This window comes from Priestia sp. RMT2NF4 (genome assembly GCF_047872835.1).
Taxonomy (GTDB): domain Bacteria; phylum Bacillota; class Bacilli; order Bacillales; family Bacillaceae_H; genus Priestia; species Priestia zanthoxyli.
Window position 1 is genome coordinate 401,369 of record NZ_JBLQZO010000001.1, and the last position, 115,343, is coordinate 516,711.

The window sequence follows — 115,343 nt, forward strand, 5'->3', positions numbered from 1 at the left end:
GTATAAATTCTTGATGATCTCACCACGTGTTTTTATCGGATAAAATGAGTAAAAGCGGACATCATACGAGTAAAGAAAGAAGAAAAGGATGATGATCGTGGAGAAAAAAGAATATCAAGTAGGAGATCAAGTATTTGTTATTTACCGAAATCCTCATACGGCAAACGTTGCCAATATTAATCAAGCTGAAATTGTTGAACATCCTGAAAATAAAGGTGAAAAAGCGCTGTTTCTGCATGAGTCTTATCATTTGTTAGCTGAAGATGATGCTGTGTATTCAACGTATGAAGCAGCAGAGAACATGTATAACAAGATATTTGATTATGAACAATATGATTGACGAAAGGCTCTCTTAAATAGAGAGTCTTTTTTGATCTAAAAAATAATTACCACGGATAGAGTCTTTTTATTTTTCAAACGCTATTAGTATTAGAAAAAAGGAAGTGTACATGATGATAAAACCTTTTGTACCTCAATTAGTATACATTGAGCCAGGGGCAATGGAGTACCCGCTTGGTGTTCAATTAAAAGAAAAATTTGAGAAGATGGGAATTGAGATTCGTCAAACAACTTCTCATAATCAAGTGCGTAATATACCGGGAAAAAATGATTTGCAAAAATACCGCAATGCCAAGTCTACTTTAGTAGTTGGTGTGCGTAAAACCTTGAAATTTGATACATCTAAACCGTCAGCTGAATATGCAATACCTTTTGCAACAGGGTGTATGGGGCACTGTCACTATTGTTATTTGCAGACAACAATGGGAAGCAAACCATATATTCGCACGTACGTGAATGTGGAAGAAATATTAGGTCAAGCAGAGCAATATATGCAGGAAAGAGCCCCTCAAATAACGCGATTTGAAGCGGCTTGTACATCTGATATCGTAGGAATTGATCATTTAACACATTCATTAAAGCGCGCGATTGAATATTTTGGGGAAAGTGAACTAGGTCAACTGCGCTTTGTGACTAAGTTTCATCACGTGGATCATTTATTGGATGCTAAACATAATGGTCGCACGCGCTTTCGCTTTAGCATAAACGCAGATTATGTTATAAAAAACTTTGAACCTGGTACATCTCCTCTTGATTATCGGATTGAAGCTGCTAATAAAGTTGCAAAAGCCGGATATCCACTTGGCTTTATTGTGGCGCCTATTTACATTCATGAAGGTTGGCAAGAGGGATACCGTCAGCTGTTTGAAAAGCTTGATGCTTCTATACCTGAAGAGTCAAGAGATGATATTACATTTGAAATGATTCAGCATCGCTTTACCAAGCCGGCCAAACGGGTGATTGAGAAAAACTATCCGAAAACAAAGCTTGAGATGAATGAAGAAGAGCGCCGCTACAAATGGGGGCGTTACGGGATTGGAAAGTATGTATACGCAAAAGATGAAGAACAAGAATTAAGAGAGACGTTGGAATATTACATTGATCAGTATTTTCCAAATGCGAAAATCGAGTATTTTACGTAATTATTCTACAGTAATTGAAGAGTTATTTTGACATCTTAGTCGAGATAGCTTTTCAATTTTTAATGTGAAAAATAAATTGGTTGCTAATAAGCTGAAAAAAGAGGTTATTTGTATCTCTTGTCGTATTACATACATAAGGGAGGTGACTGAGATGTTAAAAAATGAAGAGTTTGCGCTAACAAAAGAATTAACAAAAGAACAGCAAGAAGCTGCACGAAATTTTATTCAAGTGTTGTTCCAAGAAGATTTATCTGAATTTTGGAACATATTATGTGATATCGATAAGTCTCGTATTTACGGCTTGTATGAAGCAAACCACTATTACGATTCGGATGTTGAACTACATGGATTTGTACAAGAAATTAGAGATAATGTAAGAGCGGTTTATGCGCCTCTTCAAGGGCAAGGAGGTATTTCGACGAAAGTTCGATATACAAGCGAAGGAAAGATGTATGTATACATATTAGGAAGCGGCGAAAACCCGAGGGTATATCCTGTTGGATTAATGCCTGAGACCTACATTGAAGAAGAACGTTTTTCTCAGCGTCTTCAAATTAGCATTTATAACGATGAGTTTCGAAACGTTGCGCTGTAAATTATATATAAATGGAAAAATAAAGAATAATAAAATTAATTTGTTAAAATAGCAATATTTGGGGTATGTAATAGGTATAACATTAAAAAGGGGTGAAAGAAATGCATTATTATCGTATTTCAGAGGGAGACCATGAAGAGTATTGTGAAACGATTCTGCTTCATGAAAAGAAGTTTTGCAAAGAAACATTTCAATCTATGGTGCGAGAAGCAATGAACAATAAGCCAGGTAAAATTGACCGTGTGGATATTGTTAAATATTTAATTGGTCATCATAGCTTTCAAGTAGCCCACATCGAAGCGGGATTTCATAGTACATACAGCGAGAAAGTGACATAAAAAAGGCAGCACATCCTATACAACGAACTTTTCTTTTGAAAAGGGCGCTGTATTTTTTTTTTGCTAAAAATAGAATGTTTCTAAGTAATATTCCTTTTAATGGTATAATAGTTAAGTGCTGTAAGGTATACATATAAAAATCACAAATACTTTAAAGAGAAAGGGTGAGGAAATATGGAAAACGAAAGAATAGAAGAGCTTGAACGAAAAATAAGCAGTTTAGAAGAAGACGTAGCCAAGCTAAAGTCGCTTGTATATAAAACAAATTCTCCAAGACCAGCAGTTCACGCTCCTCCCAAGCTGCGTCAGGAGACGACTAAACGTCCTGCTCAAACAGCAGCTAAAAGCTCACAGGCAATAGAAGAGCCTGTTGATTGGGAAAAAGTCCTTTTTCAAACATGGCTGCCGAGAATTTTTATTTTCGTATTTATTATTGGCGTGCTATGGGGATTTAAAGCAGCCTCTGACTATGGATTAATGAATGAAAAAGCAAAAGTTGTTCACGGTTTCGTTGTTTCAATAGGTTTTGCTGTAACAGGTCATTTCCAAATCAAAAAGGGTAGGCTGGTGCTCGGGCAAGTACTTGTAGGAGGAGCTATTCCTATTCTCATGTTAACGACGTTTGCAATGCATAGCCTATATCATTTAGCAGGACCAACGCTTGCTTTTATACTAAATACGAGCTGGATTATCTTAGGGATGATCGCGACAGTCTTTTATCGTTCACAGGCATTAGGGATTATTAGCGCGGTTGGAGGCGTACTAGTTCCTTTTCTTATTGAAAGTAATTCGCCTAATGCTCTGGTTTTCATTGGCTATGAAACGCTTCTGTATATTGCCTTTTTATATGTGGCAATCAAACAAAAATATTCAATTTTATATGTTCTTTCCGCGGTACTATTAAATCTTACGCTACTCATTTATTACTCGTTTGTTGGTGATAATGGTGTAAAAGCGTTATTAGGTATGGCGATTCTGATTCAGCATTTATGCTTAATTTCTAGCTTTTTTCTATCACAATCCGTACTCCAAGTATATGCGTTTACCCTTCTATCGAGTTTAGCAGTTACGTACGGCTGGCTGCTTGCCGTTTTTGACGATGGCATGACCACCATGGTGCTGCTTGCGCTAGTTATTATTTACGCATTAGGTGTTTACACAGTAAGAAGTTCTAAAGAGAAATTTGAATTTTTTATTACCTATTTAATTGTTGCAGTAGCGTTTTTTATTCATCAGCTCGTCGATTTAAGAGAAGGAGTCATTTTATATGTGATTCAAGGACTTGCTGTTTACTATATCGCCATGACGTATAAAAATTTACTTCATCAACTGTTTTCTTATACGATTTATATACTGAGTGCCACGTATATCTTAGTTACACCAATCGAACAAGTGCTGTCTCTTCCGACATTAAACTGGGTTGTTGTGTTAGCTTCTATTCTAGTATTTGTATGGATCAGTATTCAAAAAACAGAAAAAGATGAGCACGATACATTCAAAATTGGAGGAAGTATTGTTTTTTCTATTCTTTCTTTAATTTTTGCAACGGAAGTGACGGTCGCTGGCACCAATGATCTTTCCGCTAATACACAAACGCTTATTATGACGGCCGTTTGGCTATGCTTGTCCATTGCTGCATTCGTAATAGGATCACTTCGAAATTTTAAAACAGCAACATATGTCGGCGTGGGCATTTTGTTCTTAACACTTTTTAAACTCGTTTTATATGATTTACCTTTTATCCCAATGGCTATACGAGCCTTGTTATTTATCGTTTTAGGAGCTATCGGTTTAATTATCTCGCGACTATTTTATAAAAAGAAGTAGCTAGAAGCTGAAGAGAAATTCTTCAGCTTTATTTATTATAATATGATTATGTAAACTTAATCTTGAAGTCGTACAAAAAGTATACAATCATGTATAATGGAACAAGTGAATTGGAGGTATACATAAAATGAAATCACTTGTATTAGCAGAAAAGCCAAGTGTAGCACGTGATCTTGCGCGCGTGCTTGGCAGCACACAAACAAAAAAAGGGTATATTGAAGGGCCAAAGTATGTCGTAACATGGGCACTCGGCCATTTAGTTGAATTACAAACACCAGAGGATTATGATAACCAATATAAAACATGGCGATTAGAAGATCTGCCAATTATGCCTGAGAAAATGAAACTAAAAGTAATTCGTAAAGTAAGCTCTCAGTTTCGTACAGTATCCGATCTAGCAAAAAGAAAGGATATTGGCGAGTTAATTATTGCGACTGATGCAGGGCGTGAAGGAGAGCTTGTAGCACGCTGGATTATGGAAAAGGTACGCTGGAACAAGCCGTTTAAACGTCTTTGGATTTCGTCTCAAACGGACAAAGCGATTCGTGACGGGTTTAAACAGCTAAAACCAGGAAAAGAGTTTAATCGTTTGTATGATTCAGCAGTTTGCCGTTCAGAAGCCGATTGGCTTATCGGTTTAAACGTAACGAGAGCGTTAACGACTAAATACGAAGAACCATTATCAGCAGGACGTGTACAAACACCGACGCTTGCGATGATAATTGAGCGTGAACAAGTAATTAACACGTTCAAACCTAGTGAATATTGGACGCTTACAGCTCAGTTTTCGTCGTTTGAAGCAGCTTGGCAAAAGGGCAATGAAAAGCGCATTTTTGATGAAAAACGTGCAAAAGAGCTGCACTCAAAATTATCAGGTGAAGCAGTTGTGAAAACAATCAAGCGTAAAATGCATAAAGAAGCGCAGCCGCTTCCTTATGACTTAAATGAACTGCAGCGCGACGCTAACAAACGCTTTAACTTCTCTGCTAAGAAGACATTGAATGTACTTCAAAAGTTATATGAACAGCATAAGTTAGTCACGTATCCACGTACAGATTCTCGTTATTTAACAACAGATATGGTTTCCACTATGAAAGAGCGCTTGGAAAGCATCTCTGCTGTATATAAAGAAGAAGTTCGTCCAATTTTTAAAAATGCACAGCTGCCAAAGCGAGTGGTTAATAATGAAAAAGTAAGTGATCACCATGCGATTATCGTAACGGATCAGCCTGTGTTTTTACAGGACTTATCAGCTGATGAACGAAAGCTGTATGACTTAATTGCAAAGCGATTTATTTCATTGTTTTATCCTGCATATGAGTATGAAGTGGTTAAAGCAGAGCTTGAAGTAAACGGGGAACTGTTGGTAGCGAGCGGAAAGCAAGTTGTGAATGCAGGCTTCAAAAAAGTTTCTGGTGGAGACTCAGAAGCAACGGTGAAGCTGCCTGATATGAAAGAAGGCAGCAAGCTGCTCATTCAAAATGCAACGATGAAAAGTGCATTTACAGAGCCGCCGCAGCGCTATACAGAAGCCGATCTTCTTGGACAAATGGAAAAACACAACTTAGGTACGCCGGCAACACGCGCAGATATTATTGAAAAACTTTTGCAAAACGAATCCATTGATCGCCAAAATAACCGTCTGCACGCAACAAAAAAAGGAAAGCAGCTGATTGACTTAGTAGCAGACGAGTTAAAGTCTCCTGAGCTTACGGCTAAATGGGAACGTGACTTAGAGGCAATTGCTAAAGGAAAAGGAAATGCAAAAGAGTTTTTAACGAATATTCGCGAACAAACAGAAAAGCTTGTCAAGCAAGTAAAAACAAGTAATCAAACGTACAAACCTCATAATTTAACGGGCTCTAAATGTCCGGAATGCGGTTCGTTCTTAAAAGAAAAGAAAACAAAGCAAGGAAGAGTGCTCGTTTGTTCAAGCCTTGAGTGCAGCTATAGACGCGCAAAAGACCCTAAACTATCGAACCGACGCTGTCCGCAGTGTCATAAACGAATGGAAATTCATTCAGGAAAAGCAGGTACGTATTTCCAATGCCGTTCATGTCAAGTAGTTGAAAAAGCCGAGGACAAAAAGAAAAAGATTTCAAAACGAGAAGAACGAAAGCTTCTTAACAAATACAACGATGACGGAGCATTTGGTTCAAGCTTGGGAGATGCTTTAAAACAAGCTCTTCAAGATAAAAAAGATAAGTAAAGTAGAAAAGAGACTAGGACAAAAAGATTTTAGACAAAGTGAAAAACGAACCATTGATCAAGATGTTTGATTCGTGGTTCGTTTTTTTTGTTGTGGTAAATGTAGGTTTCGTGTGTAGGTCTTTCTAGCAGTTGATTGGAGGACAAGGGGAAGTCTTTCACGGAAGTCAACGGCGGTGTCCAAAGTGACTCCGCTCATGTGTACTAGTTGTTTGTTTTTAGAATGGATTCGTTTCGTTATGTCTCGTCCTCTTTTTGGTATAATACGGATTGAATCATAAGTAAGGTGGCATGGAACAATGAAAAGAAAAAGCAAGGGAATGGATCTTTTAATTGCGTTCTTTATAGCAGGAGCGATGGTACTAATCATTTTAGCTATCTTAATGGGAAGCTACTTTTTTGGTTTTATAGGCTTCCTTAGAGTGATGGGAGTGGAGTATGACTCTTACTGGGCCATATGTTTATTTCTATTTTTTATTTTTGTGTTTGGCTCTATCACAGAGCTTTTTTCAAAGGCGCTTATTTTTTTAATGAAGAATGCTAGGATGAACAGAGTATTATTTGTAGCATCTGCAGCTTTTGTGGACATATTTTTTACTTTTCTATCGGTTTATATAGCAGACTTGCTTATAAGCGGAATCCGTGTATCTATTTTAGCGATGATTATTTTATCCGGTTTATTTTTTTTGTTAGAGAGTGCATTGGATAGTGAGTTTCTACGTGAAAAAACAAGCTGATGAAATTGTTCATCAGCAGCGCATCAACAAAAAAAGTGCATCATATCAAGCTTCAATGCTATTTAAAGAACTCTGTAACATATTTTTTTAAAAAAGTATGTGATTTTTTTCACATATCTCTTGAAAAAGAACAAACATGTTTGTATAATAAGAATTGTAAAAGATATGTGAAACATTTCACAATATATGTGAAAAACTTCACAAATTATATTTTCTATAATCCTAAGGGGGATATCATCTATGAAAATTGCAGTAGTAGGGTGTACACATGCAGGAACAGCAGCAGTGAAAAATATGGCAGAACTTTATCCAGAAGCTAAAATTACAGTTTATGAGCGAAATGATAATGTTTCATTTTTGTCTTGTGGAATTGCGCTCTATGTAGGCGGGGTCGTAAAAGATGCAAATGGTTTATTTTACTCTTCACCGTCTGAATTGCAAGAGATGGGTGTAAATATGAAAATGAAACATGAAGTGACGAATATTGATACAGAAGACAAAAAAATAGCGGTGCGAAACTTAGAAACAAACGAAGAATTTGAAGATACATTTGATAAATTAGTGATGACGACTGGATCATGGCCGATTATTCCAAACCTTGAAGGCATCGATTTAAATAATGTTGTGCTTTGTAAAAACTATCAGCATGCTAATCACATTATCGAAAAAGCAAAACAAGCAAAAAAAATCGCCGTAATTGGTGCGGGTTATATTGGTGCAGAATTAGTAGAAGCCTTTGAAGTATATGGAAAAGAAGTCACGTTCATTGATAGTGCTGATCGTATTTTAAATAAATATCTTGATCCAGAGTTTACAAGCTTGATGGAAACGGAATTTAAAAAGCGGGGAGTTACATTAGCATTAAACCAAGCGGTTACTAAATTTGCAGGCAGCGATGGATCTGTTGAAAAAGTAGTGACAACTGCAGGTGAATATGAAGCGGATCTTGTTATTTTGTGTGTTGGCTTTCGTCCAAACACAGACTTAGTAAAAGGGCAGGTAGACATGCTTCCAAACGGCGCAATTGTGGTTGATGAATATATGCAAACAAGCAAAAAAGATATATTTGCGGCCGGAGATAGCTGTGCGATTTACTACAATCCGATTAAGAAACATGCCTATATTCCGCTTGCTACAAATGCGGTTAGAATGGGAACATTAGTTGCTCAAAACCTTGTTAAACCGACGATCAAGTATATGGGAACACAAGGAACATCAGGCTTGCATATTTATGATTACAATGTTGCATCTACCGGCATAACTGAAACAGCGGCTTCTCTTTTTGATATGAATGTGAAAAGTATCACAATATCAGAAAATAACCGACCAGAATTCATGCCAACGTACGAAAATATTACGTTAAAAGTAGTATATGAAGAAGAAACGAGACGAATTGTAGGTGCACAGGTTATTTCTAAAATTGATGCTACTCAAGCAATTAATACATTGTCTGTATGCGTACAGCAGGAAATGACGATCGATGAGCTTGGTTTTATGGACTTTTTCTTTCAACCCCACTTTAATAAGCCTTGGCATTTCTTAAACCAAGCAGGGCTTCAAGCGCTTCAAGCATAAAAAAGCAGGTGACTACCTGCTTTTTTTATGTAGATTTTATTATCTTTTTTATTTTTATTTTAGCTGGTTTAAAACGAATCCATCCTATGATAAGAAGAATAAAAGGATATAAAGCTCCCATCAAAAAACTATAGGGAATCCACGTTTCGGCTAACCATGTTTTTTGATAGGTAATGGTTGGGTACACAATAATGGAAAAAGTCGTAACAATTAATCCCATCGGTAACGTTAGAAATCGAGTTTCATTGATGTTAAAAATATGACAAAGTCCAGCGATGGAAGCATGAAAATAAAGAGAAACTTTAAAGAAAAGAGTAAGAAACCATATAATGGCAATAATTACCTCGATTCCTTGCAAAAAATTTCCCACCTCAATTCGCTTAGCCATTTCATATACGGGAAACATGGTAGTTGAAGAATGATAAGAACCAATAACGATTATACAAGAAAAAATAACAATTACCATAATAAATCCACCTAGCAGGCTGCCGCTCATTAAAGCTTTAGCTCCTTTTTCAGGTTTTCTTAAATGAAGGGGGAAAATCATCATCAAAGGAGCAAAAGTAAAATAAGTAATGCTAAGAAAGATAAGAACCGAATGAGTCAGTGGTTTTAAGTGAATGTCCATTAAAGGCATAAGATTTTCAAGTTTCATTTGAGGAGTTAGTGAAAAAATAAAAATTCCGAGAAGGCCAACAAACCACGGGAAAAAGATTTCACAGCAGCGTGCAATTGTTTCTAGCCCGAGTCTTGCCCCGAACACAACCACAAGCATAAAAATAATATGAATAGCAAGCAGCGGCGTTTCCATCATAATATGGGTATTTAAAAAACTCCCGACGTAGTATACAATGCGGCTGCACGTTATGACAGTAGATAGGACAAATAAACAAGATACACCTTTTCCTAGATATTTTCCAAATACTACATCATTGATTTCTACCAGATTTTTATCTTTAAATAAAAGTCCGAGAGCTATATATACTTTCACTAATACAAATCCGCATGCTACTCCGAGAATAGCCGGAATCCAAGCAGTTTGCTTAGAATCAACAGTCATAGCCGCTGGAGCAATAACAATTGTGCTTCCAATTGTATAAAGCATGACGAGCATACGAAATTGAATCGTTGAAATTTTAACTACAGGTTTCACGGTATTCACTTCCTCGTCTTACGTATTAAGATAATAAATGAAGTAAAAATATGCTGATTGGTCTAAAGATAGCAGCTGATAAATCAGAAGGATTTGGAACATACAAACCCAGTGCTTTACAGATGCTTACGGACGTTCCAATTGCAAGAACTGTGTAGAATAGCCATAATTCTTTCTTCGCTTTTTTTTGCCGTAAGTTAGGTACTTCAAACCAAATGACGAGCGTGCAAACAATAAGTAACCCCAATACCCCTAGCATAGACTAGCTCCTAAACATGAATAATTAATGTTATATTTTCCAGAAAAATAACTACTTATACTGAAGGTGCATTCTCTATTAAAGGTTTTTGATTTTTTAGTCGCTGTTAGAAGAATGCTGCTTTTTGTTTTGAATAAATCCTGCAATTAAAAGGAAAAGCGGATATAAGATGCCTACAAGTAAGCTGTAGGGAATCCACGTTTTTGTATCCCAATCTTTTTGATAAGAAACGCTTGGATACACAATAAGGGAAAGTGTAATCATGATGAGTGCGACTGGAAAAGAAAATAGCTTGTAGTCCTTTATATGAAATACATTGGCAAACCCCAAAAGAGTAGCGTAAAAGTAAATGCAAAGCTTAAAAAAGAGAGTAATAAACCACAAAATAGCAATGACTACTTCAATTCCTTGAAGAAAGTTTCCTACATCAATTCTTCTTCCTAATTCATAGCTTGGAAACATGGTGATTTGGGAGTAATAAGGACCAAGCACTAAAATTCCGAGTAAGATTAACGTAACCATCACTAGTCCACCGGCTATATTACCTATATAAAAAGATTGAGTGGACTTTTTTGTGTCTGGTGTATGGGAAGGAAAAATCATAAGCAGAATCGTATAAGTCAAAGAACTCATGCTTAAAAACGTTAAAACAGCCCGAATAAAAGCTTTTGGATGTATTTCGAACACAGGCTGAATATGCTCTATTTTAATTTGCGGAATCATAGACAAAATCAGAAGTCCGAATAATCCGACAAACCAAGGGAATAAAATCTCGGCACTTCGTGCAATAACTTCTATCCCTAGGCGTACTCCTACGATAACCACACCCATAAATGCAATGTGGATGGCTGTAAGCGGCGTGTAGGGAAGAATTTGTGTAGTGAGAAAATTCCCTACATAGTAAAGAACTTGACTGCTGATAAACAAATTGGATAATACAAAAACAGCAGAAACAATCTTTCCAAACAGTTTACCTAAAATTTTTTCGTTCATTTCCATCAGCGTAAGCGTTGGAAACATTTTTCCTAGTGAGGTAAAAAGCAAAACTAAGCCAATTCCTGATGCTACACCGAAAAGTGCTGCAATCCAGGCGTCTTGATGAGCATCAGCCGTAATAGCGGCAGGCACAACAATAATTGTGCTTCCGATGCTATATAAAGTTACTAGCTTGCGAAATTGCGCAGCCGAAATATTGATTTCATTAAGCAAAATGAGCACATCCTTTTGCCATATACACGAATTAAGTGATCCAACGGAATAATAAGTGACTTAAAGGTTGAAACATTGCTTCTACCCAATCAGAAGGGTTCGGTAGAGGCAGCCGAAAGATTTTTGCAAGAGCTATTATGATACTGATTGTCATGAATACAATAAAAATTTTCCGTTCTTTTTTATGAGAGTGTTGAGGTAATCTTTTTATTTCCATCCATATAATCCCTGCACAAATGATCAAAAAGGAAAGAAACAAGTGCATGCAGTCAACCCCAATATATTTTGACGTTCAAATAAGCTATTCGTATGATGTCCGCTAAAGAAAGTGATTATACATTTATGTAAAATATAGAAAGTATTTCAAGGGATAAAAGATATCATTGGATGCTCTTAAATAATAAAGAAATTTGTTATGCGGAATATTTACGCAGCTTCAACCTATTGAAACGTCGTATGAATAAGTGGAAAAATGCCACACTATAGAGTGAACAAATGGAAAGGAGCACTATGATGAAAAAATTCCCATATAACAAAGATAAACAACAATCATTTCAAGCAGCACAGCAGGGGCATAAAGAAGCAGTAGATGCATATGAACAGGCAAATGAAGCTAAAAATGATGCATCCTATGGACATGAAGCGAAGCAAGCGATAGGTGAAGTGAACGAAGCCTCTCAGCAAATCGAGAATGCGCTTGAAAATGCTTCTGAAACACAGCGTCAGCGTTTAACTGAGTTTCAGCAAGACATAAAAGATATGGAAAACGACCTTAATCAATAAAAGAGCCGCTGTTTTACTTACACTTAGAGCAGGTTCACAATAGGGTATAAATTGCAAAAGCAGAAGATAATGAACTTCTGCTTTTTTTTATTGGCAGAGTGAATGTAGGTTTCGTGTATATAATTGCTTCTAGGAGTTGTTTGGAGGGCAAGGCGAAGGCTCCTATAGGGAAAACAGAATAGGTGAGACCCTGCAGGAGCGGAAGCGAAGGCTTGCACGGAAATCAACAGTAGTGTAACAAATAATCCATCGTTCCATTCTTATTTTAAAAGGTATAGAAGTTAAAAAAGTAAGAATCCTAATAAAAACAGAACGATAAGAATGGAAAGGGATTGTGACAGGAAACATGCTAATAAATATACTAATAATGATTGTCGTATTGTACTTCATATATGTATTCGTAACTGCAGTGGTACTGTTTTATGTCCCTTTGCACAAGGGAAAAGACTTAAAAGTAATGAATACTGAGAATTTTTACGGAAAGAAAGAATCCACAGACCGTGTTATGCTTTTGGAAAACGGTTATTTTTCAGGGCTTGTTCGGATGCAGATGATTCAAGAAGCGAGGCATACAATCGATATTGCGTACTTTTCCATCGGCAAAGGTCGTTCGTCGGATTTACTTATGGGTGCTTTATTCGAAGCTGCGGACCGAGGTATACGTATTCGAGTGCTGTTAGACGGGATCTCTCATGGGTTAAAAGGCAAGAGAAAAAATGTTCTTTATGCTCTAGCTTTCCACAATAATATTGAATTAAAGTACTATGAGCCCTTTACTATTCTTAAACCTTGGACATGGCATAACCGTCTTCACGATAAAATAATAGTAGTCGATGGCCAATTAGGTATTAGTGGAGGACGAAATATTGGAGATAAATACTTGGCCAGTCAACCGGATAAAAATTTTGTCTATGACCGTGATGTGCTGATTTATAATACAAAGCAAGAAAGTAATAGTGTCATTCTCTCAATGGAGAAGTATGTAGAGAAATTATGGAACCACCCGTATACGCGCAAAGCTTTTCCAAAGCTCAAGAAAACTAAACAATTTCGTGGCCTTTCAGGAAAGAAATTGTTAATAGATCAATACGAAGAGGCCAAAAAAGCAAACGAACCCTTTGTCCATCCTTATATTGTATGGAGAGAATCGACGATGCCTACAAGAAAGATTTCTTTTATTACAAATCCTATTCAAAGAATGAATAAAAGCCCTTTTATATGGAAAACGTTTATTAAGCTTTCCGAGCAAGCTGAAAAATCCATTGTCGTTCAAAGTCCTTATATTGTACCAACAAAAGAGATGGAACAGTATATAGATAAGTCAGTAAAATCTAAAGTGCAAAGAATTATTTTAACGAATTCTATTACGTCCACTCCGAATGCTATGGCTTTTTCTGCATACTTAGGAGTGAAAAATCGCGTCATAAAAGCGGCTTCAAAGCTTTATGAATATCAACAGCCTTATTCCATTCATGGGAAATCCGTTGTTTACGACCAGCGTTTGAGCGCAGTTGGTTCTTTTAACTTAGATTCACGTTCTGTATTTTTAAATACTGAATCTATGGTTATGATAGATAGTGAAGAATTTGCAGCCGAGCTAACAGGGGCTATTGAAACTAAAATTTCTCACAGTACGCTTGTGGGAAATGAGGGGGAACCTGTGGATTTTAATACGGATTCTCAAAAAAACGTGCCTCCTGTAAAATCTGCACTCCTCCATATTCTTTCAGTCTTCACGCGATTTTGGAGACATTTTGTATAGTTCTGCACTTTGCCTAAAAAAGGGCTTTTACAGAAAGCTTCTAAAAATAAATGGTAGAGGGTAAAAGGTGCTGCAACTGGCAGTGGAAAGTGTAAAAAGCTGTGATATGCCTCACAGTTTTTTTTGAAGTCGCCAGTACTAGTCATGATTCATAAAAAGACCTATTGACGAAATTCCATATATGTTTTATTATAATATAGCGTCGTCAATAAACGAGGTTCTTTTGAAGAAATCATTTCTAGGGGCATAGTTTAAAGGTAGAACTACGGTCTCCAAAACCGTCAGTGTGGGTTCGATTCCTACTGCCCCTGCCATTTTGGAGTTATTTTTCAATTCACACGCGGGTGTGGCGGAATTGGCAGACGCGCTAGACTTAGGATCTAGTGTCTTATGACGTGGGGGTTCAAGTCCCTTCACCCGCATCTTTACTTTTATATATTGCGCGGAAGTAGTTCAGTGGTAGAACACCACCTTGCCAAGGTGGGGGTCGCGAGTTCGAACCTCGTCTTCCGCTTCTTTTCAAAAGCAGTTTGCATGTGCAAACTGCTTTTTTTGTTGTAGAAATAAAGATTTTTACTATGCTGTTTTTAATTAGAAATAGTTTATTCAATCAGTGCTGCTTATACGTATTGTTTTCATGAATATACACATATTATTGGGGTTACATTAAAAGCTAATGAACGATACGTGAAGACGTCTAATATGGTTTTTAAGATAGGGGGAGAGTCCTATGGAATCTAGTTGGTTTTCAATTATACCGTTTTTAATTGTTATTCCAATAGCTATTTTCACCAAACAAGTGCTGCCAGGGTTGTTTTTAGGCTTATTAGTAGGCGCTTATTTGATTGATCATTCGATTGTCGGAGGTGTTGAAAAGTTACTTCACTACGTTGTACAAGCCCTTAGAAATAAAAGTAATATAGAAATCGTTGTCTTTTTATACGCGTTTTCAGGGCTTATCGGAATGATTAAGATGGCTGGAGGAGTTAAAGGTTTTGTGGAAACAGCTGCAGAAAGAATTGATACAAGAAAAAAAGCTCTTATTTTAACCTATGTTTCAACCATTGGAACATTCAGTGCTCCCACCTTTCGTTTTGTGACGATCGCGCCCATTATGAGAGCGCTGCTGAAAAAAGTGAAAATGACGACAGCAGAGCTAGGGTTTGTTATTGAAACAACTGCTACTCCTGTTATCGTCTTAATTCCCGTGGCAACGGCATTTGTAGGATATATGGTCTCAATCATTCAAATGGCAATTGATCATCAAGGCATAAAACAAGACGCTTATTCTTTGTTTATTCAAAGCATTCCTTATAATTTCTTTTCGATTGTGATTATTTTAGTAGGGATTTATTTCAGCTTTTTTCATCATTCAACGTCTACGGCTCCTATGAAGCTCGAGGAAGAAGACGAAAAAGATTGGCATGATTGTCATCCTTGCGTATCGAAGGATTTGCCTTCTAAGCCTTGGAATTTGTTAGTACCTTTACTTGTTGTGATTTCACTTACCTTACTTTTAACATGGTGGAGTGGACATCGTAAGAGTCACACCTTTTTTGAAGCATTTATTAAAGCAGACGTGTTAGAAGCGATGGTAGTAGCTTTAATTATGACTACGTTAATTACCCTCATTTTTTTCTTGTTTCAGCGCTTTACATTACAGAATTTGCTTAATGGTTTTATCACAGGAGGCAATGACTTGATGTCCGTTATTTTGTTGTTATCGGTAGTATGGGGATTATCCGCTGTTACAGAAGACTTAGGTTTTTCAAATTTCGTGACGGCACATTCTAAGTGGATTCCTCAAATGTTTGTCACTCCGTTCATGTTTATCTTTGGAGCCGCTATTTCTTACTTTATCGGATCTGCTTGGGGAACGTGGGGGATTTTAATGCCGCTTGGCGTATCGCTTGCAAGTTCTGCAGATCTTTCTTTGCCGTTAATTATCGGTGCAGTGTTTGCGAGCGGTTCCTTTGGAGCGTTTTCTTCACCTTTAAGCGACGATACGAATACCATCGCCAAAATATTAGATTTATCTGTTATTGAATATGCCAAGTATAAATTAAAGCCAGCTTTAATTGCAGCGGGAATAACAGTTGCTTTCTATCTTGTTGTATCTTTCTTATTTTGAATGAGAAAAATAGCCGTCTAGTATCAATTTTTCATTTTTTTTAATTTAAAGTATGCATACAGTCCTAATGACAGGCACACTAGCATGATACAAGTAAGCGGAAATAAGATGGTATTAACAAAATGATCATAAAACCATATATACACGCACATCACCTCGATAATTTTAACGCCATTTTTTCTATTTAGTAGAGATATACTATCTGTGCTGCTTCTTCCTATTTTTCAAAAAGGCGATAATCAGAAGCAGTAGGGGTACGATAGAAAATAGCGGCATATGCAAAAGAAATCTTGCTACGTGCAGTCCTTCATAAAGGTGTTCTTGAAAATTACTAGCGATTGTAATCGACAAAAACAGCACAATGATACCTAAAGGATACGCTAGACGGGAAGGAGATTTAATTTTAAATAAAGTAGCTGTACCTATTATAGAAGCATAAAACAAGATGCTAACTTTGAAATAAATCCCAATCACCATAGCGAACATAAAAAATACATCTAGACGCTCTAAAAAATCAGCTACTTGGATCGTTTGGACAGTACTAAGAAGAGGGAACTGTGATCTTGTCGTCAGATCAACTCCAAGCACGCTAATGTTAATGATCATCGTAATAATTAGATTAATTCCGCTTAATCCCGTTGCGCATAGCATGGTGACACTCGCTTTTTTGGGATTGCTCAAATAAGGAAGAAGCATGGTAAATACAATAGCCTCTGTGAAAGGAAAATACAGCGTTTCGGTCAAAGCAACTTTGGCAACAGGAAGTATTCCTTCTTTTAATACCGGCTGCAAGTTCTTAAAATCAACTAATCCTGAGCTAATAATTAAGATGAAGCCTGCAATAGCTAGAAAATACATAAAAATAAACAGAAGCTCTCCTGATCTCGCTATCGCTTCAATTCCTTTTCGGGTTATATAGATAATGACCAGCATCAATAAGGCATTGGCAATAAATAAAGGCGTATCGGGATAAGCAAAAGTAAGAAGCATTTCTCCGAAATCTCTTAGAACTCGTGATGCATCGTATAAAAAATAGACAATGTATACAAATGCAAGAAGTGTTCCCAATACCTTACCTAAAATTTTCTGCATGTATTCTGTAGGGAGGAGGTCCGGATAGTAGGAATAGAGCTTATGATAGACTAAGAAGAAAAAAAAGCTGCACAGCATTCCAATTAAAATAACTAGCCATGCATCTTGCTTCGCTCTCATTGCAAGAGGAACTAATAAAGCGCTTCCCAGTTCGAATAATACCATGAGAATGAATAATTGAGTGGCGCTGATTTTTGCTTTTTCCATATAGCCAGAACCTCCTTACCTCATTGTTGTTTTTCTTTTACGCTAGAGAGAAACGATTTATTGCGCAGACCCGTTCGGCGAATGTAAGCTTCTACTGTAACGTCTACATCTAATTTTGGAAAATAAACGTCATCCCATTCTGATTTGAATTTTTCCCATTGGTTAGGGCGCGTGCGTTCCAGTGCTTCTCCAAACCCAAAGATGTCAACTTTGTCTGTCTGAGCTTGTTTAATAGCTGTTTGTAATTCTTTTTTTATTTCTTTACCCGCAGCTTTTTCCATTTTTTTGATTACGGCAGGTTGACGGGTATCAACAGGGACCTCCACTTCTCCAAGATCGCCTTCTACGCGAGTGTGAACGGACACATAAGGTTTTCCTTTTTTCATTTTTACAGATACATCCGTTTTTTGACGAACTGTTTGATAGGCAAGCGCTTCTTTTTTTCCTTTCCAGTCTATATTAATATCCGTTCCTTGTATTTTATCAAGAATCCAAACGCTACCTCTGGCTGGACTATTGTACAACCAGTCGATTAACTTTCCATTTTTAAAAACAGCAATGCCAGAAGCGCGAAGGGTAGCTTCTGGTGCGCTTTGCTGGAGGTTATCTAATTTTTCTGCTTGTTGAGGATTTCCAACTAAATGAAAACCCGAGACTAGTGCTTCTCCTCCGGGAGATTCGAGAGACCTCATCACTTCTTGAAAGGAAACCTTTAGATTTTCTCCCCATTTTCTTTGAGTGAACTCCAGCGTTTTCATAATTTTGTTTGCTGGAATTTTATCGACAGGCGTTAGTGCTTTTACCAAATCAGCAGCACTTGACTGGTGTGCGATTACTAGGGAAGTCGTAATTCGAAACTCAGGATCGCGATCAATAGAATCAATAAGAATGTTAATTCCTTCTTCACGCGCTAGTTTTTCTCCGATCACGACTAAGTTGGTATGGGCATAATAAAGTCTTCGGGAAATTCTAGCTGAAGCGCGTCTGCTTGCTTCAACTAAATTATCGCCAGAAGCAGAATAGATCGTAACAGGCGGACTTTGAGTACCGCCGCCCCCTTGTAAGCCAGCTACGTTTCCGGGGTTAATAATTTGAAAGGTAAGCTCATACCGCCCATCTTTCGTTTTATCAATGCCCATTGCCGATACAAATGCAAGGTCTGTTAATTCTTTTTTACTCCAGCAGCCAGTAAGCAATACCATCATTATGGTCATTACCAGTAAAAATAAACTTTTACGTTTCATTTTGATCATCTTCTTCCATTTCCTGGTTAATCATACCTCTTGAAGAAGGAGGCTCAGGCTTTTGATGTTTGCTTTGACGAACTTTGTTATCACTAATTAATTTAGGTCTTCTTCTCATCGTCCACCAAGGTAACCGCAGCAATGTATCTTCATTGCTTGCAGGAATAAAGGGTGCTAATGGGGTCATGTAAGGAACACCAAATGAACGTAAGCTGCATAGGTGTCCAACCCCCATTAAAAGAATAAGGATAATGCCATAGAAGCCGAATGTAGCCGCTCCTAGTATAAATAAAAAACGAATTAAACGCGCTGAAATAGCCATATCGAAAGACGGTGTGGCAAAGCTAGCAATGGCTGTAATCGATACGATAATAACCATAGCTGGTGAGACGATCCCCGCTTGAACTGCTGCTTGCCCAATAACAAGGGCTCCGACGATCGATACAGCAGAGCCGATAGCTTTTGGTAAACGAATCCCCGCTTCACGCAAAATTTCAAAGGTGACTTCCATAAAAAAAGCTTCCACGAACGCGGGAAATGGAACCGATTCTCGCTGTGCTGCAAGAGCTACAATAAGCGTCGTAGGTACCATCTCTTGATGAAATGTCGTAACCGCTACATATGTAGCAGGCGCGATAAGTGAAATCATAAACATAAACACCCGCAAAAGACGAATGGACGTCGCAATATCAAAGCGTGCGTAGTAATCTTCGGCCGATTGGAAAAATTGAATGAACAACGCTGGAGCAATAAGGACAAAAGGAGTTCCGTCCACAAAAATAGCAATTCTTCCTTCCAAAAGGTTACCTGCCACGACATCGGGTCTTTCTGTATTATAAATAGTTGGAAAAGGAGTGACCGTTTGATCTTCAATCAGCTGCTCAACATAACCTGATTCCAAAATACTATCAATATCAATGTTTTTTAATCGCTTTCGAATTTCTTTCACAACTTTATCGTTTGCGATGCCATGAATATACATAAGAGTGACATCCGTTTTAGTTACTCGGCCAATCTTCATCGACTCTAGCCATAAGTCGGGTGTTTTAATAATTCGGCGCACCATGGCTAAGTTTGTGCCAATAGACTCAGTAAAGGCACCTTTTGGTCCCCGCACTACCATTTGGGTAGTAGATTCTGAAATGGCACGCTTTTCACCGCCTTGTGTACTCACGCTGAGTACGCGGTTTATGCCGTCGACAATAAGAAGGCTGTCTCCTGACATCAAAGAAGAAAGTAAATCATTCCAGTTGTCTGCAAACGATATGTTGCCGATTGTTACGATGTCTTCGGAAATTAACTCTAATGCATTTTTATCGTTTAGTTCGTTTTTTTCATTATCTTTCATAAGAGACTGCAGTAAGTAATCTTGAATAGCCTGATTATCTACAATCCCTTCTATGTAGACGATAGCAGCAGCTAAGCTATTATTGCTGCCTATTTTAAAATGACGAATCACAATATCTGAGCTGTTTCCAGTTTTCTCTTTGATTAAGGTAAGGTTCTCCGACAGCAGATTCTTAAGAGAAGAAGCTGTTTGTTCGCTGTTTGTTTGATCTGCCTGAGGTTCAAGCTTATTTTTAGATTTTTGATTTTTAAAAAACGAAGGCATAAATGAAAGCACCCTTACTATAGTTTTTATTAATTTGACCAAAAACCGTATAATTATGTAATTTTTAACAAAATATCTTTTGCATGACGGTAAATGAAAATGACGACCCTATCAGGTAAGTAACCATTAGGTAAGGAGTGAAAGGAATGAAAATTATTGGAGTTAGCCTGCTGCTATTTGGATCTGTGATTGCTCTTTCTGTAGGAATTGATCTTTTTCAAGGAGCGAACGTACTGCAGGCACTATATAATGCTTTAAGCCCGTTTCGTGTAATGGAAGTGGCCGAATTATTTGTCCTTTTTTCTCTTTTGTTCTTCTTTTTTGCAGAGTCACTTTACCTTGTTTTAAAGAAGCGTCAACAAAAGCACTAGTAACTTGGTGCAAAGAGGTTTTTATCTCTTCACTATCGAAACAAGCGTATAGAAAAATAGCTTTGAGATAGGGGAGAACCACATGAACATTGAGACTAGCAGACTACTAATACGCAAATTTAAATATGAAGATTGGCAAGATGTCTACACATATACATCTGATGCTAATGTCATGAAGTACATACCAGAAGGCGTTTTTAGTAAGGATGATGCGAAGAAATTTGTAAATGAAAATATGAAAGAAAACGTTAAAAATTTTCCAGTTGTATTAAAAAACGAAAAAATCCTAATTGGTCATATCGTCTTTTTTAACTATTTTGGGGACCATACTTATGAAATTGGCTGGGTATTTAATTCCCTCTATCATCAGAAAGGATATGCGTCAGAAGCGGCAAAAGCAATCGTGGACTATGGCTTTAATACAATGAAACTGCATCGGGTTATTGCTACTTGTCAACCTGAGAATACGTCTTCTTATCGTGTTATGGAGAAAATCGGGATGAGAAGAGAAGGATATTTTAAAAAATGTATTCCAACTGAAAAAGGATGGTGGGACGAATATTATTATGCGATTTTAAAGGAAGAGTGGAAATGAGCTTTACTTTTGCGGAATTGCGCTTCCCGAGTTGTAAAGACGAAAATAAGCCCAATTTTTAAAAAATGAGCAGAAAAGCAAACCAAAACGTCTAGGCAGACATACAATAAGCTATCCATGAGAAACACCCCATGTTTGAACCTTCTTTGTTTTAGCAACAGAAAATTACGTTGAAAGGGAGTGCTTGTATGTCTAATGCTGGATGTGGATTTGGTTCTGGTTTCGCTTTATTAGTTGTATTATTTATTCTATTAGTAATTATCGGATGTAGTTGTTATAGCGGTGGTTACGGTGGCTACTACGGCTGCTGATTATATCACTGAATAGCCTAAAGGATACCCTTTAGGCTTTTTTGTGTTCATTATAAAAAGCTGGAAGAAATGATTAGTCAGCAGGCTCAGTATCAACATGCGATTCGATTTTTTTCTCTTTCGGCAATTGGTCAATAGAAGCCCAAGGCACGCGGCGAGGCTTATATTCAATCGCATCAGTAGAGTAAACGGCCACGCTTACGACTCCCCCGTGTACCTGCGCTCGAATCAACAAAGGATCGCTGTACGTATTTTTAAAATGAAAGTCAGGTCCATACCAGCTGACGGTAGCGTCTCGCCCAGGAGGTACGTAGGAAACACTGCGACTGTGTGAGTAGCGCTGCGTAATCGTGACGCCAGCGTTATCGACGGCGTTAAATAAAGTAGAAGAAACTTGGCAAATTCCTCCTCCAACTCCTTCGGAATACTCTCCTTTTACAATGATTGGCGCACGCATATACCCTTTTGCTGCCGTTCTTTTTCCAACGGTTTGATTAAAAGAGAAAACTTCCCCAGGAAATATGACGCTGCTGTCTAGTGATTCAGCTGCAAGAGAAATATTGTGAGAACGATTTTTATTATGGGGGTTAAATACCGTGTGATAATGACCGATTTGCTTAATACGAATCGTTGCAAGCAGCTCCTTATCCACGCGAGGCGGAACAGGAAGCGTCGGGATTTCTAAGGTTGACGTACCGCCGTTAAAAAAATAAGTATAAAATTTCTCCGCAAAATCTTTATGATATAGTTTGACACCCGCTTGCTCAGGAACAATTTGTCCGCTTTTATCAATGCGGGCATTTATGGGCTCTCTATATGTTTTTTTATCCAATTCTTTTAGAAGAAGATTGTATCGATCATGATCAACCATGGGTACAGGAAGAAGAGGTACTGCCACTTTGTCCCGTTCAATCCGTTCAATCGGTTTACCGTCATGAGTAATAGATAGGTGGTCTTGTGTAGAAAGAGGTTGAATGAGCATTAAAAGTCCAACCATCCAAGTGAAATTCATATCATATACCTCGCTTTCACCTGTTAGTATGAATAAAATGAACCGTTTAATGTATAGGATTCACAAGCTCTTTTTTGTATTATTTTCCATGAGCCGAGCGTGTAAAAATTTCTATTTATAATTGTATGTGTACTTTCGCATATTACATAGAGAAACTACAAGGTAATGAGGGTAGACAATGACAAAATTAATGATTTTAGTCTTTATGCTTATTAGTTTTTTTGTGCATCCCCAAAAGATGAAAGCAGAAGAAAACCTTACGCACTTTCCGGTAAGCGATACAGGAAAAGTATTAAAGTGGAAACGTGTAGAAACCTTACTGCCAAAGGGGAAAAAATTTAAAGTGATCGATGTAGAAACCGGTTTTTACTTTTATGTGCAGCGAAGAGCAGGCTCTCACCACGCAGATGTTCAGCCGCTTACACGTCAAGATACGAAAGTAATGAAGCACTTATATAATGGAAAATGGAGCTGGAACCGAAGAGCTGTTCTTATTCCATTTAAAGGCCAAATGCTTGCAGCTTCCATGAATGGAATGCCTCATGGAGCCGGTGCGCTTGACAATGGGTTCCCCGGTCATTTTTGCATTCATTTTGCAGGAAGTACGACTCACAAGTCTCAAAATGTGGATCCAGGTCATCAGTTAATGGTATTAAAAGCAGGAGGCAAGCTTGATGAATATGCATTAAAAGCTGAGCCGGCAGAAGTCGTCAATATGTTTTTAACAGGATTAAAGCAAGATGACGATGCCTTAATGCAGCCGGTTTTGCGGGTGAAGCAAGAGCATAAGCTATGGGCAAAGCTGCATAGTATCTCCACCATTTATTATAAAACGGACTTATTTCATGCAAAAAAGTATAAAACAAAAGAGAAAATCTCCGTAGATTGCCTTATTTATTACGAAAATAAAGGGGCTCACAAGACAACGATGGTTTTTACTTTAAAAAGAAATCCGTTAACAAACGGGTGGGAAATTTCTTCTCTTACACTGTAATGAACCATTATTTTTTTAAAACACATCTGACAGAAAACAGATGTGTTTTTAAGCATTTGTTTAGCTCTTTAGCCGTTTGCAATGTTATAGTGAAAAACATACTTACATACGATAGAAAAGAATTAAAAAGGGTATAAGTAATAATATTACTCTTTCTACAAAGAACTTTACAGCACGAAAGGAGAGGGTTTTTATTTTTTCATATTGGTTTAGTCGCTTAGTCGCTGCAGATCCTGGACGAAAAAGGTTCAAAACAGCTTCTAAAGCTACGATTAGTGTCATTACAGCTGTCGTTATTATGCTGATTGTATTAAAAGCAGCGGGAAGCTCTCAAATTACCGCTGCTATTTTATCGGGCGTAATCGGCCTGATGGGTATATTGGTTGTAAATGATGAAACAACAAAAGCAAAAAAAGTGACAACAGGATTAGTAGCAATTTCCAGCGCCGTTTCTCTTGGAATTGGCTCGTTTTTATCACGATATGGACAAGCAGAAAATGTTTTTCTCGTTCTATTGGTGTTTTTGTCTTTTTATTTACAGAAATTTGGTATTCGCTATTTTTCCCTGTCGATGGTAGCCTTTATGTCGTTTTATTTTGCTTCTATTTTACACGTTACATTTTCTCAGCTGCCGTGGCTGTTAGCTGGCGTTGTAGTAGGAGCCTGCTGTGCATTTATCTATAATTTTGTTATTTTTAAAGACCGGCCTGCCAACGTGCTGAGGTCTTCAATGAAATCATTTCATATTCAAGTAAATTTGGTGCTTGATTTAATTATTGAGTTAATTCAAAAGAAACAAATTGAACCAGCTCAAATCAAACAGTACAACCGCAATATTAAAAAACTAGCGGAGTATGCCCGTGTAGCATCAGAAGAGCTTGGAAATACAGATCCTCACGACATATGGCCTGGCGTAACAGCTGAGCAAATGCGCCTTTATGTATTTGATACAGTGATGCTGCTGCAGACATATTCTCCGGCGATTCGAAAGCTCAGCGAATTAAAGGCATTTAATCATTTTGATATTCAGCAGGTGCTGTTAAAGCTAGTGGAATCGATTCGCGAAGCAGAGGTATTAAATGAAAATCCTACTCATTCCTTAACAGATGCAGCTCAGCATCTGCAAGAGCTGCGCCAAAAATTAAGTGAACTCGAACCTCAAGACAAAAGGTATAAAGACTGGCTTTACTTAATACGCCGTATCGAAACGATATCAAATCATGTCATTGATGAAGCGTATGAGCTGCAGCAAGCAATTGTGAAACAAGAAAAACAGCCTCAAAAAGAAGCGGAAGAACAAGAAGACGAAGAGGATAATGATGAAGAAAAAGGATTAAAACCATCTACGAAAAAGTCTATTCAAGCGGTCATCACTGCTGTTGCGACATTAATATTTGGCTCGTTTTTATCTCCATCGCATCAATATTGGGCGCTCTTAGCAGGCTATTTAGTGCTTCTCGGTACAGAAACGATAGGAAGTACGTTTGTAAAAGCCGTGCAGCGAAGCGTAGGCACGCTTTTAGGAGCAGCTGTCGGCTTTGTTGTCGCAAGCTTTGTTTCACCAGGAATACTTGAAGTAACGCTGCTTTTTATCTGTGTGTTTATGGCTTTTTATTTCTTTCCCATTACGTACTCATTTATGAGCTTTTGGATTACAATGATGCTGGCCTTTATGTATGACATGCTTCTCGGGGGAATTTCAGAGAGTTTATTACTGGCACGCGTATTGGATACAGTTGTAGGAGTTGGAATTGGGTTAGCCGTATCTGCTCTTGTGTTTCCTAAAAGAACAAGAGATAAAATAACCGACACCTCTGTCGAATACGTAGCGGCTTTAAAAGAATTTGTTCACACTTATTTGCATCGTTTTACGAAGCAGTATGCATTTGCCAATTTAGCTGATAAAGGAATGGAATTAGAAAAAAAGCTAAAACAGCTTCATGTCGACTCAGATCCTATTATTAAAGGTTTTGTTGGCCGTTCACGTCTTCAGCAATTTTTGACCGTTTTTACCGCCATTAATTATTACGCCAAGCATTTGGTAGCTTCTTCTACTAGAAACGAAGCTTTTTATAAGGAAGCAGAATTTCATGGCGTAGTAAAGGAAGTGGAAGAGAAAGTGGCAAGCAACTTCACTCAGCTTGAAAAAGCATTACGAGGAGAAAGAGGAACGTATGTATACACGCTTGAAGATGTAAGACAAAAGATTGAACAATCTTTAGATTATTTTGATACGTCCGTTCAATCAAGAAACTTACAGCATCTTCAGCTGCTCCACAACATCTATTACGTATGGAAAATCAATCAATCGGTTGTTCACCTAGCCAAAGATCTAGGAGCAGAAGAAATAAGTAGTGAAAGCTAAAAACCAGCGAATACTTCGCTGGTTTTTTAGTCTGATGAATAAGGAGCCGTATCTTTTCTAATCGTTCTCCACGTTGTTTTAAGACCGGCATAGCTTCCAATTGCGGCGTATCCATAAAAATATCCCATAAACAATCCGGCAATAATATGATGAGGGTGACTGATAAATACTGAAAAAAGCACGCCGACAGCTAAAGCGATAGTCGGAACATACTGCTTTTTAGGATGAAAAAGCCATTTGATGAGCTGCGTCACGATTAATACGACAGGAACACCAATGACTGCGTCCCAAAAATTTGTATGAATTGTAGGGAAATCCATGTTTAAGCACCTCGTTAAATGTGTTGGATGTAAGGTTATCTATGCTGTTTTACCTAAGAACACTTCAATTAGAGTTATGAGGGGCTCCAGGTGGATAATAATAAGGCGGAATTTTGAGCCAGCCTTTTTGCTGCATTAGAATTTTTATTTTTGATCCTAATATGACCTTTTCAGTGTGGAATTTCAACCACATTAATCCAATATCGGTTCTAATAGATTGTCCCATATTCGTGCTGCACATGACGATATTAGAGGCAATTTTTATAGATATTAAGTTAGCGATTTCAGAATCCGTGGCTTTTGCTCCTAATGGAATACTGTTAGGGTCGGATTTTGGTTTGGTAGCCGGTATTTCAGGAAGGGGAATTCCTTCTTTAATCATTAATTTTTTTAGTGTATCAATCTGAGATTCAGCCAGGTTTTTTGAGTCTTGAGCAAGCTTAAGCAGTTCACTGTTGGTTGTTGTATTAAGACAGGTTTCTAAGGCAGGTATTTCTTCCGCTAAAGCAGTAAAATACAGCCAGCATCCCATAGTCTCACCGATATGTGGGCGAGGAGGCGTATCATCTGTAGAAGAGTTCTTTATATAATCAAGTAGTGTCTCAATGACGTTAATCATAACTTTTCACCCTTTATATAGTTTATGCATCTTCATTATTACCTTCAGCAGAAAAGGATAAACACAGCTAAGAAATGTTGCATATAAAATTGATTATGATGGGTGGAAGGAAAAGCATCCTACTCAGTAATTTATAATGGTGATGGTACCAACATCTAAAGGTATAAAAATTGTTGAAATGCTTGATAAATAAGTGGATGCTAAAAGATAAAGTCAAGATAAAAAAATCTCCTTGCTCATCAAGGAGATTTTTTATCTTGAGTATTATACAGTTTTTCTCCGGTACTCTCTCCATAAAGAAGTTAGCTCTTCTGACCAATATTTATAATCAAATACCGTTATATTTTTGCTGGGCATAAAAACATTTAACAGCCAATTAACTCTTAATTTATCTCTGACGCCTATCGTTTTATCATTTTTACAGCAGCCTTCATCACAAGGTTTATCGTGTATCTTGTAAGGAATATTTTTAACGACCAATCCGTCTTTTACACGCTTTGTGTACTCAATTCCTATAATCAAATATATCACTCCTCGCAGTAACTCTTATCTTCACAATTATATGTATAGATGACTTCTTTAATGAAAGGGGAAAAAGGGCAGAAGACAAAAATAAAAAAGCCCTGCTGTAGGGCTTTTAGATTAAGCAACTTTTGATGCAACCACGATTACTTTGCCGTGATCTAATTCTTCTTCATAGCGTTCAGCTTCAGGCTGTGATAATCCTAATGAACGCATTTTGGCGCGCAGCTCGTCTCCTCGAGAACGAAAAACATTTGCAATGGCATCAAAAACACCTTGTTCAGAAAGACCGATATTGTTTGTATTTGTTGCAGCTGTTAAATCCTCGGAGCGATCTTGATGGTGTGCAAGTAAATAAACTTCGTCTTTTGTAAATCCTTCACGCAAAAATTGTTCGATTGTATCTTTTGCCTGTACGCCATTTTCAACTACTTTTACATTTACCATTTCAAAAAACCTCCTTGTATGATAGACAACTTTCTAGAATATGTTTAGTAATGAAGAGAAGTTTAAGTAACTTATCCTCTTGCTTTGTGTATACACGTTATTGGAAGAGATAAAACCTATTTCATAAAATTGAGTTAAAAAGTCTAACATAGGAGAAGAGGAAACAGCGCGGTTATCTTTGAGGAGAATCTGGCGGACAATAAGCAGAAGAAGGCTTTAGCCAGCCTTTTTCCTGCATCTTTTTTTTTGACCTTTTAAGGTACAGTACAAACTGCAAAAAGCCTAGATCTTAAACAGCTAAGATCCAGGCTTTTTACATACATAAAAATAGAGAAATTTAAGATGAAAGACGTTCTTTTTGTTTTTCATAAACAGAAGTAGACTCGTTCCATGTATATAGACCATCTTGTAATTGAATGGTTGCGCTGAATGGACAGTCTATTGACGTTTCTGCGTCATCTAAACTACTTTCAAGTAAACGTTTTTTAAATCGAAGCAAATCTTCTTTTGAAGCAACTCGAAAAACCATTTCTAACGTAAGATCATCGTCCATTGCATTGTGTAATTGACTAATACTTTTGCGGAATTCTTTATTATATTGGAGCATAATTTTAATATCTGCTACGCAAGCAACACCAAACACATCTTTCACAACAGACTCAACCGTTAACTGAGTTGTGGAAGCATATGTTGAGATATTACGCTGTGGATTTTCTAAATAATAAATCGTTTCTACAGGATGTCTCGTGATAAGCACCTCTTTCCTATTCTTAAGTATACAGGAAAAAAGAATGGAATGGGGAAAGATTTTTAGGAAAGGAGTCCTGACATACATAAAAAGATTGTTTGTGATAGGAAAGAGAGTTATAAATTGATGGCTTTTCGCTTATCATTTTTGCTAGATCCTTAAATCACCGAATTCTGTGCAACTTCCCCCAAGATTTGATAAAATAGAACCCTACGTCTCAATTTCTTCTAGTGAATCCCTCAACTACTATTTCTACTTATTTTAAAGGAGGACGCTATTTTGCAGTTTGAACAAGCTTTAACACATTTACAGTCCTATTTTGGTTATGATTCGTTTCGAAAAGGACAGGAAGAGTCGATTCGTTATGTTTTAGAAGGGTACAATACCGCTTGTATTATGCCAACAGGAGGAGGGAAATCACTTTGTTATCAAATTCCTTCCTTGCTTTTAGAAGGAACAACACTGGTTATTTCTCCGTTGATTTCTTTGATGAAAGATCAAGTGGATACGTTGAACGCAGCTGGTATTCCAGCCACTTATATTAACAGCTCGCTGACTCACACGGAGGTACAGCAGCGCTTGGAAGAAGTGGCGCTTGGTGAATATAAGCTACTTTATGTAGCACCGGAACGACTAGAGTCTCCGCAGTTTTTAGAACAGCTTCAAATGCTTCCTATCCCGCTTGTAGCGGTAGATGAAGCGCACTGTATTTCACAGTGGGGCCATGATTTCAGACCGAGCTATTTGCGCATCAGTGACCTAATCAGCAAGCTGTCTAACGCGCCAATCGTGATGGGACTAACGGCTACTGCGACGCCTCAAGTACGTGAAGATATTTGCCGGGCTCTTCATATTAACGAAGAGTACACGGTGATGACTGGTTTTGAACGTGAAAATTTATCGTTTGCGGTTGTGAAAGGCCAGGATCGAATCAGCTATATCGACCAGTATATCCGTAAAAATGACCAAGAAGCAGGCATCATTTATGCCGCTACGCGTAAAGATGTTGAAGAACTTCACGCTAGATTGCAAAAATCAGGCGTTAACGTGTCAAAATACCATGCTGGTATGAACGCAAGCAGCCGTGATGAAGAGCAGAACCGCTTTCTTCAAGATGATGTTCAGGTAATGATAGCCACGTCTGCGTTTGGGATGGGAATCGATAAATCGAATATTCGCTTTGTTCTTCACTATCAGCTTCCGAAAAATATGGAAAGCTATTATCAAGAAGCAGGACGTGCTGGTCGTGACGGACTTCCAAGTGAGTGTATCGTGCTTTATTCACCTCAAGATATTCGCGTGCAGCGCTTTTTGATTGAACAGTCAACGTCGAATCCTAAAAAGCAGATTCAAGATCTTGAAAAACTGCAAAGTATGGTGAACTACTGTCATACAGAAGGTTGCTTGCAGGCATATATTCTTCATTATTTTGGAGAAAGTGAAGCGCATGAATGCGGCCGTTGCAGCAACTGTACGGATGATCGTGTGGAAATAGACGTAACGGTTGATACGCAAAAAGTATTATCTTGTATGATTCGTATGGGCGAACGTTTCGGTAAAATGATGATTGCTCAAGTGTTAACGGGTTCTCGAAATAAAAAAGTAGTTGATTTTGGTTTTGATAAACTGAAAACGTACGGCGTCATGAGCGACCGGTCAGCTAAAGAAGTGAGCGATTTTATTGAGTATTTGATTTCCGAACAGTTTATTTTAGTAGGACAAGGGTCATTTCCTACTTTATCCGTAGCGGCCAAAGGAAAAGGTGTGCTTCTTGGGACGGAAAAAGTAATGAGAAAAGAACAAATGGAAGTGAAGCAAATTGTCCAAGACGACGAACTGTTTGCTCATTTGCGTTCCGTTCGAAAGCAGCTAGCAGACGAAGCCGGCGTGCCTCCTTTTGTCATTTTCTCAGACGACACTCTTCATGATATGTGTACAAAACTTCCGGTAACGCTTGAACAGTTCGCCACTGTAAAAGGAGTGGGAGAACAAAAGCAAGAACGATACGGAGAACGATTCACAGCTGAAATCAAACAGTTTTGTGAAGAACATCCAGACCGAAAGCGCGAAGTGTCAGCGCCTGCTCCGAAAAAAGCAAGAGCGTCATCAAAAGAAGGGTCTCACTTAATGACGTATGAGCTATTTCAGCAAGGAAAATCGTTAGATGAAATTGCTGAAGAACGTGAACTGAGCCGCATTACCATTGAAAACCATTTGTTTAAATGCGCGGAAGAAGAAAAAGAAATCGACTGGTCACCTTTTCTTTCGGATGAAGACGAACAGCTTATTTTACAAGCCGCTTCGTCAGCAGGCGATGAAAAGTTAAAGCCAATCAAAGAAGAATTACCTGAAAATATCACTTATTTTATGATAAAAGTAGCGCTGTTTAAACAAAAAATGAAGCAGATATCTTGAACAAAAAGCTCCTATTAAAGGAGCTTTTTGTGTTGAGTAAGCGAGTTTACTGATAAAATAATAGATATAAATGTTAGAAAAATCAGATTAAATAAAGAGGAGGACTGAATGGAGATGATTGAACGAGAGCTTGAAGCGATTTTGCATGCTTCTCACGACAATATCGTGATCACTGATGAAAAAGGGTGTATTTTACGAGCAAGTCAAAACTGCCGTGATATATACGGGTATGACGTGTCAGAGTTAGTGGGACGAACGGTATACGAATTGCAAGACCGCGGGATCTTTTCACCTTCCGTTACGATTGAAGTGTTAAAGAAAAAGAAAGAAGTACAGCTGATGCAACAAACAGAAACGGGCAAAGTTGTAATGGCAACCGGTATTCCCGTGTATGATGAACATCAGTGTATGAAAAGAGTCATCAGTTTTTCACATGATTTAACAGAGCTTCAGCGTTTAAAAGAAGATTATCAGCAGCTCGAAGTGAAAATGAAAACATATCAGCTAGAAGTGGAAGAGCTTCGTGAACAGCAGTCAAATGAGATGGTCATACGAAGTGAATCGATGAAAAAGGTATGGTCGATTATTAATCGCGTGGCAGACAGCGATGCAACGGTTGTGTTGCTAGGTGAATCGGGTGTTGGTAAAACGGCTTTTGCTCGTGCTTTACACTATGGAAGTGAACGAAAAGAAGAGCCGTTTATTGAAATCAACTGCGGAGCCATTCCAGCTAGTTTGTTCGAATCTGAAATGTTTGGATACGAAGCAGGCTCTTTTACAGGTGCCAGTACAAAAGGGAAAATAGGAAAGTTTGAATTAGCTCATAACGGCACGCTTTTTTTAGATGAAATAGGGGAACTTCCTCTTGATATGCAAGTGAAGCTGTTAAAAGTGCTGCAAGAAAAAACAGTCACCAAAATTGGAAGTGAACGAGCCAAACACGTAAACTTCAGGCTGATTGTAGCAACAAATCAGCCGCTTGAAGAAATGGTCAAAAAAGGAACGTTTCGTGAAGATTTATTTTATCGCTTGCACGTTATTCCGATTACCATTCCGCCGCTTCGCGAGCGAAAAGAAGACATCGCGGCACTGCTTTATCACGTGTTACATAAACAAAATGAAAAATATAACATGAAGAAATTTTTTCATGCAGAAGCATTAAATCTGCTTCTTGAACATCCGTGGCCCGGAAATGTGCGCGAGCTTGAAAATACAATTGAACGCCTCGTGTTAACAACGGATGAAAACAGCATCTCGCCTCAAGATCTCCCGTTTTATTCAGAAAATAGCAGCAGTGAAAAAGAAGAATGGGAGTCTCTTGACACGTTAACCTCTCAGGGAATGACGCTTCAGCAAGCACTTGCAGAAGTGGAGAAAAACTGGCTGATTCGCGCTTATCGTCAGTGTCAAACAACGTATGAAATGGCAAACACATTAGGAATCAGCCAGCCTACGGTCGTAAGACGTTTACGAAAGTACAATATAAAATAATGAGATTTTAATTCAAAATGAATTAGCTGATTCAATACTGAATCAGTTTTTTTGTTTTGATTCTATTATGAATTAAAAATCGTCCATAATTGCGCGGAATAAGGCGATAAAAATTGGCATGCATTTTGCATTAATAAAAAGTATCTAAATAAAAAGCGTCAGTATCTAACATGATGATACGGTGCTAATGATGAAACCTATTAGGAGGAATAAATCATGCCAAAATATCAGCCGAAAAATTCATTTGAATCTCCGCGTTTTTGCGGACCACGTACATTTATGAGACTTCCGTACGTAGAACAAGTAAATTCAGAAATGGATTTTATTGTCACAGGTATTCCATTTGATTCAGGTCAATCTTTTCGAACAGGAGCACGTTTTGGACCGGAAGCTATTCGAGATTTCTCCATTTTGCTTCGCCCGTATAACCCAGAACAAAAGATTAATATTTTTGATTACATCTCAGGCGTGGACTACGGCGATTTGTCAGTTGTTCCCGGATATATTTTAGAAACATATAAAAAAATTGAAGAAGGGTTAACGCCGGTTGTGAATGAAGGAATTATTTCTATTTCACTAGGCGGTGATCATTCGATGACCCTTGGTGAACTTCGTGCCATCGCGAAAAAGCACGGACCGGTAGCGCTTATCCAATTTGATGCTCATTCTGATACGTGGGATAGTTATTTTGAACAAAAATACAATCACGGTACGGTATTCAGACGAGCAATTGAAGAAGGGTTAATCGACGTGTCGCGCTCGATTCAAATTGGTATGCGAGGCGGTCTGTACGGCATTGAAGATTTAGAAGACGCAAAAAACTTAGGTTTAGCTCTGTATACGACAAATGAATATAAAAAGCTTGGCGTTGAAAGAATGCTAGACATTATTCATGAGCGTGTAGGGGAAGGACCCGTATTTTTATCGTTTGACATTGATTTTTTAGATCCAGTTTACGCGCCGGGAACAGGAACGCCTGAAGTCTCAGGTGCAAGTATTGACGATGCGCTTCAATTCGTTCGAGGCTTAACAAATATTGATTTTGTCGGTTTTGATTTAGTAGAAGTACTGCCAGCTTATGATCATGGCCAAATTACAGCAGCGGCGGCCGCTAATATTGTCTATGAATTTATCACGCTTATTGCGTTAAGAAAAAAAGCAAAAGAAGAAGAAGCGCTGTTAGTGAAAGCACGCGACTGAATATAAGCAAGACGGTAAAAGTGGGAAGGTACTATTATCTTCCCACTTTTATATAAGAGTTCTCTATAAGGAGTGTTTGACTATGAACGGGCAAGCAAATGTAAAAATAGATAAGAAACAAACAAAACCATGTAAAAGAGAAATAATCAACCCAGCGACCAATAAGATTATAGCGGAAGTGTTTGATTCGTCGCTTCAACAAGTAGAGGAAGCGGTAGGTAAAGCAAAACAGGCTTTTGAACAAAGTGAATGGAAGAAAAATAAATCACTGCGTGTAGAGGTGCTTACGAAACTAGCAGACTTATTAGAAAAAGAAGCGAGTATATTCGTTGAAACAGAAACATTAAATACTGGCAAACCGATAAAAGAAGCGCAGTTAGATATTGAAGATACAATTAATTGTTTAAGATATTACGCAAATTTAATAGAAGAAAATCAGCCGTGGACAAAGAACATGTTCGACGACACAAGCAGTAAAATCATTCAAGAACCTATTGGCGTATGCGCGCTAATCGTTCCTTGGAATTTCCCTTTGCTGCTTGGCATGTGGAAGCTGGCTCCTGCATTAGCAGCTGGAAATACGGTGGTGTTTAAACCGTCAGAATTAACGCCGCTTTCTTTTTTAAAGTTAGCTTCACTATGTGAAAAAGCCGGTATACCAGAAGGCGTGTTTAATTTAATTATAGAGACGGTGAAGTGGGAAGTGCCCTTGTTGAACACAAAGACGTAGCCAAAGTCTCTTTTACAGGAGGATCAGAAACAGGCAAACATATTTATCAGCAGTGCGCAAAAGAGATGAAAAGAGTTTCGCTTGAACTGGGAGGGAAATCTCCGCTTCTTATTTTTGAAGATAGCGAAATTGATATTGCAGTAGACTGGACAATGTTTGGCTCATTTTTTAACCAAGGACAAGTGTGTGTAGCTTCATCGCGTATACTCGTACACGAATCTATTTATAACTCGTTTCTTTCTGCTCTTACGGAGGCTGTTGCTGCTATAAAAATTGGTAATCCGTTAAGAGAAGAAACGGAGATGGGTCCGGTTATTAGAAAGGAGCACCTGAATAAAATACAGAGTTTTATTAAGCTAGGTCAAGAAGAAGGCGCGAATTTATTAACAGGAGGAACGTTAATTGACTGCGAAGGTGGAAACTATATAACGCCAGCGGTGCTCGTTGACGTGGAGCAGCATATGAAAGTCGTCCAAGAAGAAATATTTGGTCCCGTCATTACCGTTCAATCTTTTTCAAGTGAAGAAGAAGCCATAGCACTTGCCAACGGCACGAGATTTGGTTTAGCTGCAGGGGTTTTAACGAATGATTTAATGAAAGCAGAGCGAGTTGCTGAACATCTTCAAGCGGGAACGATTTGGATCAACGGCTACCATACGCCTCATATTGAAACGGCGTGGGGCGGTTTTAAAGAAAGCGGCATTGGCCGGGAGTTAGGTCTATCAGGATTAGCTGCTTTTACTGAAATAAAACATGTGAATACAAATTCCAAGCTAGCTCGAGCCAATTGGTATCAATAAAAGTGAAAGGTGGAAAAGGGATGACAACAAAAAGTGGTCTCGCCCATGATGATGTGCAGCCGATTGCAATGAATAAAAGAAGTATGGGCTTCTTCTCTACATTTTCCATGTGGATAGGAGCCAACGTGGTAGTAACGACCGTTTTTACCGGAATGCTGTTTGTACCCGATATGACCTTTTTAAAGGCATTATTTGTGATTGTGCTTGGCTCTTTAGTTGGTGCTATGCCGCTCGTGCTGATGGGGAATATCGGAACTCGAACCGGTCTTCCAACCATGGTTTTGATGAGACCTGCTTTTGGGCAAAGAGGAGCTATGCTTCCTGCTGCTGTTAATCTTATTACATTAATAGGATGGGCATGGATTCAAGCCTACATGGCAGGGCTAAGTTTAAATCATGCCGTCACCTTTTTGACCGGTTACAGCAATATCAATCTATTTACAATTCTTACTCAAGTACTAGTAGTAGCTATTTCTATATACGGACACAAAGGTATTGAAGCAACGGAAAAATTAGTAGCTACGCTTATGGTCATTTTAGCAACCGTTGTGTTTAGCTATTTGTTTATCGAATTTGATGCAGCAAAATTAATTCAAATGAAAGCAAGTGAAAATCCCGGTATTACAGGAATGTTAGCTTTTGATATTGTAGTAGCTACAGCTTTTACGTGGATTCCTATTGTTTGCGATTATAATCGAAACTGTAAATCTGAAAAAATGGGAATTGCGGGAACGTATTTAGGCTATAACGTTGCGACTTTGATTGCAATGGGATTAGGCGCAACGGTTTCCGGCTTTTCAATTCTCGGAAATATGACGCAAACGTATGACCCGGTAAATTTAATTGGCGCATATAGCCCGCTGTTGGGATTAGTAGCAGCCATCGTCATTTTTTTATCGGTGTTGTCAACCAACGTAATGGTACTATATAGCGCAACAATGTCTTATTTGTCTATTTTCCCAAAGCAGCGCTTTTGGATACCAGCACTAACGATGGGAGTTGTCACAGTCCTAGGTTCTTTATTAAAAGAGTGGTTAATGACAAATTTTCAAAGCTTTTTGCTTATGATTGGCGTCTTATTTATTCCTATTATTGCGATTGTTCTTGTTGATTACTATATTATTCGCAGAAAACACTATGACATTTCAGCTATTTTAGATAAGGAAAATAAAATATATTGGTATACAAAAGGATTTAACCTTCATGTGTATGTATCCTACATAGTGGGGGCTGTATTTGCCTATTATTTTACGTACGTTCATCCGCTAGCCACAGGCGCAACAATCTTAGCTTTTTTATTTACAGGTGTTTTACACGTATCGTTAACCAAGCTTTCACAGCTCTCCATCCTTTACTCAAAGGGAATCGACAGAAATGCTTGATAGATATCTAAAAAAGACTGAATTATCTAAAATATATCAAAAACTCCTGCTTAAAGGAGCTTTTTGTCTTGAAAATAGGTGAGAAATAAGCAAAAGCATGGGGAAGAGAAGTTCTTAATCCAGCCTCAAATAAAGTGGTAACAATGTATTTGATTCTATAAGGGGTCTTTTCTATAATAAATGTAGGAAAACTTTCCAAAGGAGAATTTTATGCTCGAATTAGAGGCTATTCAAAGCAGGGCCATTGAAAAAACTAAGCATACATTGCTACAGGATATAAAAAGCGTATTAGGTGAACAAGACGAATGTCCGGATTTAGAGACGTATTTAACAGACAGGCACTCTTTTATTAAAAAAGCCTGGGGGACTGCGTGGAGAAAAATAGTTGTTTCTTCTGTATCTAAGAAAAACAGAAGATCGTATTTAACAGAAAGAGGCTTTGAGATAAAAGGATATAAACCTCAAGCTATCGATAAGTTATTTGCTAAAGAAACGAGAAAAGGTATAGAATTTGATGCTTTTTCTTGGTTAGAAAAGCAGTACGGAAAGGGTAATAAAGCAGAGTGGCTATCTCTATACGGAGAAGCAAGAGTTGAATTTGCCAAAAAAGAAGAAGAAAGAAAAGAGAAAGAAAGACAGCAAAGTATTAATGATCGAAAAGCCAGATATCAATTACAGTTAAATTTAGAAGCGGCTCCTATTTTGGAATCAAATAAAGAGCTGTATTACCTACATATAAGAGAACAGCTTTCACATCAGCTATCAAAAGACATAAAAACAAACTCAAAATATATTGAAAACTATGCGCCGCATACTGAGCTTGAAGATGAATTAATAGAAAACGGTGATTTAACACGTCATGATTATGAAACGGTTCATGACTTTTTTCAAGAGCTCACGGGGAACGTAAGCTCAGAATTAGACAGATACTCAACGATTATCTTATTTGAAACGTATGAAGATGTATACGAGGTATTTATCACGGATAAGATTTATGAAATCATTCCAACTATGATTATGGATGACGTTCCTGCTTCATTTAAAGAAGAATATAAATCTTATACAAATGCTTCGGTAACACGAATGGATATTATAAAAGCACTCAGAAGTGATTTATCGGATTTGGTCTATGAATATAAAAAAATGATCGTAGAAGAAAAGCTTTCCGATGTACTAGAAGTTTCAGATCACAATTTAACGATCGAAGAGCATAAAGAGCGATATGCACAGCAGCTGGAAGAAAGACGATTACAACAAGAACGTGAACGTGAAGAAAAGAAAAAGCTGATTGAAGAAGAACAGCGACAGTTAAATTATATTTTTGGTGCAGAATACGAAATGGACCCAAGAAAAGAAACGGAATACATTCTTCATCTCGGTGATACAAACACAGGAAAAACGTATACGGCATTAAAGTCATTAAAAAAAGCTGCTTCGGGTAGTTACTTAGCGCCGCTTCGCCTGTTAGCTTTAGAAGTCTTTGAAAAGCTGAACAAAGACGGAGTTGCTTGTTCGTTAAAAACAGGTGAAGAAGAAAAGATTGTTGAAGACGCTCAGCATATGGCCGGTACCGTAGAAATGTTTAGCGAATTAGAACATGGCGATGTAACGGTAATTGATGAAGCACAGATGATTCAAGACCGAGATCGGGGGTTTTCATGGTATAAAGCCATCACCCGAGCTAATGCCAAACAAGTTCATGTGATCGGGAGTTTAAGCATTCGAAGTATGTTAGAAGAGATGTTAGACGGTGTGATCTCAGAAATTTATGAGTACGAAAGAGATATACCTTTAAAAGTAGATCTTCGAAATTTCAAAATTGAACAAGTGAAACCCGCAGATGCTTTAATTGTTTTCTCACGTAAAAAAGTGCTTCAAACAGCGGCTAAGCTAGAAAAAGATGGTCACAAAGTGAGCGTGATTTATGGAAGTATGCCGCCTGAAACAAGAAGAAAACAAATTGAGCAGTTCATTAATAGAGAAACAACTGTCATTGTGTCTACAGATGCAATTGGAATGGGGTTAAACCTTCCAATTAGACGAATTGTGCTTCTAGAAAACATGAAATTTGATGGGCAAAAACGGAGGTTGTTGACTTCTCAAGAGTTAAAGCAAATTGCAGGTCGTGCTGGAAGAAAGGGTCTCTATAATGTGGGAGAAGTTGCATTCGCTAAAGATGCCAAGCAAATGAGAGAACTGTTATTTTCAACAGATGAGCAAATCAGCAAATTTTCAATTGCGCCTACTTCAGATATGCTTAGAAGATTTAAAGAATATCATCATGACCTCGGAACGTTTTTTGACATGTGGGCTAAATTTAAAAATCCAAAAGGGACACAAAAATCAAATCTGGCACAAGAACGTGAGCTTTATGAGGAAGTGAAAGACACGCTGATTGAGGCGAAAATGCCAATTGTTGATTTATACGGCTACTTGCAGCTGCCGTTTTCAGCAAAAGAAAGCTCTTTGAAAAAGCAGTGGGTGGCTAGCATGAATGCAATTGTTAACAGAGAAGAATTACCTGAACCAAGGATAATAGAAGGTTCACTGGAAAAATTAGAGCTGTCTTATAAGGCGATTGGCCTGCATCTTTTATTTTTATATCGAATGGATAGAAGACCGGAAGCTATTTACTGGGAGCGTGTCCGAGAAGAGCTTACAAACAAAATACATGACGTATTAAGAAAAGATATGAAAAAATTTAAAAGAACGTGCAGTGCGTGTTCTAAAGACCTTCCTTGGAATCATGATCATGCGATATGCGATTCATGTTTTCATAAAAGATTTCGCAGAAGACACGGGGACGACGGTTTTAATTACTAAGATGTAGTGATAAAAAAAGAGGCTTGTATGAACGTATGTTAGTTAAAGGAAGATCCGAACGAGTTCGATTCTCGATTGAGAATCCAATTCGTTCGGCTTTTTTTATTGTGAAGATAGCTTTCATGTGTTTCGTTCCTTCTAGCAGTTGATTGGAGGGCAAGGCAAAGACTCCTGCGGGAGAAGCGGAACAGGTGAGACCCCGCAGGAGCGTAAGTGACGAGGAGGCTCAGCGGCCGCCCGCGGAAAGCGACGTCTTGCACGGAAATCAACTGCGGTGTAACAAGTACCCCATACCAAATCATTTATCCTATTTGTTCATCTTTAGATGAGATTGATTTAGTTAAGTCTCAACCTCACTTTTCGTATAAGCTTTTCATCTTTTTATTATAAATTTCTGCGTCAAAGCAGATTTTTGCAGAAAAAAGGCGGAAATGTATAAGCGCTCATCTTGTAAAAAGAGCAATAAATTATTATGATATAAGATGGAACTTATATTTTAAAGGATTCCGTGATTTTTTTGTTGGGCGGACGTGTATTGTCTTAGAGTAAGTTTGCTATCATTCATTATGTTAAAAGCAGCACTTTTAAATAGAGATACGGTTCGTAATAGAAGGGAAGAGGATGATGACAAGTCATAACAAAGAAAACAAAGCTGCAGTCGAGCAGTACAGTAAAGGGAAAATTTTGTGGCAATTAACCCGTCCTCATACGTTAACGGCATCGTTTGTACCCGTTTTGATTGGAACAGTTCTAGCTATGTTTTATGGCCATGTGAACGTTTGGATGTTCCTAGCGATGCTTTTTTCATGTTTGTGGATTCAAATTGCGACGAACTTATTTAACGAGTACTATGATTTTAAACGCGGGTTAGACACAGAAGACTCCGTAGGAATTGGAGGAGCCATCGTCAGACACGGAATGAAGCCAAAAACGGTATTAAATTTAGCACTGATTTCTTATGGAATTGCTCTTATTTTAGGCGTATATATATGTGCAAACAGCAGCTGGTGGCTTGCTTTAGTTGGATTAGTAGGTATGGCGATTGGTTATTTGTATACAGGCGGACCACTTCCAATTGCGTACACGCCGTTTGGAGAATTGTTTTCAGGTCTGTGCATGGGCGCTATGTTCGTGTTGATTTCATTTTTTATTCAAACAAATACCGTAACGTCTGAAAGCATCTTTGTATCACTCCCTATTGCGATTTTAGTAGGCGCGATTAATTTGTCTAACAACATTCGTGATATAGAAGAAGATACAAAAGGCGGACGACGTACGCTAGCTATTTTATTAGGTTCTAAAAATGCGATCAGATTTTTAGCTGCTTTGTTTGGCATTGCGTACATTTGGACCGTTGCATTAGTGGTATTCTTCGATATTAGCCCTTGGATTTTCTTAGTGTTCCTTAGTGCACCTAAGCCCATTCAAGCCGTACAAGCATTTGTACGCGGAGAGCTTATTGCGATGAAAGCAACTGCTCAAACAAATACGTTTTTTGGATTTACTTTATCAATTGGGTTATTAATTGGCTATTTAGTAAGCTGATTGTGTTGAAAAAGCCTGTCTTTTTAAAGACAGGCTTTTTGTTATGCTCCAGTTATTTTTTCTTTTACTGCGCTAAGAAATGCGTTCACATTTTCAGAAGATGAAAAGCTGGCTTGAGCTTGTTTTGGTCCGCCGCCGCCTTTTCCATCGTAAAGCGGAAGCAGCTCTTTATAAAGTTCTCCGCATTTTACCTCACTGCCGCTGTGAGCCAGTAAGACTTTTTGATCACTTGAAAAAGCAAAAAGAAGCGTTGTATCAGGCGTTTGAAGAAGCTGCTTTGTCAAAGCTTGCACATCTTTTAGTGTACGATTTTCAAAGTGATGGTACAGAAATGATCCTTCTTTTTTGGCTTCTAATTCACTTGCTAAATAAGCTGCATTTTCATTTTTTAATTCTTCTAGTTGTTTTTGCAGCTCTTTTTGTTCAGTCTCCAATTTTTTAATGCGTTCTATAACTAATTCACGGCTTGTACTGAATTTATTGCTAAGTTCTGCTACGATTTCTTGAGACTGCTGATAATCAGCTAATGCACGCATACCGCATTTGAAAAAGAGGCGTGTATTGCCGCGCTGCTTTTCTGTTTTCGTAAGTTTAATGAGACCCAGCTCTCCAATTTGGTTCACATGAGTACCGCAGCAGGCAGAAACATCAATGCCTTCAATTTCTACGATGCGTACCACTTCGTCTTCTAGCTCGGGCACTTTGCGAAGCGCAAGAGTATGTAAGTCTTCCTTTTTCACTTCGTACGTTTTAATGGGGCGGTTGCTGTAAATAGCATTGTTTACAACTTTTTCAATGTGTAATAGCTGCTCATGAGATAACTGAGGTACATTTAAATCGATAGAGACTGCTTCGCTTCCTAAGTGAAAGCTAACGGTGTGAATATCATATGTATCGATTAATAGAGCCGAAAGTAAGTGCTGTCCGCTATGCTGCTGCATATGATCAAAGCGGCGGTGCCAATCAATTTCACACGTGACGTTCGTTTGTGCAGGCAGTGTATCAACGAGATGATAGACTTCTCCATTTTCTTCGTAAACATCTTTTACGTCGATTCCGGCAATAGTACCGTAGTCAGAAGGCTGTCCGCCGCCTTCTGGATAAAAAGCGGTTTGTTTTAACGTTAATGCGTAGCCAGTTGAAAGAGCGCTCGTCTCTGTCACTTCTGTTTCCCACGTTTTTATGTAGGGATTGCTATAATAAAGTCTTTCTGTCATGTTCATCATCCTTTCTACTAAAACCATATCTAACTTTTTCTATAGTATCAGAAATATGTTTCTTCGAACATGGATAAGCTAACTTGTAATAATAAAACTGGGTGGGACATATGAAAAATACTGTTTATATTTATACGCGTGACTTAAAAAGGATTTTTACCAATTGGGCGATGATTATCATTGTGCTGACGCTTATGATTCTGCCGTCTTTTTACGCATGGTTTAATATAAAAGCATCTTGGGATCCATACGGGCGGACTGAAGGTATTGCCATTGCAGTAACGAGCGAAGACGAAGGTTCTACGATAAGAGGGCAGCACGTAAACGTGGGAAAAGATATTGTTGCAACGTTAAAGAAAAATAAAACGCTTGGATGGACGTTTGTCTCCAAAGAAAAAGCTGATCACGGAGTAAAGCACGGAGACTATTATGCAAGTATTGTTATTCCAAAAGATTTTTCACAAAAGCTTGGTACCGTTCTTCAAGATCGTTTGGAAAAGCCGGTCATTATTTACAAAGTAAACGAAAAAATAAACGCCGTAGCGCCTAAAATTACAAGCAAAGGAGCCAGCAGCTTAACACAACAGATTAGTGAAAAATTCGTCAAAACAGCGAATGGAGCCATTTTTTCTGTTTTTAACGAACTAGGTATTACCCTGCAGCGGGATTTACCGACCATTCAACAAGTTGAACAACGGATTTTTGAGCTTGAAAATCGTCTTCCTGAAATTAAAAAAGTAATTAATGAAGCGAATGACACCACTCAAAAAGCTGGAGCTATTGTATCGAAAGCTCAGGCCGCTCTTCCTGAAGTAGAGAGATTAACAGCTGACGGCGCACAGATGACTCAGCAGCTCAATACGTTTTTAACTAAAAGCGCTGAAGTGTTAAAAAACGCTGAGCCAACAATCAGCGAAACGCTGCACCGTGTTCAACAGCGAGCTGTCGGAGTTCAAGAATTGAAGAATCAGCTGATGGAAAAAGATATAGCCCCGGCTGAAGTCAGCGCAGCAGCGGAACAGCTAAAATTACAGTTAACAAAACAAGTTGCTGACACAGGAGAGATCCTTACGCTTCTTACGGATTTAAATGCGGTGTCTCAAGGGAACGTTCTTTCACCGGTTATTAATCAAATAAAAAGTGTACATACGCTTTTACAGCAGCAGCTGTCGGATGTAAACGACTTACAGCAGCAAACAAAAAATGGAGATGCACCAGATCCAAGTGTGCTTGAGAAATTCAGCTCTCGCACCGACCAAGCTGTTTCTAAATTAAATACGTTAACGAATTCGTATTCTTCTACGATTGTGCCGGCTATTGAACAAGCTATCAAAGAAGCGAAAGATAAAACAGCAAGCGCAAACGCACTGCTTGATGAAGCCAATAGAAGCATGCCGGATGTTTCGAACGTGCTGTCTAAAACAGCGAGTGGCATTTTGCTCGGACAGCAGGAGCTTGCGAAAATAACAAAAGACTTTCCGCGAATTGAACAAAACGTGCACAATATAGCGGATAAAATACGCGAATTTCAGCGAAAAGAAAACATTGAAGATATTATTAATTTGTTAAAAAACGATGTACAAAAAGAAAGTGATTTTTTTGCTAAGCCGGTTCTTTTAAAAGAAGAAAGACTTTATCCCATTCCGAACTACGGCTCGGCTATGTCGCCGTTTTATACAACGCTTTGCTTGTGGGTCGGAGCTTTGCTGTTAGTTTCAATTTTAAGCGTAGAAGTAGCTGATGAAGAGCGGTTCAAAAGCTATGAAGTCTATCTTGGAAGACTTTTAACGTTTTTGTCTATTGCTCTTGTGCAAGCTTTTATTGTGACGCTAGGCGATTTATTTTTAATCAAAACGTACGTCGTAGACAAAGTGCCTTTTATCTTTTTAGGCTTGCTGTGCAGCTTCGTGTTTATGACGATTGTCTATACGCTTGTAGCGATATTTGGCAATGCAGGAAAAGCGATGGCGATTGTTTTGCTTGTACTTCAGCTTTCCGCTGCAGGCGGTACATTTCCGATTCAAGTCGTGCCTGCTTTTTTCCAAGCACTCAATCCGTTTTTGCCATTTACCTACGCAATAAGCATGATGAGAGAAGTTGTAGGAGGCATGTTAGCGGATATTGTAAGAAAAGATGTTACCGTTCTTCTTTGCATTTGGCTTGGCGTGCTGCTGGTGGGTATTTTCCTTCATAAGCCTCTTAGTAAAACGAGTGCAAAATTAACAAAAAAAGCGCGTGAAAGTAAATTAATTCATTAAAAAAACGTTTTGGGTTTCCAGACAGAACAAAATGCGGTAGTGTAGATAGAAAGGAGTGATAAGCATGGGTATATTAGATGGACTATTAGGAAATGCATCAGAAGCAGATATAAGAGGAACTGAAAAAGATTTACAAAACATTTTAATTGCCAACGAGCGAGTGGAACAAGCGTATAAAGTCATTCGCGATTTAATGGTGTTTACGACGAAACGTTTAATTATCGTTGATAAACAAGGAGTGACGGGAAAGAAAACAGATTATCATTCCATTCCTTATAAGACGATTACCCATTTTAGCGTAGAAACGGCTGGAACGTTCGATTTAGATGCCGAATTAAATATTTGGGTATCTGGTTCTAGCGTGCCAATTTCAAAAGAATTTCGTAAAGATAAAAGCATTTACGACGTGCAAAAAGTATTAGCATCTTATGTATTGAATTAAAAAGTTGAGCCATGAAAAATTGGCTCGACTTTTTTTGTGTGTAAAACAAGAAAGCATAGCAGTCTTGCATACAGTCGTTTGAAAATACTCAGGCTGTTGTCCATTCCTATTGTCATTTTACTCATTACCGAAATGCATGAAAACGATTTACATAATGAATTATACAGAATAAAAAAACCGTGATATGCTTTTTTTAGAGAAAAAAGGAAGTGACCAACTGTGAGTTATACCGTAATTGGAACATCGGCTTTTCGCAAAACAAATGTTGCGCTTTTTGCAGCAGGCTTCAACACATTTTCAATTTTATATTGTACACAGGCCATTTTACCTGAATTTTCTAGAGAATTTGGGATATCTCCGGCGTTTGCGAGTTTATCTCTTTCGTTAACGACCATCACGCTTGCGGTTAGTATGCTTTTTTTAGGTTCTTTGTCGGAAGTGTGGGGACGAAAGAAACTGATGGGCCTATCGTTAATTTTTGCGTCATTGCTATGTATCATGACAGCATTTAGCTCTACCTTTGAAACGCTGTTAGTTTTTCGCGTTATTCAAGGAATCGTGTTAGCAGGGCTGCCTTCTGTGGCCATGGCTTACTTAGGGGAAGAAATTGAACCCGGGAGTTTAGGAAAAGCGATGGGGATTTATATAAGTGGAAACGCCTTTGGAGGCGTAGCGGGAAGGCTTATGACAGGAGTGCTCACGGAGTATTTTAACTGGTCGGTAGCTCTTGATGTTGTAAGCGCAATCAGCTTATTGGCCACATTTGTTTTTTTTATGAACTTGCCCGATTCACAGAACTTTACTTCCCGGTCATTTGAACTTAGGCAGCTTACCGGCTCTCTTCGCAGTCATCTTCAAGATAAAGGGATGCTTTGTCTTTTTGCTATTGGTTTTGCACTGCTTGGAAGTAACGTAGCTTTATACAATTATATTGGATACGCTTTATCCGCTCCTCCGTATTCTTGGAATCATACGCTTGTAAGTTTTATTTTTGTTATTTTCTTTGTTGGAGTATTCAGCTCAGTCTGGATGGGGACGCTGGCGGATCGATATGGTCGGAAGAAAGTGCTGTTATGTACGATTGCTGTTACGCTTATAGGTTCAATCGTTACGCTGCATCCGGTTTTATGGATAAAAATTACCGGGCTTTTGCTGCTGACGTTTGGCTTTTTCGGAAGTCACTCCATCGCAAGCAGCTGGGTAGGAAGAAGAGCAACGCATGACAAAGCGCAGGCTTCGTCTTTATATTTATTTTTTTACTATGCAGGATCGAGCATTGGAGGGACTGCGGCTGGCTTATGCTGGAGCGCGTACGGCTGGAAAGGTGTGATTGCTCTAATTGGTGTGTTTCTTACAACAGCCTTTTTCTTAGCTGTTCGTTTGTCAAAAATGCCGGCTCAGCAGACGCATGTTCACTAAGAAAATGTAAAGACATATAGCTATTGATTTAAAAAAAGCGGCCGGTACAAAAGGATTTTAGCCCAAGTGAAAAACGAACCATTGATCAACATGTTTGATTAGTGGTTCGTTTTTTTTGTTATGGTGAACATAGTTTCATCTGTTTCATTCCTTCTAGCAGCTGATTGGAGGGCAAGACGGAGACGCCCGCGGAAAGCGAAGTCTTGCACGGAAATCAACTGCGGTGTCGCAAGTAATTTATACTAGCTACTTTAGTCTTTAGATTGAAGTAATTTAGTTATGTCTTAATTTCATTCTCTAGTTTAAAAGCTGAATAAAAAGCTCCGCTACTTTTTTATGAGCGCTGTTAGCAGGATAGATATAAGAAAAACGGCGCTTAAAAGGAGCGGTGTTAACATTGAGAATCGATAGGTGCTTTTGTTCTACATCTTCTTTAATAGCACAAAGCGAGAGTACAGACATTCCTAAATCGTGAACAATCGCTTCTTTAATTCCTTGATTGCTGCTGATTGTTAGCATGCTTTTCATTTTTAAACCGTTGGACATTAGAACGTGATCTAAATATTCTCTTGTTCCAGAGCCTTTTTCACGCGCTACCCACCGCTGGTTTTGTAAATCATCAATTTCTACTCTTTTAAGCTGAGCTAAAGGGTGATCCACTGACGCAACGATGGCAAGCTCATCGTCCATAAAGGACTGAATATGTAAATCGGACTCTTCTGTGTGACCTTCAATAAGCCCTACATCCACTTTGAAATGACGAACAAGCTGAGCAATTTCTTTTGTATTACCGATCGTCACTTCTACATCAATATCAGGATATTGTTCACGAAGCTTTGCTAAAAAGGAAGGAAGAATATATTCGCCAATTGTAAAGCTGGCGCCAATCGTTAGCATTCCTTTGACACGGTGATGGTGTTCGTAAATATCTCGTTTCGTATGCTCATATATTTGAATCATTTGTTTAGCACGATCGTATAAAATTTCGCCGCTGGGTGTGATTTTTAACATTTTAGGTGAACGCAGGAACAGGGAAGTTTGAAATTCTTTTTCGAGATTTTTGATGTGTACGCTTACGCTTGGCTGTGAAATCATTAATTTTTCCGCAGCTTTTGTAAAGCTTTGCTCTTCTACAACAGAAACAAACGTCTTTAACGCATCATAGTACATAGAGTATGGCTCCTTTTATATTAAAAAAATTAATTATAAACATTATAAAACATTATTATGGTAATAACTAGAGGCACTTGGTTAAGAAAAGTAAAACAAGGTGCTGACTTAAAGGAGTATGTTAGCTTGCAACGAAGGTAGCCTGCCCAATTTGTTTACAGTTATTTTTGTTTCATCTATAAAGCTATTAAACACTTTTTTGTCATCTATTTGTAACAAAAGTAAAAAAAGTACTTGTTTTTTCCAGAAAACATACTATAATATTAACTGTAATGCGATAAGTAATACAGTTAATACACCTAGTACACACATCATGATTTTGGGTAGATGAAGGGAGGCAGACTATGTTCGATTTAGATATTCGTAGTCGTAAGCCGATATACGAGCAATTAGTAGATAAATTGAAAGAGCTTATTATTCATGAAGTCTTTAAGGCCGATCAAAAGCTTCCATCTGTTCGGCTGTTAGCAAAAGAATTAACGATTAATCCAAATACAATTCAAAAAGCGTATCGTGAACTAGAACATCAAAACTATATTTATTCAGTTCCAGGCAAAGGAAGTTTTGTAACGCCTCAAGTTGATACACTAAATAACGAGAAGGTGAAAAAGATGAAAGAAGAATTAGTAAAGCTGTTGGCAGAAGCTATGTATTTAGGAATGGACAAAGATGAAATTCTATCACTTATTTCACAGGCTGAAAAAGCAGTAAAAGGAGGAAGCGATAGTGATTGAACTGAAGGCGATAAAAAAAGAGTTTGAAGAAATGGAAGCTCTAAGAGACGTCACGCTTTCTATAAAAAAAGGATCTATTTACGGACTGCTTGGCTCCAACGGGGCAGGGAAAACAACGCTATTAAAAATCATTGCAGGTATTTACAAGCAGGATCACGGAAAGATTGCCATAGACGGCGAGGAAGTATTCGAAAACGTTGGTTTAAAAGAACGTATTATTTTTATGCCAGATTCTCTTTATTTTTTCCCTCAAACAACGATTAAACAATTAGCGTCTTTTTATAGAAGCGTCTATCCGACTTGGAACGAAGAACGGTTCCAAAAATTAAAAGAAGCTTTCCCAATTCAATTACATAAAAAGGTACATAGAATGTCCAAGGGAATGCAGCGTCAAGTAGGATTTTGGTTAGCGCTGTCTGCTATGCCTGATGTACTTATCTTAGATGAGCCGCTCGACGGTTTAGATGCGGTAATGCGTCAAAAAATTAAAAACCTTCTTGTTCAAGACGTGGCAGAACGGAAAATGACGATTTTAATTTCGTCACATAACCTGCGAGAAGTGGAAGATCTGTGTGATCATGTAGGCATCTTACATCACGGTCAATTATTAATTGAAAAAGAGCTGGATGATTTAAAGTCTGATGTGCACAAAATTCAAGTTGCATTCGAAGGAGATGTGCCGCTAGCGCTTTATGATACGCTAGACATTTTATATCAAGAAAAACGAGGAAGCGTCTTGCTTTGTATTGTTCGAGGAAAAGAAAATCACTTAGTAAACAAAGTCCGATCGTATAAGCCTTTAATTTTTGACATCTTGCCACTTACGCTGGAAGAAATCTTTATTTATGAAATGGGGGATGTGGGTTATGCAATCGAAAACATCATCGTTTAACCGCGGCATGTGGATTCAATCCATGAGAAACGTGGGATGGATTGGGCTTGTATACTTGCTAGTACTGCTGTTCGCTTTACCTTTACAACTGATTTTTACTTTCACAGGAAAGGTAGAGCCTTATATAGAAAAACCAGATACGCTATTTAACGTATTGGATGGGCTGGAATTTGTGTTTATGTTTGTTGTACCAGTGTTACTTGGTATTTTTCTATTTAGATATATCCAAACGAAGATTGCGGCTGACTATATTCATAGTTTACCAATTAAGCGTTCTACGCTGTTTCATCAAAATATGCTTCTGGGCGCGTTGGTTTTAGTTGTTCCTATTTTAATTACGGGAGTCGTTACTTTTGCCGTTAAAGGAGTTTTAACCGTTGAGGATGTTTATACAACAGGAGATGTTCTAAGCTGGGTCGGTTACAGTATTTTAATTAACTTATTTGTGCTGACTGGAACTGTTTTAGCGGGAATGTTCACCGGAATGTCTGTCCTCCAAGGAATCTTTTTATATGTTCTATTTCTTCTACCCGGCGGAATCTCTTATTTAGCTATATCTAATGTAAAGTTTTACTGGTATGGTTATGCGTATGACTATTACGTGAACAAAAATGTTGACAGCCTTGTTCCGTTTTCACACGTAGCGCAAATGGTAGCTCATAAAAGCTTTTCTACTAGTGCATTTGTTTATATTGGACTCATTGTCTTATTTTACATCATTGCTTTAATCACCTACCAAAAAAGAAAAGTAGAAGCTGCTACGCAAACCATTTCAGTTAGCTGGTTAAAACCGGTATTCGTATACGGAGTAACCGCTTGTTCACTCATGTTAGGCGGATTTTACTTTATTAGCATGAAAGGTGAATTTTCATGGATGGTCGTGGGCTATATTATTGGTTCATTAATAGGTTATATAGTTGCTCAAATTATCTTAAATAAAACGTGGCGGATCTTTACGAAATGGAAAGGGTATCTAGGCTTTGTTATAGCCGCAGCTATTGTGGGCTTTATCATTCATTTAGATGTATTTGGCTACTCTACTAAAGTACCGGCAGCTTCAGAGATTGAAAGTGTATATTTCGATGAAGATATATATCCATTGACTGATAAACCTGAAAACTATGCAAATGGAATGAATGGCTATTATGAAGCTCCATATTACTATACAAGTAAAGAAACGATTCAGAGTGTTCGTCAGCTGCAAAAACAAATTACAGCATCTAAAGATAAGAAGCTGGATCCTGATAAACAAAGTGAAATAGAAAGCAGAAACGGTAAAATGGCTGTATTTGCTTATAAATTAAAAAATGGAAAACAAATGGTCCGAGAATACTTTATTCCATTTTCAGACTATAAAGCTTTTTATAAAGAAATTGCAGAAACAAAAGAATACAAAGAAAATTTCCATCCGCTTTTACGAACAAAAAACACGGATAAAATTAAAAGCGTGAGTTTTTCTGTTCAAGGAAAGTCAAATTCAATCAACATTACAAATCCAGATAAAGTACAAGAACTTATACACGTAGTCAAACAGTCGATGATGAACGAAACGTTTGATGAAATGTACAGCACAAAAGAAAGCTGGGCTTCAATTGAGTTTATGGATGGAAAAGGACAGTATGTACAAACTGCATCTTGGGATAAGTCTTATAGCGAAGTAGAAGCATGGCTGAAAAAAGAGGGTTTATATGAACGTGCTCGTCTCATGCCAAAGGACGTAGAAAAAACCGAAGTGTTTAAAAATTCTTCTCATCTTAAAAACGATTATCGTCTTCAAGAAGAGTTTACATCTCTAATGAAGGATGAGAAAGCAATTAAAGTAAAAAACAATCAGCAGGTAGAAACACTTCTTCAACATGCGAACTTACGAGACACGGGAGATTATCTTGTTGCTTTTTATTACAAAGACCAAGTAGATACTCCTCAGGTTTACATGTTGAATGAAAATGAACTGCCAGCAGAACTAAAAGAAAAACTAAAATAACAAGGGAGAACTTATTATGTGCGGCGAGGAATTACAAGATTATTTAAATCAGGTGCTGGCTTATTTATTAAAAAATGGTGTGAATAGACAAGACGCCGAAGATATTACGCAAGAAGTAGCATTAAAATATTTAGAAAAACAAGAAATGGTCGATCCTGAAAAAATAAAAGCTTGGATGTTTCGCGTCGCATTAAATAAACGCTGTGATTTAGGAAGGCGTAAAATAGTGAAAGACCGCTATACGTCTTCTTACAAAGAAGAACCCGTTATGTATACGCCTATTCAGCAGGTCCTCAGAAATGAAGAAGCGGCTGAATGTCAGGCGATTTTAAATCAATTAAATCCTAAGTATCGCAATTTGCTTCTATTAAAATATGGATTAGGATTTAAATATGAAGAAATTGCCGAGTTATTAAATATGCAGATGACTACGTTAAAATCAGCTCTTTACCGCGCGCGCAAATACTTTGTGAAGGGATATAATGAAGTCATTTAATATAAATGAAACAGCAGCAGTTTGTGAAAAAGAACTTTTTTACACAAACTACTGCTGTTTTTTTCGTATTTTTCTTCTTTGAACGGCATAGATAATCAAACTGATCGCACAAAAAGCTAAAGTGATCTCAATCACATCAGTATAAGAAGATGTCGTATTAAAAAAGGAACCGAAAATAAATAAAGCCAGCGTCCAAATGAAACCAAAAGAAAATGAGACTTTAATGTAATGACGATGCTTCATTCCGCTTGCCCCGAGAAAAAAAGGCATCACATGTCGCATTCCTGGTAAAAAGTAGCTTGCGATGATGGCGTGAGATCCATATTCTTGAATCGTTCGCTCAACTTTCATAACATTCTTTTCCCATCGCGGGCGTTTTAATAGCGCAAGCGCCTGAGCTGAAAAAAGACTGGCTATCAAAAACTTGAGGTATAAGCTAAGCATCATGCCGCTGTAGGTAAGTATAAAAGCTGGAATATACTGAACGGATGGAGACGTAGCCTGGCTGCCTGCAAGCATAATATATACTGGGTCAGGAATAGGAGTAAGGTTGGCTCCGACTAAAATGATAAAAAAGAAATATCCGTAGCCTAATTGGTTAATGGCTCCGATAAGCTGATCAATCACGTTTTCTTCCTCCTTTCTTCATTAGAATACGAGAGAGTGACACACAGTGTTCGCTCAAAATAAAAATAAAGTATAGGTACGCACAACTTAGGAAAAAAGAGTTATAATAAATAAGAATGTACGTTCTTCTTTCGGGGATTAATTATACAGAAAGAGGTGATAGTATGAAAATGATGTACCCTAAAAACGGCAAAGTTATTCTTCATATTGATGCTAATGCTTTTTATGCATCTGTTGAAACCGCACATGATCATACGCTCAAAGATAAGCCTCTTGCTATTGCTGGTAATCCAAAAGAACGAAGAGGAATTGTTGTAACCTGTAACTATATTGCTCGTAAACGCGGAGTGTATGCGCCTATGCCTCTTTGGGAAGCGAAAAGAAAATGCCCCGAGCTGGTTGTTATAAAGCCTAATTTTCCATTATATCGCCAAGTGTCCAAAAACATGTTTGATTATTTAGTAACCATTTCACCTCTTTTAGAGCCCGCTTCAATTGATGAAGGCTATTTGGATATTACAAACTGTGCTGAATTAGGCTCTCCTCTTGACATAGCAAAGTCCATTCAGCAGCATTTAATACAGACGCTGCAAATTCCTGTGTCAATTGGAATCGCACCGAATAAATTTTTAGCCAAAACGGCAAGTGATATGCAAAAACCTTTAGGAATTACCGTTCTTCGAAAAAGAGATGTCCAAACAGTTCTTTGGCCAAAAGCCGTAGAGGAAATGCACGGAATCGGTAAGAAGACAGCTGAAAAGCTAAATGCGATTAAGGTGGTGACGATCGGTGATCTAGCAAATGCCGCTCCCAGTCTTCTTAAACAAACTCTCGGAGTAAAAGGAGAAGTTATGAGAGACCGAGCGTGGGGCCAAGATGATCGACAGGTGAACCCTGATCGCCAATCACAGTTTAAATCAATTGGAAACTCTACGACGCTATCTCAAAATGCAGTAGATGAACATGAAGTTCTGCCTATTTTAAATAAACTATCGCACTCAGTGAGTTCTCGTATGAAAGCGAAAAAAGTTGTAAGCAAAACGATTCAGTTAACGATACGATATAGTGATTTTAAAACCATTACTCGAAGCCAAACTATTTCTAAAGCAATTAGCGAGCCAAACGATCTTTTTCATTACAGTGCGGTATTATTTCAAAAGCATTGGAACGGAGAACCGATTCGTTTATTGGGCGTAGCTGCTCTTCAAGTGAGTCACCAGCTTCAAGAAGAAGAACAGTTGGATTTGTTTACATACGGAGAACAAGCAAAAAAAGAGCCTTTATACAAAGCGGTCGAAAGTTTGCGTGAAAAATATGGAGATAACATTATTCAAAGCGGTTTAAAAAAACAAAGAGGAAAAGAAGAGAGGTAACTCTCTTTTTTTGTATAAAATAATAGGTTTACACTCATTATAGAAGGGGAAGTACATTACTATCACGGTAATCAAAGTGATTACAAAATGAATTTGATTGCGACTTTTTTAATTGTCTGCAATGAAATTACATAAAATAATCTATGAGGTGATCTTATGTCAGATGCACTATTTACATCTAAAGCAACAGCGGTTGGAGGCAGAGATGGTCGAGTTAAATCAGATGATGGTATTATTGATTTAACCCTTGTAAATCCTTCTCCAAATAACAAAAAAGAAGGAACAAATCCCGAGCAGCTGTTTGCAGCAGGATATTCTGCTTGTTTTGACGGCGCTTTAAATTTAATCGCTAAGAAACAAAAAAAAGACATTGATTCGTCTATTACTGCAGAAGTAAGTCTACTAAAAGACCACACTGATGATGGATTCAAAATTGGAGTGGTGTTAAACGCTCATATTAAAGGCGTTTCACAAGAAGTAGCTGAGAAGCTAGTAGAAGATGCACATCAATTCTGCCCGTATTCTAAAGCAACACGCGGAAATGTTAACGTAACGTTAAATACAACGGTTGAGTAAATAAAAAAACGCTTGGATTTTTCTGAAATCCAGGCGTTTTTTTTATGTGCAATTTTATATGGTCTATTTTTGATTGTACGTATGCAGTGATTGCAGTAACTCCTGCAGCGTTTCTTTCAGCTTTTCTAATTCTCCCTGTGACTTATTTGTCATGCTAAAAACTTCTTCTGGAATATGACAAGCTTTATCACGTAATTTTTTTCCTTTTTCGGTTAAACTAATAAAAACAACGCGTTCATCTTCATGAGAACGTTCACGAATCACTAATTCTTGATCCTGCATTCTTTTTAGCATAGGAGTAAGGGTGCCTGAATCCAAATACAGAAGTTCGCCCATTTTTTTCACGCTGAGTGTTTCATGTTCCCATAAAACAAGAAGGGCTAAATACTGCGGATAGGTTACTCCTAATTTATCGAGCAGCGGCTTGTACACCTTTGTAATTTCTCGAGACGTGGCGTAAATTGAGAAACAAAGCTGATTTTCTAGCTGCAGCTGCTTATAAAGTTGTTCCATTCATGTTGCCTCCAGTCTATTGCTTTTTATTTAATTATACACAATTAAATAGGGGTGTCCAATAACGCTGGATGAAAAAGTGATCAAGCTGTAAATAAAAAATGGGAATTTTACATATACTAAGAAAAAAAGGGAGCTGTGCACATGTATTTTGCAAAAAAAGCCGTAGAAGAAGAAGTAGATCAAATGATGGATACGACTGTATATGCGTGTCAATCTGAATCATGTAATGGGTGGATGAGAGAAGATTTTGTTACGGTTGATTATAACTGTCCGATGTGCGGAACAGGAATGTCGCAGGAAGTACGCGAGCTGCCGAAAATTAAGTACGACCACCAATTTTATAATAAATAAAAAAGAAGCAGCTGCTTCTTTTTTATTTTTCACTAAAATTTCATTAAGCTGAGCTAGACTAAGGACCAACATATGATGAAGGTGAGGAATATCAGAATGAATCAAGGGAACTTTTTGAAAGGTTTATTTTGGGGAACCTTATTTAGTATTCCTATTTGGATTTCATTGTTTGGCTGGTTCCGCATTTTATCACATCTTGCATAGTTTCGTTTTATAAATCGTCATACGCGCCCTTATCTTTCTATTTCCGCTATAATAAGGGGGATAGAAAAAATAAGGAGCTGTTCTCTATGATTCAATACAAAACGGAGCAAATGACGGTTTTTGAAAGCGCGCTATTTCAAACAACATCTGCAGTGATTGAAACAAAAGACTGTGTGATTGTTGTTGATCCAACATGGCTTCCTCACGAAATTAATGAAATTAAACAGCATGTTCAAGAGATCTTAAATCATCGCAAGCTGTATGTATTTTTTACTCACGGAGATTTTGATCATGTCATTGGGTATGGCGCTTTCTTAGAATTAAATGCCACCTTTATCGGCAGCAAATTTTTAAAAAATCATCCGGACAAAGAAGAAAAAGTTCAAATGATTAAGCAGTTTGATCATGACTATTATATAAAAAGATCTCATGATATTATATTCCCGGAGCTGGATATTGTGGTAACCGAAAATGAACAGCACATTACCTTAGGTGAAACATCTATTACCTGTTATTTTGCAAAAGGTCATACAAACGATGGACTATTTATGATTGTCGATAATTCAATATGGATCGCAGGGGATTATTTATCGGACTTTGAATATCCGTACATATATGAAAGTGTAAACGATTACCGCGACACTCTTGCTACTGCGCGACACATTTTAGCTAAGCACCAAAATCTAACACTAGTTCCCGGACACGGAAAAACGACACATCACCGAGCTGAAATTCAAAGACGAGTGGAGATGGCCAGCTCTTATTTAGATGAACTGCAAGCTGCAGTGAAAGAAGACAGTAAAGAAGCGCTCGATAAGCTAAACGACAAATTGGCATTCCCATCTGATTTCACCGCACAATGTCATCAGAAAAACGTTGAAATTATGAAAAGAGAATTGCTGTTATAGAAATCGAGTGTACAGTCATCCCGTTGATATTAAAAGTAAGAAACCGCATCTTCTGTTGGAGATGCGGTTTCTTACTTTCCTTTATTTATCAATTTAATGAAACTTTTTCCTTTTATATCCGTTTATATAAATAAGAAGTTATTTTATTTGTAAAGGAGTATGACAATGGGGAAAAACGGTTGTGTAAAATGCGGACATACAGAAGCAAAAACAAAAGAAATTGCTACAACGGGAACGGGGCTGTCTAGATACTTAGACGTTCAGCACAATCAATTTACTGTGGTATATTGCACGAGCTGCGGGTATTCAGAGCTATATAATAAATCATCTTCAAGAGGCAGCAATATTATTGACTTATTTTTTGGAGGATGAAAATGAGTATCGACCTTATTGAAATTGATAAAGACCGGCACGCTTCCTATTTAAACCTGCTATTAATAGGGGATGAAGACGAAAAAGTAGTGAAGTCGTATATAAATGAAGGTTCCTTATTTACCGTTGTGTATGAAAAGAAGGAGATAGGAGTTGTGCAGTGCCTCACCGATGAAGAGGAATCGGTAGTAGAAGTAAAGAATATCGGTTTAAAAGAAGCATACAGAGGAAAAGGAATCGGCAGCAAGGTCATTAAAAAGGTAGAAGTACTGTATGAACGTAACCAATATTCTAAAATGATTGTAGGAACAGCGGACTCCAGTCTTGAAAACATAGCATTTTATAAAAAGGCAGGCTTTTATCAAAGCGGTGTCAAAAAGAATTTCTTTTTGCAGTACATTCCACCAATTTACGAGAATGGCCTGCAAGCTATCGATATGATTATGTTTGAAAAGAAATTAAAAAGCAGAAGCGACTAACACGCTTCTGCTTTTAATGATTAATCTAAAATTTGAAGTTTTACCGTTTTGCGTCCCCAATTTAAAGCTGAGCTTTGAGATGCCATAAATAAATCAACGCGAGTACCTTTAATGGCACCGCCAGTATCTCCAGCAATTGCTTCTCCGTAACCTTCTACGTATACGCGAGAACCTAATGGAATCACGCGAGGATCAACTGCAATTACTTTTCGATTAGGATTTGACCTTAGGTCGATGCCTGTAGCAGTGATTCCGCTGCAGCCCGCACAGTAAGCAGTATAAGCTGTTGCTTCAACCGTAATCTCTTTCGAAACCGACTTACTTTCTTGCGCTGGAGCAGGTGCCGGCGTTGAAGTCGACGGTGCTGAAGTTGACGGTGTTGAAGGAGTAGCAGGTGATGACGTTGATGGTTTCGCCTGAGCTGCAGCTTGTCCGCCTACTTGTAGCACTTGATTAATGTAAATCGTATTAGACGATAAGTTATTCCACTGTTTTAATTGAGAAATTGAAATACCGTGTCGCTGTGCTACGCTCCACATTGTATCTCCAGGCTGAACTTTGTAACTTTTACTGTTGCTAGGAGCCGGGGATGCCTGCGTTTCGTTTGTTTTTTCTTGTACAGGTGCTGAAGTTGATGATGAAACAGTTCCTGTTCCGTTTATTTTTAATACTTGATTCACATAAATTAAATGACTAGATAAGTTATTCCACTCTTTTAGCTGCTGTACAGAAGTACCGTTGTTTTTAGCGATACGGTAAAGCGTGTCACCTGATTTTACTGTATATGTATGATTTGAAGATGTTGTAGTTGGAGTTGAACTAGATGAAGAGTCAGTAGATGTAGATCCAATTTGTAATGTTTGGTTTGCATAAATTAATGTCGAAGAAAGACCATTCCACTTTTTTAAGTCTTCAACTGTTACATTATGCTGCTGTGAGATGCTGAATAACGTTTCTCCAGCTTTTACTTTATGCGTGTCTGTGTCAGCCGATGCTGCGTCTGCAATTCCAATTGATACTAAAGCTGTGGCCCCTAATGTAAAAATGTGTTTTTTCATCTAATAATTCTCCTTTATTTCCAATAGTTGTCTCTTATTCTATCAGCAATATGTAACAAACTCATGACAAAATGGTAGGTTTTATATTACAAGTTTGTAACAATACGTCTAAAAATATAGAAAAAACGCAGTTTTTTTACGATTATGATGAAAAAAGTCTTAATTTGTCTGGAGAGATAGACTAGTAAAAAAGGTGTTCTCCTTTTATAAAAATGAAGAGGAAAGAAGCTATGCTATATTCAAATGACATGATAGAATAGACAAGTTAGAAATGAACGGATAAAAAGGGAGTTAGACATCTATGGAAAAACGCTCTATCTCTTCATATTTAAAAGCATGGGTGCGCGCACTTTCAATTGAGATTAATTATATGAAGAAACACGGCGGAGAAAAGTATACGGTAGGAAAAGGAGAGTACTTAGGGCAGCAGGGAGATGCGTATCTTTACCGGTTTGAACGCACAGCCGATTTATACCTTTTTGATGGAGCTCAGGTACGCCTTGTCCACCAGCATAAAGAAAGTAAAGGAGAAGTTATCGGAACGGAAGGATTTGATTTGTACCTTAAAATAGATGCGTTTATTGGACAAGAAGTAGACGAACTCGATATATATAACGAACCATGGGAATTATTGCAGGCGCTCATTGATAGACTGACGGAAGCAAAAGACTACAAGCAAAAAATAGTAAGAATCAAACGTCTTATGAGAGGCGATAGTCCTGTTCGCCATAAAGAGTATACGTCTAAGAACGCTCTTCATGAAGTGTTGCTGCGAGCGCGTTATAACCGTACTACTTATATTTGGGGGCCTCCTGGAACAGGGAAAACATATACGCTGTCCAAAATCGCGGCAAGCTATTACCGGAAATCAAAGCGGATCCTTTTATTATCTCACAGTAATGCAGCGGTGGACGGTTTGCTGCAAGAAACTGCACGTCAGTTAAAAAAGAAAGAAGCTTGGAAAAAAGGAAAACTCATTCGATACGGAGCAACAAAAAGCAGCGGCTTAGAAAATATAAAAGTAGAAGAAGTCATTGGAGAAGATGATCCGGATTTAGCTCAGGAGATGCGTGATTTGCAAGAAGAACGAGTCTACTTAAGCAGATATCCCAATAGAGCTCACCAGCTTCAGCAAGTTAACAAAAAGCTAAACGCCCTTCGTAACAAGTGGATTGAAGCGGAGAAAAATGTTTTTGATCAAGCGTATATTGTAGGCACTACTTTATCAAAAGCGGCTATTGACCGATTACTTTATCAAAGTGAATTTGATATGGTTGTGGTAGACGAAATTAGCATGGCATATGCACCGCAAATTGCTTTTGCAGCTACGTTAGGAAAACGAATTGTCGTATGCGGCGATTTTAAACAGCTTCCCCCGGTATCTCAATCTTCTCATGCTGAAGTGAAGAAGTGGCTGCAGCGAGATTTATTTGAGCAGACGGGTCTTGTAGAGCAAGTAGAAAGCGGTGAGATCCATCCGCATCTTTTTATGTTGAAAAAGCAAAGAAGAATGCATAAAGATATCTCAGCTTTTACAAATCGCTATATTTACAGCAATCGAGTGGGGGATCATCCATCTGTCACAACAAGTCGAGAAGTAGTAGCAAGCAGCCGGCCGTTTGCTCATGAAGCAGCGCTTATGCTTAACATTGGTCAGTTGCATTCTTCCGCTATGCGAGATGTCGCTTCCGGTTCACGCTATAATGTGATAACAGCTGTTTTGGCGGTAAGTTTGATACTGCGGGCACGCAAAGCTTCTTCGGCTACTATTGGCTATGTGACTCCTTATAAGTCTCAAGCTAAATTGATTAATGCATTTCTTCAAGATATTGAACCAGCCAGCGATATAATCGCAGCAACCGTACACAAATTTCAAGGCGCGGAACGAGATATCATGATTTTTGATACGGTCGATACAAAGCCGCAGTCAAAACCAGGTTTACTTTTAACAAATGAAAATAGCGACCGATTGGTAAATGTAGCGGTGACGCGTTCAAAAGGAAAATTTATGATGCTTTCAGACGAGTCGTTTGTCCAGCAGCGTGTACCAAAGGAGCGAGCGTTCTGGAAGTTGGTCAACCACTTTAACGAAAATCAAAAAGTATACCAACCTCAGCAATTTTTAAAAGAAGTCATTCAGCATCGGAAATTGATTTGGTACCATCCATCGAACAGCAGTCAGTTAAAAAAAGATTTATATCAAGCTCGGCATCAGATTTTATTGTGTATTCCTTATGCTTCGCTTGTTCCTCAAGAAATACGGGAGATGTTACATTCATTTAAAGGTGAAGTGACCGTTCTTACTCGTGAACCAAAAGAAGTTCGAATTGACGGTGCTCATGTCATTTCATCTGCTGTTCCGATGTCACTGCTTATCATCGATGAATCCACTATATGGATCAATATGCCTTACGGCGGAAAAAATGAAGCGTTTATGGCAGCTAGAATTGAGTCAAAGCTAGGCGCTAAACAGCTTATTCGGTCAATTGATTTTACAGAAGATAAAACAAGAAATCAAGAAACAAAAATGTATATAGAAACAAATAAACCACAATATTCTTTGAGTAATTACCTTCGTAGCTGGGATCGCTGTGAATCCTGTCAGCATATGCGAGAAGTAGAGATAACAAAAAAAGGAAAAGTAAGGTTTATTTGCTATTATTGCGGGAAAACAAGTGGGGCAACACGTTTATTAGTGGAAAAATATTTAAATTACGTACATGCTGTATGTAGAGCATGCAAGCAGCCGATGAACGTAGAGTATGATGAAAATAAAGGCGTCTACGCATGTTGTCCATCGTGCAAAAAAGAAGTTTTGCCTAGAGATTTATTGTAACTTTAGGAAAAGGGCGTGATCTTATCGTTTACTCTCGTAATGTAGCGGCTTTAGCTGATTGTTTGTTAGAAGGAGACGTTCAAAAAAGCTGGCTGCTCATTGCTATATATATAGAAGAAGGCCATTCTTCAACTGACGTATATACGTTTCTGACAGAAGCGATGTATGAGATAGGGAAAAGGTGGCAAGAAAATAAAATTTCAGTCGCGGACGAGCATTTGGCTACTGCAACCTGTGACTATGTGTTAACTCGCTTTCAGCTATCACAGCATCAATTGCTTCAGCGTAATCGGGCACTTCTTTTTTGTATTGAAGGAGAAGAGCATTACTTAGGCATTAAAATGATTGCAGGACTTATGAGCGAACACGGATGGGAAGTTAAAAACTTAGGAGCAAACTTGCCGCTTCCGTTTGCTCTAAAAAGCATTGAAAGATGGGATCCTGATGTAGTATGTTTGTCCGTCTCACAAGTGCATTTGCTGCCTGATTTACAAAAATACATTGCTGAGATTGAAAGCATGTCGCAAAGTCCTCTTGTATTAGTGGGCAGCAGGCTTCTCAGCACGCATGATTTATCGGCTTCAGGATCTTCAAAAACTATATTCATTAATCATATTCAAGCTTTTAAAGACTGGCTTCTAATCAACAATAAAGAAAGTTCGACGCAAGATAAAATGTTAGTAATGGGGGAAGAAATATGATCAGTTTGCCGATTCAACACATTCCGGTTCCAATGTTTTTACTCAATAAAGACAACGAAATAATTGAATTTACACCAAGCGTCACGAAAAATTTCCCGCCTGTTCAGAACTTTTTAGATCTAGTTGATGAAGACAGCCAAGAAAAAGTAAAAAGAGCACTCCAGGGAAAGGAAGAAGTGCAAATCGAAGTAAATATGCGCACGTTTTCCAACCCGGTTGCTCTTTTTGATTTTCATTTTAAGCCTGAAGCGTACCATTCGCTGCATGCTGTTTTCTGCTATCCTATTCATGAGCATATGATGAGTGTTCAATCAACCCTTCAACAGTTTCGCTCTATGCTTATGCAAGACTCACCACAAGTGAACCAAGGTTTTTCGGTCAGAGAAACAGATGTAGAAACGGCGAAAAAAATGCAGCTAGTTGATCTTCAGCGTCATTTTCGAGAAATGAAAACAAATGTGCTAACCATTCAAGACCTCCTAAGTATTATCCGCTCCGACGTAATTGAAGCAGGAAAAGGAGAGTATATTGAATTGGTCTCTACACATTTGTTTGACATTCAAGATTTAATTAATCAGGAGCTTGACTGCTTAAGACAGAAGAACAAAGTACATTAAGAAAGCGGCAATCGGATTTCTACCGTTGTTCCTTTGCCTTCTTCACTATCATACGAAATGCTTCCTTTATGATTACTAATGATTTTATGACTCACCATCAATCCTAATCCTGTTCCTTTTTCTTTTGTTGTATAGAAAGGCTCGCTAATTCGTGTTAATCGATCTTTCGGCATGCCTTTTCCTTCATCTATCACTTGGACGACTACTTGATTTGTATCTGGATCAAATTTAGATACCACTAGAATAGACCCGGGGTCATCCATCGCTTCAATAGAATTTTTCACCATGTTGATAAATACTTGTTTCATATCTTTTTCAATACAATGAACAACAGGTAATTTTTCTTCAAAATCCGTTGAAATAGTAATGTTTTTAAGAATGGCCTGTGTATGCAGCAGTGTACATACGTCTTGAAGAATTAAATTTATCTGCTTATTTTCATATTTTACGACTTCGGGTTTGGCTAGAATGAGCAGTTCGCTAATAATCAGCTCTAAGCGGTTAAACTCGGACATCATGACATCCATATATTCTTTTTTATACGTTTCTTCTTGCATCATAAGCTGTAAGAAGCCCTTTAATGATGTAAGAGGGTTTCGTATTTCATGGGCAATGCCGGCAGCCAGCTGTCCAAGTGCTGACAGCATCTCTGAATTTTTGAGCATCATTTCCGACTGTTTGCGCTGTGAAATGTCTTCACTTAAACCAATGTAATGGATGATTTCATCCTGATCATTTTTAACAGGCATTAAGGCTAACTGTTCCCAAACGGTTTCTCCGTCTTCTTGAACGTAGGAAATTTCTCCGTTCCATTTTTCTCCTCTATATACTTCATTCCAAATCTTAGGGAATCTTTTAACGCCTAGCTTTTTTGTATATAAGTCGTAGAGGTGTAGCCCAAATACTTCTTGCGGCGCATGCTTTTGCTCCATGAATTTTTGATTAATGTACTTAATTTTACCTTGATGATCGGTAATAAAAATGCCCGTAGGACTGTGAGCTACTGCAAATGATGTAATAGCCAATTCTTCATTTGAACGTTTAATTTCTGTAATATTAATAAACGTGATAACTACACCGTTAATTAAATTCTCATTCGTACGATAAGGCATCATTTTCATGCTATACCATTGGTTATCGTAGCTTTGAATTTCTTTTTGAAGGGTGTTATTTGTTCTTAAAACGTGCATTGCGTCCTCAATTAGATGGTCATATCTAAAGTTATGCGAAATATGAAAGAAAGGTCTTCCGATATCTTGATGAAGAACGTTGATCACTGTTTTCGTTTCCGGCGTAAATAATTTAATATTCAGCTGCTCGTCTAAAAAGATGGTAGCAATAGTTGTACTGATTAATAAATTATCAATATCGTTGTTTAAGTCCGTTAATTCTTCAATCTTTCGCTCGTACTGGTTGTTAACACTAATTAACTCTTCATTAACAGACTGCAATTCCTCATTTGTGGACTGCAGCTCTTCGTTGGAAGCAATCAGTTCTTCGTTCGTGGACTTTAGCTCCTCATTTGCTGTTTCTAGCTCTTCAATCGTCGTTTGCAAATGCTGCTGCGTGTAATGAAGCTCTTGCTCTAAATCTACTACAAGCTCACTAATAGAGCTTGTTTGATTAAGAAACATGGGCTCTTCCTTATCAATAATGGCACTATCTGTCTGTTCATCAAACATAAGTAAGTAAAGAGAGTGATTTGTTGGAAGGGCAGATATCGTAATATTAAAACGGCGCTGCACGTTGTTTATGACAAATTCAATGTGCTGACAGCATACGCTCATACCTTGCTCTTTTACGCGTTTAATAGCTGCTCCAATGGCTAAAGAGACGTGAACGGGAACCATTTTGAAAATGGTATAATTAATCTTCCCCACAGGAACGTTAATAAGCTGAGTCGCTTCTTTTGAACAAAATATCACTTCGTTGTATTCATTTAATACAAGACAAGGGCTCATAAAATGATCAATCATTGACTGATACATCTCATCCAATTTAAGCGAAGGAAGAGGCTTATAAAGTTGACTTGGCAGCGGTACGCTAGAAAAATCACCTTCATGCAAGCTGGATTTTGAAAGATTAAAAGCTCCTGTAATTTGTCGGCTGGGCTGCCCCGAACGTTTAAATATTTTCCACTTACTGTTGATAGGGCGGAACAAATCAGACAAATTTCCCGTTGTTTCACTAGGGCCTAAAAAAAGTACGCCTTCTTCTGTTAAAGAAAAATGAAAAAGAGACAGAATGCGCTGCTGCAGTTCAGCTTGGAAGTAAATCATCATATTTCGACAGCTGATTAAATCAACGTTTACAAAAGGCGAGTCTTTTCCTATATTATGCGGGGCAAAAACAATCATTTTACGGATTGTTTTTTTAACTTGATAACCACCGTGTTTTGTTTGCTCAAAATATTCATTAATCTGAGCTGCTGAGAAGGAATGAACTTCCGCTTCTTCATAAATGCCTTGACTCGCTCTTTTGATTGCATGACGATCGATGTCCGTAGCAAAGATTCGGACATCGAAATAACGGTTGATTGTTGATAAATAGTCATGAAGCAAAATAGCTAATGTATATGCTTCTTGACCAGTAGAACAACCTGCTACCCAGATGCGGATTTCATCTTCTTGGCTATGAATCTTTCTTTCAACTAATTGAGGGATGACTTGTTCTTCAATAATAGAGAATGCTTCTTTATCTCTAAGAAATTGCGTCACTCCAATCAGCAGGTCTCGCTGCAGTTCGACGATTTCTTCGGCTTCCTTACATAAATAGTCCCGGTACTCTTCCATCGTTTGAGAGGGCGGATCGAGTAAAGCCATTCTTTTTTCAAGTCGTCGCAGCACCGTGTTTTTTTTGTACATAGAGAAGTCGATGCCTGTTTTCTTCTTTATTAATGAATAAATGTATTGCAGCGTTTCTTCATTATATGTAAATTCAGTTTGGCTGACATGCGTTTGCACAAGGTCAGGCATATCAGCAGGAGAAAGAATATAATCAGCAAGGTGTGCATCAATAGCGCTTAGGGGCATATCTCTGTACTTTGCTGTGCTTTCATCTTGTACAAGTACAGTTCCGCCATACTCTCTTATCGTTTTTGCTCCTCCTGTTCCATCATTTCCTTTTCCCGATAAAATAATGGCTGTGCACCGGTGTTTTTTTGCAGCGGCCAGAGAATGAAAAAAGGCGTCAATCGGATACTTTACCTGATCATTTTCTTCATAAGGACGAAGGCGAAGAGTATGATCCACAACGGTCACATAATGATGGGGAGGATTTAAATAAATTGTGTCTTCTTGTAAAGTCATCCCGTCTTGTGTCAGTTTGATATTCATTCCTGTTTTTTTTGCTAAAAGTTCGGGCATAAAACTTTTATATTTAGAGGAAAGGTGCTGTACAATAATAAACGCCATTCCATTTGGTGAAGGCATATTAGCGAAAAACTGCTCAATAGCTTCTAACCCTCCGGCAGAAGCGCCAATTCCCACAACGTGTAAATCCTGTTTCTCTATTCCTTCTGAAGACGATGGAACTGTAGAAAACGAGTTGTTCTTCATAATAGAACCTCCAATAATGTTTCGACACTTCCTAGATTGTATGTCGTTTTGTTTATTTTAATGTCGACAGCACAGCGTGGTTTACATCAAAAGTAAATTTTTTAAAAAAAACCAAGATGCTGGTACATAGGTTCATTTTAGCAAACCTATTATATTGTTCAAATAACGTTTTCAAAATTCCTCTATTTTTCGCAAAAAAATTTTAAAGTCCAAACTATATAGTATGCCCCGATTTTCCTTATATAAACGTATTTTTATAAAAAAAATCGTTTTTTTTTGCAGAAAAAAATATTTAAAAAAGTTTTGTTTACGCTTACATACGCATAAGGTTATACGCTCAAGGAGGAAAAAAACGGTTAAATTCAACTTGACACTCTTTTTCAGCATGTTACTATAGGAACCGTTGAAAGAAACGAGAACAAAAATACGAACAAATGACAGGGGAGATTTGATGGATCAAAAACAAAAAGTTGCTTTTTTAGGTGCTGGATCAATGGCAGAAGCGATGATTTCTGGTATGGTCAATGCAAAGAAATTACCTGCTGAAAATATTATCGTAACAAATCGCAGCAATGATGCGCGACTGCACGAACTTGAAAATAGATATGGTATCAAAGCAGTAAAGCGCAGCGAGCTGAAAACAGATGACATTGACGTTTTTATTCTAGCGATGAAGCCAAAAGGCGCTGAAGAGGCATTAAACGAATTAAAGCCTCAAATCAACAAAGACCAGCTTGTCCTATCTGTTCTTGCAGGGATTTCATCTTCTTACATGGAAGAGTTATTGCATGATGAACAGCAGGTCATTCGAGTGATGCCGAATACATCAAGTATGATTCAGCAATCAGCAACGGCTATATCTCCAGGTCAATATGCTGCAATGGATGCTGTGCTAACAGCAAAAGAGCTGCTTTCTGCAATCGGAAAAGTGTACGTGATTGATGAGCCTCAAATGGACATTTTCACAGGAATTGCCGGAAGTGGACCCGCTTATTTTTATTTCCTTATGGAGCATATCGAAAAAGCAGCTAAAGAAGAAGGTCTCGATCCTGAGCTAGCACGTGAAATTGGCGCCCAAACCATTTACGGTGCAGCAAGAATGATGATGGAAAGAGATGAAACGCCGACGGAGCTTCGTGAAAATGTGACGTCTCCAAACGGTACAACAGCAGCTGGTTTAGACGCCTTAGCTAAACACGGCGGCGGAGAAGCAATGATGCAAGCAGTCAAAGGAGCATCAAAGCGTTCAAAAGAAATGAGTGCTCAACTACAAAAAGTGGCAAGTACTAATTAATTCGTCACTTATCTTCTTCGTGAATTCCTCACCACAAAAAAATAATCATAAACAAGAAAACATACAGAACACACTAGGAGTGATTTGATGAGTCCCGACAATAAGAAGCGGGTTGTAATTAAAATTGGAAGTAGTTCATTAACAAGTTCACACGGTGAAATCAGCAGACGGAAGCTCGAGCGCCTTGTGGATCAAGTCGTAGACTTAAAAGATAGCGGTCATGAAGTGCTATTGGTTTCATCAGGAGCTGTAGCTGCAGGATACCGCAAGCTTGGCTGCTTAGAGCGACCTAGCTCTTTACCTGAAAAACAAGCAGCTGCCTCAATTGGTCAAGGACTGTTAATGGAGGCTTATTCAGAACTGTTTCTATCACATGGATACGTTGCTTCTCAAATCTTAATTACGAGAGACGATTTTTCAGACGAAAATCGTTACAACAATGCACGAAATACAATTAATGTGCTGTTAGAACGTGGTATCGTACCAATTGTCAATGAAAACGACACGGTAACCATCAATCGATTAAAATTTGGCGACAATGATACACTTTCAGCTAAAGTTGCTGGACTAGTGGATTCCGACCTGCTTATTATTTTATCGGATATCGATGGCTTATACAGCGCAGACCCTCGTCAGGATCCAAATGCAAAATTAGTTCCTCATGTAGGGGAAATCACGCAAGACATCGAAGAATCTGCAGGAGATTCAGGAAGTTCAGTTGGAACAGGCGGCATGCGCTCGAAAATTGACGCGTTCAAAATCGCTATGGCGTCAGGAATTCCAGCATTTTTAGGAAGAGCTGGCGTGCCAAACATTTTAACACAAGCGGTTGACGGAGATGCAACAGGAACGTATTTTGAATCTGAAGATGATTCTGCGAACCTTAATCAGAAAAAGCAGTGGATTGCGTTTAACTCTGGTCCTGAAGGGGAAATAGTAGTCGAAGATGCCGCGAAACGTGCAATTATTGAAGATAAAGAGCCTTTACTTCGCGAGCATGTTAAATATATTAAAGGACACTTTAGTGAACGAGCAGTTGTACGTATTCTAGATAAAGATGACAATGAGCTGGCTCTTGGCGTGACAAATTATTCATCTGATGAACTTGCACTGAACGAGCCAATTGATCAACCGATTGTTGACAGCGAAGGTCTAGTGTGTCACTTAGAAATTCCAGTACCGGTCGGTTTGTAAGCAAACATGCTGTAAAGAAAAGGAGCCCTTCCTTTTCTTTGCATGATTGCATTTACCTCTTATGCCTCACACTTTAAAATCAAACAAAACTAAAACGAATCCAGGAGTGATTTGGTGTTACAAACAAATGAAACGTATTCAGTAGAAGAACAAGCTATTTCAGCAAAAAAAGCAGCTAAGCAATTAAGTTTACTAACAACAAAGCAAAAGAACGATGCGCTGTTAACGATTGCTTCTACACTTGAAAGCAACACGGAGTATATTTTAAAAGCAAATGAAGTAGACTTAAAAAACGGGAAAGAAAAAGGTTTTGACGAAGCGCTTATGGACCGCCTTGCTCTTTCAGCGGAACGTGTAAAAGAATTTGCAAACGGCCTTCGTGAAGTTGCTGAGCTAGATGATCCAACAGGCGATATTTTATCAAGCTGGACATTGGATAACGGTCTAGATGTAAAGCAAGTACGGGTGCCTCTTGGCGTGATCGGAATGATTTATGAAGCACGTCCAAACGTAACGGTAGATGCAACAGGGCTAGCGTTGAAATCTGGAAATGCTATTGTGTTAAAAGGCGGCTCTTCAGCTATTTCATCTAACCAAGCTATCGTGGACATTATTCATAAAGCTCTTGATGAAACGCCAATTCCTAAAGAAGCGGTACAGTTTATTTCAAGTACAGATCGTGCGGCTACGCAAGAATTATTTACAATGAAAGAGCATATTGACGTGCTGATTCCGCGCGGAGGGGCTTCATTGATTCAAGCGGTCGTCAATAACGCAACCGTTCCCGTGTTAGAAACGGGAGTCGGAAACTGCCATATTTACATCGATGAAAAAGCTGACGTTAAGAAGGCCATTCCGATTTTAATTAATGCAAAAACAAATCGACCAGCGGTGTGTAACGCAGCAGAAACGGTTCTTGTACACAAAAACTGGCTCGATTCTCATAAAGATGAATTGATTCAAGCATTCAACGATCATAGTATTGAAGTATATGGTGACAAAGCGACAGTAGGTGAAATTCCTGGAGCAAAACCAGCGGCTGAAAAAGACTGGGCCGAAGAGTATTTACGCTTAGCAATTGCGATGAAAGTAGTAGAGAGTGTGGATGAAGCGATTGACCATATTGAAACATATGGAACAAAACACTCCGAAGCCATCATTTCAGAAGATGAACAAGCCGTTTCACGCTTTATGTCATTAGTTGATGCAGCCGCACTGTATCATAATGCATCTACGCGCTTTACTGACGGAGGAGCTTTAGGATTTGGAGCTGAAATTGGGATTTCAACTCAAAAGCTTCATGCACGTGGTCCAATGGGACTTCCTGCACTTACGACAATTAAATATATTATGAGTGGAAACGGACAAACTCGATAAGAAATCAAAAGCGAGCCTAATCATGTGCTCGCTTTTTTTTTTATGAAAAGCAAAACAAGTAAATGGAAGCTGATTTGTAAAAAATTATAAACTCTGTTATAATAGTAAAATATATAATTTTTGTGATCTTCATTTTTGTTCTTTTCAGACTATCCCGTTGTTTTAAGAAAAGCAACTGCTATCTGCTTTGTTATAACTTCATTTTTATTTTAGTCTTTCAAGACGCCGTATTATTCCTCAAAGATTGATTTACGGATGTATAGTATCACTTTATCTTGCACCATTTACCGCATTTACACGCTAAGTTAATCTTCATTTATTATCCACTTAAAAAGTACTGTTTAAAGGAGACGATGTGTATGTATAATCGTAAAAATTTAGAGCCGGCTGTTATTGAAGAAACAAAAGTTTGGGAATGTACATCAGATACGTGTAATTGTTGGGTTCGAGATAACTTTAAAAGCGGAGATCAGCCAACTTGTCCAATTTGCAAAAGCGAAATGAAGCAAGCTGTAAAAGAGCTGCAGGTTATTCATAATCCTAGAGTCATTGATTAATAACTTTTAGGAAGACGTTTTTTGAAAGGGGTTTGTGGATGTTTCTGGGAATTGATCATGTTCAGCTTCTTGGTCCAGAAGGATGCGAGCAAGAAGCAAGAAATTTTTATGAAAATCTTTTAGGAATGAAAACTGTTCTTAAGCCGGAAAATTTAAGGCACAGAGGCGGCATATGGTTTCAATGTGGGACTCAAGAAGTGCATATCAGTATTCAAGATGACTACATACCTGCTAAAAAAGCGCATCCAGCTTTTGTCGTGGAAGATATCAAGACGCTTAGACGTAAATTGGCACATTCGGGCTGCGTTCTTTCTGAAGAAGAGCCTATTGCAGGGAGAGAGCGTTTTTTTGTCCATGACCAGTTTGGAAATCGATTAGAATTTTTACAATATGACAAATAAAAGACCTCCAAGCGGAGGTCTTTTATTTTAGGGCTTTATCTAAATAGGTATATACCGTTTCTTTGCTAATTAATACTTCGTTCTCTCGGTCTTTATCTTTTTGCCATTTTTCTCGTGCTTTTGCTAATACTTCTTCGGCTTGCTCCTTGGGAATGACAATCACTCCACCGTCATCACCTGCAATAAAGTCCCCAGGACGGATTTTTACGCCCCCGCAGGAAATGATCTCGTTTACCTTTCCTTTTTCTTTTTTGCTGCTTGCTGCGATCGTAGAGCCCTTACAAAATACGGGGAAATCGAGCTTTTCGATGTCTTCTTGATCTCGTATAACCCCATCTAGTACAATACCGCTTATTCCAACAAGCTTCGCCATGGCTACTACGAAATCTCCTGCTAAGGCACGGTTACAGTAGCTTTTACCATCAATAACGAGCACACTTCCCGGCTCCGCTAGTCGAATCGCTTCAAGCACTGAGTAATTATTGCCAGCGGGCGTATCTACGGTAAGAGCCGGCCCGAATAGTTTGTAATGACGCTGCAAGGGCTTAATAGAAAAGTCTAAGTGGTTGGCACCTTCCATTGCATCTGATAAATTTGCTGTTGATAATGGGAGCTGTTCATTCAACATCATATCTCTCCTTTGTAACTTTAGTTTATCTATACATATTCATATAAGAGAAAGCTCTTATTTATGAGAAGGCAAGTAGATAACGTTAAGCAATTGACCACCAATTACTTAACTGCAAACGTACAGCACTAGAATATTTCAGAGCCAATTTTTAATGCATTGTATTATATCTTTGAGGCGCTGTTTCTCGTATGGTATTCGTCATATAAGCACATATATCCTTTAATTAGTAACAAAGGAGAAGATAGCCTATAAAGACATTATGAAAGAAGGGGAGAAACGAAAGAACTCTGCAAAAGTGACTTTAGATAATATTTTCCGCAAAGTGTAAAATAAGCTGTATTTAACGAGGATGAAGGAAGAATCTTTGTTCAGTTTTATGAATGTCTCTGATTTACACTTAAATGGTCTTATATACACACGAAATACGTGCAAATGTTTAATCCTGTGAACATTTAATGGAGCTTTATGCATTTTTATATAAAAAAGTGAAACCTTTTGGTATGATGAAACGTAGGAACATATATGGAAATCATATATGAAAAAACATATGTGACGTTAGTCATTTAGTGGAGGGAAAGCAATGGTAAAAAAATTATTGGCCGCATTTATCGCATTAGCGGTTGTGTTTTCACCAGTCGGTGGATCACTTATTCATGACGGTTCAAACGTAGCAAGTGCAAAAGGGTATAAATCAGGAAAGCGCTCTTTTGACAGCGGAAGCAATAACCAATCAAGCTTATTTAAAAACAATAACAGTAATTCGGTTAAGCAAAACAATACATCTAAAAACTCATCATCTAAAAGTACAGCAGCTGGTTCAAAGCGCGGCGGCTTAATGAAAGGTCTTTTAATGGGAGGAATTGCGGGCTTATTATTTGGAAGCTTATTATCTAGCTTAGGACCATTAGGCCCAATTTTAGGCTTTATGGTAAATATGCTTGTGATTGTAGCTTTAATTCTTCTTGTAGTAAAGTTATTCCAAAGCGTACGTAGCAACAAGCGTAAAAATGAGGAAGTGAAATCTTGGAGACAATAAAAATTTCTGAACAAGATATTATCAATGCGATGTGTTTGTATATCGCAGAAAAAAAACAAGTTCAGCCTCAAGAAGTAGAGATTGAGCTAATGTATGATGATGACTACGGTTTTTCAGCAGAGTCATACGTGCATGATCGTAAACAGGTTCATATTACTTTGAACATTATCGAAGCCCTGCGCTATTGGCTGGATACGGAAATGAACGTAGACCCATACGCAGCAGGACTAGAACTGGAATTAGACGATGAAGAAGGCATTATCGCTTTTGCTAAATTAAGTCGATAAAGAAATCTTCAATGAAAAACCCGCTCACTTGAGCGGGTTTTTTTATCATGATTTTACCTGTTCGTTGGAACTGGACTTATCGCTTTTTTTAGTGAAAAACCACCAGTTGGCATCTCCAAGCAATTTCATAAGAGAAGGGACAAGAAGCATTCTGACAATCGTTGCATCGATAAATATAGCTAAGGCAATTCCTACACCCATTTGTTTAACAGGCGTTACGTCTGTAAAAGCAAAGGCTCCTGTAATGACAATCATGATTAAAGCAGCGCTCGTAATGATTTTACTAGTGGAAGCTAGGCCTTCTACCGTTGCTACATTGTTATCCTTCGTTTGATGATACACTTCGTGAATGCGTGAAATCAAAAAGACTTCGTAGTCCATGCTAAGCCCAAATACAAGGCCGAAAACAAAGACCGGCAGCACTAAAGCGATATTGGATTGGGTAAGACCTAAATGTCCATTTTGAAACAGCCATACAAGTAAACCAAACGTAGCTGTTAAGCTTAAAATATTCATAATGATAGCTTTTAAAGGAATCAGGACGGAACGAAAAGCAATCATTAAAATGACATACGTTGAAAATAAAACAAGAGCCAGGCCATAAGGCGCCTTTTCATAAATTTCATCAAATATTTCTTGTTCGAATTTTGGATAGCCGCCAATATGAACGGTGAAAGGTGAACGTTTCTCTTTCCATTTTCGAACAAAATCTTTTGCTTGATCTGAATTTTGGTCTGTATCTAGCGTAGCTTTTATGAGCATATAATGTTCGTTAATAAACGAATCTACAGCTGGCTTTGTCTGCGCGCTTATCTGCGGGTTGTTCAGCATAGCTTGAAGCTGATCACTGGATTTTACGTTTAAAGCGGTAGAAATAGAATCAACTTGCTTAACTAACGAATCTTCTTTTAATTGTTTTATAAAAGTAAAGGCATTTGTTAAAGGCTTTTCCTTCAGCATATCTTGCTTAGCTTCTAACACAAAATAAACGTCTGCCGTGTTTTTATTTATAAACGTATCGTTATACGTGTCAAAAGCTTGACGAGACTCGTATTTTGTTGGCAGTGCTTCTGAAGACGGTATTTCTAGATGCATGTCTCGAACGGGAATAAGTGCTACTAACAGAATAATAAGAGAAACAATCGTCATAGCTACAGGCTTTTTCATGACAAATGTAGCGAATGAACGCCACCTAGACTGACCGCCTTGTTCACTGATTTTTAAGATGCGTAAACGATTGATGCGTGTACCTAGTATAGCCAGTATGGAAGGAAGCAGCGTAAGAGCTGAAAACACAGCAATAAAAACAACAGCCATTCCTCCAAGAGCGACGTTTTGAAAAATATCAACTTGAATAAACAGCATTCCCGCTAATCCAATAAATACGCATAATCCGGAGAAGATGACTGAGCGTCCCGCTGTTTGAATGGTGATTTTGATTGCTTGTTCTACCGATTTCGTTTGAATTTCTTCTTTAAAGCGATTAATAAATAAAAGGGCAAAGTCAATACTAAGAGCTAATCCAATCATTGGAATCACGTTTAAAATGAAGATGGACAGCTCTGTGTACGGATGAAAGAAATAGACAACGCCCATGGTGGTAACGACGGTTACAATTCCTATCATAAGAGGAATTGCAGCGGCTACCACGCCGCCAAAAGCTAGAAGAAGCACAACTAAAGCAACAGGAATACCAATGGCTTCTGCTTTTGCTAAATCTGCTTGGCTTGCTGTATTCATATCTTTTTCAATAATAGGACCACCGGTTAATTTTACACTAACTTCTTTTTCTTCAGATGAAAGAGTTCTGATCTTTTCCACTCGTTTATCCATCGTTCCATCATCGTGATTAAAGTGGATAATTCCATACGCTGTGCTTCCTTTTATCATCTTGTTAGAAGCCGTTGGTATGTCAACTTTCGACGCGTCTGATTTGTCCTTTGCTTTTTGCATATACTGAGCGATCGTTTGCTGGAATTTCGAGTCAGAAACTCCGTCTTTTTTTTCAAACAAAACGATGATCTGAGCTTCGCTAACATCAAATTTATTAACTAAAAGCTGCTCGGTATCTTTATACATTCCTTTCATTTCAAATCCGTTTCCTCCAAGCACAGAAGGAAGCTTAGCCGCATAAAAGCCAAATCCGACAATTAGGATGACCCACAGTAGTAATAAAATTTTTCTGCCCGCATATAATGCGTTCGCTATTTTATTCATATTAACCTCCAATTTTTTGTACAGTTACTAGACTATTTTATACTAACAGTTATTGTAATTAGAAGAAGTATTGTGTTTTTTTTGTTTTTCTTGCCTGAAAAAGCTTTTCAGATAGATGCGCAGGGGTGTTTCCTTAGCAAAATCGTGTTTATGTTTCAGGCGATTTAGGGAACACTGTACATAAATGCACGAAGGGGGATTTAAAAAGATGCAAATGAAACAGCCAGCTAAAATGACGAATAGTTATGGATGTAAAAATGAGTATGATACATTAAAACGTGTGGTCGTTTGTCCACCTACATATATGAAAATTGAAGAAATTATTAATGAAACACAAAAGCATTATGCGGACGAAAACATTGATGAGAGCTTAGCTTCAAAGCAGCACCGTCAATTTGTCGAATGTCTTCAAAAAGAAGGGATTGAAGTCATCGGACTATCTGCACAAGAGCCATTTCCAGAACAAGTATTTACACGGGATATTGGCTATACGCTCGGAGATACCGTTATTGTCACGAAAATGGGCAGCGAAATTCGAAGCGGAGAAGAACAAGTGCTAGCCGATTGGCTGCAGCAGCAAGGTATTCCTTTCCATCAGGTACCGGACCACTCCATTGAAGGTGGAGATGTGCTGATTGATGGACAAGCTATTTTTATTGCACTCAGCGACCGTACAAGTAAAGAAGGCGTGGAGCATATCCAAGAGCTGCTTCCAGCGTATGAGGTTGTTCCGATTCCTATTGATCGGTCTTATCTTCATCTTGATTGTGTGTTAAATATTTTATCACCTACAGAAGCGCTTGTATTTTCACCCGCTTTACATGAGAAAGAATTAAATTTACTTCGCATGAAATATGACTTAATTGAAGTAACAAAAGAAGAGCAGTTTACGATGGGAAACAATGTATTATCCATCGGTAATCAACGGGTGATCAGTCTGCCAATAAATACAGAAGTGAATGAAGAGTTAAGGAAACGAGGCTATAAAGTGATTGAAGTTGATATATCTGAAATTATTAAGTCCGGCGGTTCTTTCCGCTGCTGCACAATGCCTCTTGAACGAGTGTAGAAAAGCTTAAAAAGAAAAAAAGATCTCGGCGATAGCCAGGGATCTTTTTTTTTGAAGGATGTTGTATAAAATTTCAAGTGAAAGGAACATTAACCTATATAAGCTGTTGAAGGAAAGGAGTGATAAACATGGCAAATCGTAATCCTATTTTAGTTCAAGGTGCTGAACAGCTTCTTGATCAGTTAAAAACGGAAATCGCGGGAAGACTTAACGTTCAGCTTGGCGCTGAGCAGACGGCTCGCGCAAATGGTTCTGTTGGTGGAGAAATGACGAAGCATCTTGTTGCAATGGCGCAGCAGCAATTAAGCGGTGCACAAGGACACATTCGCTAGTCTGCTCTACATAAATACTTTGATGAAAAGTTCTGGCTCTTTTGAGCCGGAACTTTTTTTGTTTAGGAAACATCATTCTACTTTCTCATGGTCGCTTGATTTGAGATTTTGCTCGAAATTCTCCACTTTCAAGGTTGAAAAGTGCATAAAATGGGAAAAGAACAAAAAAAGAGAAAGTAGAGGTTTATCATGAAAAAGCTATTATCATTCGGAAAAAGTCTTGGTAAAGAAATTCAAGAAGACCAAGCAACGGGACTAGCGGCTGAGCAAGCCTATTATTATATGCTATCATTATTCCCTATGCTTATTTTACTGATATCGATTGTTCCGTATCTATCTATTAAACCGGCAGAGGCAATCGATCTTCTTCAAAGCGTTATGCCGGGAGAAACGGCTGCAATCTTTAAGGATAACGTAGCTCAATTTGTAAGCCAACCAAACGGCGGGTTACTGACTGTAGGGATTTTAGGAACCATTTGGTCCGCTTCAAACGGTATGAACGCCTTTATTCGTGCAATGAACCAAGCCTACGACGTGAAAGAACAGCGCTCGTTTATTAAAGTAAGAGGCTTGTCCATTCTTTTAACAATTGGATTAATTGTAACAATTGTTGTATCGCTTCTTTTACCAGTGTTCGGAGGGGTTTTGTTAAATTGGATAAGCGAATGGTTTTCTCTTCCTTCAGGTACAACAGTGGTTTTAAATATTCTGCGCTGGATTGTTGGTGTCGGCATTATGGTACTTGTTTTATCCGTATTATACAGATTAGCGCCAAACAAAACATTTCCTTTTGCTCACGTATGGCCCGGCGCACTCGCTGCTACGCTGCTATGGCAGCTGACATCTTTAGGGTTCTCATTTTACGTAAGCAACTTTGGCAATTATTCTGCTACTTATGGAAGCTTAGGAGGCGTAATTGTTCTGATGCTTTGGCTATTTTTAACGGGGTTAATTCTCGTCATTGGAGGAGAGATTAATGCTATCTATCACCGAAACAAAACGGCTGCACCTCCTAAAGATACGTCTCAGGCGATGTAATAAAAAAGGAAACCTTTATAAAGGTTTCCTTTTTTAACGTTTAAAGCTATTCACAAGCTGTTTAAATGAGTTGGCTGTATATTTGACCGAATCTTTTTTGTACTGTATATCCGTTTTAATCGCTGCTTGTGTTACTTTTAAATGGTTTGTTTTTTCTTTAATATGATCAGTTTCGTTTTGAAGATGTTGAGAAGTGGCATTTACAGAGTTCACAGTTGGCTTGATTTTTTTATTAAATGATACGCCTGCGTAAATAAGATACGCAAGTGATGCCAAAACAACAGCTAAGCTTATATAAACAATAATCATCATTGTGCCTCCTTTGTACGTATTTATATTTATATAGGTGAGAATAAAATATATACGAATATCATCCTCTTTATTTAATTGTTATACCCATTTTTAATTAAAACAAACAAAAGCCTGCCGAGAAGACAATATATTGGATTTTTTCTGAAATTTCATTCATCATTACATATAGAGTTACCTTGAAAGGAGAGAGAAGAAGAATGCCGTTAGATCCGCATATTCAAATATTTCTAAATCAATATAACGAAATGCCCCGTCCTTCTTTAGAGGACGTTACACCCCTGCAGCTGAGGGAAATGGAAAAGATGTCTTTAACTCCTTCTAAAGAAGCAGTTAAAAAAGTATATAATGAAGAAATCCAATTAAATGAACGTACCCTCACTATACGAGTGTATGAGCCTGAAGGAACAGGGCCATTTCCCGCTCTTGTTTATTATCACGGAGGAGGCTGGGTATTAGGAAGCCTGGATACTCATGATTCCATATGCAGGTCGTATGCAAATGAAACAAACTGTATTGTAGTGTCTGTTGATTACCGCCTTGCTCCTGAGAGTAAATTTCCCGCTGCAGTGAACGATGCCTATGACGCCTTGGAGTGGATTTCAGCTCACGCGTCTCAATTAAATATCGATTCAAACAAAATTGCCGTTGGAGGAGATAGTGCCGGTGGCAACCTTGCTGCGGTTGTAAGCATTTTAGCAAAACAAGGACAAGGTCCATCCATTGTTCATCAGATGCTTATTTATCCGTCTGTAGGATTTAAAAATCAGCATCCTGCCTCTATGAAAGAAAATGCCGAAGGATACCTTCTTTCAAAAGATCTTATGGATTGGTTTCGCCTTCAGTACTTAAATAATAAAGAAGAAGAGCAGCATCCCTATAACGCTCCGGTATTACTAGAAGATTTATCGAGTCTACCAAGCGCTACCATTATTACAGCACAGTACGACCCTCTAAGAGATAGCGGAAAAGACTACGCGGACGCATTAAAAAATCACGGTGTTCCCGTCACCTACGAAAATTATGAAACGATGATTCACGGATTTTTAGGGTTTCATGAATTTGTCCCACTTGCTCAGCAGGCAATTAATAAAAGCGCAGCTCAACTGCGTCAAGTATTTGATTCTATTTAAGGATATATAGTAAAGCATACAAACTTGAGAAAAACAGCACATGGATGTGCTGTTTTTATTTATTGATAGGGAGAAAAGAATATAAGGAATAGTATGGGAATGAGCTTATCAAATTTATATGATAAATAACCAAGTTGGGACGATATACAAGTACTTGATAGATTAGCTGAGTCTATATTATAAAGTTGGAAATGCGTTGGTTACCACTAAGGAGATGCTAAGTCCTTAAGTTTCTAGCATATAACTATAATAAGTAACAAAGACATGCAAGTTCAGGGTTTCTAAATGGAAGTAACTCAAAAAAATTAAAACATCTTAATATCCTTAATCTGAATAGAGTAAAACAAATTAATGAATAACCATATTTTTATCGATAGCTTTTCTAATATTTAATTAAAAAAAATACTAAAAATATAGTAAAATTGTAACTATTGGAAATAAAGGGAGAGAAGTGAAAAAATGATAGCAGTTATTGGTTTACTTTCAGTGTTTATCTTTATAGTTTTTTTAATCTGGGGATTAATACAATTGGCAAGAAAGAAGAAAAGTAAAAAATATTTCATTATTGCACTGGTAAGTTTTACTCTATTTGCAATTCTAGCAACAGTGGACGGAAGTAAAGAAGAGGAACCACAAGTAGCTAAAAAAGAGACTAAGGTTGAAAAGAAAGCAACTTCAACAGCAACAAGTGTAAAGCCTACATTGGCATTTACTGAAGCAGCAGCAATTGTTTATAAAATGGTTGGAGTAGAAGAACCGGATGAGGGAATTAACAAATCTAAATTCATTAAAGAAAATGTTATGAAGGGTTATTTAGCCACTAAGATGAAAAAACATGTTTACACATTCGCTGAAGCTCAAAAGTCTGGAGAATGGGTTCAAGTAACGTTTGATGATAATGACAAGGTAGTTAAGAAAGTTGAAATGAGTCCTAACTTAGAGAAGAAAGTAGTTGCTAGTGTAAATAAAGAAAAAGCAGAAGAAACAGCTAAAAAGGAAGAAACTCAAAAAAAAGCTGAGGAACAAAAGAAACAAGAGGAAGCTCAGAAATTAGAAGAACAAAAAGCTAAAGAGAAAGCGCAAGCTAAGGCAGAAGAAGCAGCCCGTATTGCTGAGGAAAAACGTGTAGCTGAACAGAAACAAAAAGAACAAGTCGAGGCAGACCAAGCACGTAAAGAAGATGAGGAAAAAGATCAAGCAGCACAGGCTCAACAGCAACAACAAACTCAGACAGTTTTCTATAAAAACTGTACAGAGGCTAGGGCAGCAGGAGCAGCACCTGTTTACCAAGGACAACCGGGTTACGCTAAACATCTAGACCGTGATGGTGATGGGGTTGGCTGTGACCAATAATAACTCATTAGCGTAAGTATAAAATAAACTCTAAATCAGGCTGGAAGGTTTATGATATTAGTAGAAAATATGACTAACCAGTATTAGTTGAAAAGTCCTTTCCTTAATTGGATTGGGCTTTTTTGCTTCTCAATTTTCCCGTATAATTTATCCACTTTAACATTCCAAACGCCAGCTGACTTAAGTGCTTTATCCATGCTAGAACAAACTGAAAAAGAAGAAAAGAAATTCTTGAGGTTAGGGAAAGTATTATAATGGATTATAGAGAAGAAGGTATGGGGAATATTAGCGGTTTTAACGGAAATTTATTGGGGGTAAAAAAAGAAATATAATTGAAAAAATAACAAAAATAACCTATTTTGTGGTATTATTTACTCGTTGAAGGGATAAGTACTGTGATAGAGCAATTGTAGGGGTTAAGCTTGAGCTTCCTCAAATATGTCATAACGTAATGAATAATAGTTGCAGACCCAACCAATTAATTATGAATTTAGAAAAAGTAATCAGCCAACTTAGTTTATCAGTTTAAAGTAACACTATATAAAAAGAAATTTAAGGTACTTCTGATTGCGGCTTCCATCAAACAAAAGGGGAGAATTCTGTGAAAAAGTTGCTAATTGGTACTGCTTTGTTGTCTTTGAGTTTGACTATGGGTGCTTGTGACGGTGATGAGAAGGAGAATAATTCACTAGAGAAGAAAAGTGTAGCTGGAGCACCTAAGAAGAAGCCTGAAGGCAAAGATTTAGATAAAAAGTCTGAATCTCAGCAAATTCAAAACGAACAGAAAGATTTACGTGCGTATAGTGTAAAAGTTGAAGAAGAAAAAAAGCTAAAGAATTAGCAGAGCAGAAAGCAAGAGAAGAAGCGGAAGCTAACCGTCAAGCCGAAGTAGTTGAGCAACAAAGACAACAAAAGATTGCTGAACAACAACGTATCGCAGCGCAAGAAGCAGAAGAAAAAAAGAAACAACAAGTTCAAGTAGCACAAAGTCAAAAGCAACAAACAAATGATGAAGAATTATCTCATGCTGATCAATATGAAGAATCTGAAGTAAATGAAGATATTTCTGCTCCAGATCAATACGAAGAAGAGGTTCGTCAACAACAAGAAGAAAGTTTCACAGACGAAACAAAGCAACAAATTAATCAAGAAATGGAAGAAAACGATGGATATAGTTCTACTTTATGGCGATGTGATCAAGTGTTATATGGAGTGCAAGAAGGATACATTTCAAAAGAAGAAGCAGGAGATTGTCTAAAATAATACTATAACTAGAACAATCTTTCTTGGGATATTTTTCTTGATACTATTGATAAAAAAACTACCTAAATGGTACAATAGACTTATAAAAACATAATGGAACGTTGTTTTCACAGAGTTCATTGACATTAAGTAAGGTGATTTTTTGAATGATAAAAAACAAGTAGGTCAGCTGATTCAAGATCTGCGAAAGATTGCGGAAATGACAACTGTCGAGTTATCAGAAGGAATTTGTACAGAAGAAGAGCTACATCGATTTGAACAAGGTGAAATTCATGCAAGCAGTGAAGTTCTCTATCATTTATCGAAACGCTTAGGGGTTCCGATGAATTATTTCTTTGAAGCAGGAGAGCTAACGCCCAACGATTATTCAAAAGAAATTAAATCGACCATTAGGCATTATATACGAAAACGCGATTATGAAACTGTGTTACATATGGTGGATAAAGAAAAAGATAATCCTATGTTTCAAGATCCTTTTCACGCACAATTTTTCCTATGGCACGAAGCCATATGTGATTATTATATTGGAAATAAATTTGAACAAGCGCTTCGTAAATTGGAAAAAGCGATTGCGTTCACGCGTACGAGCGAACAGTTTTATTCAGAGAAAGAGATTGCTATTTTAAATAGTATTGCCATTATTTACGAAGAAGAAGGTCATTTAAAAAAAGCGTTCAGTACGTTTATGGAAGGATTGCAGCATATTGCTTTGCTTCCTAAGTTAAAAGATCCTCTTGTCAAAATTCGAATTTTATATGGATTATCACATGCGCTTTTGCAAATGGAACGTTATGAAAAGTCGGTTAAATATGCACAAGCAGGACTAGAGCTGTGTATTCAGCATGAGACGCTTTATTTATTAGGAGAACTGCACTATCAAATTGGAGAAGCACTCTGTCAGCTTGGTGAGCTTAAAGAAGGAATAGCTTACCTAGAAAAAGCTATTACTGTTTTTGAAATTGAGCAAAATGAAGCGTTTGTGACCATTATTAAAGAAGAGATGTCTAAATATCAAGAAACAAAAAAGAAGAGCTGACAGCTCTTCTTTTTTTATCTCCAATACACTGGGTGTGGGTAAAACGGACGAGGACGAGGGTAAAAGTAAGGGGGGTGGTAATAAATAGGACGTGGGTAAGGGTAAGGATAAGGATAAAATGGACGTGGGCGAGGATATGGATAATAACCATAAGGGAATCTTTCTTCAGTTTCCTGGGGATTGGAATAATAATCATAGCCATATTGATACTCTTCTAAAGGTTGTTCCGGGTAATATGGGTAATTCACTCTTTTCACCGCCTAAGTTTTTATGCTTTTTACTGTATTCAATATAGAAAGAATTGGAGTATGTACCCATCAAACTTTTAATTTGAAAAAGGCGGGAGACAAGGAGTGTTTTGAAAGCAAAAACAAATTAACTTTCCTTCTCGTTTTCTTGTAAGTTATCAGCACCGGGAAGGTTGGGAGGTTCAAAGCTTTTAATAAAAGAAGCGTAAGCAATCGTGTCTTTAATAGGATTTACATAAGATAATGGTTGACCTCGGTAGCTGAAATTAAATGTAATCCAAGCAAAATCTTTATTATTGTTGGAAATTAGTTTTGCATTATGTATAAAAGCAGATGCGGCAATCATCGCATCCGGGCCTTTAATTTTTTTATTGGATTCTATTTTGGCTTTTCTGCGAATTTGAGCTGCTAGCTGTGCAATTTCACTTGTAACGTCTACAATCTTATCGGTCATATCGTAAATATAATGATTTTTTACTGCTTTGACTTGAGGATTTGTTTCTACTTCCCAATGCGACAGAAGTTCCATTTGTACAACGGTAGGCATTAAAAATTCCGTATTATTTGAAATAAGTTCATTAATATATTCCACAACTTCTGGATAATTAAGCGCATGTGAAGCCCAAATGTTTGTATCAATGATTACTTTTTCACCCAACACAAATCGTTCACTCCTCTCTACTAGCCATTCGCACGAGCTCTTCTAACCCAAAAGGTGAGTAAAGAGCCGCGGATTCTGAAAGCTGATTGCTTAATAGAAGCTTTTCGTATTTAGTTAATCTAGTTTTGGCAGATTTTATGAGCCTTTCTTGTGTGCCGGTTACCACTTGATCTTTTTTATCATACGTGCGTAGAACTTTATTTTGAGGTTTGTATTTAAGGTTTTTCTTCTGCATAGGGGATGAGGAAGGTGATGGCGGTAAGGGTTGTGTGTAAATTTTTCCATTTATTTTTAGGTTAAAGTGCTTCTGAACTTCCTTGCTGTATGTTGCTTTTTTGTCATCTACCAAGCGCTGTGCTTTCATGATATCCCTGCCTTTTATATAAATTTATATAGTATATGTGATGAAGTTTTTTCTTACTATTCCTTTTATATAAAAAGATTAAAAAAGTTAGCTGCCGGGAGTTATTGAATTAATTGATGTTTGCCTGTTGGGTGATGATCTCACCGAATACCAGACAAAGGTTTAAAAACATGATATCGTGTAAGAGAAATAAATTAGTATAGGTTAGAGAAGGAACTAGGCAACAATACGGTGTTTTGTTACCGATTTGGTCCGTCCTCATTTATGAGATTTTGCTAAAATGTAAAAACCTACATATTTCCTTCCGAGATCATCCATACTTTATTGACAAAGGAAAATTAATCATGGTATATTATCTTTAATTAAAGATATTTAAATTAAAGATAAATAACGAATGATAAACTAGACGATTTATCCGGAGGAATGTAGAATGAACCACTTAAAAGGAATACACCACGTAACGGCTATTACGAGCAGCGCAGAAAAGAATTATGAATTTTTCACCTATGTGTTAGGCATGCGCTTAGTAAAAAAAACGGTCAATCAAGATGATATTCAAACGTATCATTTGTTTTTCGCAGATGATAAAGGCAGTGCCGGAACGGACATGACTTTTTTTGATTTTCCAGGAATTCCAAAAGGTTCTCACGGAACAAATGAAATTTCAAAAACATCTTTCCGCGTTCCAAATGATGACGCTTTAGACTATTGGGTAAAGCGCTTTGACCGCTTAGAAGTGAAGCATACGGGGATTCAAGAGCTATTTGGGAAAAAGACGCTTTCGTTTGTTGATTTTGATGATCAGCAGTATCAGTTAATTTCCGATGAAGGAAATCAAGGAGTTGAATCAGGCACTCCTTGGCAAAAAGGTCCTGTACCTCTTCAATACGCTATTACGGGACTCGGTCCTATCTTTATTCGTATCGCCGAGTTTAATTACTTTAAAGAAATGATGGAAAAAGTCCTTTTATTTAAAGAGATTGCTCAAGAAGAAAATCTCCACCTATTTGAAGTAGGAGAAGGAGGAAACGGTGCGCAAGTAGTAGTCGAACACAACGAAAAACTTCCGCAGGCTCAGCAAGGTTTTGGAACGGTTCATCACGTTGCTTTTCGCGTAGAAAATCGACAGGCTCTTGAAGAATGGATTAATCGAATGCCAAGCTTCGGTTTCCATACGTCTGGTTATGTGAATCGTCACTTCTTTGAATCGTTGTATGCAAGAGTGGCTCCGCAAATTTTATTTGAATTTGCGACAGATGGACCAGGATTTATGGGAGATGAACCTTACGAAACGCTCGGAGAAAAATTATCACTTCCTCCATTTTTAGAGCCAAAACGTGCAGAAATTGAGAAGCTCGTGCGTCCGATTGATACAGTAAGAAGTACAAAAGAGTTTGTGAAAGAATAGTACACAAAAAACACTCAAATAGCTATTTGAGTGTTTTTTGATGTTTTCTACTTTTACATATATCTGTCGCGAATGTTTACTTGAACAATGCCAATGTTCTACAAAGAAGGAGTAGGAGTGGGTTGTGCATAGCCTTCCTTATATTTTTCATCGATGTCTTTGCGAATATCTTTTATTGATTTGCCTCGGTTATAGTCGAGCATAGCTTTAGCTGCAATTTCTATACACAATCCGCATTTTGTTCCATGATCATCCCAGACAATTGCTCCATTTCTTTTGTTTTTAAAAATAAAGCAGTCATAGCTATTTTTGTGATTCGCTTCCATGCCACATCCACAGTAGCAAGGGATTTTTTCAAGTAGTTCACGATTTTTAGCAACGGATAGATAAACTAGCTTCATGTCTTTAGGCTGGTTCTTCAAAAACTGTGGTAAAACATCTGCTCCTGGAGTCTCTTCGCGAATATCAGCAACTGCAGCTTTATGATGTTCATGACCTGAATGTGCAGAAGAGTTTGTAGCAGAAGAAGTGGTTGTATTATTTGAGCAAGCTGATAATCCAATACTTGTAGCGAGAAGCCCCAACAAAATAATTGATTTTTTCAATACAATTAACATCCTTTCATGTAAAAATAAATGATAGTTGCATCATACACGGCAGTTTATCTATGTAGATAATCAAATACCTGCTTGTTTATATCTAATTCTCTATAAGTATGCAGAGCGGTTATCGTGTATGATAGAGATGGACGAGGAAAAAATATGAAGCATGAATTTCTCATAAGGTGCGTTTTGTAAGTGAGGACAGAAGGAGAAAGTGAACGGAGGTTAAACAGTAGTGAGTGAACAAAATCAACGTCTTTTTGAATATATTTTAGAGAATTCAGCCTCTATCAGTGAAGAATGGCTGCGCCAAAGAAGTAATATTAAAGGATCGATTTACTCAAAGGACGCAGACGCATCAGTTGAGAAAAAGCTGCGCGAGCAGCATCGTTATACGATCGAAACAATTGCGAGCGGCTTTCTTGACGATCAAGAGATTTTTAAACAACGTATGATGAAATGGACGACGGAAGTAGTAAACAGCAGAATTAAATTTGATACGCCGATTTACGAAGTAGTAGAAGCGCTAAGCAAAACAAGAAAAATTATTTGGACATATGTCAAAACATATAGCCTGATACATTCATCTATTACAAAAGAAGATATACTGTCTTGGAGTGAAGTTTATCATACAACATTTGATAAACTCATTAATGAATTTTCCGAACAGTATTATAAAATCACAAGGCAAAAAATAAGTCTTCAGCAAGAGCTAATCGACGAAACGAGTTTTCCTGTTATTCCAATTGTAGACCACATCGCGGTCTTGCCTTTGGTAGGGCTTATTGATGAAATCAAAGGTGATTCTATTATCGAGGTTGTTCCAAAAAGGTGTGCAGAAAAACATATAAGGCATTTAGTCATTGACTTATCGGGTGTAAATTATGTAGATACGTATGTCGCTCACAAATTTTTTGATTTGATTAACATTTTGCAGCTGCTAGGCATCCATGCGATTATGTCAGGAGTGAGTCCTGACATGGCTCAGACGGCTGTTAATGTAGGAATCAGTTTTAATAAAATTGAAACGTTCGGACATTTAAAACAAGCGCTCTCTTCGCTTGGTGTAAAGAAAAAAGAAGAAGAATAAAGTATAGAAATGCTAGATCGAAACGGAACTGTTTGAGACCTTTACTTTCAGTTCCGTTTTTTTGTTTGTCTATATTCTGTATATAAAAATATGAAATAATATTCTGCTGCATTCAAAATTTTGTAAGCATGTCTTACAAACTCCTTTTCATATGGGGACAAATGGAAGATACTAAGGAGCAAACAAACGGCGGTTTTCTATGACAAACGTCTCGTTTAGCTCAAGAATGGAGGTGTAAAGAGAAGAATAAGAGAAGTACATAATGAGATAGTTAAAGCCTTAGATAAGTACTGATAAGCCGTGTGATTAAGGAGGAGTTCTATGAAAATAATTTATCTTCTTTGCCTGCTTCCGTTTGTAGGAATATTAGGTTTATTGCCTTTCGTTAACAAAGTGACGCCGTTTATTTTAGGGATGCCTTTTTTTCTTTTTTGGATTGTTATGTGGGTAATCCTTACATCTTTTATTATGGGTATTGTGTACAAGCTCGATCCTGCTGTTAAAGGAGGAGATAAACAATGAATACCGCACTGATTATTATTTTCGGTTTTTTACTTTTAGCTATTTATCTTGGAATTCGAGCTACGCGGGGCAAAAAAATGGATTTAGAGCAGTGGAGCGTAGGGGGCAGAGGTTTTGGAACCGTTTTTGTCTTCTTTTTGATGGCGGGTGAAATCTATACTACTTTTACGTTTCTAGGTGGAAGCGCTTGGGCATATGGGAAAGGAGGGCCGGCGTTTTATATTTTAGCCTATATTTCTTTAGCGTACGTTTTAGGGTATTGGATTGGTCCGCAAATATGGCGATATGCGAAGCAGCATAAGCTCATGTCTCAGCCGGATTTTTTTGTTTCAAAATACAAAAGTCCGTTTCTGGGTATCGTTGTTTCATGTGCAGGGGTGCTGGCAATTGTTCCTTATATTATTTTACAATTCAAAGGCCTAGGCATTATTGTATCTGAAGCTTCTTATGGCTCTATCTCTTCAACTGCAGCCATTTGGATTGGAGCCATATCATTAACGGTTTACTTAATGATATCAGGCATACATGGTTCCGCTTGGACGGCTATTGTGAAAGATATTATGATTTTTATTGTTGTCTTATTTTTAGGAATATATATGCCGTTTCATTACTACGGAGGCTTACAGCCAATGTTTGAGGCTGTGCATCAAGCAAATCCAACGTTTCTTACTCTTCCCAAGACAGGTCTAAGTATTTCGTGGTTTATTTCTACAGTCATGCTGACCGTATTAGGATTTTACATGTGGCCGCATACGTTTAATGCAACGTATTCAGCTGAAAACGAGAATGTATTTAGAAAGAATTCTATTATAAGTCCTATTTATACGTTAATGCTGCTTTTTGTCTTTTTTGTAGGGTTTACTGCTCTTATGCAGGTACCTGGACTACAAGGCGCAGAAGCGGACTTGTCACTGCTTCGTCTTTCCATTCAAACATTTGACCCGTGGATTGTCGGCTTTATCGGCGCAGCTGGTTTATTAACAGCGCTTGTGCCTGGATCGATGCTCTTGATGGCAGCTTCTACGTCACTATCTAAGAACGTTTACGGCGTGCTTGTTCCCTCAGCGACGGGCAAACAAATTTCGATACTGGCTAAATGCTTCGTACCAGTCATTGCGCTTGTTTCAGTCTATTTTACACTTCATGGAGGGAATACAATTGTAACGCTTTTACTAATGGGCTACAGCATTGTGACGCAGCTGTTTCCTGCTTTTATTTTTAGTTTAATGAAAAACAATATCGTGACTAAATACGGGGCGTGTGCAGGTATTGTTGCCGGCATTGCGTCTGTGATGTATATAACGATTACTGAAACAACGCTTGGCACGTTGTTTCCTGCGTTGCCACAAATCATTAAAGATACAAATGTCGGCGTCATTTCTTTATTTATTAATTTAGTTGTATTAATGGTGGTTAGTTTAGCAACAAAAAAAATCGCCTCACAGCCGCATTTTGAAAGCGGGGCAGTAGATGGCAAACAGATTTTATGAAAATCTTTTTCCAATTGCGTTTTAAGAACATCATGAAGGGTATAAAAGTAGTGCATCACCAAAATGTTCAATATGGCTGCAAGACGTAAGCAGCCTTCTCGATAAAATGTAACGATTGCGTTGTTTTTAAACATAGGTAACGAGTGTGAAAAGCAACAAGACGTATGCCACAAGCGGTGTACGTCTTTTCTATGAAAGATATTCACCTAAAAAAGGAGATGATAACATGACATCTGAAAAAGCATTTGAGCAAAAGAAAGATCTTTTAATGAATCAAATTATTGAATCGGGTTACTTTAAGGCAGAAGACGGGAGACATTTGTACGAATTGAATTTAAGTGAACTAGAACAAACGCATCACGACCTTCAAAGCCAAAAGGTAAGAGAAGTATAATTTGAATCTTCTAGATTATTAGCAATTCAGCTGATTTCGTATATGTCTGTAAACACCAGCTGTTCAGTTTGTTCCTCCGCGATTTTTTGGTTTGAAAGCAGGCACTTTTCTTTTTCTTCCGGTGCGTTTACAACCTCGCTGTTTACAACCATATTCCTCAAACATATAACTCAACACTTAAGAAATAGGCAAATAAAAACAAAAAAAGCGCAGAAGCTGCGCTTTTTTTATTAAGTTAAAAACGAGTGGAAGCCGCTGTTTTTTTAGGTTTGCTCATTGCTTTTTTTAATACTTCAGAAAAATAGGGCTCTCCGCTAGGATTTTGCTGTCTTAGCAAGTCAATGGTTCCTTTCACGTCATCCATAGCTCTGTGAGCGTTCTCTCTCTCAATCTTATGATGGTCAAGAAGTGTTGTTAGTTTTTTATTAGGAAAGCCGTACTCTTTCCATTTGACAGCACGCATAGAGCAGTGCCATTTTTGGTTAAATAAAGATGGATACCGTTTTAAAAGAAAACTGCGATCGAAAGAAGCATTATGAGCGATGATAGCCGAAACGCTAGTTAACAATGATTCCACTTTTTTATCGTCTAATGTTTTATTTTTGACCATCTCATTTGTAATTCCCGTTAAGTTTGTAATGTACGGGAAAATGGGAGTTGAAGGCATATTAAATTCTTCATATTCTTCTACAATGTCGATTATTTCTCCGGTAGAAGAATCATAAGAAACAACAGCAATTGCCAGTTCGATAATATCGCATGTTTGAGCACTTAATCCCGTTGTTTCAACATCTAAAACGGCTGCTAATTTCACTTGTTCAGTTGACAACTCGTCGCCCTCCCTTTCTATTTATCATTCTATTAGCTTATCATTTTTTAACAGAAAACGTTAGTAAAAAAGATGAGCAAGCATGTACACGGGTTTATTTTATACGCCCACTTGGAAAAGGAATTTACTTTTTTAAAGGAGATGACGATAGCAAAGGAGAATAGTAATATTTACTCATCTAAATTAAGTCTTCATTGAAAATAATGAAATGAAGGAAGAAGGGGATCGTTATCATGCAATTGCTGTATATGGTACTTTTTCTTGTCTTAATTTTTTGGGGAATTACATCTTTTATTCATTACAGGAATCAAACTATTAAAGTTCGTTTGAACAAACATTATACGAATGCAGTAGAATGGATTGAAGCTGTTAAACAAGAGCTGGAAAAGCAAGGGAAATCCGTGAGTTATGAAGGGGATTTCTTGTTTAAAATTGATGAAAAACCTTATGAAATCGCAGCGCGCAATATGTCTATTTGGAGCACGTCGCTCTATCATATCTTGCTGCATCGTCAAAAAGAACATTCTTAAATTTACTTGCATACAAAGGTTATCACTTCTCGTCTATCGAGAAGTGATTTTTTTATCTTTCTGTATCCATAATGGGGAATTTTTTGTTTTTATATAATAGTAATACGGAAAAGGTGGTTCTAATTCCCTAAAAAAATACGCTTCATACAGTTTTAGTTGTGGTTATCGATTTGGCATGGAATTTGCATACGCAAGAAGGGTTTATCAGACATTTTAATTGTCAGGCAAAGAAAACTAGTTACATACTATAAAACTATTTTACATTATCTACTAGAATCAAAAAATTTTAATAATATAGTAAAATGTAGTTGACCTTCCTAGTTTTAGAATATAAAATAAATCTTGCTAATAGTTTGAAAATTCTAAAATGGAGGGGTTTACTTGAAAAGCTGGAAAAAGATTTTGGGGACATCTTTTCTTGCCACAACTGTTACATTAAGCGGAGTGGGACCAGTACTTATGAATGGAAGTACTGCTTCAGCTAAAACCGCACAATCGGAGGAACTTCCGAGTTCACCAATTGATATGAATACAGTACCGGAAGAAAGATTGGCTAACGCACTGAAAAACCAAGGAGTTATTTCTCAAAGTGCAACACCGCAAGAAGTGAAGAAAGCCGTTACTTCTTACATAAACAAAAAAGATGCACATAAAGAGAGCATGAAAGGACATAAAGCTAGCAAAATTGATTTGAAAGCGAAAGAAATGCAAACAAAACAAAAAGAAAAGTTTCAACGAGGCGAATTTGCTAACATTAAGTCTCAAGGAAACAATTCGGGGAACGGGGTAAACGTTAAACCTGCAGCTCAGGCAAAATATAACGGACAAGTGAGAAAAGATAAAGTTCTTGTACTTTTAGTCGAATACGCAGACTTCAAGCACAATAATGTCGTTCAAGAACCTGGTTACATGTATGCAAAAGACTTTAACCGAAATCACTATCAGCAATTAATGTTTGGAAAGAAAGACTTTACGCTATTCAACGGAAAGAAAATTAAAACGTTTAAACAATATTATGAAGAACAGTCTGGAGGTAGTTACACAGTAGATGGAACGGTTTCTGACTGGTTAACCGTACCTGGAAACGCAAAAGAATACGGAGCAGACAATCCAGCGGGAGGAAACGATAATGCGCCTGGATCTAAAGGGCCTCGTAACCTTGTAAAAGAAGCGCTTGCTGCAGCAGCAAAAAGCGGCATTAACCTTTCAGATTATGATCAGTTCGATCAATATGATATCGATGGAGATGGCAACCGCAATGAGCCTGACGGCATAGTGGATCACTTAATGGTCATTCATGCTGGAACTGGGCAAGAAGCAGGTGGAGGTAAACTAGGAAACGATGCTATCTGGTCTCACCGCTCTACTTTGGGACAAGTATATAAAGTTCCTGGAACAAACATGGCTGCTTATGATTATACAATCGAACCGGAAGACGGAGCAGTTGGGGTTTTTGCTCATGAATTTGGCCATGATTTAGGTTTGCCGGATGAGTATGATACACAGTATACGGGTCAAGGTGAGCCGGTAGGCGTTTGGTCAATTATGAGCGGAGGGAGCTGGGCTGGTGAAGTAGCTGGAACAGAACCGACAAGTTTCTCCCCGCAAAATAAAGAGTTTTTCCAAGCAAATATGGGTGGAAACTGGGCAAATATTCAACAAATTGACAGCAAAAACATTACAAAATCGGGCTCTGTGAGCGTGGTTGATCAAAGTGTCACAAAATCTAAACGACCAGGTATTGTAAAGATTAATTTACCTAAAAAAGCTGTTCAAGGGATTAAGCCTGAGTTTGGAAGCAACTATTATTACAGTAAACGCGGAGACGATCTGCATACGACGATGACAACGCCAGATTTTGATTTAACAACGGCCAACACAGCTAAATTCAATTACAAAGCGTTCTATGAAGTAGAGGCAGAATACGATTACTTATATGTAAATGCGATTCTTCCTGACGGTTCAAAAGTTCTGTTAGATACAATTGGTGATAAAGCGAATAATGCAGATGGTTCTGCTGAAACATCTAACGGAAAATGGGAAGATAAAAGTTATGACTTAACGCAGTTTAAAGGTAAAAAAATCAAGCTTCAATTTGAATACGTCACGGACGGCGGACTTGCTCTTCAAGGATTCGCTCTTGATAATGCTAGTTTAGTAGTAGATGGAAAAACGGTATTCACGGACGATGCTGAAGGAGCTCCAAAAGTAACGTTAGATGGATTTGAAAAGACAAACGGCATCAGCTATAAAGATAACTATTATTACCTTGAGTGGAGAAACTATGCAGGCAGTGATAAAGCACTTCAATTCGCGCGCGGTGCAAAATATAATACAGGCATGCTGCTTTGGTACGCAGATGAAAGCTATCTTGATAACTGGGTAGGACAACATCCGGGTGAAGGATTCCTTGGTGTAGTTGATTCACATGCTCATAAAGTTCTTTACTTTAATGTGAATGGTATTAGCACTACAGCAAATTCAAGCCGATATCAAATTGCAGACGCGGCGTTCTCATTTGATAAATCACCTGCTTGGTCATATTCTCATAAAACGTGGGGAACGATTTCATCTAAAGAATCAAATGGTGTTACAAGCTTTAACGATAAAAAATCGTATTTAGATGAAAGAATTAAAGATGCAGGCCGCTTGCTTCCTCAAAACGGATTAAAATTAGACGTAATTGGTGAAGCAAAAGACAATTCAGCTGGTGCTGTATGGATTCATAAGTAAAATTGGACTTATTAAAAAGATCTGAAGAGCGTATTCTTCGGATCTTTTTTTGTATCATAAAATCAAAATAAACTATGAGCTAAATAATCAAATAAGTTAAGCCCGTTTAAAAAATAGAAAAAAGGGAATTTTCAACAGTGAATAATTGTTATTATGTCATGAAATTCATCCATATAATCAATACTAATAGGTAAAGAAAATATTGAAAAGGAGTTCTAACTATGAGCTATCGTATCGAAAGAGATTCAATTGGAGAAATCAAAGTGGCAGAAGATAAACTATGGGGAGCGCAAACGCAAAGAAGTAAAGAAAACTTTCCAATAGGGATTGAAAAAATGCCGATTGAAGTAATACGCGCTTTTGCGGTTCTGAAGAAAAGTGCGGCTATTAGCAATCATAAACTAGGCAAACTATCAGCAGGGAAATCGGAAGCCATCGTGCAAGCTGCTAACGAAATTATTGAAGGGAAATGGAATGAACATTTTCCTTTAGTAGTATGGCAGACAGGAAGCGGAACGCAATCAAACATGAATGTAAATGAAGTGATTTCCCACCGGGGAAACCAGCTAATAAACGGCGACGAAACGCTCCATCCAAATGATGATGTTAATATGTCACAAAGCTCTAACGATACTTTCCCTACAGCTCTTCATATTGCAGCTGTACTAGAAGTCGAAGATCAATTATTACCTACTCTAAAAACATTAAAAGAAACGTTTGCTGCGAAGCAAGAGCAGTTTAAAGATATTATTAAAATAGGAAGAACCCATTTACAAGATGCTACACCGCTAACACTAGGACAAGAAATTAGCGGATGGCATCATATGCTCGAAAAAAATGAAGAAATGATTAAACAAAGCGTAGAGTATATGAAGGAGCTAGCTATTGGCGGTACAGCTGTTGGGACGGGGATAAATGCACATCCTGACTTCGGCGATGAAGTAGCGAAAGAAATCAGCAGCACGCTTGGAAAAACATTTATCTCAGCACCTAATAAATTTCATGCATTAACAAGTCACGATCAAGTGGTTTATGCCCATGGTGCACTCAAAGCCTTAGCAGCTGACTTAATGAAAATCGCCAATGACGTACGCTGGCTGGCAAGCGGTCCTCGGAGCGGATTAGGTGAAATCACGATTCCTGCCAACGAACCAGGAAGTTCTATTATGCCTGGAAAAGTAAATCCAACTCAAAGTGAAGCTCTAACAATGGTTTCTGCACAAGTGTTAGGGAATGACGTGACGATTGGCATTGCGGCTAGTCAAGGAAACTTTGAATTAAATGTATTTAAGCCGGTTATTATTTATAATTTTTTACAATCAGTCAGACTGCTGACAGATTCCATGCAGGCTTTTAACGATAAATGCGCAGTAGGAATTGAACCCAACAAAGAGAAAATCCAGCATAATCTAGAAAATTCTCTTATGCTTGTAACAGCGTTAAATCCGCACATAGGGTATGAAAATGCGGCTAAAATCGCCAAGCTGGCTCATCAAGAAGGAACGACATTAAAAGAAGCAGCGGTAAAAACAGGCCTTCTGACAGAAGAACAATTTGAGCAATGGGTAAATCCAGCTAATATGATTCATCCATCAAAATAAAACAAGAAGCCAAGCAGCTCAGAATGCTTGGCTTCTTGTTTTATAATAAAATGAACATTGTTCTAAATAAACATATAAAAAGAGAAAGCGGATTAAAAGAAATTTTACACTACCTTGTACTAGATTCAAGTACATACGATTAGGGTATTTACATCTTTATAAAGGAGGGATTCAAGTGACGTACGAAGTGAAGTTTTATTTTGGAAATGAAAAATCAATCAGTACATTGGTTGAATCAGAAAATGTAAAAGAGCTTGAGGAATCTATTATTCATACGCAAGGATGGTATCGTTATTATGACAAAAAACACGAAGCTTATTTAGCTATTCAAATGAGCAACGTTTTACACATCGTTATAAAAGAATATCAAGATCCGGAAAAACAGGGGTTTTAAAATATTCGTCGTATACATAAGGAAGCTAGCAAAAGAGGTGAAAACTATGCAAAGTCGACATTCAAATAATCCTATTATTCTCGATGTTTCTCATCATCAAGGAATCATTAATTGGAAAGAAATAAAAAACACCTCAGTGAAAGGGGTGTATATAAAGTTAACAGAAGGCGGAACTTTTGTAGACCCTAGATCTTATGAAAATTATATAGGTGCTAAAAATGCGGGCTTGAGAGTAGGATTTTATCATTATGCTCACTGTACAAATAGCCCGGAGAAAGAAGCTGCTTTTTTTATTGCTCAGCTTGGACAAATGAAACTAGACCTTCCGCCGTGTTTGGATCTAGAAGAAGATAAGAAAAAATCCAAAGAATTTGTTTCTCGCTTTGCCGTAAGCTGGCTCGAGCATGTTCACAAAACAACAGGGATTAAGCCTATCGTATATACTAATTATCATTTTGCTAAAACTTTTTTTACAAACGAAATAAGTAAGTATCCTTTGTGGGTAGCAAGATATAGTGCAGCCAACAGACAAGGTGGTATGCAGCACCCTGGTGAGCTAAGTCAGTGGCAGCGATGGGCAATGTTTCAGTATACGGATTCTGGCAGAGTAAAAGGAATTTCTACAAACGTGGATATAAATGAAATGGACTCCTCATTTTTTAAAGAAGTCACAACAAATCTCTCTATGAAGAATAATACAAAAGGACCCTTTGTGTATTCTAAAGGTGATAGAGGGTTAGGAGTCAAACAAATTCAGCAAAACTTACTTGCACTAGGTTTTTCTCTTCCGAAGTTTGGAGCAGACGGTTTCTATGGAGATGAATTAATCGCTGCGGTGAAAAAATTCCAGAATCGATATGGCCTTTTTTCAGATGGGATAGCAGGAGCGGACACACTGCCGCGTCTTGTTAAAGAAGTGAATAATCTGAATAATCTGGTTTGAGAGATTACCTAATAGGGAAAAGTCACTGTAAGATTCAAAAAGGTACAAGGAAGGAGCTATTATGAGAAAACGAAAACAAAAAGCATTGATATCAGGTATTACCCTATCAACTGTAGGAGTCGGCATTACGTCTTATATACTAAGCGATGCTGCGAAACGACGAAAAGTAAAAGGACTTGTTCGAAGTGCCAAAATAAAACTTTCAAGTTTATCTAAAAAACAGCAGGTAAATGCTAGCCTAAATAAAGATGTGCATTCAGATCCTACGTACGTTTCTGAAAGCAATATGATTTCAGAAGGACCTATGTATCAAGATCAGCATAGATAATAAAAAAACTAGTCTTGCCTCGGGCAAGACTAGTTTTTTTATTAATTTTATAAATAGCAGCGCTTATTCATGTTACACTCTCTATATAAGGGAATTATTTCACGCATATTTACAAGTAAAGGAGGAATAGAAGGAGTGGTTAGTAGCGGACTATTTGTTAACTTATGTATTTTTTCGTTTTTTGTCAGTATTATGATTGCGATACGAATATTTTTGTTACAGCGTCTAGCCCATAAATACAAATGGATGAGTGGTATTTATGCAAGTATTGTTTCTGCTATTCTTATGATATATAGCGTTACGTATCAACAGATTACATATGATTTACGTTTTCTTCCTCTTATTTTGACCGTTCTATACTTTGGTTATAGAGCCGGTGCAGTTGCAGGTATCACTATGGCTGTGTGCAGTATCTATTTAGAAAGTCATTGGTTACTGACTATCTTAATTTTAATCTTTACCTTTTTATTTTCCCTTCCTCTTATTAGATATAGAAAGCAGTTTTCTTTATTAAAACAATCTCTTCTTTGTTTTTTTATTCATTTTATCGTTCATGTCTTACTGACGAATTACTTCTGGAATACACCTATTCAGTCGCCGTTTTATAGCGAAATAGAATATTTAGTGTTCGGAATTCTCGGACTGGGAGTAGCTGTAGCGACGATAGAATTTTATCGTAAATTTTACGCTGTAGCAGAAGAAGCTGCTTATGCTGGATCAGATTCATGTAAGGATGAAGAAGATTCGTTTTTTGTCAGAATAATGAAAAAAGAACTGGAATATACGAAAGAACAGCTGGAGTCTTTTATTAATCATCACATGGATGCGGTGATCATAACTGATTTAGAAGGGCGGATCTTGCGAGTTAATGAAGCCTACGAAAAAGTATATGGCTGGAAAGCCCACGAAGTAGTTGGGAAAACATATTACGAAATAGCAGGGGCTTTTAGTGAGGACGTACATGAGAATATAAAAAAGACGGTTGCTGAAAAAGAGGCAATCAATCGAGTAGAAGTTGTAAGAGCTCGTAAAGACGGAAGTTTAGTAGATCTTCGCATCACTATTTCGCCAATTTTTAATGGGAAAGATGAGTTAATAGGTTTGTCTGGAGTATGTGTGGATATATCTGAGGCTAAAAAAGCGAGAAAAGAGCTTGACTTGTTACATCGTAAGCTTAAGGAAAGTGAGTTGAAATATCGAACGTTATTTGAATATGCAAACGATGCAATTTATTTACTTGAAATAGGTTCTAATCATTTTCCTTCTCGTTTTATCGAAGTAAATGAAGCTGGATGTAAGCGCTTTGGATATACGAGAGAAGAGCTTTTATCCATGCCATGCCAAGATATTATACCTAGAGATTCTGACATTGTTCGAAAAACGGTTGAAGAAATTCGCCAAGGAAATCTTTCTTTCACGCTGCAATCACAGTTTACATTTAAGTCTGGAGAAGTAAAAAAACTAGAATATAGTGGGAAATTGTTCAATATAGAAAACAAAAAAGTGCTTCTTATTGTTTCAAGAGACAGGACAGAATACCTAGAAACAGAAGAGCTGTTGCAGAAATCTGAGAAATTAGCAGCGGTCGGTCAGCTTGCTACAGCTATTGCTCATGAAATTAGAAATCCTTTAACGGCCATCAAAGGGTTTATGCAGCTATTAACTGAAAAAGCGAGTAAAGAAGAGTTAACCTATATGAACATTATATCCTCTGAAATTGAGCGTATTGAAATGATTACAGATGAATTCATGTCTGTGGCAAAACCACAGGCTGTAACATTTCAGTCGATTGATTTGCAGCTGTTAATTCAACAAGTGATTTTATTGCTGCAGCCTCAAGCAACCATGAAAAACATTTTTATTGAACTTCACTCATATGGAGAATTGCCTCTTGTATATTGTGAAAGCAATCAAATGAAACAGGTGTTTATAAATATTCTTAAAAATGCGATTGAAGCAATGCCTTCCGGAGGCGAAATTAAAGTTGAGCTGAGACAAAAAGACAACAATCACCTTCATATTCAAATTATTGATGAAGGTGTAGGAATTTCAAAAGATCGCATTAAACATTTAGGTGAACCATTTTACAGTATTAAAGAAGACGGTATTGGGTTAGGGTTAATGATCTGCTTTAATATTATCCAGCAGCATAAAGGAACTCTTAGTATTGAAAGTGAAGTAAACAAAGGGACGAATGTGGAAATTTGTTTACCGTTAAAATAAAAGGTAATCAGTTAAAGGCAGAAGAAATTTTGCAACAAGTTGTTTAGTAAAGTTATAATATTCTATGTTGGAGTAAAATAAGCAAAGGAGTGGTTACGATTAAACAGAAAAAGTGGATTAACATATTTCGTATTCTGTATATTATTTTTGCTATTATTGCAATTGGAGCATCTTTTGGAGACTATTCTTTCGGGCTTAATAATCCCCGCATAGTCAGTTTAACGGCTCTCGTTTTGGCGGTTATTTGTATTGTTCCGTATTACATACTTCGCTTTAAAGAACAAGCTTCTAAAAGTAAATAAGTTAATATTTGTTATCTTAAAAGAGGCTGTGGCAAAAGCAGTTTAGTTGAAGGAAAATCCGAACGATGAATCGTTCGGATTTTTTCATTGGTAGGGTGAACGTAGGTTTCATCTATTTAGTTGCTTCTAGCTATTGATTGGAGTGATTTCGTTATGTCTCAATTTCTTTTTTATCGTTATAAAAGGGCGATAAATGGGCGAGCATTTTTTCTAGCCTGTACATATGCTATAGAGTAAACAGGCTACGGAGGTGAAGTGAAATGGGATTTTACAACTGGGGTTACGGCGGTGGTTATGGCTACGGCGGCTACGGTAGTTACGGTGGCAGTTTTGCATTAATCGTTGTACTATTTGTTTTATTAGTTATCGTTGGTTGTGTATGCTTGAAATAAACAGAAAAAGCACGGATTTACAAAGATTTTAGTAGATTCGTGCTTTTTTATGTTCATAAGAAGTACAGTACTATAATAAAATAATGTTGTGCACGTACATAAAAAACATATAAAAAATTTAATTAATAGATTAAAAAAATAAAAAAATGAAGAGGAAGAGTATATTTAAGCCGAAAAAATGGTCTGAAATTTATAATTTTCCTTATAAGTAATTTTTGTAAAATGCTTCATAGAACTGACAGTAAGAGCGAATAACGCTACCTATCCTACTAGTTTTTATCAGCTGGCTAGAAGAATTATTTTACTTGTATGAGAATCAACATAAATGATTTTCATATAGTTTAAATAGGTAAAAAAGACTTATTGCAGAGGACTTATTTTTAATTTTCATAATAATAGTAATATTGAAATAATATATAGACGTAGTAATTTTTAGTTGCTATAATGTTGCTAATTATCGCAATTAACAGAAAAATTGAGGTAATTAAATTTACTAGGGATAGGGAGAAAAAAACTATGAAAAAGAAAAAACAGGCTTTAAAGTTATTATTATCAGTTGGTATTCTTTCTTCATCATTTGCTTTTGCACATACGAGCAGTGCTGCGCCAAATAATGTACTTTCAACTGAAAAGTATAACAAAGAAATTAAATCTCCTGAGTTTATTTCCGGAAAGCTCTCGGGCCCGTCATCGCAGAAGGCTCAAGACGTCGTATTTCACTATATGAATACAAATAAAGACAAATATAAATTAGGAAACGAAAATGCTCAAAACTCATTTAAAGTGACAGAAGTGGTGAAAGATCCTATTGAACAAGCAACCGTGGTACGCTTGCAGCAAGTATATAATAATATTCCCGTTTGGGGATCTACTCAATTAGCACACGTAGCGAAAGATGGAACCTTAAAAGTTGTATCAGGTACAGTAGCTCCTGATTTAGATAAAAAGGAAAAGCTAAAAGGCCAAAAGCAACTTGACAGCAAAAAGGCGATTCAAGTAGCTGAAAAAGACTTAGGCTTTAAGCCGACGTATGAAAAATCTCCTTCATCTGAACTGTATATTTATCAAAATGGTTCAGCCACTACATATGCTTATGTAGTAAATTTAAATTTCTTAAATCCTGAACCAGGCAACTATTATTACTTTGTTGATGCTACTAGCGGTAAAGTACTGGATAAGTACAATACAATTGATTCCGTAGCTGGTCCAAAAGCCGACGTGAAGCAAGTGGCAAAGCCGGCAGCGAAACCTGTAACAGGCACAAATGCTATTGGCTCAGGTAAAGGAGTTCTTGGAGATACTAAATCCTTAAAGACAACGTTATCTAGTTCTACTTACTACTTACAAGATAATACAAGAGGCGCTACAATCTATACGTACGATGCAAAAAATCGTACATCTCTTCCGGGTACGCTATGGGCCGATACCGATAATACGTACAATGCAACTCGCGATGCAGCTGCAGTAGATGCTCACTATTATGCAGGCGTGACATATGATTATTATAAAAACAAATTTAACCGCAACTCCTATGACAATGCAGGAGCTCCGCTAAAATCGACTGTTCATTATAGCAGCGGCTACAACAATGCGTTTTGGAATGGCTCTCAAATGGTATATGGAGATGGAGATGGAACTACTTTTGTTCCGCTATCAGGAGGATTAGATGTTATCGGACATGAATTGACGCATGCGGTGACAGAAAGAAGTTCTAATTTAATCTATCAATATGAATCAGGTGCATTAAACGAAGCGATTTCCGATATTTTCGGAACGTTGGTAGAATACTATGACAACCGAAATCCAGATTGGGAAATTGGAGAGGATATTTATACGCCTGGAACAAGCGGCGATGCACTTCGTTCAATGAGCAACCCAGCGAAATACGGAGATCCGGATCATTATTCAAAGCGCTATACAGGTTCTAGTGACAACGGCGGGGTTCATACAAATAGCGGTATTATCAACAAAGCTGCCTACTTGCTAGCTAACGGAGGAACTCATTACGGAGTTACTGTAACAGGCATCGGCGGAGATAAGCTAGGAAAAATTTATTACCGTGCCAATACGCTATACTTCACTCAGTCTACAACGTTCAGCCAAGCGCGTGCAGGTTTAGTACAAGCTGCTGCTGATTTATACGGTTCAGGCTCTCAAGAAGTAATTTCAGTAGGCAAGTCATTTGACGCAGTTGGTGTTCAATAAGCTATAAACCAAAAGTCGCAAGATAAATGAGGTATCTGGCGACTCTCTATACTACCTAACTACCAATAAAGGAGTACTCGTATAAATATATTACAGTACTCCTTTATTTTATGTTAATAAATAAGGAAGATAGATTTCTTCCCAATCCATAAAAATCCACTTCTTATTCCTCCCTTTTATATCCATTCGAATTATGCCGTTGTTTGTTAAATGAAGAGGACCCGTTTTAGTAAACGGTCTTATCATAAAATGTTATAATAAAGAAAAGGCTTGAATACATACATATGAAAAAGGAGTGGAGGAATCAATGGACAAAATTGCTGTTATTTCAGATATCCACGGAAATCTCCCTGCATTAGAAGCAGTTTTAGCTGACATACAACAACGAGATATCCATCGCATCATTTGTCTAGGTGATTTAGTAGGAAAAGGACCGGATTCAAGTAAAGCAATTGATATCATAAAAGAAAAGTGCGAAGTAACAGTAATGGGGAACTGGGATGACTTCATTACAAAGCCTGCGGAATTTGAAGCGTTAAAATGGCATCAAGAGAAGTTAAGTTCAAACCAAGAAGCATACTTAAAGGAACTTCCTTTTTCTGTTGAGTTTATGATGAGCGGGAAATTAATTAGAATGTTTCACGCTTCACCTAGAAGTCTTTATGACCGAATTCAACCCTGGGATTCACTTGAAAAGCGCCTTAGTCTATTTGCTAATACGGAATATACGGAAAATATAAAAGGATCAAGAGAACCGGATGTCATCTGTTACGGAGATGTACATAATGCATTTATTCAACATATTAAAGGGAAAACGCTGTGTAATGTAGGAAGTGTAGGAAACCCGCTTGATTTACCACAAGCTTCCTATCTTATCTTAGAAGGAAAGGATCAAGGCGAAAGTCCTTCAGCATTTTCTATTCAATTTGTGCGTATTCCATACGATATTGAAAAAGCAATCGAATTGGCGAGAGCTGTAGAGATGCCGGACTTTGAACCCTACGTTCAAGAATTAAAAACAGCTCGCTATAGAGGACTAAAAAATTAAGAGTAGAATGTATCTTAACCTTCAGCATAAATGCTGGAGGTTTTTTAGTTGAGTAGATGAGAGGTTTTTCAACATCATTAGTATGATACATACAAATAGAAGTTATTCAGATGAGTTTAAAGAAGGGAAAACTTGGAGAAAAACATACAGCATTTGAAAGGAAATAAATTTTATTTTATGAAGACAATATGAAGAGGGCAATTCCATTTGAACATAAAGTTATGCAAAAATGCCCCTGAAAAGCTGTTTTTAACATAACGAGTGGAGGAATACATGATGAAATTTTTTATTGATACAGCTAACCTGGAAGATATTAAAAAAGCATATAAAATCGGGGTATTATCAGGTGTTACCACAAACCCTTCGCTAGTAGCTAAAGAAGGCGTAAAGTTTGAAGATCGCATCGAAGAAATTTTAAAAACCGTCCCGGAAGTAGAATCCGTTTCAGCAGAAGTCACCCCCGACACAGTAACAGCAGAAGACATGATTGCGCAAGCAGAAAAGCTTATAAAAATTAACGGAGGAGACAAAAATATAACAATTAAACTTCCTATGACCATTGCTGGATTGGAAGCAACCCGTTATCTAGCTAAAAAAGGCGTGAAAACAAACGTAACGTTAATTTTCACAGTGAATCAAGCGCTTCTAGCAGCCCGTGCTGGTGCGACATACGTATCGCCATTTTTAGGACGCTTAGATGATATTTCAGAAGACGGTGTGTATCTGGTATCTCGAATTGCCGAGCTATTTCGAATTCAACACATTGACTCACAAATTATAGCAGCGTCAGTCAGACACCCAGATCACGTCACACGAGTAGCTCTTGCTGGGGCTCATATTGCGACCATTCCGTATGCTGTAATTGAACAATTAGTAAAACACCCGTTAACAGAACAAGGAATTGAAAAGTTCGCATCAGACTGGGAAAAAGCTGTGAAAAGTTAAATTCACTTAAGGAGAAGACATCATTTGAGTGTCTTCTCTGTTTAAAGGGTATACGAAGATTCTTTTTTCTATTTTGCAGCAAACAACTTATCATTAATAGGCGAACATCCTATACATATATACAGAGATGACATACGTTAATAGAAACGAAAGAGGTGGTAAAATGGGATGTATTATTAACATTGAGAATATCGTGACTAACGGGTTAAAAGACAATTCAAATGTAAGCGTAGGCTGTGTTGTACAAAATAGTCACACGGCCAATACAAAATCGGTAGGAGCTTGTTTTTCGTTTGGAAATGGCTCTCCTGCTATTGCCTCTATGACAAACAGTAATATCGACTTTTGCAAAGATGAAGAAAATAAAGAGCAACAATCTTAAAAACAATTCCAGAAAGAGTATTTCTGGAATTGTTTTTTGGTAAGTGATAGAGTTTTGTTAACGAGATATTTTATGCTCCAAAAGGAAAATATTCATAAAGAAGGGGAGCTGTGCTATGAGCATTATTTCTATGATTCCTTATACATACGTTGAAAGAAAAATAAAACGAACAAAAAAAGTGACGATTCAGCATTCAAAAGACATGTGCTTATATACTGATAATATTGAAACAGAGAATGAGTCCTTTCACATTAACAGCGTATTTGACATCTCTTACAAATGCGTTTCAAAAGAAAGCGGCTTTTTATACTTACATACAAATCAAGGAATGTTCGCTTATACCATACACACCGATCCTGGTGATTTTATAGCAGCATATAAAGATATAAAAAAGAAGAGGTGAGCAACGTCACCTCTTCTTTTTTTGGTTTATTATTTGATCCACTGTACAACTTGATCCATACTTCTTCTTGTTTTTTCGCGTTTAGGTTCGTGAATACGGTAGCCGAACGCAACCATAACAGAAACATCAAACTTGCCGTCTTCTAGTAATCCTTCTTCTTTTAGAATTTCATGTACTTGGTCATAGTTAAACCCTTCAATTGGGCAAGAATCAATGCCAATTTGAGCAGCTGATGTCATCATATTAGCTAGTGCAATATAAGATTGTTTGCTGGCCCAATCAAATAGTGCTCGCTTGCTTTCGAACAAGTGAAAATCATTTTCTTGGAAATCTTTGTAACGAGGCATTAATGTCTCTAATACATCCTCCGGCATTTCTTTTACGTTTTTCTGAAGATTTAACACATATTCAGAGTCATATCTTGCGTCTGTACGAGAAAGAATAATAACAAAATGACTTGCTGTAGGAATTTGGCCTTGTGCTCCCCAAGAAACAGCTTTTAATTTTTCTTTTAAATCTTCATTTTCAACGACTAAAAATTTCCACGGCTCGTAACCTACTGAGCTTGGAGATAAGCGCCCCGTTTCTAAAATGAATTGGAAATCTTCATCGGAAATTTTCTTCGCTGGATCAAACTCTTTTGTAGCATGACGAAAGTTAAATGCGTCTAAAATTTCTTGTTTCTTATCTGTATTGTTCATGTGTAAACAACCTTTCTGTAAAAATATTTAATGATGAACTGTTCAGAGTAATCTATACCCTGTATAGCTTACAACTAACAGTCAGTTAACATACAATTTGTCGTAAAATCCGTTTGCAGATTTATCATAAATCATATAATTCATCCTAACAAGTACGCACATTTTTGTTGTATAGTATACTTTTTTATACTATTGATACAGTTTTATAAGAAGCAGAAAGAAGTAAACGACCTGGGGAGTGTATGTAGGAAAGCAGTTAAGAGGGGGAGAAAGGAGAAGAGGAACCTTCTCCTTTTTAGTTAAATTTTTGTATTTGATTTTTTCGCTTTGTTTTCAAGTTCACTTTTCGGTTCTGTTGAAAATTCAACATCTTTTCCGTGCCCTTGAGGGTTAACACCAGGAGCTACTTGACCTCGGTTAGCAGATTTTTTTGTACCCATTTTCGTCACCTCCGTTCGGTTAGTATGTGCAAAAAAGTGAAACAAAAATCAGGAAATAAAGAGTGCAAGTATAAGTCGAGTTTGAACACGACTATCTTTAAGCATTTTCATCACATAAACAAGATATCCATTCAAGAGTCCATAAAAAAACACCCCTAAAAGGGTGCTTTTCTGTTTAAGAATCTGAACTTGTCGCTCTGTCTGCATATGGATAGATAGGATCTTTTAATTGAAATTCGTAAGTCACGCCATCTACAAGCCCTACCGTTTTATTGCTATCATAAAGGTCCAGCATAAAAGCAGCCATTTCTTTTGACGTATGAAACTTAGGTACTCGTCCTTCGTATTCAAAATCACTCATATCCATCGAACGCTGTGCAAATTCTGTTTCAGTAGCCGCCGGAGCTAGAACTTTAGCCTGCATTTTTGATCCTCTTCCTTTCAATTCTTGAGAAAGACCTTCTGTAAATGCACTTACATAGAATTTTGTTGCGCAATAAGTGACTGCATCAGCAACAATGGTGTAGCCGCCTCCAGAAGAGACATTAATGAGCTGTGTACCTTCAACGTTTTCATAATCTCTTACAAATAGAGAAGAAAGAATGGTTAAGGCTTCGATATTTAAGTGAAGCATTGTTTCAATTTTAGTTAATTTTTGTTCACCGACAGAAGCAAAGTTTCCAAATCCAGCATTGTTAATCCATGTTTCTAACTCATATTCTTTAAGCGACTCATAAAACGTGTGAGCATTTTCTGCCACGGATAAATCAACCGACTGGATAATAACATTTACATCTTGGTTCAGTTTTTCAATCTTTCCTTTTAACTCATCCAGCTTGTCCTCTCTACGTGCAGCTAATATAAGGTTTTTTCCGCGCGCTGCGAAAGCTAAAGCTGTTTCATATCCAATTCCCGAACTTGCGCCAGTGATTACTGTATATTTCATGTTAATTCCTCCATTTGCGATGTTTTCGAATTGATTATAATTGTTAAAGTATACTTTAAGTCAAGCGTTTATTCGATTTATTTTTCCCTTTATCAGTCTGATTATAAACATTTGAAGTTTGGTGCTAAACTTCCTTTTTTTATGCTAAACTTAAAACAAAAGACGGTATTTTATTTCATTATCAATTCCTTAAAAGGAGGAATGTATGCGTTCTCTTTACGTGAATAGAAGACTTAGCTTACTTGCCCAAATTACATTACTCATCACTGTAGTTATTCTTGTTAGTACCGTCCTTGTATGCATCTTATTTTCTGCAATGGTAGATGAAATTGTTGAAAAATATGTAGGTAATCAAGCTATGACAGTAGCAAAATTAGCTTCTGAAGATAAAATGATTGTAAAAGCTTTTAAGCAGAAAAATCCTTCTGAGCACATCCAACCTGTTGCTGAAAAAATAAGAAAAACCACAGGGGCAGATTACGTCACCATCGCCAATGATAAAGGAATACGCTATTCTCATCCCAATAGTAGTTACATTGGAAAATATACCAAAACAAGCAATGAAGCTTCTTTAAAGAAGCATCAATCCATTATTTATAAAGGAAAAGGAATTTCAGGATTTGCAATTAAAGCCAAAACCCCCATATGGGATAGCCAAGGAAACGTTATAGGTGTTTCTTCGGTAGGGTTTCTTGTAAGCAATATAGAAAAACAGATTAATGATTATAGAATAAAAATTATTAAATTGTCCTGTATTCCTTTTCTTATTGGAGCATTTGGAGCTTTCTTCATTGCAAGGCGGGTAAAAAGACTAATATTTGGACTGGAACCAGAGGAAATTTCCTTTCTTTTTAAAGAAAAAGAGGCTACCCTTGAATCTATTCGAGATGCTACTGTTACTGTAAATGTCGAAAAATATGTAACGTCGATGAATAGAAGGGCTAGAGAGCTCTTTGATAACCTTCATTTAGCAATAGGAGGAGAGATAAAGAACACCCGTTTAGGACAGCTAATTGATCAAGCAATAGAAGAGCAATGCGTGTATTCTAACCAATCCCTTCTACTAGATGGTCAGCAGTATATTTTAGATTTATCTCCTATTGTAAGAAAAAAAGAAGTGCAAGGTATCGTTCTTACCATAAGAACTTTATCACAAATTGAAGAATTGACTGAAGAGCTTTCTAAAATTAAAATGTTCTCTGATAATTTACGCGCTCAAAATCACGAATTTTTAAATAAGCTGAACGTGATTTACGGGTTATTAAGGTTAAAGAAATATGAGCATGTCATGCAAATGATTTCATCAGAGGTAAAGGAACGCCAAGATATTCTTTCTTTTTTAATGTCTTCTGTGAAGGATCCTTTGATTGCTGCCTGCTTACTTGGGAAAATCAATCGTTCGAAAGAATTAGACGTCACTTTAGAAATTGATCAAGATAGTAACTTAACAAGTACTTTAGATATCGAAGAGGCAAAAAACGTTGTTTCCATCTTGGGGAATTTAATTGATAATGCGCTCGAGGCTGTGCGAGAACATAAAGGGAACGTGCTGGTATCTTTTACAGATGTAGGAAACGACCTGATTTTTGAAGTTGAAGACAATGGACAAGGGATATCAAAAGAAGTAGAAAATATGATTTTTATAGATGGTTACACAACGAAAAAAGGTGAAAATCACGGGATTGGATTGACCATTGTTAAAAGATCTGTAGAGTTGCTTAAAGGTGAACTATACATAAGCAAAAGTATGTTACAGGGAGCAAGATTCACATTAGTTATCCCAAAGCTATTAAATAATGAAAAGGAAGAATCGATATGACTGAAAATCAAATTAATGTCATGATTATAGAAGATGATTCTACAGCTGCACAAATTTATGAACAATTTACTAAGAAACTAGAGCATTTCACTGTTGTTGCGACAGCAGGATCTGGAGAACAGGCTTTAGAATTACTGACAATATTTACACCGCAATTAATTTTATTAGATGTCTTTTTGCCAGATATCAATGGAGTAGAACTGCTATGGGAAATTAGAAAGAAGTATCGAGGAATCGACATTATTTTAATAACGGCAGCCAATGATGTTGAAACAGTAGGAGAAGCAATAAGAGGCGGAGCGTTTGGTTATTTGGTGAAACCTGTAATTATTGATAAATTTTTATCTACTTTAAAACATTATCAGTCTACGAGAATAGAATTAACTGAAAATAAAATGATTAATCAAGACAAAATAGACCATTTATTTAGAACACATCATGGTCGCCGCAATCAATCAGCGGCTGCAGTAACAGCATTTCCTAAAGGTATTGATAAACATACTCTTCGTTTGGTAAGAGATAAAGTTTGCAAAGTTCAGGAAAGCTTGAATGTAGATGAGTTTGCTCAATTAGTCGGTATCAGTTATTCAACAATGAGAAGGTATTTAGAGTATTTAGTATCGTGTAAGGAAATGCAGGTTGAAATAGTGTATGGAAGTGTAGGGAGGCCCGAACGGAAATATCGAGTAACTAATCTTACATAAAAACGAAATAGTGGGTTTTTATCCGCTATCTCGTTTTTATGTAGAAATGATGCATGAAAAAAATGAAAAAAATTACTTTTATAAAAGATATTAAACTTATGTTGGTTATCTATGAACCAGCTTCAACAAGTGATACCTTTTTAGTAACGTGTAGCAAATAAAAATGAAAACGTTATCAAAAAAGGAGGAAAAATATCTGTGCTTTCTTTATTAGGATTTTTAATGGTTGCAGTCTTCATGTATTTAATTATGTCAAAACGACTTACCCCAATGGTTGCTCTTATCATTATCCCCATCATATTTGGTCTAATAGGCGGTTTTGCTAGTGGAATGGGACCTATGATGCTCGAGGGTGTAAAAGACATTGCGCCTACAGCTATTATGATTTTATTTGCTATTTTATATTTTGGGTTGATGATTGATTCAGGATTGTTTGACCCTCTTGTTTCATTCATTTTAAAGGTTGTAAAAGGAGATCCTCTAAAAATCGTTGTAGGAACTGCTGTGCTTTCAATGATGGTTGCTTTAGATGGGGATGGAACTACTACATATATGATAACGGTTTCTTCTTTGCTTCCGCTATATAAACGCTTAGAAATGAATCCACTTATCCTTGCAGGAGTAGCGATGCTATCTATGGGAGTTATGAATATGACTCCGTGGGGAGGTGCTTCTGCTATGGCTATGAGTTCATTAAATTTGGATTCATCTCAGTTGTTTTTGCCTTTGATACCTGTAATGGGTTTTGGGCTTCTATGGGTGCTGTTTGTTTCTGTTGTACTTGGAAGAAGGGAAAGAAAAAGATTAGGAGTTATCAATATTAAACATTCTGCAAATGAAATTGCACACGCACATGAAGTAGAGGGAACAGTGCAATATTCAGACTATCGACGTCCTAAGTTAGTATGGTTTAATTTTCTGCTTACCGTTAGTCTTATGGTGTGCTTAATTATGGACTTCATGTCGCTGATGCTTTTGTTCATGGTAGCATTCGCTATTGCATTACTAATAAATTATCCAAACATCAAAGATCAACAGCAGCGAATTTCATCTCATGCAAATAATGCGGTAGCCGTCGTTTCAATTGTTATTGCAGCAGGTATTTTTACAGGAATTATGTCTGGAACAAAGATGATTGATGCTATGGCAAATACACTTGTAGGAATAATTCCAGATGCAATGGGCCCTTTTTTGCCAGTTGTAGTAGCATTTTTAAGTGCTCCTTTTACATTTTTTATGTCTAATAATGCTTTTTATTTTGGCGTATTGCCGATTATTGCTCAAGCTGCCGAAAGTTATGGCATTAGCGCAGCTGAAATTGGAAGAGCTGCTATCTTAGGACAACCTGTTCACGTGATAAGTCCCTTGGTAGCAGCAGCTCACTTATTAATTGGAATGGTAGGAATTGAATTTAGTGATTTGCAACGATTTTTAATTAAGTGGGCGCTAGGAACTACGGCGGTGATGACACTAGCTGCATTAATCTTAGGTGTTATTTCTATTTAATAAAAAAAGACCCCTCGGGGTCTTTTTTTATATTCTTAATCTTAAGTTGAACTAGACTGTTCGCTGCAGCTGCTCTTTTTAAAATAGAACTTATAAATTAAAAATCCGCATACAGCCACTACCGCTGCAATTAGAATATAAGTTTGTGCATCTGAGATAAAAGACTGAATGGACTTAAAGTTTCCGATTTGTCCTAGCCAAAGCATGGCAATATTCAAAGGAAAGATACCAAGAAATGTGAGCAGAGCAAACGGCATAGGTTTTACTTTAGATAGCCCTGAAAGGTAAGAAATGTAGTTGCCGAGCCCTAAAGGACGAGCAATCGCAATACTCCATAATCCGCATTTTTTAAACCATTTTTGCGATTTCTCAAATGCTTTTTTCTTTTTTGATAATTTTTTCTTTACCTTATCTTCTAATTTATAGCCTATCCCATACGGTATAAAGCTAAAAGCTGTATAAACGGCGCTTCCTGCAAGAGCGATTAATAATAATTTCACTATGTGCATGTTTAATAAGTATCCGTAGGTAAGGGTGAGAAGAGAACCAGGAAACGGCAGGGAGGAAGCCTCAATGGCCAGTCCGCTTAAAAGTCCCCAAATTCCAAATTGTTTCAGTAAGTCTGTTATGAAGTGTAGCATAAGATCGCCTCTTTTTCTGTGTCATAACATTCAAATACCCATCTATATGTTCGGAAAAACTTATAAGAGAAAAGAAAATAAAGGAAGAGCGCGGGATATAACAGAAAAAAACTTAGCTTGTACAAGGAAAAAAGAAGGAAGTATATTTTATAGCTTCTACTCAAAGTGAAATTATAGGAAAAAAATAATTGAGTGTGAATTTTTAAATAAACTACGACTTTTATTCATAGTTTTGATTCCTTTTATTCATTTTACTTATAAAACTAACGGGTGTAAACTTGTTGTGTTGTGAAATAATCCATTATGTATATGTATTAAAAGGAAAGGAGGTTACCGTGTGGTTATTATTGTAGGATTGTTATTGTTGATGTTTTTTGCTTATCTAGGATGGTCTATTATCTGGGTGGCACCTGTTGTCGCTACGTTTGTTGCTTATTTTAGCGGTTTAAAAGTACTGCCTACTTATACAGATGTGTATATGGGAGGGTTTGTAGATTTCGCTGCAAAATGGTTCCCCATCTTTTTATTAGGAGCCGTCTTTGGAAAGCTAATGGAAGATACAGGCGCAGCTAAGTCGCTAGCGCAGCGCATTGCTAAATTGTTTGGAAGTAAAAGAGCCATTTTAGGGGTGCTGATTGCTTCAGCCATTTTGACATACGGCGGAGTCAGTTTATTCGTTGTTGTCTTTGCGATTTATCCTTTAGCAATCGCATTATTTCGAGAAGCTAACGTATCGCGAAATTTACTGCCAGCAACCATTGCACTCGGAGCATTTACATTTACAATGACAGCGATTCCAGGTACGCCTCAAATTCAAAATCTGATTCCGACTGCTACATTTAAAACCAATGCAATGTCCGGTTCGATTATTGGAATTGTCTCAGGTCTTATTATGGCAGTGGGAGGCTATTTATGGTTAGCTTATCGCGATAAAAAATTAAAAGCTAAAAATCAAGGGTTTACTGAGCCTAATGAATCATCGGTTGCCGCAAGTGAAGAGCAGGACTCGATGAATGTAATGTTAGCTATTTTACCGCTGATTATCGTTGTCGTGACATTAAACGTTTTAAAATGGGAGCCTATCGTATCATTATTAATTGGTATTTTTTCTATTTTACTTATTAATTTCAAACACTATAAGACGTTTATTTCTTCTATAAATGAAGGAGCAAAAGGATCCGTAATGGCTGTTATTAACACGAGTGCAGCAGTAGGCTTTGGCTCGGTTATTACAGCAGTTCCAGAGTTTAAAGATGTCACGCACGTACTACTAAACATTTCGAGTAATCCGCTCGTTTCAGAAGCGTTAAGCGTTCAAGTGCTAGCGATGATCACGGGTTCAGCATCCGGTGGTATGGGTATTGCGCTTCAAGCATTAGGAGATACGTGGTATCACTTGTCTCAAACGACGAATTTAAGCGCCGATGCGCTTCACCGTATTGCAAGCGTTGCGTCAGGTGCATCTATTTTACCGCATAACGGTGCGTTGTTAACGCTATTAGCTGTAACTGGTCTTCGGCATAAAGAAACGTATAAAGACGTATTTGTTGTTGCATTTATCATCCCGACAATCGCTTTATTTGCAGGAGTCGCATTAGCGGCAGCCGGTATTATTTAAAAACAGGAGGAGAATACACATGGTTGAAAATCAAGTAATTGTAATCACAGGAGCAGCAAGAGGAATTGGATTTGAAATAGGTAAACGATTCGCTGAAAACGGCGGGAAAATTGTGTTATCTGATATTGATCAAACTGCCGTAGAAGTTGCAGCACAAAATCTTCGTGAAGCTGGATTCGAAGCACTTGGTGTCAAAGCGGATGTAACAAAAGAAGAAGAAATCAAACATTTAATTGAAACAGCAAACGCACATTTTGGAGCGGTTCATACGTTCATTAACAACGCTGGTTTGCAGCATGTTTCTCCAATCGAAGAGTTTCCAACTGAAAAGTATGAGTTAATGATTAAAATTATGCTAACAGCTCCATTTATGGCGATTAAGCACGCATTTCCGATTATGAAAAAACAAGGGTTCGGACGTATTATTAACGTTTCTTCTATCAACGGTTTAATCGGTTTTGCAGGCAAAGCAGCTTATAACAGTGCCAAACACGGTGTAATTGGGCTAACAAAAGTAGCTGCTCTTGAAGGTGCAGCACACGGTATTACGGTTAATGCACTTTGTCCTGGTTATGTGGATACACCACTAGTGAGAGGTCAGTTAGATGGTTTAGCTAAAACAAGAAACGTACCATTAGAAAGCGTTCTTGAAGAAGTTATTTATCCTTTAGTCCCTCAAAAAAGATTACTAGACGTGAGCGAAATTGCTGACTACGCTATCTTCTTAGCGAGTGATAAAGCAAAAGGTGTAACTGGTCAAGCGGTAGTAATGGACGGCGGATATACAGCTCAATAAAAATAGAACAAATCATTAAAAGCATAAATGAGTCCAACGGGCTCATTTATGCTTTTTTAGGTTATATCTATTCTATTGAGTTAATCAACGTTAAAATATAACTAGGCGATACATAAAAAAAGCCTCATATGCTATTTCTACTGTCAAGATAAATAGTAGGATAAAAAAGCGTACAGATTAGAAAGGATGATACATATGGTGCAAACAGTAAATGAATTAATTAAACATCCGGTTTTCTATTTCTTTAACGAAATCTCAGCTATTCCTAGAGAATCTGGAAATGAAAAAGAAATTAGTAACTATTTAGTTTCTTTTGCAAAAGAAAGAAGCCTTGAGGTTATCCAAGACGAAGCTTTAAATGTAATCATTAAAAAGCCGGCAACTAAAGGATATGAACATGCTCCAGCTATCATTTTGCAAGGACATATGGACATGGTATGCGAGTTAAATAAAGGAACTGTCCATGACTTTGAAAAAGATCCGCTTCAACTGCGAATTGTTGAAGATATGCTTTATGCAAATGGTACTACGCTAGGAGCTGATAACGGGATTGCCGTTGCATATGCACTAGCTTTACTAGACGCTCAAAATATAGCGCACCCCTCTCTTGAAGTAGTCATTACCACTGAAGAAGAAACGACTATGGGCGGAGCCATTGCTGTAAATCCAGCTTATTTTGAAGGGAAAATCTTTATTAACCTTGATACAGAAGAGGACGGAAAGCTCCTTGTCAGCAGCGCAGGCGGGGTAAAAGGCGTGCTTCGTATTCCTATAAACTGGGAGTCGTCTTCCAATAACTCAGAAACATATAGCTTAAGCATCGGAGGACTGCGCGGCGGACATTCCGGAATGGAAATTGACAAAGAAAGAGGAAATGCGAATAAACTGCTAGGGAGAGTTTTATATGATTTACAACAAGAACTTCCCTATTCTTTAAGCAGCATTAGCGGAGGATTAAAATCAAATGCAATTCCCCGTGAATCAGAAGCAATTCTATCAGTTGAGCCTTCTGAGGTAGGAAAGCTAGAAAATAAGATTCGTGAGTGGAACGAAATAGTAAAAAATGAATTACAAGCGGCTGATCCGAGCGTATATGTAAAAATAAACAAATTTTCTTCCGTTGAGAAATGTTTTACAAGAGAAACGACAGAACGAATTGTACAAGCTATTATGCTAACACCAAACGGCGTTCAAAGCATGAGTATGAATATTGAAGGATTAGTAGAATCTTCTACCAACTTAGGTGTGATCACGACGACAGAATCTGAGGTTGTTTTTCAAAATGAAATTCGCAGCTCAGTAAAAAGCTTAAAAGAAAAAATAGTAAGTCAAGTGCGCATACTTGCTCAGGTAGTCGGGGGAAGAGTTGAAACAAAAGGTAATTATCCTGAATGGGCGTACAATGGAGATTCAAAAATTCGCGAATTATGTAAAAAGGTTTACAAAGAAAAGTATGGTGAAGAGGCGGAGATCATCGCCATCCATGCTGGAATTGAATGCGGTATTTTCTTAGAAAAAATCCCTGGATTAGATGCCATTTCGCTCGGACCCGATATGTACGACGTTCATACACCTGATGAACACCTGAGCATTCCGTCTACTCTTAAGACATGGGAATACTTATTAGCAGTATTAAAAGAGGCAAATAAGATATAAAGTTATCAGCATCCCTATAATCTTAAAAAGAGAGCTTCTGTAAAGGAGCTCTTTTTCATTCGTCATTTATCAGATAATAAATAGGGTTCCATCAACGCGTCAGGCAATTGAGAACATTTATGTAAGCGTTTTACAAATAAAGGTTTTAAAACGGTCCTAAAAGAGGTAAACAATTATTAAAACGATAGACAAATGAATTCAAAACAAGCTCTGCAACTAATAAATTAGTAGGGAGAGAATGTATATGAATGATAATAGTCTT

At 37.5% G+C, this 115,343-nt stretch carries 109 protein-coding genes, 3 tRNA genes and 1 pseudogene (2 of these 113 running past the window's edge); 83 read left to right on the top strand and 30 right to left on the bottom strand.

Annotated elements, in window-relative coordinates:
- From ACMX9J_RS02005 to ACMX9J_RS02045, 9 genes are all read left to right on the top strand, one after another.
- On the top strand, positions 1-6 hold the 3' portion of the coding sequence (locus ACMX9J_RS02005) for a LacI family DNA-binding transcriptional regulator (protein ID WP_416225347.1). The gene continues 954 nt to the left of window position 1, outside the view; the window shows 6 of its 960 coding nt (coding positions 955-960); its start codon lies off the left edge, out of view; the stop codon is at positions 4-6.
- Between the two features lie 85 nt (positions 7-91).
- Complete coding sequence (locus ACMX9J_RS02010; protein ID WP_416225683.1) at positions 92-340, top strand: transcriptional regulator SplA domain-containing protein; 249 nt, start codon at positions 92-94, stop codon at positions 338-340.
- 112 nt (positions 341-452) lie between these two features.
- Positions 453-1,481 (top strand): spore photoproduct lyase, encoded by a 1,029-nt coding sequence (splB, locus tag ACMX9J_RS02015; protein ID WP_025752275.1) that lies wholly within the window; start codon positions 453-455, stop codon positions 1,479-1,481.
- Positions 1,482-1,632: 151 nt separating this feature from the next.
- The gene (locus ACMX9J_RS02020) at positions 1,633-2,076 is read left to right on the top strand and encodes a hypothetical protein (RefSeq protein ID WP_033578900.1); all 444 of its coding nucleotides are present in this window, start codon (positions 1,633-1,635) and stop codon (positions 2,074-2,076) included.
- Positions 2,077-2,177: 101 nt separating this feature from the next.
- Complete coding sequence (locus ACMX9J_RS02025; RefSeq protein WP_013056931.1) at positions 2,178-2,414, top strand: hypothetical protein; 237 nt, start codon at positions 2,178-2,180, stop codon at positions 2,412-2,414.
- A 174-nt stretch (positions 2,415-2,588) separates the two neighbouring features.
- Complete coding sequence (locus tag ACMX9J_RS02030; RefSeq protein WP_416225348.1) at positions 2,589-4,241, top strand: DUF2339 domain-containing protein; 1,653 nt, start codon at positions 2,589-2,591, stop codon at positions 4,239-4,241.
- 127 nt (positions 4,242-4,368) lie between these two features.
- Positions 4,369-6,450, top strand: coding sequence for a DNA topoisomerase III (locus ACMX9J_RS02035; RefSeq protein ID WP_416225349.1), 2,082 nt, complete (start codon positions 4,369-4,371; stop codon positions 6,448-6,450).
- Positions 6,451-6,748: 298 nt separating this feature from the next.
- Complete coding sequence (locus ACMX9J_RS02040) at positions 6,749-7,186, top strand: YrvL family regulatory protein (RefSeq protein WP_274863851.1); 438 nt, start codon at positions 6,749-6,751, stop codon at positions 7,184-7,186.
- Between the two features lie 240 nt (positions 7,187-7,426).
- Positions 7,427-8,761: an FAD-dependent oxidoreductase gene (locus ACMX9J_RS02045; RefSeq protein ID WP_028413450.1), complete on the top strand. Its 1,335-nt coding sequence runs from the start codon at positions 7,427-7,429 to the stop codon at positions 8,759-8,761.
- 25 nt (positions 8,762-8,786) lie between these two features.
- On the opposite strand, the gene ACMX9J_RS02050 is transcribed toward ACMX9J_RS02045, so the two are convergent.
- From ACMX9J_RS02050 to ACMX9J_RS02060, 3 genes are all read right to left on the bottom strand, one after another.
- On the bottom strand, positions 8,787-9,914 hold the full coding sequence (locus ACMX9J_RS02050; protein WP_028413449.1) for a GerAB/ArcD/ProY family transporter: 1,128 nt from the start codon (positions 9,912-9,914) through the stop codon (positions 8,787-8,789).
- 25 nt (positions 9,915-9,939) lie between these two features.
- Complete coding sequence (locus ACMX9J_RS02055; RefSeq protein ID WP_033578905.1) at positions 9,940-10,173, bottom strand: hypothetical protein; 234 nt, start codon at positions 10,171-10,173, stop codon at positions 9,940-9,942.
- Positions 10,174-10,269: 96 nt separating this feature from the next.
- On the bottom strand, positions 10,270-11,391 hold the full coding sequence (locus ACMX9J_RS02060; RefSeq protein ID WP_235918753.1) for a GerAB/ArcD/ProY family transporter: 1,122 nt from the start codon (positions 11,389-11,391) through the stop codon (positions 10,270-10,272).
- Between the two features lie 504 nt (positions 11,392-11,895).
- Here ACMX9J_RS02060 and ACMX9J_RS02065 point away from each other — a divergent pair.
- From ACMX9J_RS02065 to ACMX9J_RS02090, 6 genes are all read left to right on the top strand, one after another.
- Entirely contained in the window at positions 11,896-12,165 is a 270-nt protein-coding gene (locus ACMX9J_RS02065; RefSeq protein ID WP_014460213.1) for a hypothetical protein, read from the top strand.
- Positions 12,166-12,532: 367 nt separating this feature from the next.
- Positions 12,533-13,927, top strand: coding sequence for a phospholipase D family protein (locus ACMX9J_RS02070; protein ID WP_165636100.1), 1,395 nt, complete (start codon positions 12,533-12,535; stop codon positions 13,925-13,927).
- A 240-nt stretch (positions 13,928-14,167) separates the two neighbouring features.
- Positions 14,168-14,241, top strand: a tRNA-Trp gene (locus tag ACMX9J_RS02075).
- Between the two features lie 26 nt (positions 14,242-14,267).
- A tRNA-Leu gene (locus ACMX9J_RS02080) sits at positions 14,268-14,349 on the top strand.
- A gap of 20 nt (positions 14,350-14,369) precedes the next feature.
- Positions 14,370-14,441 (top strand) — tRNA-Gly (locus ACMX9J_RS02085).
- Positions 14,442-14,657: 216 nt separating this feature from the next.
- Positions 14,658-16,058: a Na+/H+ antiporter NhaC family protein gene (locus tag ACMX9J_RS02090; protein WP_028413444.1), complete on the top strand. Its 1,401-nt coding sequence runs from the start codon at positions 14,658-14,660 to the stop codon at positions 16,056-16,058.
- Positions 16,059-16,256: 198 nt separating this feature from the next.
- Here ACMX9J_RS02090 and ACMX9J_RS02095 read toward each other — a convergent pair whose 3' ends face one another.
- Genes ACMX9J_RS02095 through ACMX9J_RS02105 form a run of 3 tightly spaced genes read right to left on the bottom strand, consistent with a single transcriptional unit; the run spans position 16,257 to position 20,213 of the window.
- Complete coding sequence (locus ACMX9J_RS02095; protein WP_176344101.1) at positions 16,257-17,357, bottom strand: GerAB/ArcD/ProY family transporter; 1,101 nt, start codon at positions 17,355-17,357, stop codon at positions 16,257-16,259.
- A 20-nt stretch (positions 17,358-17,377) separates the two neighbouring features.
- Positions 17,378-18,601 carry a Ger(x)C family spore germination protein gene (locus tag ACMX9J_RS02100; protein ID WP_416225350.1) on the bottom strand — a complete coding sequence of 408 codons (1,224 nt, stop codon included), beginning with the start codon at positions 18,599-18,601 and terminating at the stop codon, positions 17,378-17,380.
- Positions 18,591-20,213, bottom strand: a complete 1,623-nt coding sequence (locus tag ACMX9J_RS02105) for a spore germination protein (protein WP_416225351.1) — start codon at positions 20,211-20,213, stop codon at positions 18,591-18,593. The genes ACMX9J_RS02100 and ACMX9J_RS02105 overlap by 11 nt, the downstream gene beginning before the upstream one ends.
- A gap of 146 nt (positions 20,214-20,359) precedes the next feature.
- Here ACMX9J_RS02105 and ACMX9J_RS02110 point away from each other — a divergent pair, with 146 nt between their 5' ends.
- The 3 genes from ACMX9J_RS02110 to ACMX9J_RS02120 all read left to right on the top strand — a co-directional run bounded on the left by ACMX9J_RS02110 (position 20,360) and on the right by ACMX9J_RS02120 (position 21,490).
- Positions 20,360-20,584 carry a hypothetical protein gene (locus ACMX9J_RS02110; protein WP_028413440.1) on the top strand — a complete coding sequence of 75 codons (225 nt, stop codon included), beginning with the start codon at positions 20,360-20,362 and terminating at the stop codon, positions 20,582-20,584.
- Positions 20,585-20,666: 82 nt separating this feature from the next.
- Positions 20,667-21,179 carry a GNAT family N-acetyltransferase gene (locus tag ACMX9J_RS02115; RefSeq protein ID WP_047751023.1) on the top strand — a complete coding sequence of 171 codons (513 nt, stop codon included), beginning with the start codon at positions 20,667-20,669 and terminating at the stop codon, positions 21,177-21,179.
- A 188-nt stretch (positions 21,180-21,367) separates the two neighbouring features.
- Positions 21,368-21,490: a YjcZ family sporulation protein gene (locus ACMX9J_RS02120; protein ID WP_013083059.1), complete on the top strand. Its 123-nt coding sequence runs from the start codon at positions 21,368-21,370 to the stop codon at positions 21,488-21,490.
- A gap of 73 nt (positions 21,491-21,563) precedes the next feature.
- Here ACMX9J_RS02120 and ACMX9J_RS02125 read toward each other — a convergent pair whose 3' ends face one another.
- The gene (locus ACMX9J_RS02125; RefSeq protein ID WP_025752300.1) at positions 21,564-22,502 is read right to left on the bottom strand and encodes a VanW family protein; all 939 of its coding nucleotides are present in this window, start codon (positions 22,500-22,502) and stop codon (positions 21,564-21,566) included.
- 178 nt (positions 22,503-22,680) lie between these two features.
- Between ACMX9J_RS02125 and ACMX9J_RS02130 the strand changes: the two genes are divergently transcribed.
- Complete coding sequence (locus ACMX9J_RS02130) at positions 22,681-23,496, top strand: hypothetical protein (RefSeq protein WP_176344098.1); 816 nt, start codon at positions 22,681-22,683, stop codon at positions 23,494-23,496.
- A 298-nt stretch (positions 23,497-23,794) separates the two neighbouring features.
- Positions 23,795-25,861 (top strand): FUSC family protein, encoded by a 2,067-nt coding sequence (locus ACMX9J_RS02135; protein WP_255219814.1) that lies wholly within the window; start codon positions 23,795-23,797, stop codon positions 25,859-25,861.
- Between the two features lie 26 nt (positions 25,862-25,887).
- Here the strand turns inward: ACMX9J_RS02135 and ACMX9J_RS02140 are convergent, their stop codons facing one another.
- The 5 genes from ACMX9J_RS02140 to ACMX9J_RS02160 all read right to left on the bottom strand — a co-directional run bounded on the left by ACMX9J_RS02140 (position 25,888) and on the right by ACMX9J_RS02160 (position 28,526).
- Complete coding sequence (locus ACMX9J_RS02140) at positions 25,888-26,181, bottom strand: hypothetical protein (protein ID WP_416225352.1); 294 nt, start codon at positions 26,179-26,181, stop codon at positions 25,888-25,890.
- A gap of 64 nt (positions 26,182-26,245) precedes the next feature.
- On the bottom strand, positions 26,246-26,800 hold the full coding sequence (locus tag ACMX9J_RS02145) for a DUF3231 family protein (protein ID WP_335387758.1): 555 nt from the start codon (positions 26,798-26,800) through the stop codon (positions 26,246-26,248).
- Positions 26,801-27,064: 264 nt separating this feature from the next.
- The gene (locus ACMX9J_RS02150) at positions 27,065-27,322 is read right to left on the bottom strand and encodes a hypothetical protein (protein WP_047751018.1); all 258 of its coding nucleotides are present in this window, start codon (positions 27,320-27,322) and stop codon (positions 27,065-27,067) included.
- Positions 27,323-27,442: 120 nt separating this feature from the next.
- On the bottom strand, positions 27,443-27,769 hold the full coding sequence (locus ACMX9J_RS02155; protein WP_013056955.1) for a general stress protein: 327 nt from the start codon (positions 27,767-27,769) through the stop codon (positions 27,443-27,445).
- Positions 27,770-28,106: 337 nt separating this feature from the next.
- A complete protein-coding gene (locus ACMX9J_RS02160) occupies positions 28,107-28,526 on the bottom strand; it encodes a hypothetical protein (protein ID WP_047751017.1) in 420 nt (139 codons plus the stop codon).
- A 270-nt stretch (positions 28,527-28,796) separates the two neighbouring features.
- Between ACMX9J_RS02160 and recQ the strand changes: the two genes are divergently transcribed.
- From recQ to ACMX9J_RS02190, 6 genes and pseudogenes are all read left to right on the top strand, one after another.
- Positions 28,797-30,932: a DNA helicase RecQ gene (gene recQ, locus ACMX9J_RS02165; protein ID WP_416225353.1), complete on the top strand. Its 2,136-nt coding sequence runs from the start codon at positions 28,797-28,799 to the stop codon at positions 30,930-30,932.
- Positions 30,933-31,040: 108 nt separating this feature from the next.
- Complete coding sequence (locus tag ACMX9J_RS02170; RefSeq protein ID WP_416225354.1) at positions 31,041-32,423, top strand: sigma-54 interaction domain-containing protein; 1,383 nt, start codon at positions 31,041-31,043, stop codon at positions 32,421-32,423.
- Between the two features lie 216 nt (positions 32,424-32,639).
- Positions 32,640-33,623: an agmatinase gene (gene speB / locus ACMX9J_RS02175; RefSeq protein WP_416225355.1), complete on the top strand. Its 984-nt coding sequence runs from the start codon at positions 32,640-32,642 to the stop codon at positions 33,621-33,623.
- Between the two features lie 82 nt (positions 33,624-33,705).
- Positions 33,706-35,153, top strand: a pseudogene (locus ACMX9J_RS02180) (aldehyde dehydrogenase family protein).
- 20 nt (positions 35,154-35,173) lie between these two features.
- A complete protein-coding gene (locus ACMX9J_RS02185; protein WP_416225356.1) occupies positions 35,174-36,535 on the top strand; it encodes a purine-cytosine permease family protein in 1,362 nt (453 codons plus the stop codon).
- Between the two features lie 210 nt (positions 36,536-36,745).
- Entirely contained in the window at positions 36,746-39,358 is a 2,613-nt protein-coding gene (locus tag ACMX9J_RS02190; protein WP_416225357.1) for a helicase-related protein, read from the top strand.
- Positions 39,359-39,496: 138 nt separating this feature from the next.
- Here ACMX9J_RS02190 and ACMX9J_RS02195 read toward each other — a convergent pair whose 3' ends face one another.
- The gene (locus tag ACMX9J_RS02195; RefSeq protein WP_328180135.1) at positions 39,497-39,655 is read right to left on the bottom strand and encodes a hypothetical protein; all 159 of its coding nucleotides are present in this window, start codon (positions 39,653-39,655) and stop codon (positions 39,497-39,499) included.
- A 327-nt stretch (positions 39,656-39,982) separates the two neighbouring features.
- Between ACMX9J_RS02195 and ACMX9J_RS02200 the strand changes: the two genes are divergently transcribed.
- A complete protein-coding gene (locus ACMX9J_RS02200) occupies positions 39,983-40,903 on the top strand; it encodes a 1,4-dihydroxy-2-naphthoate polyprenyltransferase (protein ID WP_025752322.1) in 921 nt (306 codons plus the stop codon).
- Positions 40,904-40,944: 41 nt separating this feature from the next.
- On the opposite strand, the gene ACMX9J_RS02205 is transcribed toward ACMX9J_RS02200, so the two are convergent.
- Positions 40,945-42,120 (bottom strand): alanyl-tRNA editing protein, encoded by a 1,176-nt coding sequence (locus ACMX9J_RS02205; protein ID WP_416225358.1) that lies wholly within the window; start codon positions 42,118-42,120, stop codon positions 40,945-40,947.
- 110 nt (positions 42,121-42,230) lie between these two features.
- Between ACMX9J_RS02205 and ACMX9J_RS02210 the strand changes: the two genes are divergently transcribed.
- From ACMX9J_RS02210 to ACMX9J_RS02220, 3 genes are all read left to right on the top strand, one after another.
- Positions 42,231-44,378, top strand: a complete 2,148-nt coding sequence (locus tag ACMX9J_RS02210) for a YhgE/Pip family protein (RefSeq protein WP_416225359.1) — start codon at positions 42,231-42,233, stop codon at positions 44,376-44,378.
- Between the two features lie 64 nt (positions 44,379-44,442).
- Positions 44,443-44,820: a PH domain-containing protein gene (locus ACMX9J_RS02215; protein WP_098112582.1), complete on the top strand. Its 378-nt coding sequence runs from the start codon at positions 44,443-44,445 to the stop codon at positions 44,818-44,820.
- Positions 44,821-45,039: 219 nt separating this feature from the next.
- A complete protein-coding gene (locus ACMX9J_RS02220; RefSeq protein ID WP_047751009.1) occupies positions 45,040-46,239 on the top strand; it encodes an MFS transporter in 1,200 nt (399 codons plus the stop codon).
- A gap of 297 nt (positions 46,240-46,536) precedes the next feature.
- Here the strand turns inward: ACMX9J_RS02220 and ACMX9J_RS02225 are convergent, their stop codons facing one another.
- The gene (locus ACMX9J_RS02225; protein WP_047751008.1) at positions 46,537-47,409 is read right to left on the bottom strand and encodes a selenium metabolism-associated LysR family transcriptional regulator; all 873 of its coding nucleotides are present in this window, start codon (positions 47,407-47,409) and stop codon (positions 46,537-46,539) included.
- A gap of 344 nt (positions 47,410-47,753) precedes the next feature.
- Between ACMX9J_RS02225 and ACMX9J_RS02230 the strand changes: the two genes are divergently transcribed.
- From ACMX9J_RS02230 to ACMX9J_RS02245, 4 genes are read left to right on the top strand one after another with little or no spacing between them, the layout of a single operon-like run.
- Positions 47,754-48,143 (top strand): GntR family transcriptional regulator, encoded by a 390-nt coding sequence (locus ACMX9J_RS02230; protein WP_013083081.1) that lies wholly within the window; start codon positions 47,754-47,756, stop codon positions 48,141-48,143.
- Positions 48,136-49,035, top strand: a complete 900-nt coding sequence (locus tag ACMX9J_RS02235) for an ABC transporter ATP-binding protein (protein WP_416225360.1) — start codon at positions 48,136-48,138, stop codon at positions 49,033-49,035. Before ACMX9J_RS02230 ends, ACMX9J_RS02235 begins: the two co-directional genes overlap by 8 nt.
- Positions 49,010-51,019 (top strand): DUF6449 domain-containing protein, encoded by a 2,010-nt coding sequence (locus tag ACMX9J_RS02240; protein ID WP_416225361.1) that lies wholly within the window; start codon positions 49,010-49,012, stop codon positions 51,017-51,019. The genes ACMX9J_RS02235 and ACMX9J_RS02240 overlap by 26 nt, the downstream gene beginning before the upstream one ends.
- A 16-nt stretch (positions 51,020-51,035) precedes the next feature.
- Positions 51,036-51,515, top strand: a complete 480-nt coding sequence (locus ACMX9J_RS02245; protein WP_028413409.1) for an RNA polymerase sigma factor — start codon at positions 51,036-51,038, stop codon at positions 51,513-51,515.
- A gap of 48 nt (positions 51,516-51,563) precedes the next feature.
- Here the strand turns inward: ACMX9J_RS02245 and ACMX9J_RS02250 are convergent, their stop codons facing one another.
- Positions 51,564-52,142 (bottom strand): DedA family protein, encoded by a 579-nt coding sequence (locus tag ACMX9J_RS02250; RefSeq protein WP_014460178.1) that lies wholly within the window; start codon positions 52,140-52,142, stop codon positions 51,564-51,566.
- A gap of 164 nt (positions 52,143-52,306) precedes the next feature.
- On the opposite strand from ACMX9J_RS02250, the gene ACMX9J_RS02255 reads away from it, so the two are divergent.
- Positions 52,307-53,515 (top strand): DNA polymerase IV, encoded by a 1,209-nt coding sequence (locus tag ACMX9J_RS02255; protein WP_416225362.1) that lies wholly within the window; start codon positions 52,307-52,309, stop codon positions 53,513-53,515.
- Positions 53,516-53,671: 156 nt separating this feature from the next.
- Entirely contained in the window at positions 53,672-54,091 is a 420-nt protein-coding gene (locus ACMX9J_RS02260) for an organic hydroperoxide resistance protein (RefSeq protein WP_016764045.1), read from the top strand.
- A 63-nt stretch (positions 54,092-54,154) separates the two neighbouring features.
- Here the strand turns inward: ACMX9J_RS02260 and ACMX9J_RS02265 are convergent, their stop codons facing one another.
- Positions 54,155-54,604 carry a MarR family winged helix-turn-helix transcriptional regulator gene (locus ACMX9J_RS02265; RefSeq protein WP_014460175.1) on the bottom strand — a complete coding sequence of 150 codons (450 nt, stop codon included), beginning with the start codon at positions 54,602-54,604 and terminating at the stop codon, positions 54,155-54,157.
- A gap of 144 nt (positions 54,605-54,748) precedes the next feature.
- On the opposite strand from ACMX9J_RS02265, the gene ACMX9J_RS02270 reads away from it, so the two are divergent.
- The 4 genes from ACMX9J_RS02270 (at position 54,749) to ACMX9J_RS02285 (ending at position 56,921) form a co-directional block, all read left to right on the top strand.
- Positions 54,749-54,958 carry a cold-inducible protein YdjO-related protein gene (locus tag ACMX9J_RS02270; protein WP_014460174.1) on the top strand — a complete coding sequence of 70 codons (210 nt, stop codon included), beginning with the start codon at positions 54,749-54,751 and terminating at the stop codon, positions 54,956-54,958.
- 290 nt (positions 54,959-55,248) lie between these two features.
- Entirely contained in the window at positions 55,249-56,070 is an 822-nt protein-coding gene (locus tag ACMX9J_RS02275) for an MBL fold metallo-hydrolase (protein WP_028413406.1), read from the top strand.
- A 165-nt stretch (positions 56,071-56,235) separates the two neighbouring features.
- A complete protein-coding gene (locus tag ACMX9J_RS02280; protein WP_016764047.1) occupies positions 56,236-56,442 on the top strand; it encodes a zinc ribbon domain-containing protein in 207 nt (68 codons plus the stop codon).
- Between the two features lie 2 nt (positions 56,443-56,444).
- Complete coding sequence (locus ACMX9J_RS02285) at positions 56,445-56,921, top strand: GNAT family N-acetyltransferase (RefSeq protein ID WP_416225363.1); 477 nt, start codon at positions 56,445-56,447, stop codon at positions 56,919-56,921.
- A gap of 20 nt (positions 56,922-56,941) precedes the next feature.
- Here ACMX9J_RS02285 and ACMX9J_RS02290 read toward each other — a convergent pair whose 3' ends face one another.
- Positions 56,942-57,979 (bottom strand): LysM peptidoglycan-binding domain-containing protein, encoded by a 1,038-nt coding sequence (locus ACMX9J_RS02290; RefSeq protein WP_416225364.1) that lies wholly within the window; start codon positions 57,977-57,979, stop codon positions 56,942-56,944.
- A 301-nt stretch (positions 57,980-58,280) separates the two neighbouring features.
- Here ACMX9J_RS02290 and ACMX9J_RS02295 point away from each other — a divergent pair, with 301 nt between their 5' ends.
- Genes ACMX9J_RS02295 through ACMX9J_RS02305 form a run of 3 tightly spaced genes read left to right on the top strand, consistent with a single transcriptional unit; the run spans position 58,281 to position 62,133 of the window.
- The gene (locus tag ACMX9J_RS02295; RefSeq protein WP_416225365.1) at positions 58,281-60,815 is read left to right on the top strand and encodes an AAA domain-containing protein; all 2,535 of its coding nucleotides are present in this window, start codon (positions 58,281-58,283) and stop codon (positions 60,813-60,815) included.
- 23 nt (positions 60,816-60,838) lie between these two features.
- Positions 60,839-61,516, top strand: a complete 678-nt coding sequence (locus ACMX9J_RS02300) for a cobalamin B12-binding domain-containing protein (RefSeq protein ID WP_416225684.1) — start codon at positions 60,839-60,841, stop codon at positions 61,514-61,516.
- The gene (locus tag ACMX9J_RS02305) at positions 61,513-62,133 is read left to right on the top strand and encodes a hypothetical protein (RefSeq protein ID WP_416225366.1); all 621 of its coding nucleotides are present in this window, start codon (positions 61,513-61,515) and stop codon (positions 62,131-62,133) included. The genes ACMX9J_RS02300 and ACMX9J_RS02305 overlap by 4 nt, the downstream gene beginning before the upstream one ends.
- Here ACMX9J_RS02305 and ACMX9J_RS02310 read toward each other — a convergent pair.
- Positions 62,130-65,690 carry a CheR family methyltransferase gene (locus tag ACMX9J_RS02310; protein WP_416225367.1) on the bottom strand — a complete coding sequence of 1,187 codons (3,561 nt, stop codon included), beginning with the start codon at positions 65,688-65,690 and terminating at the stop codon, positions 62,130-62,132. The two genes, ACMX9J_RS02305 and ACMX9J_RS02310, sit on opposite strands and share 4 nt — an antisense overlap.
- 451 nt (positions 65,691-66,141) lie before the next feature.
- On the opposite strand from ACMX9J_RS02310, the gene proC reads away from it, so the two are divergent.
- From proC to ACMX9J_RS02335, 5 genes are all read left to right on the top strand, one after another.
- On the top strand, positions 66,142-66,984 hold the full coding sequence (proC, locus tag ACMX9J_RS02315; protein WP_028413399.1) for a pyrroline-5-carboxylate reductase: 843 nt from the start codon (positions 66,142-66,144) through the stop codon (positions 66,982-66,984).
- Positions 66,985-67,071: 87 nt separating this feature from the next.
- Entirely contained in the window at positions 67,072-68,178 is a 1,107-nt protein-coding gene (gene proB / locus ACMX9J_RS02320; protein ID WP_028413398.1) for a glutamate 5-kinase, read from the top strand.
- A gap of 114 nt (positions 68,179-68,292) precedes the next feature.
- On the top strand, positions 68,293-69,555 hold the full coding sequence (locus tag ACMX9J_RS02325; RefSeq protein ID WP_416225368.1) for a glutamate-5-semialdehyde dehydrogenase: 1,263 nt from the start codon (positions 68,293-68,295) through the stop codon (positions 69,553-69,555).
- A gap of 359 nt (positions 69,556-69,914) precedes the next feature.
- A complete protein-coding gene (locus tag ACMX9J_RS02330; protein ID WP_013056990.1) occupies positions 69,915-70,112 on the top strand; it encodes a cold-shock protein in 198 nt (65 codons plus the stop codon).
- Between the two features lie 38 nt (positions 70,113-70,150).
- Positions 70,151-70,513: a VOC family protein gene (locus ACMX9J_RS02335; protein WP_416225369.1), complete on the top strand. Its 363-nt coding sequence runs from the start codon at positions 70,151-70,153 to the stop codon at positions 70,511-70,513.
- Positions 70,514-70,535: 22 nt separating this feature from the next.
- On the opposite strand, the gene ACMX9J_RS02340 is transcribed toward ACMX9J_RS02335, so the two are convergent.
- Entirely contained in the window at positions 70,536-71,141 is a 606-nt protein-coding gene (locus tag ACMX9J_RS02340; RefSeq protein WP_034266024.1) for an RraA family protein, read from the bottom strand.
- A gap of 583 nt (positions 71,142-71,724) precedes the next feature.
- On the opposite strand from ACMX9J_RS02340, the gene ACMX9J_RS02345 reads away from it, so the two are divergent.
- Together ACMX9J_RS02345 and ACMX9J_RS02350 are read left to right on the top strand one after the other, a co-directional pair.
- Positions 71,725-72,180, top strand: a complete 456-nt coding sequence (locus ACMX9J_RS02345; RefSeq protein WP_033578944.1) for a hypothetical protein — start codon at positions 71,725-71,727, stop codon at positions 72,178-72,180.
- Entirely contained in the window at positions 72,168-72,467 is a 300-nt protein-coding gene (locus tag ACMX9J_RS02350) for a YxcD family protein (protein ID WP_014460159.1), read from the top strand. The genes ACMX9J_RS02345 and ACMX9J_RS02350 overlap by 13 nt, the downstream gene beginning before the upstream one ends.
- Positions 72,468-72,512: 45 nt before the next feature.
- Here ACMX9J_RS02350 and ACMX9J_RS02355 read toward each other — a convergent pair whose 3' ends face one another.
- Entirely contained in the window at positions 72,513-74,684 is a 2,172-nt protein-coding gene (locus ACMX9J_RS02355) for an MMPL family transporter (protein ID WP_047750997.1), read from the bottom strand.
- Positions 74,685-74,892: 208 nt separating this feature from the next.
- Between ACMX9J_RS02355 and ACMX9J_RS02360 the strand changes: the two genes are divergently transcribed.
- The 3 genes from ACMX9J_RS02360 (at position 74,893) to ACMX9J_RS02370 (ending at position 77,123) form a co-directional block, all read left to right on the top strand.
- Entirely contained in the window at positions 74,893-75,753 is an 861-nt protein-coding gene (locus ACMX9J_RS02360) for a dimethylarginine dimethylaminohydrolase family protein (RefSeq protein ID WP_416225370.1), read from the top strand.
- A gap of 128 nt (positions 75,754-75,881) precedes the next feature.
- Positions 75,882-76,085 carry an alpha/beta-type small acid-soluble spore protein gene (locus ACMX9J_RS02365; protein WP_013056997.1) on the top strand — a complete coding sequence of 68 codons (204 nt, stop codon included), beginning with the start codon at positions 75,882-75,884 and terminating at the stop codon, positions 76,083-76,085.
- A 189-nt stretch (positions 76,086-76,274) separates the two neighbouring features.
- A complete protein-coding gene (locus ACMX9J_RS02370) occupies positions 76,275-77,123 on the top strand; it encodes a YihY/virulence factor BrkB family protein (RefSeq protein ID WP_033578946.1) in 849 nt (282 codons plus the stop codon).
- 33 nt (positions 77,124-77,156) lie between these two features.
- Here the strand turns inward: ACMX9J_RS02370 and ACMX9J_RS02375 are convergent, their stop codons facing one another.
- Complete coding sequence (locus ACMX9J_RS02375) at positions 77,157-77,432, bottom strand: hypothetical protein (RefSeq protein WP_034266052.1); 276 nt, start codon at positions 77,430-77,432, stop codon at positions 77,157-77,159.
- Between the two features lie 200 nt (positions 77,433-77,632).
- Here ACMX9J_RS02375 and ACMX9J_RS02380 point away from each other — a divergent pair, with 200 nt between their 5' ends.
- From ACMX9J_RS02380 to ACMX9J_RS02395, 4 genes are all read left to right on the top strand, one after another.
- Positions 77,633-78,565: an alpha/beta hydrolase fold domain-containing protein gene (locus ACMX9J_RS02380; protein ID WP_047750996.1), complete on the top strand. Its 933-nt coding sequence runs from the start codon at positions 77,633-77,635 to the stop codon at positions 78,563-78,565.
- 459 nt (positions 78,566-79,024) lie between these two features.
- Entirely contained in the window at positions 79,025-79,918 is an 894-nt protein-coding gene (locus tag ACMX9J_RS02385) for an excalibur calcium-binding domain-containing protein (RefSeq protein WP_053001485.1), read from the top strand.
- Between the two features lie 601 nt (positions 79,919-80,519).
- Positions 80,520-80,759 carry a hypothetical protein gene (locus tag ACMX9J_RS02390; protein WP_416225371.1) on the top strand — a complete coding sequence of 80 codons (240 nt, stop codon included), beginning with the start codon at positions 80,520-80,522 and terminating at the stop codon, positions 80,757-80,759.
- A gap of 564 nt (positions 80,760-81,323) precedes the next feature.
- Entirely contained in the window at positions 81,324-82,217 is an 894-nt protein-coding gene (locus ACMX9J_RS02395; protein ID WP_034266057.1) for a helix-turn-helix domain-containing protein, read from the top strand.
- A 375-nt stretch (positions 82,218-82,592) separates the two neighbouring features.
- On the opposite strand, the gene ACMX9J_RS02400 is transcribed toward ACMX9J_RS02395, so the two are convergent.
- Positions 82,593-83,126, bottom strand: coding sequence for a PIN domain-containing protein (locus ACMX9J_RS02400; protein ID WP_047750993.1), 534 nt, complete (start codon positions 83,124-83,126; stop codon positions 82,593-82,595).
- Between the two features lie 7 nt (positions 83,127-83,133).
- Complete coding sequence (locus ACMX9J_RS02405) at positions 83,134-83,490, bottom strand: hypothetical protein (RefSeq protein WP_047750992.1); 357 nt, start codon at positions 83,488-83,490, stop codon at positions 83,134-83,136.
- A gap of 430 nt (positions 83,491-83,920) precedes the next feature.
- On the opposite strand from ACMX9J_RS02405, the gene ACMX9J_RS02410 reads away from it, so the two are divergent.
- Positions 83,921-84,898, top strand: coding sequence for a ring-cleaving dioxygenase (locus tag ACMX9J_RS02410; protein ID WP_416225372.1), 978 nt, complete (start codon positions 83,921-83,923; stop codon positions 84,896-84,898).
- A gap of 98 nt (positions 84,899-84,996) precedes the next feature.
- On the opposite strand, the gene ACMX9J_RS02415 is transcribed toward ACMX9J_RS02410, so the two are convergent.
- Complete coding sequence (locus ACMX9J_RS02415) at positions 84,997-85,503, bottom strand: PCYCGC motif-containing (lipo)protein (RefSeq protein WP_416225373.1); 507 nt, start codon at positions 85,501-85,503, stop codon at positions 84,997-84,999.
- Positions 85,504-85,735: 232 nt separating this feature from the next.
- Between ACMX9J_RS02415 and ACMX9J_RS02420 the strand changes: the two genes are divergently transcribed.
- From ACMX9J_RS02420 to ACMX9J_RS02435, 4 genes are all read left to right on the top strand, one after another.
- Positions 85,736-86,590 (top strand): STAS domain-containing protein, encoded by an 855-nt coding sequence (locus tag ACMX9J_RS02420; protein WP_034266072.1) that lies wholly within the window; start codon positions 85,736-85,738, stop codon positions 86,588-86,590.
- A gap of 321 nt (positions 86,591-86,911) precedes the next feature.
- Positions 86,912-87,112 carry a DUF3311 domain-containing protein gene (locus ACMX9J_RS02425; RefSeq protein WP_033578956.1) on the top strand — a complete coding sequence of 67 codons (201 nt, stop codon included), beginning with the start codon at positions 86,912-86,914 and terminating at the stop codon, positions 87,110-87,112.
- The gene (locus ACMX9J_RS02430) at positions 87,109-88,602 is read left to right on the top strand and encodes a sodium:solute symporter family protein (protein WP_154988820.1); all 1,494 of its coding nucleotides are present in this window, start codon (positions 87,109-87,111) and stop codon (positions 88,600-88,602) included. Before ACMX9J_RS02425 ends, ACMX9J_RS02430 begins: the two co-directional genes overlap by 4 nt.
- 226 nt (positions 88,603-88,828) lie before the next feature.
- On the top strand, positions 88,829-88,996 hold the full coding sequence (locus ACMX9J_RS02435) for a Fur-regulated basic protein FbpA (protein ID WP_080754423.1): 168 nt from the start codon (positions 88,829-88,831) through the stop codon (positions 88,994-88,996).
- A 235-nt stretch (positions 88,997-89,231) separates the two neighbouring features.
- On the opposite strand, the gene ACMX9J_RS02440 is transcribed toward ACMX9J_RS02435, so the two are convergent.
- The gene (locus ACMX9J_RS02440; RefSeq protein WP_028413378.1) at positions 89,232-89,825 is read right to left on the bottom strand and encodes an exonuclease domain-containing protein; all 594 of its coding nucleotides are present in this window, start codon (positions 89,823-89,825) and stop codon (positions 89,232-89,234) included.
- Between the two features lie 233 nt (positions 89,826-90,058).
- Between ACMX9J_RS02440 and ACMX9J_RS02445 the strand changes: the two genes are divergently transcribed.
- The 14 genes from ACMX9J_RS02445 (at position 90,059) to ACMX9J_RS02510 (ending at position 104,254) form a co-directional block, all read left to right on the top strand.
- A complete protein-coding gene (locus ACMX9J_RS02445) occupies positions 90,059-90,355 on the top strand; it encodes a hypothetical protein (protein WP_028413377.1) in 297 nt (98 codons plus the stop codon).
- Between the two features lie 381 nt (positions 90,356-90,736).
- Positions 90,737-93,088 (top strand): immune inhibitor A domain-containing protein, encoded by a 2,352-nt coding sequence (locus ACMX9J_RS02450; RefSeq protein WP_416225374.1) that lies wholly within the window; start codon positions 90,737-90,739, stop codon positions 93,086-93,088.
- 221 nt (positions 93,089-93,309) lie between these two features.
- On the top strand, positions 93,310-94,689 hold the full coding sequence (gene fumC, locus ACMX9J_RS02455; protein ID WP_048020951.1) for a class II fumarate hydratase: 1,380 nt from the start codon (positions 93,310-93,312) through the stop codon (positions 94,687-94,689).
- Between the two features lie 175 nt (positions 94,690-94,864).
- The gene (locus ACMX9J_RS02460) at positions 94,865-95,083 is read left to right on the top strand and encodes a hypothetical protein (protein ID WP_108674720.1); all 219 of its coding nucleotides are present in this window, start codon (positions 94,865-94,867) and stop codon (positions 95,081-95,083) included.
- A gap of 46 nt (positions 95,084-95,129) precedes the next feature.
- The gene (locus ACMX9J_RS02465) at positions 95,130-96,026 is read left to right on the top strand and encodes a GH25 family lysozyme (protein WP_416225375.1); all 897 of its coding nucleotides are present in this window, start codon (positions 95,130-95,132) and stop codon (positions 96,024-96,026) included.
- A 61-nt stretch (positions 96,027-96,087) separates the two neighbouring features.
- A complete protein-coding gene (locus tag ACMX9J_RS02470; protein ID WP_115653871.1) occupies positions 96,088-96,354 on the top strand; it encodes a hypothetical protein in 267 nt (88 codons plus the stop codon).
- A gap of 135 nt (positions 96,355-96,489) precedes the next feature.
- Positions 96,490-98,577 carry a PAS domain S-box protein gene (locus ACMX9J_RS02475; RefSeq protein ID WP_337050503.1) on the top strand — a complete coding sequence of 696 codons (2,088 nt, stop codon included), beginning with the start codon at positions 96,490-96,492 and terminating at the stop codon, positions 98,575-98,577.
- 89 nt (positions 98,578-98,666) lie between these two features.
- Positions 98,667-98,879 (top strand): hypothetical protein, encoded by a 213-nt coding sequence (locus tag ACMX9J_RS02480; protein WP_013083131.1) that lies wholly within the window; start codon positions 98,667-98,669, stop codon positions 98,877-98,879.
- Between the two features lie 260 nt (positions 98,880-99,139).
- Positions 99,140-99,271: a YjcZ family sporulation protein gene (locus ACMX9J_RS02485; RefSeq protein ID WP_416225376.1), complete on the top strand. Its 132-nt coding sequence runs from the start codon at positions 99,140-99,142 to the stop codon at positions 99,269-99,271.
- A 516-nt stretch (positions 99,272-99,787) separates the two neighbouring features.
- Entirely contained in the window at positions 99,788-101,476 is a 1,689-nt protein-coding gene (locus ACMX9J_RS02490; RefSeq protein WP_416225377.1) for a M4 family metallopeptidase, read from the top strand.
- A gap of 307 nt (positions 101,477-101,783) precedes the next feature.
- A complete protein-coding gene (locus ACMX9J_RS02495) occupies positions 101,784-102,524 on the top strand; it encodes a metallophosphoesterase family protein (protein WP_028413369.1) in 741 nt (246 codons plus the stop codon).
- 276 nt (positions 102,525-102,800) lie between these two features.
- Complete coding sequence (gene fsa / locus ACMX9J_RS02500; protein WP_028413368.1) at positions 102,801-103,469, top strand: fructose-6-phosphate aldolase; 669 nt, start codon at positions 102,801-102,803, stop codon at positions 103,467-103,469.
- A 163-nt stretch (positions 103,470-103,632) separates the two neighbouring features.
- On the top strand, positions 103,633-103,851 hold the full coding sequence (locus tag ACMX9J_RS02505) for a spore germination protein (protein ID WP_028413367.1): 219 nt from the start codon (positions 103,633-103,635) through the stop codon (positions 103,849-103,851).
- Positions 103,852-103,966: 115 nt separating this feature from the next.
- Positions 103,967-104,254 carry a hypothetical protein gene (locus tag ACMX9J_RS02510; protein ID WP_028413366.1) on the top strand — a complete coding sequence of 96 codons (288 nt, stop codon included), beginning with the start codon at positions 103,967-103,969 and terminating at the stop codon, positions 104,252-104,254.
- 29 nt (positions 104,255-104,283) lie between these two features.
- On the opposite strand, the gene ACMX9J_RS02515 is transcribed toward ACMX9J_RS02510, so the two are convergent.
- The 3 genes from ACMX9J_RS02515 to ACMX9J_RS02525 all read right to left on the bottom strand — a co-directional run bounded on the left by ACMX9J_RS02515 (position 104,284) and on the right by ACMX9J_RS02525 (position 106,341).
- Positions 104,284-104,955, bottom strand: coding sequence for an NAD(P)H-dependent oxidoreductase (locus ACMX9J_RS02515; protein ID WP_047750986.1), 672 nt, complete (start codon positions 104,953-104,955; stop codon positions 104,284-104,286).
- 299 nt (positions 104,956-105,254) lie between these two features.
- Positions 105,255-105,395, bottom strand: a complete 141-nt coding sequence (gene sspL / locus ACMX9J_RS02520) for a small, acid-soluble spore protein L (protein ID WP_013057030.1) — start codon at positions 105,393-105,395, stop codon at positions 105,255-105,257.
- Between the two features lie 175 nt (positions 105,396-105,570).
- Positions 105,571-106,341, bottom strand: coding sequence for an SDR family NAD(P)-dependent oxidoreductase (locus ACMX9J_RS02525; protein WP_063248012.1), 771 nt, complete (start codon positions 106,339-106,341; stop codon positions 105,571-105,573).
- 358 nt (positions 106,342-106,699) lie between these two features.
- Here ACMX9J_RS02525 and ACMX9J_RS02530 point away from each other — a divergent pair, with 358 nt between their 5' ends.
- The 3 genes from ACMX9J_RS02530 (at position 106,700) to ACMX9J_RS02540 (ending at position 110,370) form a co-directional block, all read left to right on the top strand.
- On the top strand, positions 106,700-108,160 hold the full coding sequence (locus ACMX9J_RS02530) for an ATP-binding protein (RefSeq protein ID WP_416225378.1): 1,461 nt from the start codon (positions 106,700-106,702) through the stop codon (positions 108,158-108,160).
- Entirely contained in the window at positions 108,157-108,864 is a 708-nt protein-coding gene (locus ACMX9J_RS02535) for a response regulator (RefSeq protein WP_034266104.1), read from the top strand. Before ACMX9J_RS02530 ends, ACMX9J_RS02535 begins: the two co-directional genes overlap by 4 nt.
- A 198-nt stretch (positions 108,865-109,062) precedes the next feature.
- A complete protein-coding gene (locus ACMX9J_RS02540) occupies positions 109,063-110,370 on the top strand; it encodes a CitMHS family transporter (RefSeq protein ID WP_034266108.1) in 1,308 nt (435 codons plus the stop codon).
- Positions 110,371-110,411: 41 nt separating this feature from the next.
- Here ACMX9J_RS02540 and ACMX9J_RS02545 read toward each other — a convergent pair whose 3' ends face one another.
- Entirely contained in the window at positions 110,412-111,011 is a 600-nt protein-coding gene (locus ACMX9J_RS02545; RefSeq protein ID WP_014460120.1) for a DedA family protein, read from the bottom strand.
- 337 nt (positions 111,012-111,348) lie between these two features.
- On the opposite strand from ACMX9J_RS02545, the gene ACMX9J_RS02550 reads away from it, so the two are divergent.
- From ACMX9J_RS02550 to ACMX9J_RS02565, 4 genes are all read left to right on the top strand, one after another.
- Positions 111,349-112,629 carry a GntP family permease gene (locus ACMX9J_RS02550; protein ID WP_014460118.1) on the top strand — a complete coding sequence of 427 codons (1,281 nt, stop codon included), beginning with the start codon at positions 111,349-111,351 and terminating at the stop codon, positions 112,627-112,629.
- A gap of 19 nt (positions 112,630-112,648) precedes the next feature.
- Positions 112,649-113,425, top strand: coding sequence for a 3-hydroxybutyrate dehydrogenase (locus ACMX9J_RS02555; RefSeq protein ID WP_416225379.1), 777 nt, complete (start codon positions 112,649-112,651; stop codon positions 113,423-113,425).
- A gap of 195 nt (positions 113,426-113,620) precedes the next feature.
- The gene (locus ACMX9J_RS02560; protein ID WP_048020937.1) at positions 113,621-115,081 is read left to right on the top strand and encodes an aminoacyl-histidine dipeptidase; all 1,461 of its coding nucleotides are present in this window, start codon (positions 113,621-113,623) and stop codon (positions 115,079-115,081) included.
- A 244-nt stretch (positions 115,082-115,325) separates the two neighbouring features.
- On the top strand, positions 115,326-115,343 hold the 5' portion of the coding sequence (locus ACMX9J_RS02565) for a hypothetical protein (RefSeq protein WP_416225380.1). Its footprint extends 456 nt past the window's final position; only the first 18 of its 474 coding nucleotides appear in the window; the start codon lies at positions 115,326-115,328; the stop codon falls past the right edge of the window.

What these genes read in the sequence shown, in the direction of transcription:
- ACMX9J_RS02090 (WP_028413444.1), top strand. Translation starts at nt 14,658, where the DNA reads ATGGAATCTAGTTGGTTTTCAATTATACCGTTTTTAATTGTTATTCCA.
- ACMX9J_RS02430 (WP_154988820.1), top strand. Translation starts at nt 87,109, where the DNA reads ATGAATACCGCACTGATTATTATTTTCGGTTTTTTACTTTTAGCTATT.
- ACMX9J_RS02370 (WP_033578946.1), top strand. Translation starts at nt 76,275, where the DNA reads ATGAAAAAGCTATTATCATTCGGAAAAAGTCTTGGTAAAGAAATTCAA.
- ACMX9J_RS02215 (WP_098112582.1), top strand. Translation starts at nt 44,443, where the DNA reads ATGGGTATATTAGATGGACTATTAGGAAATGCATCAGAAGCAGATATA.
- ACMX9J_RS02140 (WP_416225352.1), bottom strand. Translation starts at nt 26,181, where the DNA reads ATGGATTTCCCTACAATTCATACAAATTTTTGGGACGCAGTCATTGGT.
- ACMX9J_RS02285 (WP_416225363.1), top strand. Translation starts at nt 56,445, where the DNA reads ATGAGTATCGACCTTATTGAAATTGATAAAGACCGGCACGCTTCCTAT.
- ACMX9J_RS02230 (WP_013083081.1), top strand. Translation starts at nt 47,754, where the DNA reads ATGTTCGATTTAGATATTCGTAGTCGTAAGCCGATATACGAGCAATTA.
- ACMX9J_RS02260 (WP_016764045.1), top strand. Translation starts at nt 53,672, where the DNA reads ATGTCAGATGCACTATTTACATCTAAAGCAACAGCGGTTGGAGGCAGA.
- ACMX9J_RS02490 (WP_416225377.1), top strand. Translation starts at nt 99,788, where the DNA reads ATGAAAAAGAAAAAACAGGCTTTAAAGTTATTATTATCAGTTGGTATT.
- ACMX9J_RS02200 (WP_025752322.1), top strand. Translation starts at nt 39,983, where the DNA reads ATGACAAGTCATAACAAAGAAAACAAAGCTGCAGTCGAGCAGTACAGT.
- ACMX9J_RS02495 (WP_028413369.1), top strand. Translation starts at nt 101,784, where the DNA reads ATGGACAAAATTGCTGTTATTTCAGATATCCACGGAAATCTCCCTGCA.
- ACMX9J_RS02205 (WP_416225358.1), bottom strand. Translation starts at nt 42,120, where the DNA reads ATGACAGAAAGACTTTATTATAGCAATCCCTACATAAAAACGTGGGAA.
- ACMX9J_RS02365 (WP_013056997.1), top strand. Translation starts at nt 75,882, where the DNA reads ATGGCAAATCGTAATCCTATTTTAGTTCAAGGTGCTGAACAGCTTCTT.
- ACMX9J_RS02380 (WP_047750996.1), top strand. Translation starts at nt 77,633, where the DNA reads ATGCCGTTAGATCCGCATATTCAAATATTTCTAAATCAATATAACGAA.
- fsa (WP_028413368.1), top strand. Translation starts at nt 102,801, where the DNA reads ATGAAATTTTTTATTGATACAGCTAACCTGGAAGATATTAAAAAAGCA.
- ACMX9J_RS02360 (WP_416225370.1), top strand. Translation starts at nt 74,893, where the DNA reads ATGCAAATGAAACAGCCAGCTAAAATGACGAATAGTTATGGATGTAAA.
- ACMX9J_RS02155 (WP_013056955.1), bottom strand. Translation starts at nt 27,769, where the DNA reads ATGGTAAATGTAAAAGTAGTTGAAAATGGCGTACAGGCAAAAGATACA.
- ACMX9J_RS02130 (WP_176344098.1), top strand. Translation starts at nt 22,681, where the DNA reads ATGACAAAATTAATGATTTTAGTCTTTATGCTTATTAGTTTTTTTGTG.
- ACMX9J_RS02100 (WP_416225350.1), bottom strand. Translation starts at nt 18,601, where the DNA reads ATGAAACGTAAAAGTTTATTTTTACTGGTAATGACCATAATGATGGTA.
- ACMX9J_RS02345 (WP_033578944.1), top strand. Translation starts at nt 71,725, where the DNA reads ATGGTAAAAAAATTATTGGCCGCATTTATCGCATTAGCGGTTGTGTTT.
- ACMX9J_RS02040 (WP_274863851.1), top strand. Translation starts at nt 6,749, where the DNA reads ATGAAAAGAAAAAGCAAGGGAATGGATCTTTTAATTGCGTTCTTTATA.
- ACMX9J_RS02295 (WP_416225365.1), top strand. Translation starts at nt 58,281, where the DNA reads ATGGAAAAACGCTCTATCTCTTCATATTTAAAAGCATGGGTGCGCGCA.
- ACMX9J_RS02145 (WP_335387758.1), bottom strand. Translation starts at nt 26,800, where the DNA reads ATGATTAACGTCATTGAGACACTACTTGATTATATAAAGAACTCTTCT.
- ACMX9J_RS02290 (WP_416225364.1), bottom strand. Translation starts at nt 57,979, where the DNA reads ATGAAAAAACACATTTTTACATTAGGGGCCACAGCTTTAGTATCAATT.
- ACMX9J_RS02245 (WP_028413409.1), top strand. Translation starts at nt 51,036, where the DNA reads ATGTGCGGCGAGGAATTACAAGATTATTTAAATCAGGTGCTGGCTTAT.
- ACMX9J_RS02135 (WP_255219814.1), top strand. Translation starts at nt 23,795, where the DNA reads ATGCTGATTGTATTAAAAGCAGCGGGAAGCTCTCAAATTACCGCTGCT.
- ACMX9J_RS02225 (WP_047751008.1), bottom strand. Translation starts at nt 47,409, where the DNA reads ATGTACTATGATGCGTTAAAGACGTTTGTTTCTGTTGTAGAAGAGCAA.
- ACMX9J_RS02105 (WP_416225351.1), bottom strand. Translation starts at nt 20,213, where the DNA reads ATGCCTTCGTTTTTTAAAAATCAAAAATCTAAAAATAAGCTTGAACCT.
- ACMX9J_RS02510 (WP_028413366.1), top strand. Translation starts at nt 103,967, where the DNA reads ATGAGCATTATTTCTATGATTCCTTATACATACGTTGAAAGAAAAATA.
- ACMX9J_RS02095 (WP_176344101.1), bottom strand. Translation starts at nt 17,357, where the DNA reads ATGGAAAAAGCAAAAATCAGCGCCACTCAATTATTCATTCTCATGGTA.
- ACMX9J_RS02110 (WP_028413440.1), top strand. Translation starts at nt 20,360, where the DNA reads ATGAAAATTATTGGAGTTAGCCTGCTGCTATTTGGATCTGTGATTGCT.
- ACMX9J_RS02385 (WP_053001485.1), top strand. Translation starts at nt 79,025, where the DNA reads ATGATAGCAGTTATTGGTTTACTTTCAGTGTTTATCTTTATAGTTTTT.
- ACMX9J_RS02115 (WP_047751023.1), top strand. Translation starts at nt 20,667, where the DNA reads ATGAACATTGAGACTAGCAGACTACTAATACGCAAATTTAAATATGAA.
- ACMX9J_RS02335 (WP_416225369.1), top strand. Translation starts at nt 70,151, where the DNA reads ATGTTTCTGGGAATTGATCATGTTCAGCTTCTTGGTCCAGAAGGATGC.
- proC (WP_028413399.1), top strand. Translation starts at nt 66,142, where the DNA reads ATGGATCAAAAACAAAAAGTTGCTTTTTTAGGTGCTGGATCAATGGCA.
- ACMX9J_RS02265 (WP_014460175.1), bottom strand. Translation starts at nt 54,604, where the DNA reads ATGGAACAACTTTATAAGCAGCTGCAGCTAGAAAATCAGCTTTGTTTC.
- ACMX9J_RS02185 (WP_416225356.1), top strand. Translation starts at nt 35,174, where the DNA reads ATGACAACAAAAAGTGGTCTCGCCCATGATGATGTGCAGCCGATTGCA.
- ACMX9J_RS02525 (WP_063248012.1), bottom strand. Translation starts at nt 106,341, where the DNA reads ATGAAATATACAGTAATCACTGGCGCAAGTTCGGGAATTGGATATGAA.
- ACMX9J_RS02410 (WP_416225372.1), top strand. Translation starts at nt 83,921, where the DNA reads ATGAACCACTTAAAAGGAATACACCACGTAACGGCTATTACGAGCAGC.
- ACMX9J_RS02515 (WP_047750986.1), bottom strand. Translation starts at nt 104,955, where the DNA reads ATGAACAATACAGATAAGAAACAAGAAATTTTAGACGCATTTAACTTT.
- ACMX9J_RS02035 (WP_416225349.1), top strand. Translation starts at nt 4,369, where the DNA reads ATGAAATCACTTGTATTAGCAGAAAAGCCAAGTGTAGCACGTGATCTT.
- ACMX9J_RS02355 (WP_047750997.1), bottom strand. Translation starts at nt 74,684, where the DNA reads ATGAATAAAATAGCGAACGCATTATATGCGGGCAGAAAAATTTTATTA.
- ACMX9J_RS02065 (WP_014460213.1), top strand. Translation starts at nt 11,896, where the DNA reads ATGAAAAAATTCCCATATAACAAAGATAAACAACAATCATTTCAAGCA.
- ACMX9J_RS02125 (WP_025752300.1), bottom strand. Translation starts at nt 22,502, where the DNA reads ATGAATTTCACTTGGATGGTTGGACTTTTAATGCTCATTCAACCTCTT.
- ACMX9J_RS02310 (WP_416225367.1), bottom strand. Translation starts at nt 65,690, where the DNA reads ATGAAGAACAACTCGTTTTCTACAGTTCCATCGTCTTCAGAAGGAATA.
- ACMX9J_RS02120 (WP_013083059.1), top strand. Translation starts at nt 21,368, where the DNA reads ATGTCTAATGCTGGATGTGGATTTGGTTCTGGTTTCGCTTTATTAGTT.
- ACMX9J_RS02010 (WP_416225683.1), top strand. Translation starts at nt 92, where the DNA reads ATGATCGTGGAGAAAAAAGAATATCAAGTAGGAGATCAAGTATTTGTT.
- ACMX9J_RS02465 (WP_416225375.1), top strand. Translation starts at nt 95,130, where the DNA reads ATGCAAAGTCGACATTCAAATAATCCTATTATTCTCGATGTTTCTCAT.
- ACMX9J_RS02530 (WP_416225378.1), top strand. Translation starts at nt 106,700, where the DNA reads ATGACAGTAGCAAAATTAGCTTCTGAAGATAAAATGATTGTAAAAGCT.
- ACMX9J_RS02070 (WP_165636100.1), top strand. Translation starts at nt 12,533, where the DNA reads ATGATTGTCGTATTGTACTTCATATATGTATTCGTAACTGCAGTGGTA.
- speB (WP_416225355.1), top strand. Translation starts at nt 32,640, where the DNA reads ATGCCAAAATATCAGCCGAAAAATTCATTTGAATCTCCGCGTTTTTGC.
- sspL (WP_013057030.1), bottom strand. Translation starts at nt 105,395, where the DNA reads ATGGGTACAAAAAAATCTGCTAACCGAGGTCAAGTAGCTCCTGGTGTT.
- ACMX9J_RS02055 (WP_033578905.1), bottom strand. Translation starts at nt 10,173, where the DNA reads ATGCTAGGGGTATTGGGGTTACTTATTGTTTGCACGCTCGTCATTTGG.
- ACMX9J_RS02555 (WP_416225379.1), top strand. Translation starts at nt 112,649, where the DNA reads ATGGTTGAAAATCAAGTAATTGTAATCACAGGAGCAGCAAGAGGAATT.
- ACMX9J_RS02190 (WP_416225357.1), top strand. Translation starts at nt 36,746, where the DNA reads ATGCTCGAATTAGAGGCTATTCAAAGCAGGGCCATTGAAAAAACTAAG.
- ACMX9J_RS02210 (WP_416225359.1), top strand. Translation starts at nt 42,231, where the DNA reads ATGAAAAATACTGTTTATATTTATACGCGTGACTTAAAAAGGATTTTT.
- ACMX9J_RS02305 (WP_416225366.1), top strand. Translation starts at nt 61,513, where the DNA reads ATGATCAGTTTGCCGATTCAACACATTCCGGTTCCAATGTTTTTACTC.
- ACMX9J_RS02375 (WP_034266052.1), bottom strand. Translation starts at nt 77,432, where the DNA reads ATGATTATTGTTTATATAAGCTTAGCTGTTGTTTTGGCATCACTTGCG.
- ACMX9J_RS02025 (WP_013056931.1), top strand. Translation starts at nt 2,178, where the DNA reads ATGCATTATTATCGTATTTCAGAGGGAGACCATGAAGAGTATTGTGAA.
- ACMX9J_RS02270 (WP_014460174.1), top strand. Translation starts at nt 54,749, where the DNA reads ATGTATTTTGCAAAAAAAGCCGTAGAAGAAGAAGTAGATCAAATGATG.
- ACMX9J_RS02405 (WP_047750992.1), bottom strand. Translation starts at nt 83,490, where the DNA reads ATGAAAGCACAGCGCTTGGTAGATGACAAAAAAGCAACATACAGCAAG.
- ACMX9J_RS02535 (WP_034266104.1), top strand. Translation starts at nt 108,157, where the DNA reads ATGACTGAAAATCAAATTAATGTCATGATTATAGAAGATGATTCTACA.
- ACMX9J_RS02445 (WP_028413377.1), top strand. Translation starts at nt 90,059, where the DNA reads ATGCAATTGCTGTATATGGTACTTTTTCTTGTCTTAATTTTTTGGGGA.
- ACMX9J_RS02030 (WP_416225348.1), top strand. Translation starts at nt 2,589, where the DNA reads ATGGAAAACGAAAGAATAGAAGAGCTTGAACGAAAAATAAGCAGTTTA.
- ACMX9J_RS02330 (WP_013056990.1), top strand. Translation starts at nt 69,915, where the DNA reads ATGTATAATCGTAAAAATTTAGAGCCGGCTGTTATTGAAGAAACAAAA.
- ACMX9J_RS02435 (WP_080754423.1), top strand. Translation starts at nt 88,829, where the DNA reads ATGACATCTGAAAAAGCATTTGAGCAAAAGAAAGATCTTTTAATGAAT.
- ACMX9J_RS02470 (WP_115653871.1), top strand. Translation starts at nt 96,088, where the DNA reads ATGAGAAAACGAAAACAAAAAGCATTGATATCAGGTATTACCCTATCA.
- ACMX9J_RS02545 (WP_014460120.1), bottom strand. Translation starts at nt 111,011, where the DNA reads ATGCTACACTTCATAACAGACTTACTGAAACAATTTGGAATTTGGGGA.
- ACMX9J_RS02340 (WP_034266024.1), bottom strand. Translation starts at nt 71,141, where the DNA reads ATGTTGAATGAACAGCTCCCATTATCAACAGCAAATTTATCAGATGCA.
- proB (WP_028413398.1), top strand. Translation starts at nt 67,072, where the DNA reads ATGAGTCCCGACAATAAGAAGCGGGTTGTAATTAAAATTGGAAGTAGT.
- ACMX9J_RS02170 (WP_416225354.1), top strand. Translation starts at nt 31,041, where the DNA reads ATGGAGATGATTGAACGAGAGCTTGAAGCGATTTTGCATGCTTCTCAC.
- fumC (WP_048020951.1), top strand. Translation starts at nt 93,310, where the DNA reads ATGAGCTATCGTATCGAAAGAGATTCAATTGGAGAAATCAAAGTGGCA.
- ACMX9J_RS02240 (WP_416225361.1), top strand. Translation starts at nt 49,010, where the DNA reads ATGCAATCGAAAACATCATCGTTTAACCGCGGCATGTGGATTCAATCC.
- ACMX9J_RS02275 (WP_028413406.1), top strand. Translation starts at nt 55,249, where the DNA reads ATGATTCAATACAAAACGGAGCAAATGACGGTTTTTGAAAGCGCGCTA.
- ACMX9J_RS02560 (WP_048020937.1), top strand. Translation starts at nt 113,621, where the DNA reads ATGGTGCAAACAGTAAATGAATTAATTAAACATCCGGTTTTCTATTTC.
- ACMX9J_RS02485 (WP_416225376.1), top strand. Translation starts at nt 99,140, where the DNA reads ATGGGATTTTACAACTGGGGTTACGGCGGTGGTTATGGCTACGGCGGC.
- ACMX9J_RS02020 (WP_033578900.1), top strand. Translation starts at nt 1,633, where the DNA reads ATGTTAAAAAATGAAGAGTTTGCGCTAACAAAAGAATTAACAAAAGAA.
- ACMX9J_RS02255 (WP_416225362.1), top strand. Translation starts at nt 52,307, where the DNA reads ATGAAAATGATGTACCCTAAAAACGGCAAAGTTATTCTTCATATTGAT.
- ACMX9J_RS02425 (WP_033578956.1), top strand. Translation starts at nt 86,912, where the DNA reads ATGAAAATAATTTATCTTCTTTGCCTGCTTCCGTTTGTAGGAATATTA.
- ACMX9J_RS02505 (WP_028413367.1), top strand. Translation starts at nt 103,633, where the DNA reads ATGGGATGTATTATTAACATTGAGAATATCGTGACTAACGGGTTAAAA.
- ACMX9J_RS02280 (WP_016764047.1), top strand. Translation starts at nt 56,236, where the DNA reads ATGGGGAAAAACGGTTGTGTAAAATGCGGACATACAGAAGCAAAAACA.
- splB (WP_025752275.1), top strand. Translation starts at nt 453, where the DNA reads ATGATAAAACCTTTTGTACCTCAATTAGTATACATTGAGCCAGGGGCA.
- ACMX9J_RS02045 (WP_028413450.1), top strand. Translation starts at nt 7,427, where the DNA reads ATGAAAATTGCAGTAGTAGGGTGTACACATGCAGGAACAGCAGCAGTG.